Origin of the sequence: Pseudobutyrivibrio ruminis (assembly GCF_015057245.1) — a bacterium.
Taxonomy (GTDB): domain Bacteria; phylum Bacillota; class Clostridia; order Lachnospirales; family Lachnospiraceae; genus Pseudobutyrivibrio; species Pseudobutyrivibrio ruminis_E.
In genome coordinates this window covers 57,672-173,014 of sequence record NZ_SVET01000003.1, presented here as the reverse complement: position 1 = coordinate 173,014, position 115,343 = coordinate 57,672, and the positions used below count along the sequence as shown (strand labels likewise).

Annotated in this window: 113 protein-coding genes, 3 tRNA genes, 1 other RNA gene, 1 pseudogene and 2 riboswitches (2 of these 120 cut by a window edge); of the genes and pseudogenes, 106 read left to right on the top strand and 12 right to left on the bottom strand. The window is 39.0% G+C overall.

Going from position 1 to position 115,343, the window contains the following annotated elements; all coding sequences use genetic code 11:
* The 4 genes in view from E7274_RS04525 to E7274_RS04510 are tightly spaced (at most 30 nt apart) and all read left to right on the top strand, a layout consistent with a single transcriptional unit that may run on beyond the window.
* On the top strand, positions 1-498 hold the 3' portion of the coding sequence (locus E7274_RS04525; protein ID WP_304174089.1) for a transporter substrate-binding domain-containing protein. Its footprint begins 345 nt before the window's first position; only the last 498 of its 843 coding nucleotides appear in the window; its start codon lies off the left edge, out of view; the stop codon is at positions 496-498.
* A gap of 30 nt (positions 499-528) precedes the next feature.
* Entirely contained in the window at positions 529-1,185 is a 657-nt protein-coding gene (locus E7274_RS04520) for an amino acid ABC transporter permease (RefSeq protein WP_044938287.1), read from the top strand.
* A 12-nt stretch (positions 1,186-1,197) separates the two neighbouring features.
* Positions 1,198-1,950, top strand: a complete 753-nt coding sequence (locus E7274_RS04515; RefSeq protein ID WP_044938284.1) for an amino acid ABC transporter ATP-binding protein — start codon at positions 1,198-1,200, stop codon at positions 1,948-1,950.
* A gap of 11 nt (positions 1,951-1,961) precedes the next feature.
* A complete protein-coding gene (locus E7274_RS04510; protein ID WP_304174087.1) occupies positions 1,962-3,476 on the top strand; it encodes a sodium/proline symporter in 1,515 nt (504 codons plus the stop codon).
* 135 nt (positions 3,477-3,611) lie between these two features.
* Here E7274_RS04510 and guaB read toward each other — a convergent pair whose 3' ends face one another.
* On the bottom strand, positions 3,612-5,069 hold the full coding sequence (guaB, locus tag E7274_RS04505) for an IMP dehydrogenase (RefSeq protein ID WP_304174085.1): 1,458 nt from the start codon (positions 5,067-5,069) through the stop codon (positions 3,612-3,614).
* A gap of 346 nt (positions 5,070-5,415) precedes the next feature.
* On the opposite strand from guaB, the gene nifJ reads away from it, so the two are divergent.
* From nifJ to E7274_RS04390, 23 genes and pseudogenes are all read left to right on the top strand, one after another.
* Positions 5,416-8,949, top strand: a complete 3,534-nt coding sequence (gene nifJ / locus E7274_RS04500) for a pyruvate:ferredoxin (flavodoxin) oxidoreductase (protein WP_304174083.1) — start codon at positions 5,416-5,418, stop codon at positions 8,947-8,949.
* A gap of 251 nt (positions 8,950-9,200) precedes the next feature.
* Positions 9,201-9,653 carry a transcriptional regulator NrdR gene (nrdR, locus tag E7274_RS04495; protein ID WP_033154531.1) on the top strand — a complete coding sequence of 151 codons (453 nt, stop codon included), beginning with the start codon at positions 9,201-9,203 and terminating at the stop codon, positions 9,651-9,653.
* Positions 9,654-9,733: 80 nt separating this feature from the next.
* Positions 9,734-10,123 (top strand): hypothetical protein, encoded by a 390-nt coding sequence (locus E7274_RS04490; RefSeq protein ID WP_304174081.1) that lies wholly within the window; start codon positions 9,734-9,736, stop codon positions 10,121-10,123.
* Between the two features lie 58 nt (positions 10,124-10,181).
* On the top strand, positions 10,182-10,736 hold the full coding sequence (locus E7274_RS04485) for a YqeG family HAD IIIA-type phosphatase (protein ID WP_304174079.1): 555 nt from the start codon (positions 10,182-10,184) through the stop codon (positions 10,734-10,736).
* A 2-nt stretch (positions 10,737-10,738) separates the two neighbouring features.
* Positions 10,739-11,185, top strand: a complete 447-nt coding sequence (rpiB, locus tag E7274_RS04480) for a ribose 5-phosphate isomerase B (protein ID WP_033154529.1) — start codon at positions 10,739-10,741, stop codon at positions 11,183-11,185.
* A gap of 91 nt (positions 11,186-11,276) precedes the next feature.
* A pseudogene (tig, locus tag E7274_RS04475) lies at positions 11,277-12,599 on the top strand (trigger factor); the annotation flags it as partial.
* Between the two features lie 250 nt (positions 12,600-12,849).
* A complete protein-coding gene (gene clpP / locus E7274_RS04470) occupies positions 12,850-13,434 on the top strand; it encodes an ATP-dependent Clp endopeptidase proteolytic subunit ClpP (RefSeq protein ID WP_304174078.1) in 585 nt (194 codons plus the stop codon).
* A 46-nt stretch (positions 13,435-13,480) separates the two neighbouring features.
* Positions 13,481-14,767 carry an ATP-dependent Clp protease ATP-binding subunit ClpX gene (gene clpX / locus E7274_RS04465; RefSeq protein WP_304174168.1) on the top strand — a complete coding sequence of 429 codons (1,287 nt, stop codon included), beginning with the start codon at positions 13,481-13,483 and terminating at the stop codon, positions 14,765-14,767.
* Positions 14,767-15,387 carry a ribosome biogenesis GTP-binding protein YihA/YsxC gene (gene yihA / locus E7274_RS04460; RefSeq protein ID WP_304174077.1) on the top strand — a complete coding sequence of 207 codons (621 nt, stop codon included), beginning with the start codon at positions 14,767-14,769 and terminating at the stop codon, positions 15,385-15,387. Before clpX ends, yihA begins: the two co-directional genes overlap by 1 nt.
* Positions 15,387-16,358, top strand: a complete 972-nt coding sequence (locus E7274_RS04455; protein WP_304174075.1) for a metal ABC transporter substrate-binding protein — start codon at positions 15,387-15,389, stop codon at positions 16,356-16,358. The genes yihA and E7274_RS04455 overlap by 1 nt, the downstream gene beginning before the upstream one ends.
* Before the next feature lie 15 nt (positions 16,359-16,373).
* Positions 16,374-17,135, top strand: a complete 762-nt coding sequence (locus E7274_RS04450; protein WP_304174073.1) for a metal ABC transporter ATP-binding protein — start codon at positions 16,374-16,376, stop codon at positions 17,133-17,135.
* Positions 17,128-17,931: a metal ABC transporter permease gene (locus tag E7274_RS04445; protein ID WP_304174071.1), complete on the top strand. Its 804-nt coding sequence runs from the start codon at positions 17,128-17,130 to the stop codon at positions 17,929-17,931. Before E7274_RS04450 ends, E7274_RS04445 begins: the two co-directional genes overlap by 8 nt.
* Positions 17,932-18,123: 192 nt before the next feature.
* Positions 18,124-19,161: an ATP-binding protein gene (locus E7274_RS04440; RefSeq protein WP_304174069.1), complete on the top strand. Its 1,038-nt coding sequence runs from the start codon at positions 18,124-18,126 to the stop codon at positions 19,159-19,161.
* 643 nt (positions 19,162-19,804) lie between these two features.
* Entirely contained in the window at positions 19,805-21,277 is a 1,473-nt protein-coding gene (locus E7274_RS04435; RefSeq protein WP_304174067.1) for a flagellin N-terminal helical domain-containing protein, read from the top strand.
* A 434-nt stretch (positions 21,278-21,711) separates the two neighbouring features.
* On the top strand, positions 21,712-23,199 hold the full coding sequence (locus tag E7274_RS04430) for a flagellin N-terminal helical domain-containing protein (protein WP_304174065.1): 1,488 nt from the start codon (positions 21,712-21,714) through the stop codon (positions 23,197-23,199).
* Positions 23,200-23,664: 465 nt separating this feature from the next.
* A complete protein-coding gene (locus E7274_RS04425) occupies positions 23,665-25,170 on the top strand; it encodes a flagellin N-terminal helical domain-containing protein (RefSeq protein ID WP_304174063.1) in 1,506 nt (501 codons plus the stop codon).
* 137 nt (positions 25,171-25,307) lie between these two features.
* Entirely contained in the window at positions 25,308-26,120 is an 813-nt protein-coding gene (locus E7274_RS04420) for a hypothetical protein (RefSeq protein ID WP_304174061.1), read from the top strand.
* Entirely contained in the window at positions 26,095-26,904 is an 810-nt protein-coding gene (locus tag E7274_RS04415) for a helix-turn-helix transcriptional regulator (RefSeq protein ID WP_304174059.1), read from the top strand. The genes E7274_RS04420 and E7274_RS04415 overlap by 26 nt, the downstream gene beginning before the upstream one ends.
* 115 nt (positions 26,905-27,019) lie before the next feature.
* Positions 27,020-27,544 (top strand): adenine phosphoribosyltransferase, encoded by a 525-nt coding sequence (locus tag E7274_RS04410; RefSeq protein WP_033154517.1) that lies wholly within the window; start codon positions 27,020-27,022, stop codon positions 27,542-27,544.
* Between the two features lie 55 nt (positions 27,545-27,599).
* The gene (gene tsaA / locus E7274_RS04405; protein WP_304174057.1) at positions 27,600-28,280 is read left to right on the top strand and encodes a tRNA (N6-threonylcarbamoyladenosine(37)-N6)-methyltransferase TrmO; all 681 of its coding nucleotides are present in this window, start codon (positions 27,600-27,602) and stop codon (positions 28,278-28,280) included.
* A 154-nt stretch (positions 28,281-28,434) separates the two neighbouring features.
* Positions 28,435-29,967: a glycoside hydrolase family 43 protein gene (locus E7274_RS04400; protein ID WP_304174055.1), complete on the top strand. Its 1,533-nt coding sequence runs from the start codon at positions 28,435-28,437 to the stop codon at positions 29,965-29,967.
* A gap of 25 nt (positions 29,968-29,992) precedes the next feature.
* Positions 29,993-30,940, top strand: a complete 948-nt coding sequence (locus tag E7274_RS04395; protein WP_304174053.1) for a glycoside hydrolase family 43 protein — start codon at positions 29,993-29,995, stop codon at positions 30,938-30,940.
* A complete protein-coding gene (locus E7274_RS04390) occupies positions 30,933-31,181 on the top strand; it encodes a DUF6171 family protein (RefSeq protein ID WP_033154513.1) in 249 nt (82 codons plus the stop codon). Before E7274_RS04395 ends, E7274_RS04390 begins: the two co-directional genes overlap by 8 nt.
* 4 nt (positions 31,182-31,185) lie before the next feature.
* On the opposite strand, the gene E7274_RS04385 is transcribed toward E7274_RS04390, so the two are convergent.
* Positions 31,186-32,106: an ArsR/SmtB family transcription factor gene (locus E7274_RS04385; protein ID WP_304174051.1), complete on the bottom strand. Its 921-nt coding sequence runs from the start codon at positions 32,104-32,106 to the stop codon at positions 31,186-31,188.
* Positions 32,107-32,505: 399 nt separating this feature from the next.
* On the opposite strand from E7274_RS04385, the gene E7274_RS04380 reads away from it, so the two are divergent.
* The 4 genes from E7274_RS04380 to E7274_RS04365 are packed head-to-tail and all read left to right on the top strand — an operon-like array spanning position 32,506 to position 37,331.
* The gene (locus E7274_RS04380; RefSeq protein ID WP_304174048.1) at positions 32,506-33,933 is read left to right on the top strand and encodes an ABC transporter substrate-binding protein; all 1,428 of its coding nucleotides are present in this window, start codon (positions 32,506-32,508) and stop codon (positions 33,931-33,933) included.
* 60 nt (positions 33,934-33,993) lie between these two features.
* On the top strand, positions 33,994-34,890 hold the full coding sequence (locus tag E7274_RS04375; protein WP_044938225.1) for a carbohydrate ABC transporter permease: 897 nt from the start codon (positions 33,994-33,996) through the stop codon (positions 34,888-34,890).
* A gap of 1 nt (position 34,891) precedes the next feature.
* Complete coding sequence (locus E7274_RS04370; protein WP_081828665.1) at positions 34,892-35,761, top strand: carbohydrate ABC transporter permease; 870 nt, start codon at positions 34,892-34,894, stop codon at positions 35,759-35,761.
* 49 nt (positions 35,762-35,810) lie between these two features.
* A complete protein-coding gene (locus E7274_RS04365) occupies positions 35,811-37,331 on the top strand; it encodes an alpha-N-arabinofuranosidase (RefSeq protein ID WP_304174047.1) in 1,521 nt (506 codons plus the stop codon).
* Positions 37,332-37,411: 80 nt separating this feature from the next.
* Here E7274_RS04365 and E7274_RS04360 read toward each other — a convergent pair whose 3' ends face one another.
* Positions 37,412-38,317 (bottom strand): UbiA family prenyltransferase, encoded by a 906-nt coding sequence (locus E7274_RS04360; RefSeq protein WP_304174045.1) that lies wholly within the window; start codon positions 38,315-38,317, stop codon positions 37,412-37,414.
* A 227-nt stretch (positions 38,318-38,544) separates the two neighbouring features.
* On the opposite strand from E7274_RS04360, the gene E7274_RS04355 reads away from it, so the two are divergent.
* From E7274_RS04355 to E7274_RS04295, 13 genes are all read left to right on the top strand, one after another.
* On the top strand, positions 38,545-40,542 hold the full coding sequence (locus E7274_RS04355) for an NAD(P)/FAD-dependent oxidoreductase (protein WP_304174043.1): 1,998 nt from the start codon (positions 38,545-38,547) through the stop codon (positions 40,540-40,542).
* Entirely contained in the window at positions 40,535-41,494 is a 960-nt protein-coding gene (locus tag E7274_RS04350; protein ID WP_304174041.1) for a polyprenyl synthetase family protein, read from the top strand. The genes E7274_RS04355 and E7274_RS04350 overlap by 8 nt, the downstream gene beginning before the upstream one ends.
* A 66-nt stretch (positions 41,495-41,560) precedes the next feature.
* Entirely contained in the window at positions 41,561-42,646 is a 1,086-nt protein-coding gene (locus tag E7274_RS04345) for a hypothetical protein (protein ID WP_304174040.1), read from the top strand.
* Positions 42,647-42,717: 71 nt separating this feature from the next.
* Complete coding sequence (locus tag E7274_RS04340) at positions 42,718-43,797, top strand: FAD:protein FMN transferase (protein ID WP_304174038.1); 1,080 nt, start codon at positions 42,718-42,720, stop codon at positions 43,795-43,797.
* 2 nt (positions 43,798-43,799) lie between these two features.
* Positions 43,800-44,177, top strand: a complete 378-nt coding sequence (locus E7274_RS04335; protein WP_304174036.1) for a NusG domain II-containing protein — start codon at positions 43,800-43,802, stop codon at positions 44,175-44,177.
* 19 nt (positions 44,178-44,196) lie between these two features.
* Positions 44,197-44,694, top strand: coding sequence for a Gx transporter family protein (locus E7274_RS04330; protein ID WP_033154505.1), 498 nt, complete (start codon positions 44,197-44,199; stop codon positions 44,692-44,694).
* Positions 44,695-44,764: 70 nt separating this feature from the next.
* Positions 44,765-46,210 carry an HD domain-containing phosphohydrolase gene (locus tag E7274_RS04325; protein WP_304174034.1) on the top strand — a complete coding sequence of 482 codons (1,446 nt, stop codon included), beginning with the start codon at positions 44,765-44,767 and terminating at the stop codon, positions 46,208-46,210.
* On the top strand, positions 46,210-48,939 hold the full coding sequence (locus tag E7274_RS04320) for a response regulator (RefSeq protein ID WP_304174032.1): 2,730 nt from the start codon (positions 46,210-46,212) through the stop codon (positions 48,937-48,939). The genes E7274_RS04325 and E7274_RS04320 overlap by 1 nt, the downstream gene beginning before the upstream one ends.
* Positions 48,940-49,017: 78 nt before the next feature.
* A complete protein-coding gene (locus tag E7274_RS04315) occupies positions 49,018-49,905 on the top strand; it encodes a DegV family protein (protein ID WP_304174030.1) in 888 nt (295 codons plus the stop codon).
* 3 nt (positions 49,906-49,908) lie between these two features.
* Positions 49,909-50,478 carry an HdeD family acid-resistance protein gene (locus E7274_RS04310; RefSeq protein ID WP_304174028.1) on the top strand — a complete coding sequence of 190 codons (570 nt, stop codon included), beginning with the start codon at positions 49,909-49,911 and terminating at the stop codon, positions 50,476-50,478.
* Positions 50,478-50,711 (top strand): hypothetical protein, encoded by a 234-nt coding sequence (locus tag E7274_RS04305; protein ID WP_033154501.1) that lies wholly within the window; start codon positions 50,478-50,480, stop codon positions 50,709-50,711. Before E7274_RS04310 ends, E7274_RS04305 begins: the two co-directional genes overlap by 1 nt.
* 8 nt (positions 50,712-50,719) lie before the next feature.
* The gene (locus tag E7274_RS04300) at positions 50,720-51,286 is read left to right on the top strand and encodes a TetR/AcrR family transcriptional regulator C-terminal domain-containing protein (protein WP_304174026.1); all 567 of its coding nucleotides are present in this window, start codon (positions 50,720-50,722) and stop codon (positions 51,284-51,286) included.
* A 127-nt stretch (positions 51,287-51,413) separates the two neighbouring features.
* Positions 51,414-51,998, top strand: coding sequence for a manganese efflux pump (locus tag E7274_RS04295; RefSeq protein ID WP_304174024.1), 585 nt, complete (start codon positions 51,414-51,416; stop codon positions 51,996-51,998).
* A 37-nt stretch (positions 51,999-52,035) separates the two neighbouring features.
* Here E7274_RS04295 and E7274_RS04290 read toward each other — a convergent pair whose 3' ends face one another.
* Positions 52,036-52,647 carry a hypothetical protein gene (locus E7274_RS04290; protein ID WP_304174022.1) on the bottom strand — a complete coding sequence of 204 codons (612 nt, stop codon included), beginning with the start codon at positions 52,645-52,647 and terminating at the stop codon, positions 52,036-52,038.
* A 174-nt stretch (positions 52,648-52,821) separates the two neighbouring features.
* Between E7274_RS04290 and E7274_RS04285 the strand changes: the two genes are divergently transcribed.
* The 13 genes from E7274_RS04285 to rpsI all read left to right on the top strand — a co-directional run bounded on the left by E7274_RS04285 (position 52,822) and on the right by rpsI (position 63,844).
* Entirely contained in the window at positions 52,822-54,507 is a 1,686-nt protein-coding gene (locus E7274_RS04285) for a VanW family protein (protein ID WP_304174020.1), read from the top strand.
* A 2-nt stretch (positions 54,508-54,509) separates the two neighbouring features.
* On the top strand, positions 54,510-55,493 hold the full coding sequence (locus E7274_RS04280) for an AIR synthase family protein (RefSeq protein ID WP_304174019.1): 984 nt from the start codon (positions 54,510-54,512) through the stop codon (positions 55,491-55,493).
* 25 nt (positions 55,494-55,518) lie between these two features.
* Complete coding sequence (locus E7274_RS04275; protein WP_304174017.1) at positions 55,519-56,001, top strand: Lrp/AsnC family transcriptional regulator; 483 nt, start codon at positions 55,519-55,521, stop codon at positions 55,999-56,001.
* Complete coding sequence (locus E7274_RS04270) at positions 55,998-57,167, top strand: pyridoxal phosphate-dependent aminotransferase (RefSeq protein WP_304174015.1); 1,170 nt, start codon at positions 55,998-56,000, stop codon at positions 57,165-57,167. The genes E7274_RS04275 and E7274_RS04270 overlap by 4 nt, the downstream gene beginning before the upstream one ends.
* 110 nt (positions 57,168-57,277) lie before the next feature.
* Positions 57,278-57,775: a tRNA (uridine(34)/cytosine(34)/5-carboxymethylaminomethyluridine(34)-2'-O)-methyltransferase TrmL gene (gene trmL / locus E7274_RS04265; protein WP_304174013.1), complete on the top strand. Its 498-nt coding sequence runs from the start codon at positions 57,278-57,280 to the stop codon at positions 57,773-57,775.
* 8 nt (positions 57,776-57,783) lie between these two features.
* A complete protein-coding gene (locus tag E7274_RS04260; RefSeq protein WP_304174011.1) occupies positions 57,784-59,544 on the top strand; it encodes an energy-coupling factor transporter ATPase in 1,761 nt (586 codons plus the stop codon).
* A gap of 43 nt (positions 59,545-59,587) precedes the next feature.
* Complete coding sequence (locus E7274_RS04255) at positions 59,588-60,388, top strand: energy-coupling factor transporter transmembrane component T family protein (protein ID WP_304174009.1); 801 nt, start codon at positions 59,588-59,590, stop codon at positions 60,386-60,388.
* 1 nt (position 60,389) lies between these two features.
* Positions 60,390-61,124, top strand: a complete 735-nt coding sequence (gene truA / locus E7274_RS04250; RefSeq protein WP_033154492.1) for a tRNA pseudouridine(38-40) synthase TruA — start codon at positions 60,390-60,392, stop codon at positions 61,122-61,124.
* Between the two features lie 111 nt (positions 61,125-61,235).
* A complete protein-coding gene (locus tag E7274_RS04245; protein ID WP_044938163.1) occupies positions 61,236-61,451 on the top strand; it encodes a type II toxin-antitoxin system Y4mF family antitoxin in 216 nt (71 codons plus the stop codon).
* Positions 61,444-61,764: a HipA N-terminal domain-containing protein gene (locus E7274_RS04240; protein WP_304174007.1), complete on the top strand. Its 321-nt coding sequence runs from the start codon at positions 61,444-61,446 to the stop codon at positions 61,762-61,764. The genes E7274_RS04245 and E7274_RS04240 overlap by 8 nt, the downstream gene beginning before the upstream one ends.
* A gap of 1 nt (position 61,765) precedes the next feature.
* On the top strand, positions 61,766-62,713 hold the full coding sequence (locus E7274_RS04235; protein WP_304174005.1) for a HipA domain-containing protein: 948 nt from the start codon (positions 61,766-61,768) through the stop codon (positions 62,711-62,713).
* A 290-nt stretch (positions 62,714-63,003) separates the two neighbouring features.
* Positions 63,004-63,432, top strand: coding sequence for a 50S ribosomal protein L13 (gene rplM, locus E7274_RS04230; protein WP_033154490.1), 429 nt, complete (start codon positions 63,004-63,006; stop codon positions 63,430-63,432).
* Positions 63,433-63,445: 13 nt separating this feature from the next.
* On the top strand, positions 63,446-63,844 hold the full coding sequence (rpsI, locus tag E7274_RS04225; RefSeq protein WP_033154489.1) for a 30S ribosomal protein S9: 399 nt from the start codon (positions 63,446-63,448) through the stop codon (positions 63,842-63,844).
* Between the two features lie 156 nt (positions 63,845-64,000).
* Here rpsI and E7274_RS04220 read toward each other — a convergent pair whose 3' ends face one another.
* Positions 64,001-64,177 carry a tyrosine-type recombinase/integrase gene (locus E7274_RS04220; RefSeq protein ID WP_015550821.1) on the bottom strand — a complete coding sequence of 59 codons (177 nt, stop codon included), beginning with the start codon at positions 64,175-64,177 and terminating at the stop codon, positions 64,001-64,003.
* Positions 64,178-64,367: 190 nt separating this feature from the next.
* Here E7274_RS04220 and E7274_RS04215 point away from each other — a divergent pair, with 190 nt between their 5' ends.
* The 6 genes from E7274_RS04215 to E7274_RS04190 all read left to right on the top strand — a co-directional run bounded on the left by E7274_RS04215 (position 64,368) and on the right by E7274_RS04190 (position 68,574).
* Complete coding sequence (locus E7274_RS04215; RefSeq protein WP_304174003.1) at positions 64,368-64,802, top strand: Rrf2 family transcriptional regulator; 435 nt, start codon at positions 64,368-64,370, stop codon at positions 64,800-64,802.
* A gap of 221 nt (positions 64,803-65,023) precedes the next feature.
* Complete coding sequence (locus E7274_RS04210; protein WP_304174002.1) at positions 65,024-65,419, top strand: pyridoxamine 5'-phosphate oxidase family protein; 396 nt, start codon at positions 65,024-65,026, stop codon at positions 65,417-65,419.
* Between the two features lie 20 nt (positions 65,420-65,439).
* Positions 65,440-65,551, top strand: a riboswitch (FMN riboswitch).
* 74 nt (positions 65,552-65,625) lie between these two features.
* The gene (locus tag E7274_RS04205) at positions 65,626-66,249 is read left to right on the top strand and encodes an ECF transporter S component (protein ID WP_304174000.1); all 624 of its coding nucleotides are present in this window, start codon (positions 65,626-65,628) and stop codon (positions 66,247-66,249) included.
* Positions 66,246-66,854, top strand: coding sequence for a 4Fe-4S binding protein (locus E7274_RS04200; protein WP_304173998.1), 609 nt, complete (start codon positions 66,246-66,248; stop codon positions 66,852-66,854). Before E7274_RS04205 ends, E7274_RS04200 begins: the two co-directional genes overlap by 4 nt.
* Before the next feature lie 2 nt (positions 66,855-66,856).
* Positions 66,857-67,801 (top strand): Sir2 silent information regulator family NAD-dependent deacetylase, encoded by a 945-nt coding sequence (locus E7274_RS04195; protein WP_304173996.1) that lies wholly within the window; start codon positions 66,857-66,859, stop codon positions 67,799-67,801.
* Positions 67,798-68,574: a protein-ADP-ribose hydrolase gene (locus E7274_RS04190; RefSeq protein ID WP_304173994.1), complete on the top strand. Its 777-nt coding sequence runs from the start codon at positions 67,798-67,800 to the stop codon at positions 68,572-68,574. The genes E7274_RS04195 and E7274_RS04190 overlap by 4 nt, the downstream gene beginning before the upstream one ends.
* Here E7274_RS04190 and E7274_RS04185 read toward each other — a convergent pair.
* Entirely contained in the window at positions 68,534-68,773 is a 240-nt protein-coding gene (locus tag E7274_RS04185; RefSeq protein ID WP_304174166.1) for a DUF6061 family protein, read from the bottom strand. The genes E7274_RS04190 and E7274_RS04185 overlap by 41 nt on opposite strands.
* Positions 68,774-69,168: 395 nt before the next feature.
* Here E7274_RS04185 and E7274_RS04180 point away from each other — a divergent pair, with 395 nt between their 5' ends.
* From E7274_RS04180 to E7274_RS04150, 7 genes are all read left to right on the top strand, one after another.
* A complete protein-coding gene (locus tag E7274_RS04180) occupies positions 69,169-69,417 on the top strand; it encodes a DUF1653 domain-containing protein (RefSeq protein ID WP_033154488.1) in 249 nt (82 codons plus the stop codon).
* Positions 69,418-69,456: 39 nt separating this feature from the next.
* Positions 69,457-70,197, top strand: a complete 741-nt coding sequence (locus E7274_RS04175; protein WP_304173992.1) for a hypothetical protein — start codon at positions 69,457-69,459, stop codon at positions 70,195-70,197.
* A complete protein-coding gene (locus E7274_RS04170) occupies positions 70,184-70,657 on the top strand; it encodes a hypothetical protein (protein WP_304173990.1) in 474 nt (157 codons plus the stop codon). The genes E7274_RS04175 and E7274_RS04170 overlap by 14 nt, the downstream gene beginning before the upstream one ends.
* Positions 70,658-70,768: 111 nt before the next feature.
* Complete coding sequence (locus tag E7274_RS04165) at positions 70,769-72,136, top strand: sodium-dependent transporter (RefSeq protein ID WP_304173988.1); 1,368 nt, start codon at positions 70,769-70,771, stop codon at positions 72,134-72,136.
* Between the two features lie 5 nt (positions 72,137-72,141).
* Entirely contained in the window at positions 72,142-72,828 is a 687-nt protein-coding gene (locus E7274_RS04160; RefSeq protein ID WP_304173986.1) for a DNA alkylation repair protein, read from the top strand.
* Positions 72,829-72,834: 6 nt separating this feature from the next.
* Positions 72,835-73,491 carry a YoaK family protein gene (locus tag E7274_RS04155; protein ID WP_304173984.1) on the top strand — a complete coding sequence of 219 codons (657 nt, stop codon included), beginning with the start codon at positions 72,835-72,837 and terminating at the stop codon, positions 73,489-73,491.
* A gap of 102 nt (positions 73,492-73,593) precedes the next feature.
* Positions 73,594-74,637: a VanZ family protein gene (locus tag E7274_RS04150; protein ID WP_304173982.1), complete on the top strand. Its 1,044-nt coding sequence runs from the start codon at positions 73,594-73,596 to the stop codon at positions 74,635-74,637.
* 2 nt (positions 74,638-74,639) lie between these two features.
* Here E7274_RS04150 and E7274_RS04145 read toward each other — a convergent pair whose 3' ends face one another.
* Positions 74,640-75,503, bottom strand: a complete 864-nt coding sequence (locus E7274_RS04145; protein WP_304173980.1) for a DMT family transporter — start codon at positions 75,501-75,503, stop codon at positions 74,640-74,642.
* 309 nt (positions 75,504-75,812) lie between these two features.
* On the opposite strand from E7274_RS04145, the gene E7274_RS04140 reads away from it, so the two are divergent.
* The 10 genes from E7274_RS04140 (at position 75,813) to thiC (ending at position 84,121) form a co-directional block, all read left to right on the top strand.
* Complete coding sequence (locus E7274_RS04140; RefSeq protein ID WP_304173978.1) at positions 75,813-76,355, top strand: TetR/AcrR family transcriptional regulator C-terminal domain-containing protein; 543 nt, start codon at positions 75,813-75,815, stop codon at positions 76,353-76,355.
* A gap of 130 nt (positions 76,356-76,485) precedes the next feature.
* Entirely contained in the window at positions 76,486-76,929 is a 444-nt protein-coding gene (locus tag E7274_RS04135; protein WP_304173977.1) for a MarR family winged helix-turn-helix transcriptional regulator, read from the top strand.
* Between the two features lie 259 nt (positions 76,930-77,188).
* Positions 77,189-78,277: a radical SAM/SPASM domain-containing protein gene (locus E7274_RS04130; RefSeq protein WP_304173974.1), complete on the top strand. Its 1,089-nt coding sequence runs from the start codon at positions 77,189-77,191 to the stop codon at positions 78,275-78,277.
* A gap of 43 nt (positions 78,278-78,320) precedes the next feature.
* A riboswitch (TPP riboswitch) is annotated at positions 78,321-78,425 on the top strand.
* A 69-nt stretch (positions 78,426-78,494) separates the two neighbouring features.
* Positions 78,495-79,124 (top strand): thiamine phosphate synthase, encoded by a 630-nt coding sequence (gene thiE / locus E7274_RS04125; protein ID WP_304173972.1) that lies wholly within the window; start codon positions 78,495-78,497, stop codon positions 79,122-79,124.
* Positions 79,121-79,900, top strand: a complete 780-nt coding sequence (gene thiD, locus E7274_RS04120; RefSeq protein WP_304173970.1) for a bifunctional hydroxymethylpyrimidine kinase/phosphomethylpyrimidine kinase — start codon at positions 79,121-79,123, stop codon at positions 79,898-79,900. The genes thiE and thiD overlap by 4 nt, the downstream gene beginning before the upstream one ends.
* A gap of 16 nt (positions 79,901-79,916) precedes the next feature.
* Positions 79,917-80,111 (top strand): sulfur carrier protein ThiS, encoded by a 195-nt coding sequence (thiS, locus tag E7274_RS04115; RefSeq protein ID WP_044938118.1) that lies wholly within the window; start codon positions 79,917-79,919, stop codon positions 80,109-80,111.
* Positions 80,112-80,747, top strand: coding sequence for a sulfur carrier protein ThiS adenylyltransferase ThiF (gene thiF / locus E7274_RS04110; RefSeq protein ID WP_304173968.1), 636 nt, complete (start codon positions 80,112-80,114; stop codon positions 80,745-80,747). It begins immediately after the preceding gene.
* Between the two features lie 25 nt (positions 80,748-80,772).
* Positions 80,773-81,540 (top strand): thiazole synthase, encoded by a 768-nt coding sequence (locus tag E7274_RS04105; protein WP_044938489.1) that lies wholly within the window; start codon positions 80,773-80,775, stop codon positions 81,538-81,540.
* An 8-nt stretch (positions 81,541-81,548) separates the two neighbouring features.
* Positions 81,549-82,802, top strand: coding sequence for a 2-iminoacetate synthase ThiH (thiH, locus tag E7274_RS04100; RefSeq protein ID WP_304173966.1), 1,254 nt, complete (start codon positions 81,549-81,551; stop codon positions 82,800-82,802).
* An 11-nt stretch (positions 82,803-82,813) separates the two neighbouring features.
* Entirely contained in the window at positions 82,814-84,121 is a 1,308-nt protein-coding gene (gene thiC / locus E7274_RS04095) for a phosphomethylpyrimidine synthase ThiC (RefSeq protein ID WP_044938111.1), read from the top strand.
* Here thiC and E7274_RS04090 read toward each other — a convergent pair.
* Together E7274_RS04090 and E7274_RS04085 are read right to left on the bottom strand one after the other, a co-directional pair.
* The gene (locus tag E7274_RS04090) at positions 84,118-85,353 is read right to left on the bottom strand and encodes a transglutaminase domain-containing protein (protein WP_304173964.1); all 1,236 of its coding nucleotides are present in this window, start codon (positions 85,351-85,353) and stop codon (positions 84,118-84,120) included. The two genes, thiC and E7274_RS04090, sit on opposite strands and share 4 nt — an antisense overlap.
* A 157-nt stretch (positions 85,354-85,510) precedes the next feature.
* Positions 85,511-86,284: a histidinol-phosphatase gene (locus E7274_RS04085; protein ID WP_304173962.1), complete on the bottom strand. Its 774-nt coding sequence runs from the start codon at positions 86,282-86,284 to the stop codon at positions 85,511-85,513.
* Between the two features lie 70 nt (positions 86,285-86,354).
* Between E7274_RS04085 and E7274_RS04080 the strand changes: the two genes are divergently transcribed.
* Entirely contained in the window at positions 86,355-87,662 is a 1,308-nt protein-coding gene (locus E7274_RS04080; RefSeq protein ID WP_304173961.1) for an ATP-binding protein, read from the top strand.
* Here E7274_RS04080 and nudC read toward each other — a convergent pair.
* A complete protein-coding gene (gene nudC, locus E7274_RS04075) occupies positions 87,659-88,507 on the bottom strand; it encodes an NAD(+) diphosphatase (RefSeq protein WP_304173959.1) in 849 nt (282 codons plus the stop codon). The two genes, E7274_RS04080 and nudC, sit on opposite strands and share 4 nt — an antisense overlap.
* A 115-nt stretch (positions 88,508-88,622) precedes the next feature.
* Here nudC and E7274_RS04070 point away from each other — a divergent pair, with 115 nt between their 5' ends.
* From E7274_RS04070 to E7274_RS04055, 4 genes are all read left to right on the top strand, one after another.
* Entirely contained in the window at positions 88,623-89,444 is an 822-nt protein-coding gene (locus E7274_RS04070; protein WP_442960411.1) for a TrmH family RNA methyltransferase, read from the top strand.
* 22 nt (positions 89,445-89,466) lie between these two features.
* Positions 89,467-90,162, top strand: a complete 696-nt coding sequence (gene cobI, locus E7274_RS04065) for a precorrin-2 C(20)-methyltransferase (protein ID WP_304173955.1) — start codon at positions 89,467-89,469, stop codon at positions 90,160-90,162.
* 18 nt (positions 90,163-90,180) lie between these two features.
* On the top strand, positions 90,181-90,627 hold the full coding sequence (gene dtd / locus E7274_RS04060; RefSeq protein ID WP_033154467.1) for a D-aminoacyl-tRNA deacylase: 447 nt from the start codon (positions 90,181-90,183) through the stop codon (positions 90,625-90,627).
* Positions 90,628-90,697: 70 nt separating this feature from the next.
* Positions 90,698-90,781 (top strand) — tRNA-Leu (locus E7274_RS04055).
* A 460-nt stretch (positions 90,782-91,241) separates the two neighbouring features.
* On the opposite strand, the gene E7274_RS04050 is transcribed toward E7274_RS04055, so the two are convergent.
* Positions 91,242-91,326, bottom strand: a tRNA-Leu gene (locus E7274_RS04050).
* Between the two features lie 132 nt (positions 91,327-91,458).
* Here E7274_RS04050 and E7274_RS04045 point away from each other — a divergent pair.
* The 4 genes from E7274_RS04045 (at position 91,459) to E7274_RS04030 (ending at position 95,774) form a co-directional block, all read left to right on the top strand.
* Positions 91,459-93,270 carry a carboxylesterase/lipase family protein gene (locus tag E7274_RS04045; protein WP_304173953.1) on the top strand — a complete coding sequence of 604 codons (1,812 nt, stop codon included), beginning with the start codon at positions 91,459-91,461 and terminating at the stop codon, positions 93,268-93,270.
* 66 nt (positions 93,271-93,336) lie between these two features.
* Entirely contained in the window at positions 93,337-94,701 is a 1,365-nt protein-coding gene (locus tag E7274_RS04040) for an MBOAT family O-acyltransferase (RefSeq protein ID WP_304173951.1), read from the top strand.
* A gap of 8 nt (positions 94,702-94,709) precedes the next feature.
* A complete protein-coding gene (locus E7274_RS04035) occupies positions 94,710-95,558 on the top strand; it encodes a GDSL-type esterase/lipase family protein (protein ID WP_304173950.1) in 849 nt (282 codons plus the stop codon).
* Positions 95,559-95,689: 131 nt separating this feature from the next.
* A tRNA-Leu gene (locus E7274_RS04030) sits at positions 95,690-95,774 on the top strand.
* A 13-nt stretch (positions 95,775-95,787) separates the two neighbouring features.
* On the opposite strand, the gene E7274_RS04025 is transcribed toward E7274_RS04030, so the two are convergent.
* Positions 95,788-95,964 carry a hypothetical protein gene (locus tag E7274_RS04025; protein WP_304173948.1) on the bottom strand — a complete coding sequence of 59 codons (177 nt, stop codon included), beginning with the start codon at positions 95,962-95,964 and terminating at the stop codon, positions 95,788-95,790.
* Between the two features lie 173 nt (positions 95,965-96,137).
* On the opposite strand from E7274_RS04025, the gene E7274_RS04020 reads away from it, so the two are divergent.
* From E7274_RS04020 to addA, 17 genes are all read left to right on the top strand, one after another.
* On the top strand, positions 96,138-96,662 hold the full coding sequence (locus tag E7274_RS04020; RefSeq protein ID WP_304173946.1) for a GNAT family N-acetyltransferase: 525 nt from the start codon (positions 96,138-96,140) through the stop codon (positions 96,660-96,662).
* A gap of 21 nt (positions 96,663-96,683) precedes the next feature.
* Positions 96,684-97,511: an ornithine carbamoyltransferase gene (locus E7274_RS04015; RefSeq protein ID WP_304173944.1), complete on the top strand. Its 828-nt coding sequence runs from the start codon at positions 96,684-96,686 to the stop codon at positions 97,509-97,511.
* A gap of 490 nt (positions 97,512-98,001) precedes the next feature.
* The gene (locus E7274_RS04010; RefSeq protein WP_304173943.1) at positions 98,002-98,784 is read left to right on the top strand and encodes a hypothetical protein; all 783 of its coding nucleotides are present in this window, start codon (positions 98,002-98,004) and stop codon (positions 98,782-98,784) included.
* 577 nt (positions 98,785-99,361) lie between these two features.
* Positions 99,362-99,745 (top strand): VOC family protein, encoded by a 384-nt coding sequence (locus tag E7274_RS04005; RefSeq protein WP_304173941.1) that lies wholly within the window; start codon positions 99,362-99,364, stop codon positions 99,743-99,745.
* A gap of 92 nt (positions 99,746-99,837) precedes the next feature.
* Positions 99,838-100,854, top strand: a complete 1,017-nt coding sequence (locus E7274_RS04000) for a deoxyguanosinetriphosphate triphosphohydrolase (RefSeq protein WP_304173939.1) — start codon at positions 99,838-99,840, stop codon at positions 100,852-100,854.
* Between the two features lie 22 nt (positions 100,855-100,876).
* The gene (gene dnaG / locus E7274_RS03995) at positions 100,877-102,649 is read left to right on the top strand and encodes a DNA primase (protein WP_033154453.1); all 1,773 of its coding nucleotides are present in this window, start codon (positions 100,877-100,879) and stop codon (positions 102,647-102,649) included.
* Positions 102,650-102,661: 12 nt separating this feature from the next.
* Complete coding sequence (gene rpoD, locus E7274_RS03990; RefSeq protein WP_167541229.1) at positions 102,662-104,053, top strand: RNA polymerase sigma factor RpoD; 1,392 nt, start codon at positions 102,662-102,664, stop codon at positions 104,051-104,053.
* A gap of 122 nt (positions 104,054-104,175) precedes the next feature.
* A complete protein-coding gene (locus E7274_RS03985) occupies positions 104,176-104,898 on the top strand; it encodes a tRNA (adenine(22)-N(1))-methyltransferase (RefSeq protein WP_304173937.1) in 723 nt (240 codons plus the stop codon).
* On the top strand, positions 104,891-106,555 hold the full coding sequence (locus E7274_RS03980) for a nucleoside kinase (protein ID WP_304173935.1): 1,665 nt from the start codon (positions 104,891-104,893) through the stop codon (positions 106,553-106,555). Before E7274_RS03985 ends, E7274_RS03980 begins: the two co-directional genes overlap by 8 nt.
* Positions 106,556-106,567: 12 nt before the next feature.
* An RNA gene (gene rnpB, locus E7274_RS03975) (RNase P RNA component class A) lies at positions 106,568-106,913 on the top strand.
* Positions 106,914-107,118: 205 nt separating this feature from the next.
* Complete coding sequence (locus E7274_RS03970; protein ID WP_304173933.1) at positions 107,119-107,652, top strand: CarD family transcriptional regulator; 534 nt, start codon at positions 107,119-107,121, stop codon at positions 107,650-107,652.
* Between the two features lie 3 nt (positions 107,653-107,655).
* Positions 107,656-108,189: a phosphatase PAP2 family protein gene (locus E7274_RS03965; protein ID WP_304173932.1), complete on the top strand. Its 534-nt coding sequence runs from the start codon at positions 107,656-107,658 to the stop codon at positions 108,187-108,189.
* A gap of 32 nt (positions 108,190-108,221) precedes the next feature.
* Positions 108,222-108,482, top strand: a complete 261-nt coding sequence (locus tag E7274_RS03960; protein ID WP_033154449.1) for a hypothetical protein — start codon at positions 108,222-108,224, stop codon at positions 108,480-108,482.
* A 72-nt stretch (positions 108,483-108,554) separates the two neighbouring features.
* Positions 108,555-109,793, top strand: coding sequence for a 6-phosphofructokinase (locus E7274_RS03955; RefSeq protein ID WP_033154448.1), 1,239 nt, complete (start codon positions 108,555-108,557; stop codon positions 109,791-109,793).
* 25 nt (positions 109,794-109,818) lie between these two features.
* Positions 109,819-111,366 carry an amidohydrolase gene (locus tag E7274_RS03950; protein WP_304173930.1) on the top strand — a complete coding sequence of 516 codons (1,548 nt, stop codon included), beginning with the start codon at positions 109,819-109,821 and terminating at the stop codon, positions 111,364-111,366.
* 15 nt (positions 111,367-111,381) lie between these two features.
* Positions 111,382-114,843, top strand: a complete 3,462-nt coding sequence (locus E7274_RS03945; protein WP_304173928.1) for a PD-(D/E)XK nuclease family protein — start codon at positions 111,382-111,384, stop codon at positions 114,841-114,843.
* On the top strand, positions 114,830-115,343 hold the start of the coding sequence (addA, locus tag E7274_RS03940) for a helicase-exonuclease AddAB subunit AddA (protein WP_304173926.1). The gene runs 3,092 nt beyond the window's last position; only the first 514 of its 3,606 coding nucleotides appear in the window; it begins with the start codon at positions 114,830-114,832; its stop codon lies beyond the right edge, outside the window. Before E7274_RS03945 ends, addA begins: the two co-directional genes overlap by 14 nt.

The window sequence follows — 115,343 nt, the reverse complement described above, 5'->3', positions numbered from 1 at the left end:
GATGTTGTATGGAATGGTATGACACTTACTCCAGAGGTTACAAACGCAATGGAGACAACAAATGCATACTGCAATAACGCTCAGGTTATAGTTGTAAATGCTGACAAGGCTGCTGCTGTAACATCTGTAGATGATGCAAAGGAACTTAGCTTTGCTGTTGAGTCAGGTTCTGCTGGCGAGGCAGCTGCTACAGACAATGGCTTCGATTATGTAGCTGTAAAATCTCAGGCAGATGCAGTTATGGAAGTTGCTGCTGGCACATCTGATGCTTGCATCATCGATCTTCTTATGGCAGGTGCTATGGTTGGAGAGGGAACAAGCTATCCTGACCTTACACACACTGTAGAGCTTACAACAGAGGAGTATGGTGTTGGCTGCAGAAAGGGTTCTGATTTAGCTGCATATATTAACGACCAGTTCAAGGCTCTCTATGCAGATGGCACAATGACAGAAATTGCTGAAACATACGGTGTACAGGATGCCGTTGTAGAGCAGTAATCGAAAATTATAAAAAGGATTATTAACAACATGTTTTCAACGGTTACAATATCGCTTTTAGAGGGGTTCTTCGGAACCCTAAAGCTTTTTTCACTAACTTTATTATTCTCTTTACCACTGGGGCTGATAATTAGCTTTGGTTCCATGAGCAGGACCTCTGTAGTGAGAATGCCTATAAGATTTATCATATGGGTGGTTCGAGGTACTCCGCTTATGTTACAGCTGCTGATTATTTTTTACGGCCCTGGCATATTCTTTGGCGTAAATTTGTGGGGTTCAGGAGATTCAGGCAGATTCACAGCGGCGCTTGTTGCCTTTGTAATCAATTATGCATGCTATTTCAGTGAAATCTTCCGTGGAGGAATCCAATCTATTCCAAAGGGACAATATGAAGCTGCCGCGGTGCTTGGACTTACAAGACAGCAAACCTTCTTCAGAATCATACTTCTTCAGGTAGTAAAGAGAATTGTTCCACCTATCTCAAACGAAGTTATCACCCTTGTAAAGGATACATCTCTTGCCAGAGTTATCGCATTTTATGAAATTATTTGGGAAGGCGAGAGATTTATAAAGAGTGCTGGAATCATTTGGCCACTTTTCTACACTGGCGTATTCTATTTGATATTCAGCGGATTGCTTACATTACTTTTTGGCTACATAGAAAAGAAATTAGACTACTTTAAATAATGGATGTGAACTATGGCGATATTAGAAGTTAAAGATATTAGAAAAAGTTTTGATAGAGAAGAAATCCTAAAGGGCATTAGCTTTGATATGGAAAAGGGGCAGACTCTTTCTATTCTTGGAAGCTCTGGAAGTGGTAAGACAACCTTACTTAGATGCTTAAACTTCCTTGAAACTCCAGATTCAGGAACAATTACTGTTAATGGAAATCTTCTTTTTGATGGCAACAATAAACCAGGAAAAAATGAGAATTTAAGAGAAAAGAGATTGCACTTCGGAATGGTATTCCAGCAGTTCAATCTGTTCCCTCAGTATACAGCTTTAGAAAATGTTATTTTGGCTCCAAAGCTTGAAAATAACGGCAAAAGTCAGGCTGAAATTTTGGAAGAGGGAAAAATTCTTTTGAATAAAATGGGACTTTCGGATAGAATGGATAACTATCCGCACCAGTTATCTGGCGGTCAGCAGCAAAGAGTAGCAATAGCACGTGCTCTTGCACTCAAACCTGACATCCTTTGCTTTGACGAACCTACATCAGCTCTTGACCCAGAGCTTACAGGGGAAGTCTTAAAGGTTATCAGAGAGCTTGCTGACAATCACACAACCATGATTATCGTTACACACGAAATTGGTTTTGCAAGAGAAGTATCAGATGAAATTATTTTCATGGATGGCGGAGTGATAGCTGAGCAGGGAACTCCGGCTCAGGTTATCGACAATCCAGGGGAGGAACGAACTAGACAGTTCTTATCAAATTATCTTAAGTAGAGGAGAATAAAATGGCAACACTAGGAATAGTTATTGCAATTGTAGTGTACCTTGCGGCATTGCTTATTATGGGTGCCACTTTTGCAAAGGACAATCAGACTATTGGCGATTATTATTTAGGTGGTAGAAAGCTTGGACCATTTGTTACAGCAATGAGTGCTGAAGCATCGGATATGTCCTCATGGCTTTTGATGGGTCTTCCTGGAATCGCTTATGCATCAGGTATTTGTGATGTGTTCTGGACAGCACTTGGTCTTGGAATTGGAACATATGTAAACTGGTTAATCGTTGCAAAAAGACTTCGCAAATATTCTGAGAAAAACAATTCGGTTACAATACCAGATTTCTTTGAACATAGATTCAGAGACAAAAGCCACATCTTGATGGTGGCATCATCACTTATCATTGTAGTATTCTTTGTACCTTATGTAGGTTCTGGATTCGCTGCATGCGGCAAGCTTTTCTCATCTTTGTTTGGACTTGATTACACAATCGCGATGCTTGTATCTGCAGCAGTAATCATTGGCTATACAGCTACAGGTGGATTTACTGCAGCATCAGTTACAGACTTTCTCCAGTCAATTATTATGACGGTAGCTCTTATTGCAGTTGTTTGTTTTGGCTTATCAACTGTAGGAGGAGTAGCTACTGTTCAGGATTATTCACTTTCACTTGATGGTTATATTAGCCTTCTTGCAACTTATGATTTTGCAACAAGCAGTCGCGTGTCATATGGTGGATTGATTACAATTATCTCAACCATGGCATGGGGATTAGGATATTTTGGAATGCCACATATCCTTCTTAGATTTATGGCAATCGAGGATCCAGAAAAGATTAAGCTTAGCCGTCGCATTTCTACCGTTTGGGTATTTATTGCAATGGGCGTTGCAATTTTTATCGGTGTTATGACAAGAACAATGGTGCATGCAGGGGCACTTCCAGAGCTTGAAGATTCAGAAAGAGCTATTGTTATCATTGCTCAGACATTAGCAGAGCATGGATTTTTAGCATCACTTTTAGCAGGTGTAATTCTTGCAGGTATCTTGGCATGCACAATGTCTACCTGTGATTCGCAGATGCTTGCAGCCTCTTCATCAGTTTCAGAAAACATTTTGCATGAGACTTTTGGAATTGAACTTTCAGAGCATATGCAGATGGTAATGGCAAGAATAGTTCTTATCGCTATTGCGGTTGTAGGTGTAATCATTGCAAGAGACCCTAATAGCTCTGTATTTGGAATTGTTTCATTTGCATGGGCAGGATTTGGCGCAGCATTTGGACCAATAATGCTTTTGGCGCTGTTTTGGAAGAGAGCAAATCGATATGGTGCCATCGCAGGAATGATCGGTGGCGGTGTAATGATATTTATTTGGAAGTTTCTTATCAAACCACTTGGTGGTGTATTTGGAATCTACGAATTACTTCCAGGTTTCATCGTAGCCCTTGTTCTTTGCGTAGTTGTAAGCTTGCTTACACCAGCACCAGAACGCGAGATAGTGGCCGAGTTCGAATCTATAAAGTAGATATTTTACACAAACAAAAAAAGTCAGGCTGTAGGTAACAAGCTCTACTATTTCTCAAGCGAGATATTTCATCGAGCGGAGAAATCAGTAGGCTTGTAGCCGTAACAGTCTGGCTTTTTGTATTATTTATTTAGATTAGCCTTCTACTGAGTAGTTAGGAGCTTCCTTTGTGATGTGAATATCATGTGGATGAGATTCCTTAAGTGAAGCAGCGGAAATCTTAACGAATTTTCCACGCTCCTGAAGCTCTGGAATAGTAGGGCAACCACAGTAACCCATACCTGAACGGATACCACCAACGAGCTGGAAGATAACGTCTTCAAGGCTTCCCTTGTAAGCAACACGTCCTTCAACTCCTTCAGGAACAAGCTTCTTTGCACCTTCCTGGAAGTAACGATCCTTTGAACCGTTTTCCATAGCTGCAAGAGAACCCATACCACGGTATACCTTGTACTTACGACCCTGGAAGAGCTCGAATGAACCAGGAGCTTCATCACATCCTGCAAACATTGAACCCATCATACATACTGAACCACCAGCAGCGAGAGCCTTTGTCATATCACCTGAGTACTTGATACCGCCATCAGCGATGATTGGAATACCGTATTCCTTTGCAACTTCGTAGCATTCCATGATTGCAGAAATCTGTGGAACACCAATACCTGCAACAACACGTGTTGTACAGATTGAACCAGGTCCAATACCAACCTTAACGGCGTCTGCACCGGCCTCAATAAGAGCGCGAGTAGCATCGCCAGTAGCAATATTTCCTGCGATAACCTGAAGATCAGGGTAAGCAGCCTTAACTTTCTTTACAGCATCGATAATGTTCTTTGAGTGACCGTGAGCTGAATCCATTACGATAACGTCAACCTGAGCGTTAACTAAGGCTTCAACACGCTCCATCATATTTCCGGTGATTCCAACACCAGCACCACAGAGAAGACGACCCTGGTCATCCTTTGCAGCGTTAGGATATTTAATCTGCTTCTCAATATCTTTAATTGTGATAAGTCCCTTGAGCTTGAAGTTTTCGTCTACGATAGGAAGCTTTTCTTTACGAGACTTTGCAAGAATTTCCTTTGCCTCTTCTAAAGAGATACCTTCCTTTGCTGTGATAAGACCTTCTGAGGTCATTGATTCGCTAATTTTTTTAGAAAAGTCAGTTTCGAATTTAAGGTCACGATTGGTGATGATACCGATAAGTGTGCCGTCTTCCTTTGTGATAGGTACACCTGAGATTCTGAACTTACCCATAAGTTCGTTTGCTTCAGCAAGTGTGTTGTCTGGTCCTAAGAAGAATGGGTCAGTGATAACGCCGTTCTCAGAACGCTTAACTCTGTCTACTTCTTCAGCCTGAGCTTCGATAGACATATTCTTGTGGATGATACCGATACCACCCTGACGAGCCATAGCGATTGCCATGCGGGATTCTGTAACAGTATCCATAGCAGCACTCATCATAGGAATGTTGAGTTTAATTTTTTTAGTTAAGTTAGTGTGAAGATCAATAAGATTTGGAGTTACTTCCGAATACTGAGGAACCAGTAAGACGTCGTCGAAAGTAATGCCATCACCAATAATCGATGCCATAAAACAACCTCTCTTTCTTTAATGAACATAAATTTTTTAAAATTATATTTAACAAAGTTCCGTTAGTCAATAAAATTATTTGAATAAATATGCTGATTTTTTGCAATTGGAAGAAAGTTTTTTTGACATGTAACTCCATGGAAGACAAATGTCCGCCTGTGAGGACAAAAACAAAAAAAATTTACAATTTTGTACTCTAAAATAAACAGAAATGATACCTTGTTCTGTTGAAAAAATTTTTCATTAGTTCTATCATAAACTTACGACATTGTGGGGTTGGGGCCGGTGTTATATTCTCCAATCCTAGTAACTATAAAATGTCCTATATAATAAGGAGGATTTAAAAATGCCAAGAGCAAAACAGTCTATGGATGGTAACCAGGCTGCAGCACACGTTGCTTATGCGTTTACAGACGTCGCTGCTATTTACCCTATCACACCATCCAGCCCAATGGCCGACTTTGTTGATCAGTGGTCAGCAGCAGGCCTTGAAAACATTTTTGGAAATCAAGTAAAGGTTGTAGAGATGGAGTCTGAGGCAGGTGCCGCAGGTGCCGTTCACGGTTCACTTGGTGCAGGTGCACTCACAACTACATTCACAGCTTCACAGGGACTTCTTCTTATGATCCCTAATATGTACAAGATCGCTGCAGAGCAGCTTCCTTGTGTATTCGATGTATCAGCTCGTACAGTTGCTACACAGTCACTTAACATCTTTGGTGATCATTCCGATGTTTACGCTTGTCGTCAGACAGGTTTCGCTATGTTATGCGAGACAAATCCACAGGAAGTTATGGATCTTGCTCCAGTAGCTCACCTTGCAGCTATCGAGGGACATGTTCCAGTACTTAACTTCTTTGATGGTTTCCGTACATCTCACGAGATTCAGAAGATTGAAAAGTGGGATTATGCAGATCTTAAAGAAATGGTTAACATGGATGCAATCGCAGAGTTCAGAGCTCGCGCACTTAATCCAGAGCATCCTACAATGCGTGGTTCACACGAAAACGGAGACGTTTTCTTCCAGCATAGAGAAGCTTGCAACACAGCTTATGATAACTTCCCAGCAGTTGTTCAGAAGTACATGGACAAGGTAAATGCAAAGCTTGGTACAGATTACAAGCTTTTCAACTACTATGGTGCTGCTGACGCTGACAGAATCATCATCGCTATGGGTTCTATCAACGACGTTGCAGAAGAAGTTATCGATTACTTAAACGCACACGGAGAGAAGGTTGGTGTACTTAAGGTACGTCTTTACAGACCATGGTCTTCAGAGGCATTCCTTTCAGCACTTCCTAAGACAGTTAAGAAGATCGCTATCCTTGATAGAACAAAGGAGCCAGGTGCTCTTGCTGATCCTCTTTACCTTGATGTTGCTACAACACTTCGTGAAGCAGGTCTTAACGACATCGTTATCTGCGGTGGTAGATACGGTCTTGGTTCTAAGGATACTCCACCTTCATCAGTATTCGCTGTATACAAGGAATTAGAGAAGGATGCTCCAAAGAGCCGTTTCACAATCGGTATCGTTGATGATGTTACAAACCTTTCACTTCCAGAGGTTAAGCCAGCTCCTATTACATCAGCTCCTGGTACAAAGGAGTGCAAGTTCTGGGGTCTTGGTGGTGATGGTACTGTAGGTGCTAACAAGAACTCTACAAAGATCATCGGTGACCACACAGATAAGTACATCCAGGCATACTTCCAGTATGATTCAAAGAAGACTGGTGGTGTTACAATTTCTCACTTGAGATTTGGTGACAACCCAATCAAGTCTCCATACTATATCAACCAGGCTGACTTCGTAGCTTGCCACAACCCTGCATACGTTACACAGGGCATGAAGATGGTTCAGGACGTTAAGCCAGGCGGAGTATTCATGATCAACTGCCAGTGGTCAGATGAGGAGCTCGAGCAGCACCTTAACGCTGAGGCAAAGAAGTACATCGCTGACAACAACATACAGCTTTACACAATTAACGCTATCGACAAGGCTATCGAAATCGGTATGGGTAAGCGTACAAACACAATCCTTCAGTCAGCTTTCTTCAAGCTTGCTGATGTAATGCCTATCGACCAGGCTGTTGAGTACATGAAGGCAGCTGCTAAGAAGTCATACGGCAAGAAGGGTGACGATGTTGTACAGATGAACTACAACGCTATCGATGCTGGTGTTGACGCTGTACATAAGGTAAATGTTCCAGATTCATGGAAGAACCCTACTCCAGACGCTCCTAAGGCTGAGCTTGAGGGTCGTCCAGAGCTCGTTAAGATGGTTAAGAATCTCCTTGAGCCTATCTCTAAGATGGATGGTGATTCACTTCCAGTTTCTGCATTCGTTGGCAACCCTAACGGACAGTTCGAGCTTGGTGCTTCTGCATACGAGAAGCGTGGTACAGCCGTAACAGTTCCTACATGGGATGAGACAAAGTGTATCCAGTGTAACCAGTGTGCATTCGTATGTTCACATGCTACAATCCGTCCATTCCTTCTTACAGAGGACGAGGTTAAGGCAGCTCCAGCAAACATCAAGCTTGCTGATACAAAGCCAAAGGCTTCTGAGCTTAAGTACACAATGTCAGTTTCTCCACTTGATTGTATGGGATGTGGTGAGTGTACAACTGTATGTCCAGTTGGTGCTATCACAATGGTTCCACAGGCAGAAGAAGCAGACGAGCAGCCAGTATTCAACTACTTAGTAGCTAATGTTGGACGTAAGGAAGCAGCAGGTTCTGACCTTACAGTTAAGGGTTCTCAGTTCAACCAGCCACTCCTTGAGTTCTCAGGATCATGTGCAGGTTGTGCAGAGACTTCATACGCTAGACTTATTACACAGCTCTTTGGTGAGCATATGTATATTTCAAACGCTACAGGATGTTCTTCAATTTGGGGTGGTCCTGCAGCTACATCACCATTCACAGTTAACAAGGATTCTAAGAAGGGTCCAGCATGGTGTAACTCACTCTTCGAGGACAACGCTCAGCATGGTATGGGTATGGAAGTAGGACAGAAGTACCTCCGCGAGCGCGCTATCGAGTCTGCTAAGAAGGCAGCTGAGGCTGGTTCTGCAGAGCTTAAGGCAGCATTTGCTAAGTTCGAAGAGACAATCAACAGCACACGTGAGAACGGTGCAGCAACAGACGTACTCGTAGCTGAGCTCGAGAAGAACGGTTCTGAGGACGCTAAGGCAGCACTTGCTCTTAAGGATTACCTCGCTAAGAAGTCTGTATGGATCTTCGGTGGTGACGGTTGGGCATACGATATCGGATTCGGCGGTCTTGATCACGTACTTGCTTCTGGTGAGAACGTTAACGTTATGGTATTCGATACAGAGATGTACTCTAACACAGGTGGACAGGCTTCTAAGGCTTCTAACATCGGTGAAGTTTGCCAGTTCGCTGCATCAGGTAAGGAGATGTCTAAGAAGTCTCTTTCTGAAATCGCTATGTCATACGGTTATGTATATGTAGCACAGATCGCTCTTGGTGCTAACATGGCTCAGGCTGTTAAGGTTCTTGCTGAGGCAGAAGCTTACAACGGACCTTCACTTATCATCGGATACGCTCCATGTGAGCTTCACGGTGTTAAGGGCGGTATGAACCACTGCCAGGATGAGATGAAGAAGGCTGTAGAGGCTGGTTACTGGAACCTCTTCTCATTCAACCCAGACCTTAAGAAGGAAGGAAAGAATCCATTCACTCTTACTTCTAAGGAAGGTGACTACAGCAAGTATCAGGATTTCCTTGCAAACGAGACACGTTACTCTCGTCTTACAAAGGCATTCCCAGAGCGTGCTGAGAGACTCTTCGCACTCAACGAGGAGACAGCTAAGGAGCGTTACGCTCACCTTAAGAAGTTAGTAGATCTTTACTCATAAGATTTGACTTTTTACCCCGCACAGAAATGTGCGGGGTTTTTTGTTGCGTTCTTAAGCGGTGTTTGATAAAATATAACTATATATTGTGGTATGTAATAAAATCATATATCAAATCTTGCTATTTATAGGAGACAGTAGCAGACAATCTCTTTGGTTTCTTAAGCGAAGCATTCTTGGCTGAGCGTTGAAACACTAAGGATTGTAAGCGTAACTGTCGGACTATGGATTAGTATACTTTTAGGGAGGGTTTTATGAAGTGTCCTTTTTGTGGTAGTAACGATACTAGCGTAATCGACTCAAGACCTGCAGATGACAACACATCAATCAGACGTAGACGTTCATGTCCAGAGTGTGGCAAGCGTTTTACAACATACGAAAAGGTAGAAACAATTCCTTTGATTGTTATCAAAAAGGATAACAACCGCGAGCCATACGACAGAACAAAGATCGAAAAAGGCGTACTTATTGCATGTCGTAAGCGTCCTGTTGCTGCAGCTCAGATTTCAAAAGTAGTAGACGAAATCGAAACAGAAATCTTTTCATTAGAAGAAAAAGAAATTCCTAGCACAAAAATCGGAGAGATTGTTATGGAGCATCTCGAGACAGTTGATCCTGTTGCTTATGTGCGTTTCGCATCAGTTTACCGTGAGTTTAAGGATGTTGATACATTCATGGATGAGTTGAAGAGGGTATTGGATAAATAAACTCATTTAGTAGAAGGGGTTAAGTATTTGCTTATCTGGCCGATATAAGATATGTAAGCAAATATGGAGAGTTATTATTAATGAACATTTCAGGTATTCGCCCATCCGTTGGGTTTTATGATCAAAATTCCATAAGAATTAGGCCTGAACTCAGTTCAATGTCTGTTGAAGAAACTACTACAGACGTTCCTGAGGAGTCTTCATCAGCTTCAGTTACTGAGGAGGACATCGCAGCCGCTAGAAACAATCAGACATTTGGTTCTTACGACTTTGCTACTCAGTACAAGCCAGGCACTGTATACGATATGAAGGGAGCAGATAGCGATATCAAATCTCTTGATGTTGAAAAGGCAGTCAGCGACATGGAAAAGGATTCAGCAATCCATCGTTATCAGTACTTTGTAGCTAACAAAGCTACCAGCACTTCAGAAACTACACCAGTCAGAGGAACCGAAAATTTCTCATTATAATAGCAATTTATGAGCACATCAATTGATGTGCTCTTTTTATTGTGCTAAAATCGAGCCTATGAGTAAAAGAAATTTATATCCAAAAGACTATATTAAGAGCACATACGATATCGACTTCGCTAAATTATACGAAGAAGGATATCGAGGAGTTATTTTTGATGTGGACAATACACTTGTCCCACATAATGCACCAGCAGATGATAGAGCTAAGGCTTTATTTAAAGAACTTCATGAAATAGGTTTTCAGGCGTTACTTTTATCTAATAACAAAGAACCTAGAGTAAAGACCTTTAAAGAGGCAGTAGAATACTGTACTTACATTTATAAGGCAGGAAAGCCTGGCACAGCTGGTTACAAAAAGGCCATGGAACAGATGGGCACAGATGTTACTAACACAATCTTTGTGGGAGATCAGATTCTCACAGATGTGTGGGGAGCTAATAGAGCGGGAATTCGTTCGGTAATGGTTCAGCCAGTTAAAAAGTGGCATGAAGAAATCCAGATTATCTTCAAAAGATTCTTGGAAGCCATCATTCTTCTTGGTTACAGGATTTACAAATTATATGGAACAGACATAAATAAAGTACCTACAAAAGATATAAAAGGAGAATAAAAATGAAAATCGTAATTGCAAATGATCATGCGGGTGTAGATTTAAAAAACGAGGTAAAGGAATATATTGAAAGCCTTGGACATGAGGTTATTAATATAGGAACAGATTCAAATGAGAGCTGTCACTATCCAGAGTATGGCGCAAAGGCCGCTCGTATGGTAGCTTCAGGTGAGGTTGATTTAGGCGTTCTTATCTGTGGTACAGGTGTTGGTATTTCACTTGCAGCCAACAAAATCAAGGGCATTCGCTGCGGAGTTTGTTCAGAGACTACAACAGCTCGTCTTATCCGCCAGCACAACAATGCAAACATGATTGCTTTCGGTGCTAGAATCGTTGGAAACGAGCTTGCAAAGGATATTGTTAAAAGCTTCTTAGAGGCAGAATTTGAAGGCGGCGGAAGACACCAGACAAGAATTGATATGATTACAGCTATTGAAAATGAGGCTTAAGTCTGATATAATTTGTCAGTCTGCGTAGTATAACGTACATAAAAGACTTTATAGTCTACCTATATATATGTTAGAGGAGGAATATTAATAAATGAACGTACAGGTAGAAAATCTTGAGAAGAACATGGCAAAGCTCACTATCACAGTTGATGCAGCTGAGTTAGAAAAGGCTATTACAAAGGCATATAATAAGCAGAAAAACAGCATCTCTGTTCCTGGTTTCCGTAAGGGAAAGGTACCACAGAACATGATTGAAAAGATGTATGGTGCAGAGATTTTCTATGAGGACGCTGCTAATATTATTATGCAGGATACATATCCACAGGCTTATGACGAGTCAAAGCTTGATATCGTATCTCAGCCAAAGATTGATATTACTCAGCTCGAAAAGGGCAAGGACTTCATCTACACAGCAGAAGTTGCTGTTAAGCCAGAAGTTAAGCTTGGTAAGTACAAGGGTGTATCTGTAACAAAGATTGATTCAAAGGTTACAGCTACAGAAGTTAACAACACAATTAAGGCAGAGCTTGAGAGAGCTGCTCGTACAGTTACAAAGACAGGCAAGGCTGCTAAGGGTGACACAGCTGTTATCGATTTCGAAGGCTTCATTGATGGTGTTGCATTCGAAGGTGGTAAGGGCGAAAACTATGATCTTGAGCTTGGTTCAGGTTCATTCATCCCTGGTTTCGAAGATCAGCTTATCGGCCACAAGGCTGGTGAGGATGTAGACGTTGAGGTTACATTCCCTGAGAACTATCAGGCAGAGGATCTTGCAGGTAAGCCAGCAGTATTCAAGTGCCACATCCACGAAGTAAAGGGTAAGGATATCCCTAAGCTTGATGACGAGTATGTAGCAGATACTACAGAGTTCGAAACAGTAGAAGAGTACAAGGCTTCTGTTAAGGAACGTCTTGAGAACAATAAGAAGGCAGAAGGCCGTCGTGCACAGGAAGACGAAGCTATCGCAAAGATCGTTGAGGATTCAGAGATGGAAATCCCTGATGCAATGCTTGACTATCAGGTAGAAAACATGATTAACGACTTCGCTAACAACATGGCACAGCAGGGTCTTTCACTTCAGCAGTACATGCAGTTCACAGGTATGACAATGGATTCATTCCGTGAGCAGGTTCGCCCAGATGCACTTTCACGTACACAGTCTTCACTTGTACTTGAGGCAATTGCAAAGGCAGAGAACATCGAAGTAGCTGATGCTGACGTTGATGCTAAGCTTGAGGAAATGTCAAAGCAGTACGGCATGGAACTTGATCAGATCAAGAACCTTGTTGGTGAGTCTGAGAAGGAGTCTATGAAGAAGGATATTGCTATCGAAAAGGCAATCGAGCTTATCATGGACAACGTTAAGGAATCTGCTAGAAAGAAGGCTACAAAGAAGGCTGATGATGCTGAGGCAGATGCAGCTGAGGAGAAGCCAGCAAAGAAGACAACAGCTAAGAAGACTACTACAAAGAAGACAACAAAGAAGGCTGATGACGCAGAATAATTAGTGTCTGACATCTTATAAAAGTATTAAAATTTTGTAAAATCAAAGACATTAGATTTAAAAACATATATAATATCCTTGTGTTGAAAAACATCTAGGAAGTTAATACACTAGCCTGAGCATACGCTCGGGCTAGGTTTATATTCGAAGGAGGACAAAAATGGCTACAATTCCTTATGTCATTGAACAGAATTCTCGTGGAGAGCGTTCTTATGATATTTACTCACGTCTTTTAAAGGATCGTATCGTATTTTTAGGTGAGGAGGTTAATGAGACTACAGCATCTCTTACAGTTGCTCAGCTTCTTTTCCTTGAATCAGAGGATCCTAGCAAGGATATTCATCTTTACATCAATAGCCCAGGCGGCAGCGTTACAGCTGGTATGGCTATTTACGACACAATGCAGTACATCAAGTGTGATGTATCTACTATCTGCATTGGTATGGCAGCATCTATGGGTGCATTCCTTCTTGCAGGTGGACAGAAGGGCAAGCGTTTTGCACTTCCAAACTCAGAGATTATGATTCACCAGCCACTTGGCGGAGCTAAAGGACAGGCTACAGAAATCGAAATCGCTGCAAAGAACATCTTAAAGACTAGAGAAAAGCTCAACCGTATGCTTGCTGAAAACACAGGAAAGCCATACGAGCAGGTTTGTGCTGATACAGAGCGTGATCATTGGCTTGATGCTCAGGAAGCACTTGATTATGGTCTTATTGATGAGATTATTACAAAGAAGAACTAATTCACCGATATATAGTTAGTAGGGGTAGTTAGAGTTTAAAGAGGTAATTATGGCAAGAAACGATGATAGAGTTCGTTGTTCTTTCTGCGGAAAGACACAAAATCAGGTTCGCAAGCTTATTGCTGGACCAAATGGTGCATTTATCTGTGACGAGTGCGTAGATATCTGCCAGGAAATTATCGTAGAAGAGTTAGACGACTTCGGTCCAGCTCCTGAGACAGATTCAATCGAAATCAATCTTCAGAAGCCAGAGGACATGAAGGCTTTTCTTGATCAGTATGTTATTGGTCAGGACGAGGCAAAGAAGGTTCTTTCTGTAGCGGTATACAATCATTATAAGCGCATCATGGCTAATCCAGATGACATCGATGTGGAGCTTCAGAAGAGTAACGTTCTTATGCTTGGACCTACAGGTTCAGGAAAGACTCTTTTGGCACAGACATTAGCACGTGTACTTGGTGTTCCATTTGCTATTGCAGATGCTACAACACTTACAGAGGCCGGATATGTTGGTGAGGATGTTGAAAACATTCTTTTAAAGCTTATTCAGGCTGCTGATTTTGATGTAAAGAAAGCAGAAATCGGTATCGTTTATATCGATGAGATTGACAAGATTACAAAGAAATCAGAAAACGTATCAATCACACGTGATGTTTCCGGTGAAGGTGTTCAGCAGGCTCTTCTTAAGATTATCGAGGGTACTATTGCAAATGTTCCTCCTCAGGGTGGACGTAAGCATCCTCAGCAGGAGACAATTGCCATCGATACAAAGAACATCCTCTTTATCTGCGGTGGTGCATTTGAAGGCTTAGATAAAATTATTTCTCAGCGTACAGATGTTAGCCAGATTGGTTTTGGCGCAGATGTTAAGGATAAAAATAAGCAAAAGGTTGACGAGCTTCTTCAGCAGGCTCTTCCACAGGACTTCATTAAGTTTGGTCTCATTCCTGAGTTCATCGGACGTGTGCCAATCAATGTATCCTTAAATGAGCTTACAGAGGACGATATGGTTCGTATCCTTAGAGAGCCAAAGAACTCTCTTACAAAGCAGTACCAGGCATTGTTCAAGATGGATGGCGTTAAGCTTGAATTCGAGGACGAGGCACTTCGTGAGATTGCAAAGAAATCAATCGAAAGAAAGACTGGTGCTCGTGGACTTCGCGCTATAGTTGAGAGCGTTATGATGGATTACATGTATCATGTGCCATCTGATGAGTCAATCACAGAAATCACAGTAAACAAAGAAATGGTTGATAATAACCTTCTCCTTATCGACAAAGATGCAGAAGCAAGCGTTGTTTCAATCGAGGATAAAAAGGAAAAGAGTGCATAATGGTTATCAGATCATGCAATCTTGAAACAGTGTGCGGCCCTACATCCACACTTCCAAAGAATGATTTACCTGAGGTAGCATTCGTTGGCAAGTCAAATGTAGGGAAGTCGTCACTTATAAATGCGGTAATGAACCGCAAATCACTTGCCAGAGTGTCAGCTCAGCCTGGAAAGACCCAGACCATAAATTTCTACAATATCAATGATGAAATTTACGTAGTGGACTTGCCGGGCTATGGTTTTGCTAAGGCTTCTGAAAAGGAGCGTGAGAGATGGGGCAAGATGATAGAAACCTATCTGAACACATCCGATATGATTCGTGCGGTGTTCCTTTTGGTGGATATCAGACACACACCATCGGCAAACGACAAGCAGATGTTTGAGTGGATGGCCTATGTAGGCTACGATCCAATCGTCATCGCCACAAAGGCAGATAAAATCAAACGTAGTCAGCTAGACAAGCAGATTAAAATTCTTAGAGAGGGGCTTGGAGCTGACAAAGATACAATAATTGTTCCATTTTCATCACAGACAAAACAAGGACTTGATACAATCCAGGATTTCTTGGATCAGGTCATTGAAAACGAAGCAAGTCTCACTGATGTAGAGGATCTCGATTAATGAAGAAAAGCAAATATTTATTTGTGCTACTACTGCTCATCTCTATTAGTGTGGTGCTGCTGGGTGGCACATTTTTTTATGTAAAACTAAATAACAAGGAAAGTGATGATTCTGAACTTCTTGTAATGACCAGTTGCAATCCGGTATATCTTGCTACAATAAATGTAGTTGGTGATGCAGATGGAGTTACAGTGCAGAATCTTTCTCAGCCTACCACAGGCTGCCTTCACGATTACACCCTCACCACAGAGGATATGAAGAATCTTTCAAAGGCAGATGTTCTTATTGTAAATGGCGGTGGCATGGAAGGATATTTGGAAGATGTTGTTGAGGCATATCCTAATCTTCCTATTATTGATACATTCGAGGCAGTAGAGGAGGATTATCCTGTCATCATCGAGGAAGAATCAGAAGAAGAGGAAGAAGACCATAGCCATGGAACTTCAGAAGAACATCATCATGATGAAGGTGCTAATAGTCACATTTGGATGAGCGAAGAAATCTATGCTGGTCAGGTGCAGGCTGTTGCTGATGGATTGGCAGCTTTGGATTCAAGCAATGCAAGCGTCTATGCTTCAAATGCTGATACATTTGTAAGCGTTATGGATTCACAGATAGACAACCAGGGACTTGATGAAACTCTTGCTGGTGCTAATGTTGCAGTGCTTCATGAAGCCTTTGCATACACAGCCCAGTCTCTTGGAGCTAATATAGTAGCTACAATGGACCTTGATGAAGAACGCCAGGTTAGTGCAGGTGAGGTCAGCGATTTTATTGATGCAATCAATGAAAACAATGTACAGGTTGTTTTTGCAGAATACGATTATGGTCATGCCATGGGCGAGCTTATCACAGAGCAGACAGATGCTAAGGTAGTTTATCTTGAGACATTAGTTCATGGCGATTATAGTGGCTTGGATTACATTACTGTATTAAATAAAAACTACGCTGTAATTAAGAATAGTTTGTAGTATATAAGGAAAAATATGAAGAAAATTATTCCATGTGGTTTCCACTGTATAAAGTTCATAAATCTAGGTGTTGCTTTTGGTGATCAGCAGGTTTTAGATAATATAAATCTACATGTGCATTGTGGTCAAATGTCAGCCATTATCGGAAGGAATGGTGCTGGAAAATCAACTTTAATCCGAGCAATACTAGGTGAAGTTCCTTATACAGGTGAAATTCAATTTAAAAATAAAATGAATAACAATATGCAGGGGCTTAAAATAGGCTATGTTCCACAGACAGTTAACATCGATAGGACTACACCATTATCTGTATATGATATGTTTCAAAGTTTCACTGGCAAGCTACCTATTCTCTTCAGAAACAAAAAAGAGCACGACCATGTAAAGGAAGCTTTGGCAGAGTTTGATGTGGCAGAGCTTATTGACCAGCCTGTAGGTACACTTTCTGGAGGGCAGCTTCAGCGAGTGCTTCTTGCTATGGCTGTGCACGATACTCCAAACTTACTACTATTGGATGAGCCTGTGTCAGGTATTGATAAAAACGGTATGGATGCCTTTTATGAAAAGATGAGATATTTAAAAGAGACTCATGATTTGGCAATCATCCTTGTAAGTCATGATTTGGATTACGTATATAAATATGCTGACAATGTCATTCTTATAGATAAGACAGTTACCGCAGCAGGTAAGCCAAAGCAGGTTTTCGAAACTGATGCATTTAAGCATGTTTTTGGCAAGGGTGCTGTAGGAGAAGTGGAGGTGAATGCAAATGTTTAACGAAATGTTTTCATACGCCTTCATGGTAAGGGCAACAATTGCAATTCTTTTGATTTCCCCATTGTTTGGAATGGTAGGCACAATGATAGTGCAAAAGCGCATGGCCTATTTCAGCGATGCACTTGGTCATTCAGCACTTACTGGAATTGCTGCAGGTGTTATTATGGGCATTGCCAACACCACAATTTCCATGATTATATTTGGAATCTGCTTTGCATTGCTTCTTAATTACATCAGCAGAAAGGGCCTCAGCTCTTCGGATACATTGATTTCAGTATTTGCAAGCTGTGCTACAGCCCTTGGTCTTGCTATTTTGTCCAGGGGTGGAAGCTTTGCAAATTATTCAGCTATATTGGTAGGAGATATTTTGTCAATCACCACTGCAGAGATTATCCAGTTGATAGTACTTTTTGTAGTGATATTAATTTTCTGGTGTATCAGCATCAACAGACTTACTGCAATTAGCATTCATGCTACCCTTGCAAAGAGCCGTAGCATTTCAGTGCGAGTAATGGAAGATGCTTTTGCAGTGCTTATAGCACTTCTGGTAATGCTTTCAATTAAGTGGGTAGGAATCCTTCTTATTAATGCGCTGCTTATACTTCCAGCAGCCAGCAGTCGCAACATCTCTGAAAACTTTAGAGAGTACACATACCTTTCCATGATATTCAGTATTTTCTCTGGTGTGGCAGGCTTGTTTGTATCATACTTCACAGACATGGCCACAGGCCCAATGATTGTAATCATTGCCAGTGTGATTTACTTTGCAACATACATCTATGGAAAAGATAGATAATGGATGGCTTCCCTTAGGGGAAGCCTTTTATGTTGCATTATGATAAAAATAACACATTATGACGTTTTATGTTGAATTATGATAAAAATAACACATTATGACGTTTTATGTTGAATTATGATAAAACTAGCAAATTATGATAAATTATGATAAAGTTAACACATAGAAAGAATGCATGATGGAGGTCATAGTATGAAAAAGGATAATCCATTTACTCTTACTTTTGGAAAACAACCGGGTGAATATATCTATAGATATGAAAGTACAGAAACTATAATCAGTAGCTTTGAGTCAGATAATCCTATAAGTCAGGCTTATCTTATAGAAGGTGTTAGGGGGAGTGGTAAGACTGTACTTATGACAACTATAGCAAATACGCTTTCAGAAGATGAAAGTTGGGTAGTTGTTGATTTAAACTCAACACAGGATTTAGTAGCAGATTTTGCGCAAAGATTAATTGATGCTTGCAAAAAATTACCTGATTTAATGAAGACAGGTTTTAATATATCTGTAGCAGGTTTTGGTGTTGGAATTAATGGAAGCTCTCAGCCGCAGGATGAGGTTAGTATCATAGAAAGTATTCTTTCTTCTCTAAAAAAGAAAAACAAGAAGGTGCTTGTGACAATAGACGAGGCTATGCCTAATGATAATATGAGGCATTTTGCAAGTCAGTTTCAGATATTTATTAGAAAAGATTATAATCTATTTCTTCTGATGACAGGTTTGTATGAAAATATATATGCTATTCAAAACGACCCAGCGCTTACATTTTTGCTTAGAACACCTAAGATTAAAATGGAGCCATTAAGTATTCCCCAAATAACAAAGCAATATAAAACTATCTTTAATATGGAGATAGAGGAAGCTCACGATATGGCAATGGTGACAAAAGGATATGCTTTTGCATTCCAAGCTCTGGGAATGCTATATTTTGAATACAGAGATACTTTATCCTTTGAGGATATACTTTCTAAGTTGGATGATTTATTAGATGATTTCGTCTACAAAAAAATATGGGAAGGTCTTACAGATAAGGATAAAGAGATTATAAGAACTGTAGGTCCTAAGAGTAATACTGTTTCTAATATTTGCCAGGAACTTGGAATACCTAATACAAGCTTCCCTAGATACAGAGAGAGATTGATGAAGAAAGGTGTAATTTATACGCCGGAAAGAGGAGTTGTGGAGTTAGCGCTTCCTAGATTTGCAGAAGTAATAGCGTTGTATTAGTAACAATAAAAAGATTTCTATGACTTTTCGGTGAAAAACGGTTACAACTGAAAAATGATGTTATAATGGTGATACAGATAGCGGGAGAGCTTGCTGTATCACCATTTTTTGTAACGAGATAATAATTTTTTTAAAATTTCTTCAAAAAGGGGTTAAGTTTCAGAATAAGCTTCCGATAAAGTCTGTGTAAGGGTCAAAAAGAACTCTTAATCCAGATATTTAGAACTGAAATAAAAATTTATAAAAAAATTTCTAAATAGGGGTTAAGTAATTCGAAAATTGATCCGATACAATATTTGCAAGCGGTAAATGAAACGGATTTCGTTTATCCAGGTTAACACATCATAATCACATAACTTATATTTCGGACCAGGACAAGGATGTTAAGGATCGGATAATCAATAATCTTTTTCTATTTATCTATTGCAATCGCAATAGGATTTTTTCATGCACAGGATATTGAAAATTGAATACTAGTTTTAGGGCTTAAAGTGCATACTACTATCCGTTAATGAGGATAATAATTTATGGCATGTCGCGCGAGTGCTGTAATTATTATAGATGTAATTTATTAACAATATGAGTGCAAAGGCACTTCTCCCAGGAAGGGAATCCAGGGAGTATCTACAAGGAGGTAGAATTTATGGTAGTACAACACAATATGCAAGCAGCTAACGCTTCTAGAATGCTTAACATCACATCAGGCAATCAGGCAAAGTCAACTGAGAAGTTATCTTCAGGTTATAGAATCAACCGTGCAGCAGATGATGCAGCTGGTCTTTCAATTTCTGAGAAGATGCGTAAGCAGATCAGAGGTCTTGATCAGGCTTCTACAAACGCACAGGATGGTGTATCTGCAGTGCAGACAGCTGAAGGTGCTTTAACAGAAGTTCACTCAATGCTTCAGAGAATGAACGAGCTTGCAGTACAGGCTTCAAACGGAACAAACAGTGAGTCTGATCGTTCTTCAATCCAGGACGAAATTAATCAGCTTACAACAGAAATCGATCGTGTTGCTGAGACAACAAAGTTCAACGAGACATATCTTCTTAAGGGCGATTATGGTACAAAGACAATCCAGATTAAAGCTCATGATGCAGGTCTTGATGGAACACTTACTCAGAACACAACTAAAGCTACATTTACAGTTAAAGCTTTAGCACAGGGCGATACATACACAATTGGTGGAACAAAGTATACAATCGGTGTTCAGGGCGCTACTACAGCAGATCAGATTGCTAATGCAAAGACTATTCTTGGCGCTACAAAACTTAATAATGGTGAAGTTATTAAGATTGATGGCAAGTCATTTACAATTGCTTCAGCTACTAATGTTAATACATCTGAGATTACAGCAGCTGCAATCAGCAAGTTTGCAAGTAATGGTTCAACAATTGAGTACAATGGCAAGTCTGTAACATTATTTAATGACCAGGCAGCAAATGGACCTTCATCAGGTGTAGATTCAAAGGATGCAACACTTATTACAGCTGCAAAGGCTTACCAGCTTATAGCTAATGAGCTTAGAACAGCTTCTTCAATTGGTGCTGACCAAGTTATTGCTGAAGCATCAGTTAAGTGGGACTCAACTGCAATAACAAATAATGATGGATCATCAGCAGCAGCTACAACAAATGTAATGCCTAGTGCTGCAGATGGAAAGAATGTTACATTCACAATGACTAAGGGAACAGCTGAAGTTCAGAAAGACCTTTCATTCAATCTTCATGTTGGTTCTGATGCTGATATGACAAACAAGATTGGTGTAACAATCGAAGATATGAGCTCTGCTTCACTTGGTATCCAGGGACTTAATGTTGCTGATGCTACAGGTAAGGCTGCTACATACGCAATCGATGCAATCGCTGACGCTGTTTCAAAGGTATCATCACAGAGATCTTCACTTGGTGCTATCCAGAACAGATTAGAGCACACAATCGCTAACGTAGATAACGTAGTTGAGAACACTAACGCTGCTGAGTCTCGTATCCGTGATACAGACATGGCTGATGAGATGGTTACATACAGCAAGAATAACATTCTTGCTCAGGCAGGTCAGGCAATGCTTGCACAGGCTAACCAGGCAACTCAGGGTGTACTTTCAATCTTAGGTTAATACTAAAGATAATTAATAGTTTATCTATTCGTTTCGCGCAGACTAGTTGAATAGCTAGTAAATTAGGGGACTTCCTTCGGGAGGTCCTCTTTTTTTGTGAAAAAATTGTGTTAAAAATGTGAAAAAAGTATTGATTTTTTCTCTGAAATGTAGATAATTATATTTGCTGATGAAAAGGAATTCACAGCATACTTAAATAACGAGACAGAATAGGTTTTATTTCTAAATTCTATTTTCTTTCGATTTGGGACAAGGATGTTATTAATCGAAACAGATATTTCAATTAATTAATTCCCATTTTTTATTATTTTTATATTTGGTAGTCAAACAGGTGGCGCGCGTCTGTTTTGATTATAGATTAAATTTTATTATAAGTGCAGGACGCACTTCTTCTTCGAATGGACTCGAGGAAGCAACTACATGGAGGTAGAATAATGGTAGTACAACACAATATGCAGGCAATGAATGCCTCAAGAATGCTTAACATCACAGCAAATAATCAGGCTAAGTCAACAGAGAAACTTTCATCTGGTTATAGAATCAACCGTGCAGCAGATGATGCAGCAGGTCTTTCAATTTCAGAGAAGATGAGAAAGCAGATCAGAGGTCTTGATCAGGCTTCTACAAACGCACAGGATGGTGTATCTGCAGTTCAGACAGCTGAAGGTGCTCTTACAGAAGTTCACTCAATGCTTCAGAGAATGAACGAGCTTGCAGTACAGGCTTCAAACGGCACAAACTCTGAGTCAGATCGTTCATCTATCCAGGACGAAATCAACCAGCTTACAACAGAAATCGATCGTGTTGCTGAGACAACAAAGTTCAACGAGACATACCTTCTTAAGGGTGACAACGGTACAAAGTCAATCCAGATTGCTGCTCATGATGCAGGTCTTGATGGAACTCTTACACAGAACACAACAAAGGCTACATTTACTGTAAAGGCTCTTTCAATGGGCGATACAACAACAATCGGTGGAACAAAGTACACAATTGGTGTTTCAGATACTGGAGCTACAGAGACAGGTGTAAAGGGTCAGCTTGAGAATGCAACAAAGATTCTTACTGGTACAAATGATGATGGTACAGTAAAAGGTTTCGCTGAAGGTACAGTTGTAAAGATTGACGGAAGCTCTTACACAATCTCAAATGATACAACTGATCCAAAAACAAAGATGCTCAAGGCAAGCGATTTAGAAGATTTTGCTAGTGCAGGTTCTACAATTGAGTACAATGGTAAGTCAGTTACATTATTCAAGGATGAAGAGAATGGCGTTGATAACGCAAACTCTACTGTAATCACACAGGAAAAAGCTTATGCTCTTATGGCTACAGAGCTTCAGGCTGCTTCTTCAATCGGCGCAGATGAACCTATTACAACATCAACTAAACAGTTTGTACCAAAGTCTGGTACAGCTGCAACATTGGCAGCAACAAATGCAAATGTTGTTAAGGCTGATGATGATGATAAGGTAACATTTACTCTTGATAAGGGAAAAGCTGAGGTTCAGCAGGATCTTACATTCAACCTTCACGTTGGATCTGATGCAGACATGACAAATAAGATTGGTGTTACAATCTCAGACATGAGCTCATCATCACTTGGTATCAATGGTCTTAACGTAGCAGATGCTACAGGTAAGGCTGCTACATATGCAATCGATGCAATCGCTGATGCTGTTTCAAAGGTATCATCACAGAGATCTTCTCTTGGTGCTATCCAGAACAGACTTGAGCACACAATTGCAAACGTTGATAACGTAGTAGAGAACACAAACGCAGCTGAGTCACGTATCCGTGATACAGATATGGCTGATGAGATGGTTACATATAGCAAGAACAACATTCTTGCTCAGGCAGGTCAGTCAATGCTTGCTCAGGCTAACCAGTCTACACAGGGTGTTCTTTCAATCCTTGGCTAATAGCCATTTCGGTTAATAAATTACATTACGGTTTTAAATTAGAGGCTTCGAAAGAGGCCTCTTTTTTGGTGTTTAAATTATTTTTTATAATTTTTCTAAAGTTTGTAGAAAGTTTTCCGATAATTGTAGTAGATGGAAACAGTAAACAGATTGTTTTTGTTGTCCACCTGGGCAGTTATTTTTCATTATCGCGCGGAAAAGTGACTTGCCAAATCGCAGCTTTACAATTAAATAAAGCTTGTTATACTACGGCACTATTAAAAATCTTTAGTGATTTTGTAATAGTGATAATTTCTTCCTTGATAGCATGTGGAGGTTGGTCACTCCCTTGTTATATAGATACTGGAAATAAGCCTAAAGTATGTATGTTTCCATGTCATGAAACTTTTGATTTTTAGTTAATGTTATGCAATATGCATCTCTCATGAATGGAATCGTGGGAGTATCTACAAGGAGGTAGAAATTATGGTAGTACAACACAATATGCAGGCAGCTAATGCTTCAAGAATGTTAGGAATTACAACAAACGCTCAGGGAAAATCTACTGAGAAACTTTCAAGTGGCTATAGAATCAATAGAGCCGCAGACGATGCAGCTGGTCTTTCAATTTCTGAGAAGATGAGAAAGCAGATCCGTGGTCTGGATCAGGCATCAACCAATGCATCAGATGGTATCTCAGCAGTACAGACCGCCGAGGGTGCCCTTACAGAGGTACATTCTATGTTACAGAGAATGAATGAGTTGGCAGTTCAGGCAGCAAACGGTACAAACTCTGAGTCTGATCGTGCATCCATTCAGGATGAAATCCTTCAGCTTACAACAGAGATTGATCGTGTAGCAGAGACAACAAAGTTCAACGAGACCTATCTTCTCAAGGGGGACTACGGCACCAAGTCACAAATAGTTGCTGCGCATGACGCTGGTCTTGATGGAACACTTACACAGAATACAACAAAAGCCACATTTACAATCAATGCCCTTGCAATGGGTGATACTTACACAATTGGTGGTACAAAGTACACAATCGGTGTACAGGGCGGAACTACAGCAGAACAGTTATCAAATGCACTTACTGTTTTAGGAACATCTGCAGATAAAACTGCACAAATCCACTTAACAGTTGGAGAAGTAGTAAAGATTGATGGTAAATCATTTACTATTGCAGACAAGACTAATTCAGATACATCAGAGGTTGCAGCAACAGAGCTTAATAAGTTTGCCAGCCAGGGCTCTACAATTGAGTACAATGGTAAGGTTGCAAAATTATTTAGCACAACAACAGGTGGTGCTCCAGCAGATGGTGTAGATGAAAAAGATGCTACATTAATCACAGCAGCAAAGGCATACCAGCTCATCGCAAATGAACTTAGAGCAGCTTCATCAATTGGTTCTGACTCAATTATTGAGGTTCCAGATGCTAAGTATAACAGTTCAGGAATTACAGTTACTGATGCGACAACATCAGCAAATGATGTAAACGGAAAGCTACCTAATGATGTAACAGGTACCAATCTCAAGAAGGTAGAGTTTATCATCGAAAAGGGTACAGCAACTGTGCAGAAGGACCTTACATTCAATCTTCATGTTGGTTCAGATGCCGACATGACAAACAAGATTGGTGTAACAATCGAGTCGATGACAGCTACAGCACTTGGAATTCAGGGCTTGAATGTTGGTGATGCAACTGGTAAAGCAGCAACTTATGCAATAGATGCTATTGCAGATGCACTTGCAAAGGTATCTGCTCAGAGATCTGGACTTGGTGCTATACAGAATAGACTTGAGCACTCAATTGCTAACTTAGACAACGTCGTAGAGAACACAGAAGCCGCTGAATCACGTATCCGTGATACAGATATGGCTGACGAGATGGTTACATACAGCAAGAATAATATTCTTGCTCAGGCAGGCCAATCAATGCTCGCTCAGGCAAATCAGGCAACTCAGGGTGTTCTTTCACTCTTAGGATAATTAGCGTGGCCAAACGCATAGGTACTTTCGAGTACTATCCACAAATTGGGGTCCTTCGGGGCCCCTTTTTAATATGCAAATTATAAAACTTGACGATAGTCAAGTTTTATAATAACATTTTTGTGAGGTGGATATTCATGGAAATAATAAAGGAACTTCAAGACTATAGATACTTAAATTGGAGCAAAACTAGACACAGTTCTGGTGCAGCAGGTACTCTTCTTAAAGCAGAGGAGATTGGCACAGAAGGAAAAATTTACTACAAACTTTCTAGCTTTGATTCCCGAAATGGAATAATCGGACACGAAGCTGTTAACGAGCTTATAGTGGACAGATTACTTACAGCGTTAGAAATCCCGCACTTAAGTTATGATTTGATTCGAGCACAGATTGTTATTAATAATCAGGAATTTGAAACATATATAAACAGATCCTATGATTATAAGATAAAGGGAGAAAAGAAGACTGCTTTTGAGTCATTTTATCTGGTAAATAAGTATTCAAATGAAACTCCTTTTGAGTTTGCTAATAGGTATGGGTGGAAAGACTACATTTATCAGATGTTTATTGTGGATTATTTGATTCTTAATCGCGACAGACATGGTGCAAATATAGAAGTATTGAAGAATAAAAACGGTGTCAGATTAGCACCATTGTTTGATCATGGATTGTCATTATTATTTGATGTTACAAATCCTGACAATCTTAATAAGAATGATTTGTTGGAAGATAAAAAGGTGATGGATTTTGTTGGAAAAGGAAGTACACTAGAAAATCTCGCTTCTATACCAAAGGAATATTTGCTCCCCTTGCCTTCCAATAAAAAGGCTATCGTTGACGGATTGTTTGAAGGATTAGATGATGTTTTAACAGAAGCGTATATAGAAAAAATATCAGAAATGATATCTGAAAGGTGGGCTTTTTATGAAGTATTTCGAAATAAAAAGTGATTTGCCAGGGGATGATAGATTATATGGAATCTTGCAATACGACGAAACACTTGACCAATATTTAGTAGAGTTACCAGATGATTTGGAATATTGGGAAGCGCCACTTTTACTAGATTCTGCCATAGAAAAAGGGTCTCGTACAGTGGGCCCATATGTATCATATCTTTGGATAAAGGAACGTATTATTCCCGAAGACAGACAAAATATTGGATATATTTTAAAGGATGCGGGATTAGATTATTATGATGAATTCAAATTACTTAATCTTAGCGATGGAAGATGTGCACAGGATGATTTTTACCTAAAACCAATACCAGTAAAATATATGCCAATGGACATAAGTGGGCGTCTTGAAAAAAGAATTGAAGATTTTGTTTTGCTACCTAATATGAGGCTACTGGTATTTTTTTACAATGGGAAAGTTAAGTTATGTGATTTAAATGAATTCGATGAAAGATATGATTGGATTAAATATTTATCTATAAACGAAAACTATTACTATTCTATAAGGTCTCTTATTGCAGGTTATGGAGTAGGTTGGGATGATAGTAGACAGATTTCTTGTGAAGAATTATTTCAAATTGGCAAAGAACTGCCTTTATCTTACGACGATTTTAAAACGTTTGTTAACCAACGAATTATGTCAACATCAGATGTATGTGATGCACTGGAATGTAGCAGACAAAATGTTAATGATTTGATAAAAAGAGATAAGCTACATCCGGTAAAAGAAATGGATAATAGTAAGCTTTTTTTGAGAGCTGAAATTGAAAGACGTCTGTAGTCAAGTACTTGAAAAAAGCCTTTAAAAAACATATAATTTATAAGGATAAGATTTTTATCCGACTTTAATTTGCCGCTCCATTGGAAATTATGCGGCCATTAATAGAAGGAGTCATATGAAAAAAGTAGAAGATTACATCAGAACTATTCCAGATTTCCCAGAGCCAGGTATCATGTTTAGAGATGTTACTAGCATCTTGCAGGATGCGGAAGGGTTCCGACTTGCTATAGACGAAATGAAGAAGCTTATTGAGAATGTTGATTTCGATGTTATTGCAGGCGCAGAGAGCCGCGGGTTCATCTTTGGTGCACCACTTGCATACGCACTTGGCAAGCCATTCGTTCTCATTCGTAAAAAGGGTAAGCTTCCATGTGAAACTATCGAAAAGACATATGATCTTGAGTACGGCACAGCTACAATCGAGATGCATAAGGATGCAGTTAAGCCAGGTCAGAAGGTTGTTATCGTAGATGATCTTATCGCTACAGGTGGTACAATCGAAGCAGCAGCTCAGCTTGTTGAGGAGCTTGGCGGCGAAGTTGTTAAAATCGTCTTCCTTATGGAGCTCGCTGGTCTTAAAGGACGTGAAAAGCTTGCAAAGTACGACGTAGAGTCAGTCGTTACATACGAAGGAAAGTAATATTAGACTATTGGGCAGTACATTTTGTACTGCCTTTTATTATTAAGAGGTATTGATGGAATTAAAAGAAATAGCATTTATACATACAGGCTTCACACAAAAGTTTGGGATACCAAGGCAAAGTGGTCTGGTGTTAGATGAAATTGGCTATATCGTATTTACGGAGGAGTTTAGAAATCCTACCTTTATCGATGGTATCACAGATTACGATTATCTGTGGTTATTGTGGGGCTTTTCAAAAAACAAGCCTTTAGAAGGTGGCACAGTTCGTCCGCCACGTTTGGGCGGGGAAAAGCACATGGGAGTGTTTGCCACCCGTGCGCCATACCGTCCCAACAACATCGGCCTTTCTTCGGTGAAGCTGATTGAAGTAAAGCAAACTGAAAAAGAGGGCCCAGTGCTTGTGGTTAGCGGAGTGGATATGTTAGATGGCACACCGATTTACGATATAAAGCCATATATCCCTTATGCAGATGCTCATCCAGAGGCAAGGGGCGGCTTTACCGATTCACTTTCTAAGGGGGTTCAGGTAAAGGTGGAATTTCCAGAGGCGCTTCTGGCAAAATTACCACAAGACTTGCGGCAGTCTGCAATAGATGTTCTTAGTCAGGATCCAAGAGCAGGCTATGATAGAGGCAAAAATCGTGATTTTAGGTTGGCTTATCATGGCTATGATATAGTATTCGAGTCAGTAAATGATTCACTGATAGTTAAAGAAGTTATCAAAATACTTTAGAAATATTTAAAATAAATATTGTGTTCTTAAAATAAATTTGATATATTAAAACTGTTCAAAACAATAGTGTTTGAACAGTTATTTTTATCTTCAAACATTTTTTATAAGGGGCTTGATGTCTGAAGATTTTCGACTTATTAATGGAGGATAACGCATGAAAAAATTTATTTCATGTGTTCTAGCAGTTTCTATGGTTGGAGGTCTGGTGGCTTGCTCAAGCTCTGAATCTAAAGAGAAAAATTACACGGTCAGCTATGACGGTATTGCCACAGGTGACGTTTCTTCTTCGGGCGTTTCAGTCCACGACCCATCCATATTAGAAGTTGATGGAACATATTATATTTATGGTAGTCATATGACTGCAGCGAAAAGTACAGATTTACTTAATTGGGAAATGATTGGCGATGGCTATATGAAATCTAATCCTGTTTATGGTCAGATTTATGATGTGGCAGATGAAGCTTTTGCTTATTCAGGATCCAAGGATAGTATTATCAAAACAGACGATGGCGGCACACATGTGTGGGCACCGGATGTTATTTACAACGAGACAACAGGTCTTTATTACATGTACTATTGTACAACCAGCACATTCAATGCATCGAATCTTTGCTTTGGTACCAGCGAATCGCCAGAGGGACCATTTGAATGGCAGGCACCACTAATTTATTCAGGCTTTAACCTTAGCAATGTGGATTCTACAGATGTACTTGACTATGTTGATGAGGACTATGTAAAGAAAAACTATATTAAAAGTGGTGGCTACAATTACGAAGATTATCCAAATGCAATCGACCCTACAGTATTTTATGATGCTGATGGAAGAATGTGGATGGTTTACGGCTCTTGGTCTGGTGGTATATTTTTGCTTGAGCTAGACCCAGAGACTGGTCTTGTAATTCATCCAGAGGCTGATGAAGCAAACAATGTTGACCCATACTATGGCAAGAAGCTTCTTGGTGGTGGACACATTTCCATTGAAGGACCATATATTATGTACGATGCTAACACAGATTATTATTATCTGTTTGTATCTTATGGCACTTTGACTAGCAACGGTGGATATCAGATTCGTGTGTTCCGTTCTAAAACAGTGGATGGCGAATACGTTGATATGAATGGCGAATATCCAGAGAAGAGTGCTATGCATGAAAACTATGGACTTAAGCTTTCTGGTAACTATAAGCTGCCTAGCTTGGACAGAGCATACATGGCCACAGGCCACAACTCTGCTTTTGTGGATAGCGACGGAAAGGAGTATTTGGTTTACCATACTCGTTTCAACGATGGAGGAGAGAATCATTCTCCAAGAGTGCATCAGATGCTTATGAATGCAGAAGGATGGCCATGCGACTTACCATATCAGACTCAGGGTGAGACTGTTTCTGAAACTGGTTATAGCATGGATGAGGTAGAGGGAAGATATTATTTCATCAATCAGGGTACAGATATTTCTAGTGATATCGCAAATCCGATAATCATTTATCTGAATTCTGATGGCACATGTGAGGGCAAAGAAGTTTCTGGTACATGGTCGATGACAGATGGTTCATACTATATGAACATCACAATTGATGGAAAAGATTATAGCGGCGTGTTCTGCAAGATGCAGGATGAAGCCGGCACAGAATGCATGACATTCTCTGCTGTTGGAAGCAATGAGAGTGTTTGGGGAGTAAAATATTAATAAGGCCTTAAGGTGGAGAGTGAAAATGGACAAAAATTTTGAATACAATAAACCATGGATTTTGCAGAGAGCAGATCCATATGTATACAGACACACAGATGGCAAGTATTACTTTACTGCCTCTGTGCCTGAATACGATAAAATTGTGTTGCGTGTAAGCGACACATTGGAGGGCCTTGGGGTCGCTGGGGAAGTGGAAATTTGGCATAAGCATGAAAGTGGCCCAATGTCTAAGCACATTTGGGCTCCTGAACTACATTATCTTTTTGGTAAATGGTACATTTACTATGCAGGTGGAGAGGTAGAGGATATCTGGAAGATTCGTCCATATGTCCTTGAGTGTCAGGGAGATGACCCTATTCATGACGAGTGGATTGAAAAGGGCAAAATGACAAGAGCTGATAGTGATGAGTTTTCATTTGAGGCATTTTCTCTGGATGCAACAGTATTCGAAAATGATGGAAAATGGTATTATATTTGGGCAGAGAAAGTTAGCGTAGGCAAGCAGATTTCTAACCTTTATATTGCCAGAATGAAAAACGGATATACGTTAGAAACAGAACAGGTACTTCTCACTACACCTGACTATGACTGGGAACGTCATGGATACTGGGTAAATGAAGGCCCTGCAGTACTTCAGCGCAACGGCAAGATTTTCGTTACTTACTCTGCAAGCGATACAGGTATTAACTATTGCATGGGTATGCTTACAGCAGATGCAGATAGTGATTTGCTTGATCCATTATCTTGGAAAAAGGAGCGTTATCCAGTTCTTGCTTCATCACCAGAGCATGTGGTATATGGGCCAGGTCACAATTCATTTACAGTAGATGAAGAGGGCAATGATATCCTGGTTTATCACGCTAGAACAGAAACAGAGATTGTGGGGGACCCACTTTACAATCCAAATCGCCATGCAATGCTTATGAAGTTTGATTGGCAGGATGGAAGACCAGTGTTTAATTATGATTGAAAACAGAGTTTGTGCAAGATGTCTGCTTAGAGATATGACAAGAGCAGATGCTGAAATGATTGAAAAATACAAAAATGAACTTAAAGCACAGGACCAGGTGGACGATGATGAATATGAGCGCCGCCTGGCCCTCTGTAAAAATTGCGTCCAGCTAAATGCAGGTACATGTATGTCCTGTGGATGCTATGTAGAATTAAGGGCAGCCATGAAGGCTGCCCATTGTCCACGTAAATCGTGGTAGATATTTAATTGATTGGGCTATAGTTGATGGATACTCGAATATCCTGACCATAGTTACCAAATGTCTTACCAAACAGTGTGACACCACCGATGTGTTCTGCGTCGTCTTCAACGGCGATGCGGAAATCAAGTGGCTGTCCAGGTTTGAGCTTCAAATCGTCTATAGTAACATCTGAAATCTGAAGACCATCAATATAAGTTCCAAACTTATTTACAACAAGAAGCTTTAAAAGGCCGTACTGATTCCAGTTTGGTGGCCACCAGTCAGGTGTAAACATTCCAAGTATTTCGCCACCGAAATCCCCAGGACTTGTCCACATACCTACTTTTTTACCATTAATAGAAAATGATATATCGCTAGGCCAATTGGTGTCGATTCCAGGCGCCTCAGATGAAATCTCAAATGAGATGGATATTTGAGTGATATTGTTGTTGCTAGGAACGAGATTTGGCAAAGCGTACTCTACGTAACCCTTTGTGAACCACAGGATATCTGCGTTGAAGTGATCTGGATGAGCAAAGTATCTTGCATCATCGATTTCACCAATAACAGATGCACTGTTTGCAAGGCCACAAGTTGGGCAAATATCGTATTTTGAAAACTGTCCCACTTTAATATCTGTAGTAGATACGTTTGCTAAATCAAGTGGTTTTTCTATTTCTATGACTATTTTGTCTTGAATTACTGAGCATAGCTTTGAATTGCCGTGACTGGCAGATTCGTTAGAAGTGGAGATGAGTCCGCATTCTTCAAGCTTTTTAATGTGACCAGTGAGCGCACCGTTGCTAAGATTTAGCTGAGTAGCAAGCTGATTCATGCTCATGCGGTCGTTTTCCAATAGTATGTTTAGAATCTGAATACGAACATCAGAACCTAAAGCTTTAAAAAGCTCGACTCCATCATCCAGGGAAGTTATGTGTATCATAACGTTTCTCCTTTTTATGATTTCTTAAAATATTACTCTTAATTATAAAATTTAACAAAATGGGTGTCAATATAGTTGAGCTTTAGAATTCTATTATTTTAGCAAAAGATAAAATTATTGATGAAAATATACACTTGAAAGCCTGAATTGACAAACAACTTGTTAATAATTGCTAAATCATCCGTGTCTTTTTTGTGAATATTAAAAGAACATCCAAAATAGTTTAGAAAAAACTAAAATAATTATTGACTTGCTGTAGTGGCAGGTTATAATTAAACCATAATAGTTATTGAGCTTTTAGAAAAATATGTTGATTAACTACCAAGCCTCAGTTAATTGTACTATTTATAAAAGCTTGAAACAATTACAACATTTCTTTTTTACAAAAGGAGGAGAAGAATGAAGAAGAAATTGATTAGTGCACTTCTTTGCACATCAATGGCAGCTAGTTTATTTGCTGGTTGCGGTGGCGCTTCAGAAGGTGGGGTAGATCCTGATGCTGCTACAGAAGAAGAAGAAGCTGCTGAGGAAACAGCAGAATCTGAGGTTGTAACAAACACATTTGGTGATCCAAATGGTACACACTTAGAGATGTGGACATTCGTTGAGCTTCACGGTCAGCACTACGGTGTTATGGCTGAGGAGTGGAACAAGCAGCATCCAGACAACACAATCGAAATTACATGTACAACATATCCATATGGCGATATGCACACAAAGCTTCTTACAGCTCTTGAGGCTGGCACAGGTGCTCCAGATATCTGTGACGTAGAAGTTGGTCAGTTCCCTAACGTAGTTGAAGGTCTTGATCAGTGGCTTGTACCATTAAATGATTACGCTGCTGATTACCTTGATACAATGGTTACAGCTCGTATGGAAACATATCAGGGTGAGGATGGTAACTACTACGGAGCTCCATACCACGTAGGTGCTACAGTAATGTACTACAACGTAGCTGCAATGTCAGAAGCTATGGGACTTACACAGGATGAAGTAATTGCTAAGATTGATGCAGTTAAGACTTGGGATGATTATGCAGCACTTGGTGAAGAGTACTTAGGAAATGTTTCTGAGGAAGGTAAGTACTGGACATCAGTTGATACAGGCGGTGTTGATTGGCTCTGGATTGCAATGGCTGAGTACGGTGATGACTGGACAGGCGGTTTCGATGATCCAGCAAACGTTCAGCTTGATTCAGTTAAGAACATGCTTTCAATGCAGCAGGATTGGTTAAAGTCAGGTCTTGCAGAGGTTTCTCCAGACGGACATGTTGACCTTGAGGCAGGCTTCCAGAACATTATGGATAGAAACATCGTTTCATTCCCTAAGGCAATGTGGTATATGTCACGTTTCACAAACTACATGCCAGATGAAGCAGGCAACTGGTACATTGCTAAGTGCCCTGTATTTGAGGAAGGCCAGATTTGTTCTGTAGGTATTGGTGGTACAGGTACAGTTGTTACACAGCAGTCTCAGAATATTGATCTTGCAGCAGAGTTCCTTTGCTGGGCAAAGATGTCAGAAGAAGGCGAGCAGCACATCTGGGATACACTTGGATTTGACGTATGTAACGCAGCTCTTTGGACAGATGATGCATTCGCACATGATGAGAACAACCAGTACAACCAGTTCTTCATCAACTATCCATATGATGTATTAGCTGATATCGGAATGGACAACATTGGAAAGATTTCAGTAGTTTCTATCAGCCCAACAATCAATGAGTACTTCTGCACAACAACACTTAACGAAGTACTTGAAGATCCAGATTACTCAATTGATGATGCACTTCAGGAAGCACAGGATGCAATTGATATGGAGCAGTAGGAAATTATTTTTAAGGGCCGCCTAGGCGGCCCTATTTTAAAAGATGGAGAAAGGTGCATTATGAAAATCAAGAACTTTTTATATTCTCAGAAGGTGGCACCATACGTTTTTGTTTTACCTTTTGTATTAAGTTTTTTCTTCTTTTGGGTTTATCCTCTTATCACAGCTTTCACAATGAGCTTTCAGGATATTGGGGCTATTAAATCAGAATGGATTGGGTTTGCTAACTATTCAAAGCTATTACAGGATAAGGTATTTCATATTGCTGTATGGAACAGTGTGAAATACATGTTCTTTACATTAGTATTATTAATTCCATTCCCTATGCTTTTTGCAGTTTTGCTTGATAGTCATTTGGTAAAGGCAAAGGGTGTATGGAAGGCAATTTTATATATGCCAGCATTAACATCAGTTGTTATTTCTGGTACACTTTTCCGCCTGATGTTTACTGAGTATACAACAGGTCAGATGAATATGATTACAGCGGCTTTAGGCCTTGGAACATATAAATGGTTAAAGATGGGCTGGTCAGGTATGCTCGCCCTCTTAATCGTAGCTTGCTGGAGATGGACAGGTGTAAACATGCTTTACTTCTTGTCAGGTCTTAAATCAATCGACAGCTCTTTATATGAAGCAGCTGATATCGATGGAGCTACAGGTTGGCAGAAGTTCAAGTTCGTAACACTTCCTCTTCTTAAGCCAACAACAGTTTACGTACTTACAATTTCAGTATATGCCGGTCTTGCAATGTTCCTGGAGTCATACATGTTATGGGCAGGAAATTCATCACCAAACAATATTGGACTTACAATTGTTGGATATTTGTACAAGCGTGGTATTGAAAAGAATGATATGGGTTATGCATGTGCAGTAGGTGTAGTACTTCTTATCGTTGCTCTTATCATCAACTTTGCTCAGCTTATATTCAACGGAACATTCAAGAAGGGAGAGGATTAATATGTCAAAGCAAAAGACAATGTCTGGCACTCCTAAGAGAACGGTAGGCACAATACTTGGAACAGGATTTTTTGTAATCCTATGTTTAATCATTATTTTCCCTGTATTTGCAGGTTTACTTGCTTCATTTAGACCTGGTACAGAGCTTATTCGTAGAGGTCTTTCAATTGATTTGAACCCTTCTACAATGAACCTTGATAACTACAAATATTTATTCAGCGGCAATGCTGACAGTATTAAATATTTCATGTGGTACAAGAATTCGTTATTAATTACCATTATTTCGGTAGCACTTACTTTGATAGTTTGTTACTTTGTTGCATATGGACTGACAATGTATGAGTTCAGATTCAAAAATCTACTTTTCACAATCGTACTTGCAACAATGATGGTACCTTTCGAAATCTTAATGCTTCCACTTTACAAGGAAATTATTGCATTAAAGCTTATTGATACTTACACAGGTGTAATCATCATAGGTATCTGCGGCGCATCAACAATTTTTTTCTTCAAGCAGTACTTATCAGGACTGCCAAAGGATTTGCTTGATGCAGCAAGAATTGATGGATGTTCAGAATATGGCATTTCAGTGAGAATCATCCTTCCTCTTGCAAAGCCTGCATTTGCATCAATGGGTATCCTTTGCGCAATGGGTTCATGGAATGCAATTCTGTGGCCACTCTTAGTACTTAAGGGAGCAGAGAAGTTTACACTTCCAATCGGACTTAATACATTGCTTACACCATACGGCAACAACTACGATGTACTTATTGCTGGATCAATGTTTGGAATTTTACCAATCTTCATAATCTTCCTTATTTTCCAGAAGTACATTATTGATGGAATGACAGCAGGAGCTGTTAAGGGCTAAAGAATTTAGATGAGCTTGTGAGTGTAACAGGCGGAATGGAGGATAGCCAGTGGCTAAATTAGTTATTAACAATGAAAACAAGAAGAGTACCATTGCTCCAGAAATCTATGGACATTTTTCTGAGCACTTGGGACGCTGTATTTATGAAGGCTTATACGTAGGCGAAAATAGCGACATTCCTAATGTAAATGGAATGCGTACAGACGTTGTAGAAGCGCTTAAAGAGATGAAGGTTCCAGTACTTCGTTGGCCAGGCGGATGCTTTGCTGATGAGTATCACTGGATGGACGGAATTGGTCCAAAGGAAAAGCGTAAGAAGATGATTAACACTCACTGGGGTGGAGTAGTTGAGGATAATAGCTTCGGTACTCACGAGTTCTTCGAGCTTTGTAGACAGCTTGGCTGTAAGACTTACGTCAATGCAAATTTAGGTTCTGGTACTGTTCGCGAAATGAGCGAATGGGTGGAATATATGACATTCAACGGTGTTTCTCCAATGGCTGATCTCAGAAAAGAGAACGGACATGAGGAGCCATGGGTGGTTGACTATCTTGGAGTTGGTAATGAAAACTGGGGCTGCGGCGGCAATATGAGACCTCAGCACTATGCAGATGAGTATAGACGTTACCAGACTTATGTTAGAAACTACAATGGAAACAAGCCAATAGCAAAGATTTGCTGTGGCCCTAATGTGGATGATTATCATTGGACAAAGGGAGTTTTGGATACATGCTTTGACCACACACCAGAACAATTCCATGGATTCATGGATGGTCTTTCTCTTCATTATTACACTCTTCCAGAGACAGAGGACGATTGGAATGTCAAAGGAAGCGCTACAGACTTCACTGAGGAAGTATTCTATCAGACATTGAAGCGTAGCTACTTTATGGAAGAGCTGATTAACAATCATGGCGCAATCATGGATCAATATGACCCTGAAAAGAAAATCGGTCTTATGATTGATGAGTGGGGTATTTGGACAGATGTTGAGCCAGGTACAAATCCAGGATTCTTATATCAGCAAAACACAATGCGTGACGCTCTTGTTGCAGGTATGAATTTGAACATCTTCAACAAGCATTCTGACAGAGTAAAGATGGCATGTATCGCCCAAATGATTAACGTGCTTCAGTCAGTAATGCTTACAGATGGTGAAAAGATGATCAAGACTCCTACATACTATGTATTCAAGATGTATCGTCACCACCAGGGAGCAACACTTCTTGGCTCAGACTTACTTAATGGCGGAACAGTAGGCGCTGGCAAGAATGAACTTCCAAAGATTTTCGAGTCTGTATCAGAGGATGCAGATGGCGTTATTACTATTACCCTAACAAACAACTCTCTTGAATCATCAGAGGATGTTGATGTTCAGCTTACAAAGGATGGCGGCGCTTACAATGTATGCGAGGCTGTTTATGTAACAGGTAAGATGGCTGATCACAACACCTTTGATAATCCAGAGGTTGTAAAGGAACTAGAGTTTAAAGACTACAGCAAGACTTCAGAGGGATTGAAGGTTACACTGCCAGCTTGCTCAGTAGTCAGCATAAGATTAAAGAAATAATAATAATCTTCTTTTTCATATCCTTCCATAAATAAAAAACCAGCAATCAGGCTTAGCGGGGCTTGATGCTGGTTTTTATTTTATCTGTACATTAAAAATGACAGTGTAAGAGCAATGAAGTATGAAGCATTAACAATGATAAAGTTCTTAATTGCTGTAATAAAAGTTTTTGACTTTATCTGTTCTTTACGAAATACCCTTATATTACTTTCTACTAGAGGAAATGAAAGTAAAAAGATGAGGGCAATAATAGGAAGAATTTTTAATGCAACCATTGCTATCACTGCGGCGTAGCATAAGTAGTAAAGAGTAGCAAAAACACGTACGCCATTTTTCTGTCCTATGTAAAAAATCAGAGTATGTCTATTTACAGCAACATCTTTTTCTAAATCACAAGTGTTGTTAGCAACCATGATATTGGAGGTGGTAAATGTGTTTATTAGCGAAAAGAAAATGAAGCTAATAAGTGACCAAAGCATAAAGTGAAATGATAAAACACCATCCTTATATTCTAAAACAATATAGTTGTCAGGATTATTGATGTAAACCATCAGAAATGGAATAAACATGCCATAAGCAATACCTGAAAATACTTCCCCTAGAGGGATTCTTGAAATAGGCATAGGACCAAAGGTGTAAAAAATCCCAAGGCCAAAGCAGAGTGCTCCAAGTAAAAGAACTACAATACCTGTTTTAAATGCAAGATAGAGTCCCATTACAGTGCTTATAAAGAGCATACATATTATGAGGAATAATGAAACATCTCTTCTGAAAGGGAGCATTTCCGGATAATCTTTACTATCAATATAGTTGTTGATAGCTGTAGTAGCTAAATCAAAAATAAAAGCTGCAATACAGAAGATTACCATTAATGGAACATTTATTGGCTCCTTTAAAAAGAGCATATACATAAGTGTATTTGCAAAAGCGAATGTGCTGGTAATCTTTGTTTGAATCTCTACAAACTTTAAAAACTTCTTAATCATAAATCTCTCCTATACATAAATTAGGTAATTATATTATACGAACAGTTAGTCTTGTGAAACTTGGCAATAATAACACAAATTTCGATTGAAAGATAGTGCAAAATGCTATTTGTGAAAATTTAAACAAGTTCCATCTTGTAGCGCACAATAGATTATGGTACAATTTGGTTCCGCAGCAATGCGTTGGAGAATATTAAAGAAAAGAAATTACTAGGAAGGAATGAATCATGATTAAGATTGTTGTAATCGGAGCAGGTTACGCAGGCGTTCTTGCCACAAAGAAACTTGAAAAGAAGCTTCGTAAAAAGAAGCTGGCTGATCTTACAGAAATCACTATCATCGATAAGCATCCATATCATACAATGCTTACCGAACTTCACGAGGTAGCGGCTTGCCGTGTTGGTGAAGAGAGTATCAAAATGAACCTAAAGCAGATATTTGCCGGAAGAAAGGTAAATGTAGTTTTAGATGAAGTTACAAATGTAGACTTTAAGGACCAGAAGGTTAAGGGTAAAACACAGGAATATGACTATGACTATTTAGTAGTTGCAGCTGGTTCAAAGCCAACATACTTTGGTGTTGAAGGCGCAAAAGAAAACAGCTGGCCACTTTGGTCATATGATGACGCTGTAGCCCTTAGAGATAGAATTCACAACTGCTTCAGAATGGCAGCTGATGAAGTTGATCCTGCAAAGAGAAAAGAGCTTCTTAGCTTTTATGTTGTAGGTGCAGGATTTACAGGTGTTGAAATGGTAGGCGAGCTTGCTGAGTACACACCTATCCTTTGCAAGAGATTTGGTATCGATAGAGAAGAAGTTACTATCGTTGACGTTGATGGTTTATCTCGTCCAGTACCTATCTTGCCAGAAAAGCTTTCTAACAAAGTAGACAGACGTCTCAAGAAGATGGGTGTCGAAGTTGTTATGAATACAAGTGTTGTTGGCGTTGGTCAGGGCACTATCAAGCTTAAGCAGAATGACAATATTACTGAGCATGTAGCTGGAACAGTTATCTGGACAGCTGGTATCGAGAGCTCAGAAATCACATCAGAGCTTGCTTCTAGAGTACAGAGCGGTGGTAGAGGACGTATTCAGGTAGATGAGTACCTTCGTTCAGTAGATTACGAAAACGTATATGTAATTGGTGACAACATGCTCTTTACAGCTCCAGGAGAGGAGCGTCCAGTTCCTCAGATGGTTGAGAATGCAGAGCACTCAGCAGCTACAGTTTCAAAGAACATTGTGGCTGAGATTACAAAGTCTGGAGAGAAGGAAGCTTACAATCCTAAGTTCCACGGCGTAATGGTTTGCGTAGGTGGACGTTACGGTGTTGCAAGAGGTGGATTAGCAAAGCACCAGATTAACTTCGCTTCATTCTTTGCTATGTTTGCAAAGCACTTTATCAATATTATTTACTTCATCCAGGTTATGGGATGGACAAAGATCATCAGCTACTTAAAGCATGAGTTCTTTACAATCAGAAACAATCGAAGCTTCCTCGGCGGACATTTTTCTAACAAGACACCAAGCTTTTTATTAGTTCCACTTAGATTCTGGCTTGGATGTGTTTGGGTATTCGAAGGTGTAATGAAGATTGTTGAGGGTTGGTTAACAACACCAATGCTTGCAGGTTTCTTCGGTGGAGCAAACTCATGGTTTGATTCACTTCTTGGACGTATTGATCCTGCAGCAACAGACGCAGTTGCTTCAGCTTCAACAGAAGTAGTTGATACAGTAGCTTCAGCATCTACAGCAGTAGCAGATGCAGCAGTTAGCACAGGAACAGTTCTATTTGATTTCAACCTAAAGATATTTGAGCTTATCCTTGTTTCTGGAACTGATTTAGCATCATCAACTATTTCAGATATTGCATTTAAGATTCAGGTTCCATTTGTAGACTGGTTCGTAAACAATGCAGTATTAGCTTCAGATGGTATGCAGATGTTTATGCAGATTGTTATTGTAATTATGCAGATTCTCATTGGTCTTGGACTTATGGGTGGATGCTTCACATTCCTGTCAGCAGGTGTTTCACTTGTACTTCAGGCAATGTTCGTTACAACAACAGGCTTATACTTAAACACATTCTGGATGATATTTGCAGGAATAGCAGTACTCATCGGTGGTGGTTACACAATTGGTATTGACTACTACTTAATGCCATTCTTAAAGAAGCATTGGAAGAACGTTAAGTGGGTAAGAAAGTGGTATCTATATAATGACTAATAATGTAGTAGATTTTGAGACTGCATTTGAACAAGTAAAAAAAGAAGTAGCAAAGCTTTTAACTAAAGGACCAAGCCTTATCAGCGGATATACCTCCTATCTGACAGAGGCTACAGGCAAGATGATGAGAGCAAAGGCTGTTTTAGCCTGTGCCATGGATGAAAATGATATGGTGCCTAGGGATGCAATTATTTTTGCAGCAGCTGTTGAAACTCTTCATCTGGCCACATTGGTTCATGACGATATTATGGACGACGCTGATACCAGGAGAGGTCAGATAACTCTTCAAAAGAAATCCGGCAAGCGAAATGCTGTGATTTGTGGAGATTATCTTTTGGCTTCAGCAATTAGAGAAATTGCCAGTGTAGATGATACAGATAAATACAAGAATTTTGATTTTTCAAAATATGTAGAGGCTATCGCTTTAGGAGAGCTTCGTCAGAATATCAACAACAGAAATTTTAGACTTGGAACTTTTAGATATCTATCTATCATAGATGGCAAAACAGCAGCACTTTTTGAAGCATCTTTCCATGCTGGTGCAATGGCTGGCAATGCCACAGAAAAAGAAATAAAGCTTTATCGTAGGCTTGGTCGATATACAGGAATTGCATTTCAGCTTACAGATGATTGCATCGATTATGAAGTGAGTGAGGACACTGCACTGAAACCAGTTCAGTCGGATTTTGAAAATGGAGTTGTTACACTTCCACTTATTCACACATTTGAAGAGGATGCATCACTAGCTGAAAAAGCAGAAAAGGGTCTCATTTCTAAAGAAGAAATTTTGAAAGAAGTATCAAAGCATGGTGGAGTTGAATATACTCACAAAACTGCTGAAAGATACTATAAAAAAGGCGTTGACGCCATAGAAGCGCTTCAGCTTTCAGGTAAAAAGAGAGAGATTTTAGAAGGGCTTATCACAAAGGCATATGTAGGCCTAAAAAAATGATATTTGGGTGGTTTCACTACCAAATATATATTTCATCAAAAGTTATTTAAGGAAAGGAATGAAACGATGAAAAAGAGTTTAGTAGCACTTATGTGCGCAGGTGCTCTTTCAGCATCATTATTTGTAGGCTGCGGCTCTACAGATGAGGCTGCTACAGAGCAAACTCAGGCAACTGAGACAACAGAATCAACAGAGACAGAGGCAGCTCCAGCTGCTGTTGCTGCAGAAGGTGAGCTTCTCACAGGTATTGGTACAAGCGTAGCAATCGATAGCTCAGCAGACGCTACTGCAGATGCTGATGGTACAGCACAGGTTGACGCAACAATCGCTGCTGTTACAGTTGATTCAAACGGTGCAATCGTTGAGTGTGTTATCGATATCGCTCAGACAAAGATTGGTATCAGCGCTGACGGAAAGATTACATCTGACCTTGACGCAGAGTATCCTTCAAAGAGAGAGCTTGGCGATGATTACGGAATGAAGGTTGCTTCTGCAATCGGCAAAGAGTGGTATGAGCAGGCAGATGCTTTCGCTGCATGGGCAGTAGGTAAGACAGCATCTGACATTAGCAACATGGCTATTACAGAAGGAAAAGCTGGTGATGAGGATCTTGCAGCTTCTGTATCTATCCATGTAACAGGCTTCCAGGCTGCAGTTCTTGAGGCTATGGATACAGCTGTAGCTGGTGGGGCAGTTGCAGGTGATAAGCTTGGTCTTGGTCTTACAACAAACATTGCAAAGTCTACAGACGCTACAGCAGATGCTGATGGTGTAGCTGAGGCTTACACAACAATTTCTGTTCTTACAGTGAATGGTGATGGCGTAATCACAAGCTCACTTATCGATGCTGTTCAGGCAAAGGTTACTTTCGATGCTAAGGGTGCAATCACAGCTGATACATCAGCAGATGTTCTTAGCAAGGATGAGCTTGGCGATGCTTACGGCATGAAGGCTGCTTCTTCAATCGGTAAGGAGTGGAATGAGCAGGCTGCTGCTTACGCTGAGTACACAGTTGGAAAGACTGTAGACGAAGTTAACGGCACAGCAGTAGAAGAAGGACGTGCAACAGATGCTGATTTAGCAGCTTCTGTATCAGTTCACATCACTGATTTCAACACAGCTATTACAAAGGCTGTTGCAAGTGCACAGTAATTATTTTACAATTTGTAATGTAGGGAGTGTATTTACTACACTCCCTCTATTTTTTTGTGAGTGAGTAGATTATGGATAAGAAAAAGATATTTGGATGCTTAGCAGTAGTCGCATTGATTGCTTTTATAGTATTTATAAAGAAGTTTGGAGGCGATGGTCAGGGCAATGCTCTTACAGAAAAGACCAAGTACAATGCCACATTCTTAGATATATTCGATACAAGGACAGAGATTGTTGGTTACGCTGATTCGGAAGAGGAATTCGCCAAGATGGCTCAGCAACTTAAGGACCAACTTATCATTTACAACAATCTTTATGATATCTATAACGATTATGAAGGTATAAACAATATAAAGACAATCAACGACAATGCAGGCGTTGCGCCAGTTGAGGTTGATCAGGCTATCATCGATATGCTTAAATTCAGCCAGGAGATGTACTATGAAACTGACGGCCGAGTTAATATTGCAATGGGTTCGGTACTTTCTATTTGGCATCGACACAGAGAAATAGGCATGGATGATCCTGAACGCGCCACACTTCCTGAGATGGAAGAGCTTCAGGCTGCAGCAGAGCATACTGATATCAACAATCTCATTATTGATGATGAAAATAACACGGTGTATCTTTCTGATCCAGAAATGTCTCTTGATGTTGGAAGCACTGCAAAGGGGTATGCGGTTCAAAAGACTTTAGAGTACGCACGTGAGCAGGGTATGAATAATATCCTTCTTAGTTTAGGCGGAAATGTACAGGGTATCGGTGGTAGAATCGATGGTACTAATTTTAAGCTTGGCATTCAAAATCCAGATTTGGATGGTGAACAGGAATATATCAAAACTGTAGAGATTCAGGATGGACAGTGTGTAGTTTCAAGTGGTGATTATCAGCGATTCTATGAAGTTGATGGAAAAGTTTATTGTCATATCATCAATCCTGACACACTTTTCCCATCTGATACATTTGGACAGGTTTCTATTCTTACAGATGATTCAGGAAAGGCAGATGCATTTTCTACCGCAGTGTATAATATGACCTTGGAAGAAGGCTTGGAATTTGTAAACAGCCACGACGGAGTTGAGGCTATGTGGGTGGACCACGAAGGGAATATCTATTATTCCGACAATTTTGAAGAAAGTATTGTAGAGTAATTATGAAGAAAAATGATTTAAAACTAATAGTAACTGTTCTTGCGGTAGCTGTAGTATTTTGGCTTGGAATGAGTCTTTACCAGAAATACAACACAGCAAATCAGGCGTATGTTTTAGTTACTATAGATGGAGTGGAATACGGCAAGTATCCTCTTAATAAGGACACTACCGAAAGGATAGAATTTGAAGATGGTTCTTATAATGTTCTTGAGATAAAGGATGGAGAGGCTCAGATTTCAGAGGCAAGCTGTCCAGATCAAATCTGTGTAAATCACATGCATATTCATTATTCAAAGGAAATGATAGTTTGTCTTCCTAATGGATTGATAGCTGAAATTGTTAATGGTGAGGAAAGAGATATTGATGGTTCAACCCATTAATATTCTTGAGGTATAGATTATGAAAACAAATAAGGTGGCATTACTTGGCTTATTTATTGCCCTTGCTTTTGTTCTATCTTATATAGAGTTTTTGCTTCCATTTAGCATTGGAATTCCTGGGGCTAAAATCGGCCTGGCTAATCTTGCAGTGGTAGTAGCTCTTTTTATCATAGGAAAAAAGGACGCTCTAGTATTATCAATCATAAGAGTGTTATTGGTAGGGCTTACATTTGGCAATCTTGCTATGACCATGTATTCAATTGCAGGAGCTGCTCTTTCATACATAATGATGCTTATTGGCATGAAAACAAAGAAGCTTTCAATCACAGGTGTTAGTGTGCTTGGCGGCGTATTTCATAATGTAGGACAAATAATAGTGGCTATGCTTGTTCTTGAAACCGCAGGATTGATTTATTATTTGCCATTTTTGGTTATCATTGGAACTATCTCTGGAGTTGTTATTGGAGTTTTAGCAGCAATGATAGTGGAAAGGTTACGTCTAAACCTCAGATTTTAAATCTGAGGTTTTTTTGTTACAATTAAGGTTGTATAATATATAAATATATAAAATATTTTAAGGCGGTCTTATGAGATATATAAACATGTCACAGGTGGAACCAGGTATGAAGCTTGGTTCAGAAGTATTTGATTCCTATGGGCGAGTTTTGCTTGGCGGGAAAGCAGAGCTTACTCGGGAATACATAGATAGATTGATATCACTTGGATTTGACGGATTATACATATCAGATGAGCTTTCAAAGGATATCGAAGTAGAACCAATCATCTCGCCAGTCTTGCGAGGTAAAGGTATAGATTGTGTCCGTAGGCAGGATATTGATGGATGTATGATAGTTGCCAAGGAAATGGTTAAGGAGATTCTTTCAAAGGCCTCTATCACCATTGATATGAATGACCTGCGTGAGACAGACGATTATACTTATTCTCATTCAGTCAATGTGGCATTGTATTGCTCCATTATCGGTCTTTCTCTAGACTATGACGAAAAGGCTCTTGAAGAACTGGCTTTAGCCGGACTCCTTCATGACCTTGGTAAAATGTCTATTCCTAGCGAGATTTTAAATAAAGAGGGGCGCCTAACTCAGGAAGAATATCAGATAATGAAAAGCCATGCTCAGATGAGCTACGATATTATTAAAGAACGATGGGATGTCACTCCTAATGTAAAGGTGGCGGTGCTTTTCCACCATGAAAATGTTGACGGCAGCGGTTATCCTAGAGGGATTACAGCTGAGGACATGACCGACTACACCAAAATCATCCATGTGGCAGATGTATTTGATGCACTATTATCAAAGAGGCCGTATAAGAATCCTTATTCTGCATATGAGGTTTCTGAATACATGATGGGAGCATGCGGAATAATGTTTGATAAGGACGTGGTTATGGCACTTCTCAAGCACGTTCCACTTTATCCTAAGGGTACTGAAATGATTATGTCAGACGGTAGACATTGTATTATTGTTGAAAACAGTGACTTCCACAATTTACGACCAATCATCAGACTTATGGATGGCACCACAATCGATCTAACAGAAAAAGATTACCTGAATATTACTTTGGTTGCGGCAGCTAGTGCAGATTCTTTCTCTCGAGAATCAGAGGAAGAGCGTAATGTTATGATTCAAGCTTATAAACGTTATAAGGTCATGGTAGTAGATGACATGATGACTAATCTCCAAATGGCGAGGGGAATTTTGGAGTACTTCTACGACTTGACTCTTTTAAAAAATGGCAATCAGGCTCTTAAATATCTGGAAAAGAATGAACCGGTTGATGCCATTGTAATGGATGTTGATATGCCGGGGCTTGATGGCGTAGAGACAGCCAGAAGAATCAGGGAGCAGTTACACTTGGATATACCGATTCTGTTTGTTACTACTTTAAATGATAGTGAAACAGTAAAGAGGTGTAGAGAAGTGGGAGCTGGTGGCTATATAGTTAGACCATTCCAGCCTACATTTATCAAATCCGAGTTGAAGAGAATTATTACAGGACGAGGAGATGCTGAATAATGAACGGGGTGTTTACTTTATCATACCTACTTAATGTGATATGTGTAGCAATTGGGTTTTTTACATTTATAAAGCTAGTATCGAATGACGTATATCTTAGCAGACACAGAATCCTGCCAACTATAGCAGGAATCATCACAGTGTATGATTTCTATTTGTGTATTATTCCATTTGTGCATAGTAAGGATACAGTGGATTTCTTACATTTGCTATGTGATATGTGTGCATTGGTCATCATGTTTATGATGTTTTTCTATTTCTTGTTTATAAAAACACCTAAAAATGTGGCCGTTATAATAACAATTGCAGTTACCATAATGATTGCTCTATGTGTATACGATTTTATAGAGTATTATTTTGGAATCCCAAAGCAAGTTGATGGAGATATGCTTGCAATAATATTTGTATTCATGTCTTCAGTAATAGTTGAGCTGAGAACACCATCAAAGGCATATTTTGACAGAATTGATATTATCGTTGGAAGATACATGCTTTTGGCATTTATAGTTGCTATTACAGGATATTTTTTGCACGACTATTTACTAGGAATGGATGCAATAAGATCTGTAGCATTTGCAATTGATTGCGTTATTTTCTTCTGGCTTGCTATGTCAAACAGAATTGAGGATACAGCAACAATTCTCAAATCTACAATGTTTGACAGAACAGAGCGCCCAATAGCTCTTGTGAATTCAGAGTTCTATGTTATTGATGCCAATCAAAAGGCATTGGAGCTTTTTGCTGATGGTCAGGGAATAGGTTTTGCTTTTGAGGATGGAACTACAGAAAGCAAATTCGTCCTTGCAGAAAACATGGTAAAAAGAGAAAGAAATGACAGCGAGTATTATGCCTGCGAAAGATGGTATAGAGTACATTACGCACCTGTTACAGAGGGGCAAGAAGTAAAGGGCTATATCATTTCAGCTGTAGATATTACTCAAGAACATAAAGAGGCTACAAATGCCAAGAAAGAAACTGCAAGAAAGAGCCAGTTCTTAGCACAGATGTCCCATGAGCTTAGAAGCCCTTTGCATGCCATTATGGGTGTAAGCGATATTCTTGCCACAAAGAAGGATATCTCAGAAAAGAACAAGAATCTTATTTCTAATATCAAAAGGGCTTCAGAAAACTTACTTGAGCTTGTTAATGCAATTCTTGATTACAGCAAGCTTGAGGCAGGAAAGTTTGAGTTTACAGAAAAACAATATGATGTAAATGCCAATATTGAGGATATGGCATATTCAACACTCCTTAATTTACAGTCAAAGCCTATAGATTTTAATTTGGCAATCACATCATCTTACCCTAGATATTTGTTTGGAGATGCAATACGTGTCAGAGAGATTTTTCAAAATATCTTATCTAATGCGGTTAAGTTTACTGAAAAAGGAAATATTCATGCTGAACTTTCCTTTGATGAGTTAGAAGATGGTAGGGTGCGAATTGATTTTTCAATTGCAGATACAGGCCAGGGAATGTCTCCAGAGCAGCTTGAGGAGGTATTCAATGAATATGTATCATCTGCAGATGGAGTAGATACAGAAGGAACAGGACTTGGTCTTGCTATTACCCGTCAGCTTATTGCGAAGCTTGGAGGTTCAATCACTGCAGAAAGTGATGGTATATCAGGCTCTGTATTTAAAGGCTATTTTTACCAGAAGCAGTGTGGTGGCGAGCGCATGATGGAGCGTGTTCTCAATAGAAGAACTCTCCTCAATCCAAATCAGGGATTCCATGGATTGCCAGAAAAGGTTGATTACATTTATCCTAGAGCCAGAGTGCTTGTGGCAGATGATATGCGTATCAATCTTGAAATTATGCAGCAGTTTCTTGCACCATGGAAATGTGAAGTTATCACCATGCCTGATGGTGCATCTGCAATAGAAGAAGTTAGTAAAAATCATTATGATTTAGTATTCTTAGATCAGATGATGATGCCTGTTAACGGTTCCGAGGCATGTAAGAAGATTCGTGAGTTTTCAAGCGTGCCAATAGTTCTTGTTACAGCAAATTCCGAAGAAAATGCTAGACATGTAGTGGCTGAATATGGTTTCAGCGATTTCCTGGCCAAGCCAATTCTTGGTGTAAAGCTTCAGGAAATCATGGATAAATATATGCCAAGGGATTTGGCAGAAAAGAACGACAGTGAAACAGTTGTATCTGTTGTAAAGCGAAATCGTCAAAACAGCAGTGTATACCAAAAGACCTTGGATACATTTGTAAAGGAAATGCAACCACTTCTTTTGAATTTACCTAACTATCGTAAAAACGATAAGGAAATGTTTAAGGTAAAGGTGCACGGTATAGGTGGTGTTAGCAAGCAAATAGGCAGAGAGACTTTTGCCGAGCAGGCTCAGATAATGGAGATGGCAGCAAAGTCAGAGACATGGAGCTACGTTGATGCTCACATGGATGAATTCCTTAATGCATTGTGTGAAGTAGTTGAAGATGCTACAAAGGAGCTTACACAGCTTGCACCAAATGGCATAGAAGAGCAAATCGAAATAATTGATAGTTCCAATGAAGATGTAACAGATATTCTAAAGGAACTGCTGGATGCTTTTGATAAATATAATCTTAATGCTATTGAAGAGTCACTTGAAAAGTTGGATAAGAGTGATAAAAATCAAGAGTTAATGGCATTATATGGCACTTTAAGGGAGGCCTACGACAACCTGGAATACGAAGAAGGTACTCAGATTTTGGAGGAATATCTTCAGTTAAAATAATTGGGCGTGTTGCAATTCAATAATATGTTGCGTTATACTCAAACAGGTTGATAATTATTTTATGGAATAGGATGGTTTATGGGAGATTTTATTATTAGTTGCTGTTCAACAGCGGATGTGACAGAAGAGTTTTTAAAGGAGAAGGACATTGAACATATCTGCTTTCACTATTATTTAGATGACAAGCCATATGTGGATGATTTATTTAAATCAATGTCTCCTCAGGATTTTTATGGTGCTATGGTAGATGGCGCTATGACAAAGACATCTCAGGTTAATGCAGATGAATTTGCAGCATACTTTAGAAAGTTTTTAGAGCAGGGGAAGGATGTTATCCATTTAACTCTAGCCAGCGGAATTTCTGGCGTTATCAATTCTGCTAGAATCGCTGCAGAGGAGCTTAGAGAAGAGTTCCCTGACAGAAAGCTTGTAGTTTTTGATAGCCTTACAGCTTCAGCTGGTTATGGCTTATTTATGGACAAGCTTGCTACACTTCGTGATGAAGGCTACAGCTTCGATGAATTAGTTAAGTGGACAGCTGATCATATCCAGAATCAGAACACATGGTTCTTCACTACAGACCTTACATTCTTTATCAGAGGTGGTCGTGTATCAAAGATTTCTGGATGGTTTGGTACAGCTCTCAACATTTGCCCACTTCTAAATGTCAACGATGAAGGAAAGCTTATTCCAAGACAGAAGTGCCGTGGTAAAAAGATGGTTAAGAAGGCAGCTCTTGCAGCAATAAAAGAGCGTATTGAAAATGGTGAAGATTACGATCAGAATATCTTCATCACTCACTCTGTTTGCTACGATGATGCCAGAGAAATGGCCGACATGCTTGAGGAAGCATTCCCTAAGATGAAAGAAAAAATCCGTATTTTCGATATTGGTCCTACTATTGGAGCACACACTGGTCCAGGTACAGTAGCAATTGGATTCTGGGGCAGAGAAAAAGAGAGATAAATTATGAAAGAGAAAATTAAAAGCCTAAGACTAAATATTACAATATCTGCACTACTCAGTGTTATTATTGGTATTATGCTTTTGATATTTCCAGAGGAAAGCTTAATAACAATTAGCCGAGTTATTGCATGTATCATTGTTTTGGCTGGAATATTAGTGATAATCAGCCAGATTTATGAATTTGGAATGAATGCACTTGGAATAGTTGTTGGAGCAATTCTAGCAATAATTGGTGTATGGATTTTTAAAGCACCATCTTCAATTGTTTCTATCATTCCTATTGCTATTGGCGTTATCCTTATAGTACATGGTGTAATGGATTTAGGAATGTCAATCGAAGCAACAAAAGCCCATGCCCCTCGGGTTTGGATATCATATATTTTTGCTGCATTAAAAATGGCACTTGGTGTTATTTGCATTATGGCAGCATTTAAGTTGGTAAAGGTGGCTGTTCAGGCTATTGGTATCATGCTTATTTATGATGGAATTGCAGATTTTGGTATTGTTCACAAGGTTAGAAGAGCAACAGGTTCTGTTGTAGATGGAACAATTACCCGAGAGGAAGATATATAATGGGTCAAATGGAATTTAAAATGGAACGCACAGGTCTCCTTGATATAGGAGATGTGCTTTCCATCACAGAATACGAGCTGCCTAATTCATATTATTATGTGTTAGGCAGGTCTTTTGCTATGTCGGCAAATTACACAACTTTGGAACGTATTAAGGCCAAAGAGGGAAAAGTGGTAGATGTAAAAGAGACGCCTAAGGGCTTCTATGTTACAGTTGAATACCAGGATTCTTAAGGAGATATATGAATAATCAATCGCAGAATGCAATAGATATTGTTCTTGCAGAAAGCTTAAAAGAACTTGCTAAAACAAAGCCTATTGAGAAAATTACAATTAAAGAAATCACTGATAAGGCAGGAGTTATTCGCCCTACCTTCTACAATCATTTTCAGGATAAATATGAATTACTTGAATGGATTACTGTCAATGAATTGTTTATGCCTATAGATCCTCTTTTATCCAATGGTATGTTGAAAGAGGCAATCACTTTCGTACACACTACAATGGCAAGAGAAAAGGACTTCTATAAGCGAGCTACGCAGCTTGAGGGACAGAATTCATTCAACGAAATATATAATCGATGCGTAGCAAACGCTGTTAAAAAGTATATTGATGTAGAAAGCCTTGTTCAGATGGCTGATTATAAATGGCTCTCCAAGGAGCTTGTGGCAGAGTTTTTAGGTCATTCAATTAGCTGGATTACAATTCAGTGGATTAAACGAGGCATGACAGTACCAGTTGAAGAATTAACAGATGTTTACGTTAAATTGTTCCATAATTCGCTGATTGAAATAGTTTCAAACAAGTAGAATACAAATATATTACATTGTATCTTGCTAACAAACATGGTTTGGTGGTTGAATATTTTAGTAAATAAAAATTAGAGATATTATAAAATATATTAATAGATATATTAGGAACGGAGTTAGGAAATATATGAGCTGGTTGGAAAACCTGCTGATGATAGCAGGTATTTTATTAGATGTATTTGCCGCTATGGAAATACAGGGAGCTATGATTGCTCGCATTAGAAAGCGTACTCTTGTCATAGCCTGTACTGTTGTGGCAGGGTTGGAATTGATTTTTTACTTTATTGGTTTTGTTATATGTAGACTGCTTGCACTGAATGGATATGTGTCAGATCCTATGAATTATGGTGAGATAGTAGCAGTCATAGTATTAGCTTTCCTTGGCATTCGTCTTATTGCAAAAGCAATCAAAAGAGAATTCATACAGGAAAAACGCAAGGATGTACTTAGAGTTTGGGACTACATCAAAATAGTTGTTGTCTCATGCATCTATACAGCAGCTGCAGGCTGTGCTTGTGGCTTGGTTGGAACAACAATCTGGCAGATTATAACCATCATACTTATCATATCTATATTGATGGTTTTGGCAGGCCTTTACACTGGTCTTCATTTTGGATTCGAAATGAAAACAATAGCTTATGTTGCTGGCGCAGCTCTTTTGTGGGGCGTCAGTGCAGAAATACTGTTACATAGAGTTTTAGAGATTATATAAAAAGAGTGCTTACAGAAATTTCTGTAAGCACTTTATTTTATGCCAATGAATTATATGGATCTATTTTTTTTAGGATAGAATCCTTGAGAAGCATTTCGCTACTGGATACTTTGCTCTTTAAAAATTCAAGCTTTTGGTCTTGACCATTTTCTCTATAGTAATCAGCCAGAAGAGTGTAGGTTTCGCTGATATCGGAACCGATACCTACAGCAAATTCCAGTGTCTCAAGAGCATCTTTGTGCAGGCCTTCCTCCTTAAGGATTTTAGCGTATGAATTAAGTAAAACACATAATCTATCGAAATCCTCGCCAATTTTGGTCATGGTTTCAAAATTTGGCACTCCATACTCCAGTTTTAAATCTGTATTTGATTTCCCAGTAAGGTTTAAAAGCTTATGTGTAGACAATTCTTGAAGTTCATTTTCGATTTCAAGAACTTTTGGGTCATCAGTAAAATTTAATGGAAATTTCTCTATTGGAATGGTAATATATCTTAGATTAGATATATCTTTTGCAGGGGTTATATTTGCGGCCCTTTCGCGGTCCCAAAAATCTTGCTGCGTTTTTTCTTGTTTAGCATCAAGACTCTTTATTCTAAAGGTCAGCCAAATTAAGAATATTAAGAAAAAAGGTAAAATCGGGAAGCCCATGGTTTCTCCTTTACATATTTAAGTGAGGTATTTATATGAAGCGTTCTAAGAAGCATCAAATAATCGCAGGAGCAATCCTTGTAGTAGTGCTTGTATGCATGGTATTTACCACATTTGCTGCTGCTATAATTTAAGTTTACTTTGCACACAATCTAATGTAAAGAGGATTTTGTTATGAATAGAAAGAACATATTACCTATATTATTGGCAACAAGCATGATTAGTGGTCTTTTCGCAAATACTACATTTGTCAAGGCGGATGAAATAGAAGAATCCGAGTCATCAGTATCTGACGAAGAGCTTGCCAATGAAGAGGCTGAATCAGCTGTTGCAGATGAAACAGACGACAGAATTATTCCAGATGGCATCACCATCGAAGGAATATCAGTTGGTGGAATGACTGTTACTGAGGCAGATGCAGTAGTAGCTGATTATTTTTCACAGTATGATGATGTTGAATTCACTCTATCAGCTAATGACCAGACTATATCTGCTACTGGAGCAGACCTTTGCATCGGAGCTAAAAATAGCGACGTTACAGTAAAGGCCGCCACATACGGCTCATATGGTAATTTCGGTGAGAGATTCAAAGCATCACAGGATTTAGCAGAGGGCCGCACAAAGGATTTTGCTTTATCACTTGGAGTTGATAAGGATGGAGTTATCCTCTATCTTAATTCAGCATCTACACAGGTTAATGATGAGGCCAGTGATGACTATCTTACCAGAGAAAACGGAGAATTCGTATTCCATGAAGGAACATCTGGTGTAGTCGTTCAAATAGAAGAATCAGCAGCTATCATTGTTGATTATATTGAAAATAGCTGGGATGGAAGCGCAGCTACAATAGCACTTGCCACAGAGGTCAAAGAGCCTAGAGGCAGCAAAGAAGAGCTTGCTGAAATCACAGATTTACTTGGAAGCTACAGCACAGATTACAGCTCATCATCTGCAGCCCGTAAAAACAACGTTGCAAATGGTGTTGGATTTATAAATGGCACAATCCTTTATCCAGGGGATGAATTTTCAGTGCTTAATACAATCACACCATTCTCAGCAGAAAATGGATACATGCTTGCGGGCTCATACGAAAATGGAACTACTGTAGAGACTTACGGTGGAGGTATTTGCCAGGTTTCTACTACTTTATATGGTGCAGTTAGAGAGGCAGAGCTTGAGGTTGTTACCCGCTCATGTCACTCCATGATTGTCACATACGTGCCACCTTCACAGGATGCGGCTATTGCAGAATCTGGTGGAAAGGATTTCCAGATTCGAAACAATAAAAATTATCCTATCTATATCGAAGGATATTGCGATGGCAACAATGCTTATTTCAACATCTACGGTAAAGAAGAGGATGATGCTGGACACAGCGTTGAGTACGAAACAGAAATTACAGGTGTGAATGTTCAGGCTACCACATGGGTTGCAGATCCAAATGTACCACTTGGAAAAATGACTACAACAGTCAGTGGACACACAGGATACACAGCGCGCCTTTGGAAGATTGTTTACGAAAACGGTGAGGAAGTAAGCCGTGATGTTTACAACAACAGCCGTTACAATCCATCCAACAGAACAGTTACTGTAGGTATAGCATCGACAGACCCAAATCTCTCATATGCTATGCTTCAGGCGGTAAATACACAGGATGCAGCCACAATAGCAGCGGCTATTTCCTTATATGCACCAGGAGTAGTTAATTCAACACCGTTTGAAATCACTCCAAAGTATTCTGTTACAAATCCTACATCGGACACAACAGATACAACAACGGACACAACAACAGACACAACAACAGACACTACTACAGATACAACAACAGACACAACAGTTACAGACAACTCAGAAATATAATTATGGAAATTGGAAAATTACCAGAGAGCGTTCTTAAACGCTCAGTTATCAAACAACTACATGTAAAAAGACCAGAGGTTGGCAATGGACCGGGAATTGGCGAGGACTGTGCCACACTGAGCGTTGGTCCAGACGAAGAAATCGTTCTTTCAACTGATCCAATCACCGGTACAGCATCCGATATTGGTGAGCTTGCAGTTACCATTTCTGTAAATGATTTGGCAAGTGCAGGTGCAGAGCCTATCGGCATCCTTCTTACAGTGCTTCTCACACCACGTATGCGAGAGGCAAAGCTAAAGGCAATTATGGAGCAGGTTGATGCAGCCTGCAAGCGCTATAATGTCCAGGTTATCGGCGGTCACACAGAGGTTACAGAGGCTGTCAATCAGCCACTCATTTCGGTGACAGCAGTTGGCAAAGTCAAGAAAGGACAAATGATTTCCACAGGTGGAGCAAAGCCGGGCATGGATATTGTTCTTACAAAGTGGATTGGCCTTGAAGGAACATCCATCATTGCAAAGGACCACGAAAAGGAACTGCTAGAGCGATTGCCACAATCATTAATTGATACAGCAAAGAGCTTTGATCAGTACCTTAGCGTTCTTCCAGAAAGTCGCATCGCCGTAGAACACGGAGTGGCAGCTATGCACGATGTTACTGAAGGCGGTATATTTGGTGCACTTTGGGAGATGGGAGAGGCCTCGGGCGTTGGCCTTGATGTTGATTTAAAAGCCATTCCAGTAAAACAGGAGACTATCGAAGTCTGCGAGTTTTTCGGAGTTAATCCATACGAGTTAATTTCTTCAGGAGCGATGCTAATCGCAACCGAGGATGGCAACGGGCTTGTTAGAAAGCTTCGTGATGCGGGGGTAGCATCCGCCATTATCGGGAAGTCCAACTCTTCAAATGATAAGCGTGTAATAAATGGTGATGAGGAACGATTCCTTGAGCCACCAAAGACAGACGCATTGTATAACGTACATTAGCTAAGAAAGTTTAGGGGTGATTATAATGAGAGAAAAGATTTTAACTTACATTGAGCATAATAGCAGAATAGACTTAGAGGATTTGGCAATGATGCTTGGCTGTGACCAGGCTACAGTCGTAAATGAGCTTGAGGCAATGGAAAACGAGCACATCATTTGCGGCTATCCTACACTTATTAATTGGGATAAGGCAAGCGTAGAAAAGGTTTCAGCTCTTATCGAGGTACGCGTTACACCTCAAAGAGGTATGGGTTTTGATAAGGTAGCTGAGCGCATCTACAACTATCCTGAAGTTGATGCTGTTTATTTGATCTCAGGAAGCTATGATTTCATGGTTTCAATTGAGGGACACACACTTAGAGAGGTTGCAGATTTTGTTTCTGCTAAGCTTTCTCCACTTGATTCAGTGCTTAGTACACAGACTAACTTTGTCCTTAAGAAATACAAGGACCACGGCATAATTATGGCGGAAAAGCATGTTGATGAGAGGGAGAAGGTGAGCTTATGAGAAATCCTTTAAATCAAACTATTACAGAAATTAAGCCATCTGGAATCCGTAAGTTTTTCGACATTGTTGCAGAAATGCCAGATGCTATTTCCCTTGGTGTTGGCGAGCCAGATTTCGACACACCATGGAAGGTTAGAGACGAAGCAATCTATTCTCTTGAGAGAGGACGTACATTCTACACTTCAAACTCAGGTTTAAAGGAACTTCGTATTGAAATCGCTGATTTTTTAAAGCGTCATTATAATCTAGAATACAATCCACTTACTGAAATGCTTATGACAGTTGGTGGTTCAGAGGGTATCGACATAGCACTTCGAGCTATGCTTGATCCAGGTGACGAGGTTCTTATTCCACAGCCTAGCTATGTTTCTTATGAGCCTTGTACCATTTTGGCAGGTGGTAAGCCAGTAGCTATCAATCTTAAGGAAGAAAACGAATTCAGACTTAAGCCAGATGAGCTTGAGGCAGCCATCACAGACAAGACAAAGATTCTTATCATGCCTTTCCCAAACAACCCAACAGGTGCTGTTATGGAAAAAGCAGATTTGGAGCCTATAGTAGAGCTTGTTAAAAAATACGATTTGTTTGTTCTCACAGATGAAATCTACGGAGAGCTTACATACACTGGGGAAGGCCATGTTTCAATTGCCAGCTTCCCAGGAATGAAGGAGCGTACAATCTACATAAATGGTTTTTCAAAGAGCCATGCTATGACTGGATGGAGATTGGGATATGTGTGTGCACCAGAAATCATTATCAAGCAGATGACAAAGATTCATCAGTTTGCTATTATGTGTGCACCTACAACAAGTCAGTATGCAGCTGTTACAGCTATTCGCGATTGCGACGAGGATGTTGCAAACATGCGTGAAGAATACAATGACAGACGTAGATATCTTGTGAATCGTTTCAAAAAAATGGGAATAAAATGCTTCGAACCATATGGAGCATTCTACATTTTCCCATCTATTGCAGAATTTGGAATGAGTTCAGAAGAATTTTGTACAAAGCTTCTTCGCGAAAAGGAAGTTGCGGTAGTTCCGGGTACAGCCTTCGGCGATAGTGGAGAAGGAAATGTGCGTATTTCATATGCATACTCCCTGGAAAATCTTAAACGCGCCATGGACCGCATCGAAGAGTTCGTGGAAGAATTGAGAGCGAATTAAATAGAAAGAGTAAGTCAGTAAGCATCAAGCTCTTAGATTTCTCAAGGGAGACGTGATGTCGACCGGAGAAATACTAAGGCTTGTAGCTGTAACTGACGTAGGTATTTGTAATGTTAAACATAGTTTTACATGAGCCTGAAATTCCAGCGAATACGGGGAATATAGGGCGTACATGCTGTGCCACAGGCACACGTCTTCATCTGATTGAGCCACTTGGATTTGTGCTTACAGATAAGACTGTGAAAAGAGCCGGCATGGATTATTGGGATAAGCTAGAAGTATTCCGATATGATGATTGGGAAGATTTCAAGGCAAAGAATCCTGATGCAAAGGTCTATATGGCTACTACAAAAGCCAAAAGGACACATACCCAGGTGAATTATGAACCAGACTGCTACATTATGTTTGGCAAGGAATCAGCAGGCATCCCTGAAGAAATCCTTGTTGAAAATGAGGAGAACTGCGTTCGTATTCCAATGGGACACAATATTAGATCACTTAATTTATCAAATTCAGTAGCTGTTGTTTTATACGAAGCACTGAGACAGAATGATTTCCTCGGACTTGAAACTGAGGGCAATTTGCATAGACTCAACTGGAAGGAATAGTGGGTACCATGGCAATAATAAGGTCAAAAGAATTAGTACATGAATATATTAGACGTGATGAAGAGGGCAACGTGGAGAGCATTCAGCTTGCCCTCGACCACGTTAATCTCAACGTTGAACCAGGACAGTTCATATCTATTTTAGGACACAATGGTTCAGGCAAATCTACATTCGCAAAGCACATTAATGCGCTTCTTACTCCATCAGAGGGCACAATCTGGGTAGACGAGATGAACACATCTGATGATGAGTACACATTTGCAGTACGTCAGACTGCAGGTATGGTTTTCCAAAATCCTGATAATCAAATAATAGCCAGTGTTGTAGAAGAGGACGTGGCTTTCGGTCCAGAAAATATCGGCGTTCCTACCGAGCAAATCGTAGAACGTGTTGATAAATCTCTAAAGATGGTTGGAATGACAAAGTACAAAGCTCATTCTCCAAATAAACTATCAGGTGGCCAAAAGCAAAGAGTAGCAATAGCAGGTGTTATGGCGATGGAGCCTAAATGTATCATTTTGGATGAGCCAACAGCCATGCTTGATCCTGATGGACGAGCAGATGTGCTTCGCGCAGTTCACACTCTCAACCGTGAAAAGGGGATTACTGTTATCCTGATTACTCACTACATGGAAGAGGTTGTAGACTCCGACTATGTTTACGTAATGGAAAAGGGTAAGGTCTTCATGGAGGGCAAGCCAAGGGAGATTTTCAAGGATGTTGAGCTTCTCAAGGAGCACAGCTTGGATGTTCCTCAGGTTACACTTCTTGCTCACGAGCTTAGAAAAGCAGGGCTCAATCTTCCTGAATGTGTCCTTACAAGACAGGAGCTTGTAGATGCTCTCACACAGCTTGGCATGAAAAAGGCATCAGGTGCGCAGGTTGCAGAAAAGCCTGTGGCAGAAGATGCTGCTGATAAAAAGAATGTGTTAATACTTGATCATGTTTCATACAAGTATTCGCCAAATACAGCCTATGAAGTAAAGGCCCTAGACGATGTTAGCCTTTCCATAAAAGAGGGAGAGTTCATCGGTATCATTGGTCATACAGGTAGTGGTAAATCCACTCTTGTTCAGCACTTGAATGGACTAGAAAAAGCTACAGAAGGCACAATCTACTACAATGGCCAGGATATTTACGACAAGGATTTTGATATCAGAGACTTGCGTACACAGGTAGGAATGGTATTCCAGTATCCTGAGCATCAGCTTTTTGAAACTACAGTTTTCAAGGATGTTCAGTATGGTCCAAAGAATCAGGGACTTGATGAAAAGGAACAAATCAAGAGAGCATACGAGGCACTTGGTCTAGTTAAGCTTCCAGAAGAGCTATATCTTGCATCTCCATTTGAGCTTTCAGGTGGTCAAAAGCGAAGAGCTGCTATTGCAGGTGTAATCGCAATGAAGCCAGCGGTGCTTATTTTGGATGAACCAACAGCAGGCCTTGACCCAAAGGGAAGAGATGATATACTTGGTCTTATTTCAGATATGCATGAAAAACGAAAAGACACAGTTATCCTGGTTTCTCATTCCATGGAGGATGTGGCCAATTATGTTGACCGAATCATCGTAATGGATGCAGGTCGTCCAGCTTTCGATGGCACACCAAAGGAAGTCTTTGCTCACTACAAGGAGCTTGAAAAGATGGGACTTGCTGCTCCACAGGTAACATATGTTATGAATGATTTAAAGGAAATGGGTTATGATGTAGATGCCTCTGCAACAACAGTTTCAGAAGCAAAAGAATCCATTTTGAAAGCTTGTAAATAATAGCCGAGACCTTATTGGCTTGGACTAAAAAAGGATTATAAATATGCTACGAGAAATTACATTAGGACAATATTATCCAGCAGAATCAGTTCTTCACTCACTGGATCCAAGAGTGAAGCTGTTTTCTACATTGATTTTTATCATCACATTGTTTTCAGCAGACAATGCAGTTTTGTTTGCAATAGTTTTGTTGGCAATGATTGGCATTATTAAGCTTAGTCACGTACCATTTTCATTTATGGTAAAGGGACTAAAGGCCATTGTTGTATTGCTTATTATTGCAGGTCTGTTTAATCTGTTCCTTACACCTGGAAAGACTTTAGTATCATTTTGGATTCTTTCTATTTCAGATGTGGGACTTAAAAATGCAGTGCTTATGACAAGCAGAATGATTCTTCTTATTATAGGCACATCAATCATGACACTTACAACCACACCAAATCAGCTTACTGATGGTTTGGAGAAATCACTTGGCTTCATGAAAAAGTTCAATGTGCCAGTACATGAGATTTCAATGATGATGTCAATTGCCCTCAGATTCATTCCAATCCTCATTGAGGAGACAGACAAAATCATGAAGGCACAGATGGCTAGAGGTGCCGATTTTGAATCAGGCGGACTTATCACAAAGGCTAAAAACATGGTGCCACTGTTAGTGCCACTTTTTGTTTCAGCTTTCAGAAGAGCTAACGATTTATCCCTTGCCATGGAGGCAAGATGTTATAATGGTGGCGAAGGTCGTACAAAGATGCATCCTCTCAAGTATAATTCACTTGACCAGAGAGCATATATTTGTGTAGCCCTTTACATCATCCTATTTTTTGCAGTAAAGGTTATTTTGTAATATGAGAGTAATGATAGTAGTTGCCTATGATGGCAGTAACTATAGTGGCTGGCAGATTCAGCCAAACGGAGTAACAATTGAACAGAAATTGAATGAGGCCCTCACTGATCTTCTTCAGGAGCCAATTTCGATTATGGGAGCAAGCCGTACAGATGCAGGTGTTCATTCACTTGGAAATGTAGCTGTCTTTGACACTAATTCTAGAATGCCCGCTGATAAAATCAGCTTTGCTCTGAATCAGCGTTTGCCTGACGATATTGTGGTTCAGTATTCCTGCCAGGTGGAGGATGATTTCCACCCACGTTACGCAGCTTGCCGCAAGACATACGAATATAAGATTTTAAATCGCAAGATGCCAGACCCTACAAAGCGCAAGGACACATTCCACTATTATTACGATTTAGATGTAGATAAAATGAATGAAGCTGCAGCTTATCTTATCGGGCAGCACGATTTCACTTCATTCTCATCAGTAAAGGCACAGGTTAAATCCCGTGTCCGCACCATCTACACAGCAAAGGTCTACAAAGAAGACGATGTCATCCATATCCGCCTTACAGGAGATGGATTCTTATATAACATGGTTCGTATCATCGCTGGCACCCTTATCAAAGTTGGTGCAGGAGAGATGGAGCCAATGTACATGCTTGAAATATTCCGTGGTCGCAACCGCGAGCTCGCTGGCCCAACCGCTCCAGCCCACGGACTGACTATGATAGGAATTGAATATGAATAAAATATACCCGTAAGGGTATAAATGGTTACAACAGACATAAAATACACCCTATCGGGTATAGAATAGGTTCAATCTATTGAATTTATACCCGATAGGGTGTATATTTATTTTATGAATAATATAGCTGAATTTATAAAAACTGAACGAAAGAAAGCTGGATTAACCCAAGAGGAGTTTGCAATTAGATCTGGATTGGGTTTACGTTTTGTACGCGAACTTGAGCAGGGCAAGGAGACTGTCCGAATGGATAAAGTCAATCAGGCTCTTGCTATGTTTGGTATGCAAGCAGTTCCGGGTGAAATAGATAGAGGTGAAGTAAATGGCTAGAATTGGGAAGGTTTATGTTCAAAATAAATATGCTGGAGCTATAAAGGAGACCGATGATGGATATGAGTATTCTTATGATGAAAGCTTTTTATCTGATGAGAATGCTAAGCCTATTAGTCTTACTTTACCATTAACAAATGAACCATATAAATCAAATGTTTTGTTTCCATTTTTTGATGGTCTTATTCCTGAGGGATGGCTTTTAGGTGTTGTAGAACGTAATTGGAAAATAGATGGTAAAGATAGATTTGGTTTACTTCTTGCATCGTGTAGAGATTGTATTGGAGATGTATACATAATACCAGAGGAATAATATGAGATGTTTATTTTGTAATAAAGAACTGAATAACCCATCTGATTATGAATCAAAGGTTTCTTGGCATAATAAATGCATAAAGAAATTTTTTGGTACAGTTGCTATTCCGGAGATTGATATTTCAGAAGAGCAGTTGGAAGCATTAGCTAACTCTACAGTTAATAAGGGATTGACTGTACCTGGTGTTCAAAAGAAATTGTCACTTCATCTTGATAAGCAGGATAAAACTGGGAGATTTACCATTGTAGATTATCCAACAGGATATATTTTAAAGCCTCAATCAGAAGATTTTACTGCGCTACCAGAAGCAGAGTATTTGTCTATGAAGTTAGCTGAAATGGTAGGGATAAAGACTGTTCCTAATGGGTTAATAAAAGTAAATGGTGAATATGCCTATATTACAAAGAGAATAGATAGAGAGAATGGCAAAATGTATGCCATGGAGGACTTTTGTCAGTTATCAAATCGATTAACTTCTGATAAATACAAAGGGTCTTATGAGAACTGCGGAAAAGTGATTTCTAGATATTCAAAAAATGTCGGTGTAGATAAATCGGAATTATTCTATAGATTGCTATTTTGCTTTGCTACTGGTAATTCTGATATGCATTTAAAGAATTTTTCATTAATTGAAAATGAGCCTCAAAGTAGAATCTTTGGTCTTTCTGCAGCTTATGATTTATTACCGGTTAATGTAATAATGCCGGCGGATAAAGAGCAGATGGCTTTAACTGTTAATGGAAAGAAACGCAATATTAGAAAAAAAGATTTCTTGTTATTAGCGGAGAGTCTAGGTTTGAATAAAAAAACCGCTGAGAAGCTTATGGCAAAAATATGCAGGGTTGAAAAAAGTTTTCTTGAGGAAATAGAACTATCCCTGTTACCAGATGATATGAAGGAAAGTATGAGTAAATTGCTATCGGAACGTATTAGCATATTTCAATAAGGCAGCTAGATTTGAATATTAGAGAGTACAGCACAAAAGGGCGAGTACCATACAGTAAATTGATTTATATAATAGATATGGCCCAGTCTATAATTGATTATTATTAAATGCTATATAGTCCAATTTTATAGTTGACGGATACGGATTCCTATTGTACAATGTAACAGTTGATGTAGTAAGGAGACTTGCGTCCATTAGCCCGGAGGCAGGTTTTACTATAACATTCCTTGCAGGTGCCCGGACATCACCGGCTTGGGAGCTTTTTTAGATTTATTTAAGGAGGAATTCTCATGAATACTTATATGCCAAACCCATCTCAGATTGAGAGAAAATGGTATGTAGTTGACGCTGAGGGCCAGACACTTGGACGTCTTTCAGCAGAAGTTGCAAAGGTTTTAAGAGGTAAGAATAAGCCAGTCTTCACTCCACACGCTGATTGTGGTGACTATGTAATCGTAGTTAATGCAGAGAAGATTAAGGTTACAGGTAAGAAGCTTGATCAGAAGATTTACTATCATCACTCAGATTATGTTGGTGGTATGAAGGAGACTTCTCTTCGCGATATGCTTAACACACATCCAGAGAGAGTTATCGAGCACGCTGTTAAGGGCATGCTTCCAAAGGGACCACTTGGTCGTCAGATGTACACAAAGCTTTTCGTATATGCTGGACCAGAGCACAAGCAGCAGGCACAGAAGCCAGAAGTGCTTACATTTTAATAGGAGGTAGATCATGGCTAAGAATACAACAAAGTATTATGGAACTGGTAGAAGAAAGTCTTCAGTTGCTAGAGTATATCTTGTACCTGGCACAGGTAAGATCACTATAAATAAGAGAGATATTGACGAGTACCTTGGTCTTGAGACATTAAAGGTAGTTGTTCGTCAGCCACTTGTAGCTACAAACACAGCTGACAAGTTCGACGTTATCGTTAACGTAAAGGGTGGCGGATACACTGGCCAGGCTGGTGCTATCAGACACGGTATCTCACGTGCACTCCTTGAGGTAGATGCTGAGTACAGACCTACACTTAAGGCTGCTGGATTCCTTACAAGAGATCCTAGAATGAAAGAGCGTAAGAAGTACGGCTTAAAGGCTGCACGTCGCGCACCTCAGTTCTCAAAGAGATAATCTTTCGAGATTCAAAAAGAATTTACAAACCTCAGAAACTCAGTGTTTCTGGGGTTTTTCTTTTATCTATAATTGTATTCAGTTGTGGTGAAACGCAGAAAATTTTGTACCGTAAACAGCGAGTAAACAGCAGGTAGACAGCAAAATTCTCAAGCCTTAGATTTTGTTAATGGCTTCTACCAGAGACTGGATATCAAGGTGTGTGTACACTTTCTCTGTCAGAGACATTGCTCCGGAGTGTCCTACGATTTTCTTGATCATTGTAGGATCCACATGAGCTTCCGCCAGCATTGATATGCAGGTGTGCCTAGTATCATGAGGATTGTGCTCCATACCAAGGTTTTCTATTAGTGGAATCTCGCTTTGCTTTTCTTGTTGAGTGAGCGTAAATATTCATTGTGGTACTGACATCAGAGTGTCCTAACAGTTCCTGTACATCTTTCGGAGCAGCCCCAACAACAATGTAACCATTGAAATTACATCTGTTTTTTGATATGATTACTGTCAAAGAGAGGTGTTTATAATGCAGATTTCAAGCAGATTTACAATGGCAATCCATATGTTTGCCTGTATAGATACATTTTCGGATCAGAAGATGACTAGTGATTTTATGGCAGCAAGCATTGGAACTAATCCGGTGATTGTTCGTAAAATATTGCAACAATTAAAGGCTGCTGGTCTTATTGAAGTTGCAAGAGGGACAGGCGGTGTGACAATTATCAGACCATTGGAGCAGATTACATTCCTTGATGTGTATAAAGCAGTGGAATGTGCGCCAGATGAAGAATTGTTTCATTTTCATGAGAATCCCAATCAGGAATGTCCGGTAGGAAAGAATATTCACCATGTTCTTGATAAGAGACTATTAGAAGTACAGAAGGCAATGGAGGAAAAACTTTCAGAAATGACACTTGCTGATGTGAAAAAAGATATTGCAGTGTATACAAAGGAAAAGTAGGCTACAGAAGGCATACAGAAGGCTTCGGATGAGTGATTATATCATCACTCATCCGAAGCCTTTTCGTTTTTCATAATCAATGTAAGAGCTTCAAAAGGAGTTGTAACAAAAAAAGTTACAAAAAGTTTGATGTAACTATTGACATTACATTAAACTGATGATATTGTATAGCTACAAGATGTAATAAACATTGTTACAACATATCAAGGAGGTAATTTAAAATGCAGAAAGTAGTAGAATTTTTACAGAAAAACCCGGTTCAGTATTTAGCAACCGTAGGAAGAGATGGAAAGGCAAAATGCCGTCCATTCATGTTCTGTTTTGAGCAGGACGGAAAGCTTTGGTTCAGTACTAACAACACAAAGGATGTTTACAAGGATATGGTAGAAAATCCTGAAATAGAAGTATCAGTAGCTTCCCCTGAATACGCATGGATTCGCCTTCATGGCAAAGCAGTATTTGAGGACAACAAGAGTGTAAAGGAAGGATGCATGAACAATCCTATCATTAAGGGACAGTACCAGACAGCAGATAATCCTATTTTTAGGGTATTCTATCTTGAAAATCCGCATGGTTTAATCGCAGATTTCTCTGGAAATCCACCTTATGAATTTTAAAGATATTTGACAGAAAAAATTATAGTCTTCGGGGCAAGGTGTAATTCCTGACCGGCAGTATAGTCTGCGAGCAAAAGCTGATATGGTGCAATTCCATAACCGACGGTAAAGTCCGGATGAGAGAAGATATGATAAAACAAGTCCCGCAGGAAATCCCGTCCTGCGGGCTGTTTTAAATTCAGGCATATCTCACAAAAAGGAGATTTATGAGTAACAATACAGCAACTATTAAAACAAGAAAAAATTTAGTTTCTACAAGGACGATAACAATGACAGCTCTACTGGCAGCTATATCATATGTGTTGGCATTTTTAGAGTTTCCGGTTCCTTTGAGTCCATCATTTGCACGAATGGATCTGTCAGATTTACCTGCACTGATTGGGGCGTTTGCGTTTGGACCGGTTACAGGAGTGATGATAGAATTGATAAAAAATATATTACAGCTTCTGTCAACATCAACAGGAGGAATTGGTGAACTTGCCAATTTTCTGATGGGGGCATCCTATGTACTGGCTGCCGGTTTTATATACAAATACAAAAAGACTAGGAAAATGGCGTTGTTGGCGTGTGTTATTTCAAGTGTTGTTATGGGAATAGCAGCAGTGATTATAAATTATTTTATCCTACTTCCACTGTTTGAAACATTTATGCCGCTAGATCAGCTGATTGCATCATTTGGCGAATTTATGCCATTTATTAGGACCAAGCTGGACGTTGTGCTATTTAATGCATTGCCGTTTAATATCTTAAAAGGCTTGGTGATCGGAGCAATTACTATGATGATATATAAAAAACTTACACCGATACTGAAAGGAGAGGCTTTGAAATGACAAAAATGAATTATCTTAAACTTCTGGTGGATGAAATTCATTCTACAACAGTTGCAACGATAGGTTCAGATGGACATCCTCAGACAAGAATCATAGATATGATGTACTATGATGAAGATGGCGTATATTTCCTTACAGCAAAGGGAAAAGCATTTTATGACCAGTTAATGGAGCAGCAGTATGTGGCAATATCCGCAACAAAAGACAAAATTTCGGTGTCTCTGCGCGGAAAAATAAAGAACATCGGGGAAAAAAATCTAGACATAATGTTTGAAAAAAATTCATATATGAAGAAAATCTATCCGGGAAATACGAAAGATGCAATCGAAGTGTTTCAGCTGTATGAGGCACAGGGCGAGTATTTTGATATCAGCAATCCATCAAATATTGTGAGAGATACTATAACAATCGGAAAAGCAGAAGCTGTTCAGACAGGTTATTTTGTTGGAAAAGACTGTATCGGATGTAAGTTGTGTTACTCTGTATGTCCGCAAAAATGCATTGATATATCTTCAGTTCCAGTTACTATCAACCAGAATCATTGTCTGCATTGCGGAAGATGTGCAGAAATTTGTCCGAAGCAGTGTATTGAGAAAAGAGGTTAATTATGATTTTTAAGAAAATCAGAAAAGGGCATGCTGACTGGAGAAACTTTTTATGTAGTACTCCGGCAAGGGATTATGTATTCCAAAAGGATGCATATGAAGACCAGATTGACAGGGCAGCAAAGAATATAAGAAATGCAGACTGTGTTATAATTGGGGCAGGAGCCGGGGCATCGACAGCTGCGGGAATCCAATATGGTGGTAAAAGGTTTACAGACAATTTTGCAGAATTTATAAAAAAATACGGTGAGCACTACATGACAGATATGTATGCAGCCGGATTTTATCCATATCCGTCTGAGGAGGCAAAGTGGGGATACTGGTCAAAACACGCATTGATGAACCGCTTTGATCCTCCGGCATTGCCGCTTTATACAGAACTTTATGATATTGTAAAGAACAAAGAATATTTTGTACTTACAACCAATGTGGATCATCAGTTTTATAAAGCGGGATTCGATGAAAAAAGAATATTTGCAACACAGGGAGATTATGGGAAAATCCAGTGCCAGAAAGCCTGTCATCCAAAGACTTACGATGCAAAAGACCTGTTTCGTAAAATGGATAAAGCGAGAAGAGACTGCCTGATTCCATCAGAACTTGTACCAAAATGTCCGGTGTGTGGCGGCAATATGACTATGAATCTCCGGTGTGATAATTATTTTGTGGAAGATGAAGCGTGGCATGAGGCAGCCGACAGATATGCGGGTTTTCTGGAACAGAATAAAGATAAAAAGGTTGTTCTTTTGGAACTGGGAGTTGGATTTAATACGCCGATTATTATACGTTTCCCTTTTGAAAAGATGGTGAGGGAGAACTCGTCTTATAGTTTGATACGCCTGAATATGGATGAAGCGGTAGTTCCGGAAAGCTTCGGGGAACGTGCAATCGGTATTGGCGGTGATATGGCAAAGGCCATTACTGATATAAGGGGGCTGGTATTATGACGCAGGATGAGAGAAGAGAATATCTGATTCAGTATCTTTTAAAAGAAGAAATACCGTTTGGCAGACAGAGCATTCCTACGGATAAGCAGGGACAGGAAAATCTGCTCCGCTCACTTATGAATGTCAGACCGCCAAGACCAATCAGTAATGATTTTTTGAAAATACAGGATGAGTATCTTACAGAAAGAAATATAGAGCGTGGAATCACAGATGTTGACACGCTTGCACCTGTAAAATCCGATTCGAGATTATATATCTGGCAGGGGGATATTACCACTTTGAAATGTGAGGCAATCGTGAATGCGTGTAACTCACAGATGCTTGGTTGTTTTTCACCGATGCATGCCTGTATTGATAACTTTATTCATACTTATGCTGGAATGGAACTTCGTTTGAAAATGCATGAAATTATGGCAAAGCAGGGGCATGAAGAAGAGACCGGCAAAGCAAAGATAACATCGGGATACAATCTTCCGACAAAATATATTCTTCATACGGTAGGACCTATTATACAATGGAAAGTCACAAAAGAAGATGAAGCTCTGCTCGCAAGCTGCTACACAGAGTGCCTAAAGCTTGCAGCTGATACTGGTGTGGAATCTATTGCATTCTGTTGTTTGTCTACAGGTGTATTCCGTTTTCCACAGCAGCGAGCTGCCGAGATTGCAACGAACACTGTAAAGCAGTATCTTAACAAAGACAGCAGAATAAAAAAGGTAATCTTTAATGTGTTTAAGGATGAAGATTTAAAAATATACAGTGGATTGTTATAAGCGTCTGTTGAAATATCCTATATACCCTAATAAGCAAAAGGTACAGAATAAATTTATGATTAGACCTTGCATATTCTAATGGCTCATCAATTGCAAGAGATGTCAAAGCACATTCTGCTCCAGGTGTAGTCTTTAAATCCTTTTCAGTTTCCCAGCAGTCAATGTGAAGCATAGAGCCGGCACTGGTATAAACATCAATACTGTTTTATAGATTTTTTTGCCCTTGTATTTTCCCTTATCAGAGTTCGTAAACTTATATCGGAAGATAATCTTACAAAAGACAAACAAAGATTTAATGAGTAGAAAGTAAAATCAGAGTATTATTTTTGATTGCAGTTATTAAAGTTGCCACCAGCAGCATACAGTAGCCCTGAGCTTTCTACCGTACGCAGCAGGTATACAGCAACTTGAGGTGAAAAAGCCTTAAATAAGGCACTTCATCACATCAAAAAGTTCTCAAAGAGATAATTATTGTTGCAAATTGTGCAACTACAAAAATGCTCCAGGAAGCTTGCTTCCTTGGAGCTTTTTTATTTGCAGTAATATTTATCTCGTAATAAAATAAATATATATACTATTTACAAGGAGTTCACAATGCAAGAATTAGTTTTACACAGAGTATACAAACACTTCAAAGGGGATTATTATTTGGTTGAAGATATAGCTAGGGATTCTGAAACACAGGAAGAAATGGTAGTATATCGCAAGCTGTATGATGATGGTTCTTTGTGGGTAAGACCAAAGGAAATGTTTTTATCCGAAGTGGATCATGAAAAGTATCCAGAGGTTACTCAGAAATATAGATTTGAGCTTCAGGAGATTGCTAGTAAAAAGAATCATTAGTATATTTATTGGTTTATGTTTTGTGAGAGGTATTATTACATGACCAAGATGATGAAAAGAGCTCTAATCAATCTAGGGTTCAGAGTTTTTGTATTCCTATTTATATTGGGGGCATACATCTTTCATAAAGAGATGTTGGTAGGTTTTATGACCCATGAGTTTACCTTTGGCATTTCAGAGTACGGTATCAGCCCACTGCATGTGTTGTGGGGAATCTTTATGATTATGATGCTTCAGCATATCATTCCTCATAAGTATCTTTCTATGGCCTATTTTAAAGGTGATGTTAAAACCTTTAATGAGGTGAAGGGATACTCAAGGCTGAATCTTTTAGAATTTGTCCAGCAGATGAATGTAAGAGCTTGGATTGTAATGCTAGTCTGGTTGACATTTAATGCTGTGTTTGCAGTATTGTATCTCTTTAAGTTAATAGGTGCTGCGGATATGTTGATGCTGACTGTATTTTTCTATTTGTGCGATTATATATGCATTCTTATTTTCTGTCCGTTTCAGTCATTTATCATGCATAACAAATGCTGTATTAACTGCAGAATCTATGACTGGGGATATTTCATGATGTTTACCCCAATGCTGTTTATAAAGAATTTCTTTTCATGGAGTCTTTTCTTTACGGCGCTTATCGTCCTTATTAAATGGGAAGTGGGCTATGCAAAACATCCTGAGACATTTTGGTTTGGAAGTAACAAACATCTGCAGTGTACTAATTGCAAAGAGAAGCTTTGTATTATAAAGAACAGAAAAGGTCATGAAAGAGTTTAATAAAGCTTTATCGAATTTCATAAATGATGCTGCGGCAGGTGGAGCAGTACGTCATCTTGCTGATCTTGGATATTCCATATCACAGATAGCAGATGAGCTTGATTATCCTATTTCCAAAGAAAAGATTGCAGGCTATATGTGGGAGCATTTTCTTAATATTGGAAAGATTTGTCTTGAGGAACCACAGCCATCCCACGAAAAGGTTAGCTTTGTTAAAGAGCAGGATAGTTTTGGACGAATTAGCTTTAGGAGAGTAACTGAAAACATTGATAATTCATATAAGAAATACGTCCAATGCGACTTCGGAAAGCTTCTATACAAACATGATGAAAGATTTATAAGCAAGCTGGAAAAATTAAATCCAGGTGATAGAGAATACATAGAGCTTATGCCTTGGCCACTTGAGCCAGTGTATCATGAATTGGATGAAAGAATGACCAGAATAAAAAATATAATATAAGTTTAAATTTTTGCTTCAAGGCTCTTCCTTGAAGCAATTTTTTTTGCTATACTATGTTACTGTACAAGTTTAACAGCTTAAAGTATTAAAGTAACATGGAGGAGTAATTAATTGAAGAAAGGTAATCGAGGTAGTTTCTCGGGAAAGATTGGTTTTGTGCTTTCAGCAGCTGGAGCATCAGTAGGATTAGGAAATATTTGGAGATTCCCTTACTTATGTGCTAAATATGGAGGAGGAATCTTTTTAATTGTTTATATAGTTCTTGCTTTAACATTTGGATACACAATGATCGTTGCAGAGACTGCAATAGGACGCGCTACAAGCAAAAGCCCAGTCGGGGCATTCAAGGATTTAAGTCACAACAAAATAATGGGATTAGGAGGATGGATTAATGCAATCATTCCAATTCTTATCGTTCCTTATTATTCTGTTATCGGTGGCTGGGTATGTAAGTATCTATTTGAATATATTATAGCAGATGTAAATGAAATCGCTTCAGACACATTCTTTGTAGATTTCATTACAAATGGATATGATGCAGAGTTTTGGTTTATCGTATTTACGATATTAGTTTTATTTGTTATTTACAAGGGAGTTGAAAATGGTATCGAGCGAGTATCAAAGTTCGTTATGCCAATCCTGGTAGTTCTTGCCATTATTATTTGTATTTACTCAGTAACAAGACCGGGTGCGCTTGGTGGAGTAAAGTATTTGTTCATTCCTAATTTTAAGCATTTTTCTATCATGACAATTGTTACTGCTATGGGGCAGATGTTTTATTCTCTATCAATTGCCATGGGTATTCTTATTACATTTGGTTCTTATGTAAAGAAGGAAGTTAGCATTGAGGAATCAACAAAACAGGTAGAGATTTTTGATACTGCAATTGCAATTATGGCAAGCCTTATGATTATCCCAACTGTGTTTGCTTTCTCAGGTGGAGATGAAAGCACATTAAATGCTGGCCCATCCCTTATGTTTATTACCATGCCAAAGATTTTTGCCAGCATGGGATTTGGAAGAATTATCGGTATTCTTTTCTTTGCACTTGTTTTATTTGCTGCAGTTACAAGCGCTATTGCACTTACAGAAAGTGCAGTTTCCACATTTGAGGATGAATTCAAGTGGAGCAGAAAGTTTGGAACAAACGTTATGGCTGTTATCATGGTTGTTCTCGGAAGCTTATCATCACTTGGAAATGGACCACTTGCAAATGTTAAAATCATTGGCATGCAGTTCTTGGATTTCTTTGATTTCCTTACAAACTCAGTGATGATGCCTATAGCAGCGTTTGCTACATGCATGCTTGTTACTAAGTTTATGACAGTAGAAAGACTTGAAGCAGAAGTTGAGCAGGAGAACCATCCATTTAAGAGAAAGGCAGTATTCTCTTTCATGATTAAATTCCTTTGCCCACTGTTTGTTGTTATTATTTTGATTAGTGCTATACTTAACGTGTTTGGGATTATTTCAATGTAAAACATATGATAACAGAAGAAATCAGAGCAGATTTATTTGCAAACCAGGATATTAAATATAGAGATTTTCAAAGCAAGCTTACACCTACTATTGCAGAAGGTTCGGCTATTGGAGTACGTACGCCAATCCTTCGAAAGCTTGCAAAAGGTTATATTAAGCGAGAGGATGTGGTAGATTTTCTTGATGATTTGCCACATCAGTATTTTGATGAAAATCAGATTCATGCCTTCTTGATTAGTGAAATCAAGGATTATGATGAGTGTATATCTAGGCTTAATCAGTTTTTGCCATACGTAGACAACTGGGCTACATGTGACCAAATGTCACCAAAGTGCTTCAAAAAGAATCATGATTTGTTGCCTGGTCAGCTTTTAAAATGGATTGGTACAAATGATACCTATACAATCAGGTTTGCTATTGTTTCATACATGTCCCATTTTTTAGATGAAGACTTTAATGAAGAATATTTGAGAATAGTTGCATCAGTCAAATCTGATGAATACTACATAAATATGGCTATAGCATGGTATTTCGCCACAGCTCTTGCTAAGCAGTATGATGCGGCGTTACCATACATAGAAAATAATGTGCTTGATAAATGGACTCATAACAAAGCTATTCAAAAGTCAATTGAAAGCTATAGAGTCAGTGATGAACACAAACAGTATCTTAAATCATTAAAACGGAAGTAATAAACTATGAAGTCACGACAAACATCTGAATCATTCTTACTAAGCGCTATAGTTTCTGCTTCAGGAGGCTTTCAGGATGCCTACACCTACAATCTTAGGGATAAGGTATTTGCAAATGCTCAAACAGGAAATATAGTTCTTATGTCTCAGCATTTAATGCAAAGAGAGTGGGCAAAGGGGCTGCATTACTTATTGCCTATTCTTTCTTTTGCAGTAGGAATACTTATTGCAGAGCAAGTCAGCTTCCATTATCGAAATGCTAAAAAGATTCATTGGCGTCAGATAATACTTTTGATAGAGATTATAGTATTATCGGCTGTAGCATTTGTGCCAGCTTCTTTAAATGTACTGGCAAATGTTTTAGTATCCTTAGCATGTGCTATGCAAGTCCAGTCTTTTAGAAAGGTCAACGGATATCCATATGCAAGCACCATGTGCATTGGCAACCTGAGAAGCGGTACAGAGAGCCTATCAGTTTACCTTAGAAACCATGAAAAAGGTGCTTTAAAAAAGGCAATGCACTACTATGGCATTATTATCATATTTGCGATAGGAGCAGGTATTGGCGGTATTTTATCTATAAATTTAGGATATAGGTGTATTTTAATATCAAGTATGTTATTACTATTAGCTTTTTTTATGATGCGAAAAGAGCATCTATAAAACAGATTAAATAAATAATCTGTTGCCTTATACACAAATTGTTGACAATTACTAAGTATACTTTTTACAATACAAGTACTGCTTTTAGATTGGAGACAATAATTGGAACTTAATAGTTTTTATGATTTTTATGCGAATAATTGGATTTCAAATGTAATAATAGTCGTAGGAGCAACTATCATAGCTTTGCTCCTCGCCTATCTATTACCTTTTTTTGATAATAAAATCTGTAACAAAATCGGTTTAAATCTACAGGGCGGCGTTAGTTCAAGTAAAAACGCAGATAAAAGCGCCATCATCAGAAAGCTGATTCTTTGGCTGGCCTTTGTAGTTTATCTATTTTTCCTTTTCTATTTAGTATTTCTTGCAAGAACTCCAAATCCAGATTATGTAGTTCGCAATGCGGGCTTTAGTATTTTCACTATGACATGGCAAGATATCGAGCTTCCAGAGGAAGAGTTTATCGAGTTTTACCTTAATGTTATGGTGTTCATCCCTATGGGGTACTTGCTTCCATATATTTTCAGATGGTTCAGAAATCACGCGTGGAGCAGATCACTTATAATGTGTTTTGTTTCCTCTATTGTAATCGAGAATTTGCAGCTTATCACAAAGCGTGGAACATATGATACTGCGGATGTTATAGCAGATACATTTGGCGGATTTATTGGAATAGCGTTGTATATGCATCGTGCGTACACTCTTACAAATCCAGAGTGGAGAAAGGATTTTAAGTACTACAAGCGATGGAAGAAGCTGGCGAAAAATGGAGTCCTTTTTCCATTTTCAAAGAAGCTTGCAATTAATCGTGTAATCATCCAAGCTACAGATGAGGATGAGATTTGGAATTTCTATGTAAAAGATTTAGGATTCCAGATTAAGAAGATTATTATTCCAAAGGATGTTACGCAGACAAACTTACTTCTATCAATGGGAAGAACTTCCTTGGAAGTACATTGTTTGAACAAGCAGAATGCTATACCGTCCCAGACTATAGTGCTTGCACACCACAATATGGATGGTATAAAGCGAAGATTAGATAAGGCAAATATAACAAGTGAATGTGGAACGGACCCATACACAAATCATAGAACATTGACTGTGATGGGCCCGGACAATACTAAGGTTATTTTTCTTGAAACCTAATTCTATTCAGTTTTTAGATTCATGTACCATCTAAATACTGCAACACCGATGATGATGGCATATCCTGCAATACTGAGGATTGAAGGAATCTCACCAAGGAAGATTATTCCAAGGATGGCTGCAAATACAACCTGTGTGTAATCAAATACAGAAATCTCTTTTGCAGGAGCGTATTTGTAAGCAGTGGTGATTGAGAACTGTCCAAGTGATGCGCTTACGCCAGCCATAAGCAGGCAAAGCAATTGTGTTGGATTCATTGGTGTAAAATCTGTTATTAAAAATGGCAGAGTCACTACACATGAAAAGAACGAAAAATAAAATACAATAACAGGAGTTTTTACACCCTGTTGTCCAAGCTTGCGGACACAAACATATGCTGTTCCTGCGCCAAAGCCACCAAATAGGCCGATGAGTGCAGGAACAGTTTCTGTTATAAGGCCTGTTGGTCTGATGATGAATAATGCGCCAATAAAAGCGATGATAGTAGCTGCAATATCAACACGCTTTGGGTATTCCTTCAAAATAAAAATAGAAAGAATAATAGCAAAGAATGGTGATAGCTTATTTAGCATGTTGGCGTCGGCAATTCCTAATCTATCGATAGCATAGAAGTTTGCAATAAGTCCTGATGTTCCGAAAAAACATCTTGCAAACAAAGGTGGAATGTTTGGTCTTTCAACTTTAATTCCTACGTTTGCCTTCAGAAGAGCTGCTATGGCAACAAACATAGCTACAAAATTTCTAAAGAATGCCTTTTGCATTGTAGGCAAATCACCGGAAATACGGACGAAAAATGTCATAAGTGAAAAGCCAACAGCGGCTAATAGAATACAAATGATTCCCTTGAGTTTGTTATTTTTAGTCATAATGGGTCTCCTAAATCTTGATTATTCCCCAAACACATATCATACAATTAAAGAGTATATCACGTAATATTGATGAATTGTATAGATTTCTGTTTTTCATCAGAAAAACAGAAATCGTAAATACCAAGAAAATAGATTCATCTATTTTCTTGTCCTGCAAAGCAGGATTCTTGCTGACAATTACATTTTTTGTCAGGAAGAAGTCATAGCTAAATTATGTGAATTGCACAATATAAAGTTGGTATTGAAGTTGCAAGAAAAATATTGGTAAAATAAGCATAGTAGGAAGGGGGAGAGGCTATGCACAGGATGTCAACAAAAGAAATTTTGGCGGAATCTTTCAAAGAGTTGGCAGAGAAAAAACCAATTAATAAAATTACGATTACAAATATCACTGATAATTGTGGAATGACACAGCCTACTTTTTACAATCATTTTAGGGACAAATATGATTTGATTACCTGGATTTATTTGCAGGAAGCGCAAAAGCATATTAAAAACGTGGGGAAAGATGGCTGGACATGGAAGGATACAATTAGTTGTAATCTACAGTATTTTATGGACAACAAGTCTTTTATAATCAACGCATTAAAGAATACCAAGGGGATGGATTCTTTTGTTTTTCAGATGGCCAATACAAACCGTGATTTACTTGTAAAAGAAGTGAAAAGTAAAACAGGAAAAGATGAGTTATCTGATGAAATGATGGCATTGATTAAGATGTACGTATGTGGCATTTGCCAGTATGTATGTGGCTGGCTATTGGAACCAAATCCAATGCCATGCGATAAACTAGCCGGTATTATACAGGAATTCGCCCCTAATGAAATACGTCCATTTATCTGCGCTTAATTTTGTAAAATTAAATCAATGCAAAATGATTTAGTATTTGCGTTTAGCTATATATCGACTTTCTGTAATATCGTTGATACATTATTATTGTACACAATACTAATGTGAACGAATTATAGGAGAGTATAAAATGACAAAAACATCGGACAAGGTATTATGTTTGGAGAATCAGCTTTGTTTTCCATTGTATGCATATGCTAAGGAGGTTGTACGTAAGTATAGAAAGCCTCTTGAGGAACTTAATCTTACCTACACCCAGTATATTGTCATGATGGCTTTATGGCAGGCTGGCGATTTGACTGAAGGAGAAATTGGAAAGTGCGTACATTTGGATTCAGGTACTTTGGCTCCACTTTTAAAGAGATTAGAAAAGCAAGGCATGATTACCAGAGGAAGATCTGAAAAGGATGAAAGAAAGCTTGTTATTAAGCTTACAGATGAGGGACAGGCATTAAAAGAAAAAGCTAAAAAGGTTCCAGCTCAAATGAAAGGGTGTCTAAATCTTTCAGATGAGGAAAAGGCTCAGTTAAAGAAGCTACTGGATAAGGCTATGCAAGGAATTGGTGAAGAATAAAATTGATTTTTATAATCTTCACATAGATTTCAGATAAGTAACAGTACAAGTTCATAATGGGAGAGTAATATACAATCATCGCAAGAGCGATAAAACTTTTTCATATATCATTCTCCCAAAAAAAGCTGCTGGCGGGCAGCTTTTTTTACTTTGTATTTATAATTGAAAATGATTATCAATAGGAGTATAATGATTTTACAAAATCGAATCACACGCAATTGATGCGACGGGATGATAAGATTATTTAAGAGGTGTATATATGGAAAAGGAATTTGATATTCAAGCGTATATGACAGCTGGTGTAGAGCGAGTTGTAAAGGATTCAATTCGTGCTACTTTGAAGGATCCAGTTGAAAGCATTTTTATGGCAAAGTTTGCAGTAGCAACAAAGAAAGCTGCTGATGTTAGAAAGAAATTCAAGGAAGAGGGGTTACATGTTCCTCCATTCCTAATTGCATCAATCACTAGCAATTGCAACTTACATTGTGCAGGCTGTTATTCTCGTCAGAACGACGCCACAAAGGATTGTGAGCCTGTAAATCAGCTTAGCGATGAACAGTGGCTTACCATCTTCGATGAAGCAGAGGATTTAGGAATCAGCTTTATTCTTCTTGCTGGTGGCGAGCCTCTTCTTAGAAAAGGTGTCATCAAGGCGGCTGCAAAGAAGCCTAATATTCTTTTCCCAATCTTTACAAATGGAGTATTCATCAGTGATGAGTACTTTGAGTTATTTGATAAAAACAGAAACCTTGTGCCAATCATGAGTATTGAAGGCCACAAGGAAGCAACTGACAGCCGTCGTGGCGAAGGAATTTACGATAAGCTTATTTCAAACATGGAAACATTCAAAAAGAATGGTCAAATATTCGGTAATTCAGTTACAGTTACTACAGAAAACTTTGACGATGTTCTTTCTGATGATTTTGTATCTATGCTTCAGGGATATGGCTGCAAAGCAGTAATTTATGTTGAGTATGTACCTGTATCAGATGAGAGCAAGCACCTAGCACTTAGCGAGGAGCAGGAAGAGCAGCTTAGAGCTAGAATTGCCACTCTTCGTGAGGAATATGAGGACATGGTATTCATTTCCTTCCCAGGTGATGAAAAATCATCAGGTGGATGTGTTGCAGCAGGCAGGGGATTCTTCCACATCAATTCCCATGGTGGAGCAGAACCATGCCCATTCTCACCATTCTCCGATACAAACGTAATGGACATGGGCCTTCGTGGAGCTATCTCCTCACGCCTTTTTCAGGTACTCCAGGCAGGCGACATCCTAAAGGATGACCATGTAGGCGGATGTGTCCTCTTCGAAAAGAAAGAACAGGTGGAGGCACTTTGCAATTAGGTGTTGATTTTTTGCCACACTTGTAGCATTATATGTAAGGAATTTAATATGAGACGGGAGCTTGTAGACAGGCTGAGAGGAAGGTGTGACCTTCGACCGAGAACCTGATTTGGATAATGCCAACGTAGGGACGCCGATTAATAATGATATTGATATTATGCGGAAGCTATTTGAGAAATCAGGTAGCTTCCGTTTTTTTATGCAAAAAGGAGGAATAATGGAATTTAATAGCGAGCTTTATTTTATTACTGACAGTACACCGTATGAGCTAGATGAATTCCTGTGGCGAGTTGAGGATGCCTTAAAGGGCGGCGTTACTTTGATGCAACTTCGAGAAAAGAATCGGACCACAAAGGAATATATTGAACTGGCACAGGCTGTCCACGAGATTTGCAGAAAGTACAATGTTCCGCTGATTATTGATGATCGTGTGGATGTAATGCTTGCTGTAGATTGTGAAGGGGTCCATTTAGGGGCAGAGGATATGCCTCTTGATATGGCCAGAAGAATCATTGGGCCTGACAAGATTTTAGGTGCTACCGCAAAGAAGGTTGATGTGGCGAAGGCGGCATATGAGGCGGGGGCTGATTATCTTGGAGTTGGCGCCATCTATCCAACTACTACAAAAGTAAAAACTATCATTACATCTACGGAGACATTGGATGCAATATGCCAGGCAGTTCCTATACCAGTTAATGCTATTGGCGGTTTAAATGCTTCTAATATGGATGTATTAAAAGGTATTGATATAGCTGGGGTATGCGCTGTTTCAGCCATTATGAAAGCAGAGTCACCTAGGCTTGCGGCTGAAAGTATGAAGAAGAAATTCAGGGAGATAAAAGGATGAAGGTAGTTTTATCAATTGCGGGAAGTGATAGTAGTGGCGGCGCAGGAATCCAGGCAGATTTGAAAACTATGACTGCCCATGGAGTCTATGGAATGACCGCAATTACTGCACTTACTGCACAAAACACTACAGGGGTTACAGAGATTGTAGAGTCAAATCCACATTTTTTGGAGGAACAAATAGATGCTTGTTTAACTGATATTCCGGCAGATGCGGTAAAGATTGGAATGCTTCCATCAGTAGAGCAGGTGAGAGTTGTTGCCAGAAAACTAAAGGAGTATGAAGTGAAAAATATTGTCGTAGATCCGGTTATGGTGGCAACAAGTGGAAGCAGATTGATGGAAAACTCCACCCCAGCAGTGATGGCAAAAATGTTGTTTCCACTGGCTAGAGTTATTACACCAAATATACCTGAAGCAGAAACCCTTACCGGCACAAAGATAGAAGACAAAATAGATATGGAGCAGGCAGCCAAAAAGCTTGGAGAACAATATGGATGTGGAGTTCTTGTAAAGGGAGGACACAGCGTAGAGGATGCAAGCGATGTTCTTTTTGACAATGGATGTGTTACATGGTTTGAAGGGGAAAGAATTCATAGCACTAACACCCATGGAACAGGCTGCACATTATCAAGTGCCATTGCATCGAATTTGGCACTGGGGTACGACTTAAAAGATTCTATCGTAAATGCGAAGTCATATATTGAAAAAGCTATCGGTGCAAATTTGGATTTAGGAAAAGGAAGTGGGCCACTTAATCATTGTGTGGCCAGCTAGAAGGAAAGGAGAAGTAATGGTTTTCTTAAATGGAAAAGAGTATGAGTTAGCAAACAAGACGCTTGCTACTGTACTGGATGATTTTAAATTTGACGTCAGAACTATTGCTGTGGAGATTAACGAAGAAATCATTTCTAAGACAACATTTAATGAGACCATCTTAAAGGATGGGGATGTTGTTGAGGTAGTAAGTTTTGTAGGAGGCGGCTGATTGATACCGACAAAGGATGAGTTCTATAAGGCACTTGTAGATAGACATGGTGCAGATAATCAAAAAAAATTCGACGAGGCTGCGGTTGCAATATGTGGGCTCGGTGGCTTGGGGTCCAATATAGCCACATGTCTTGCAAGAGCGGGCATAGGCCACTTGATTTTGATTGACTATGATTTTGTAGATGTAAGCAATCTCCATAGACAGCAGTACAAAATCAATCAGGTTGGTATGAAAAAAACTGATGCAATGGCGGCTAATCTACATGAAATAAATCCATACATAAAGATTGAGACTCATAACATAAAGCTGACCGAGGCTAACACAAAGCCATTGATAGAAAAGGCGGATATTGTCTGTGAGGCTTTTGACACACCTGAAAGTAAGGCTATGCTTGTTAATCTGGTACTAGAGCAAATATCAGATAAATATATTCTATCTAGTTCTGGCATGGCAGGATTTGGTAGTGCCAACGATATAAAGGCTAGAAGAGTATCAAAGAGATTTTATCTTTTAGGTGATGGTGTTAGCGATGTTAATGATGGTATCGGATTGATTTCATCTAGAGTGATGGTTTGTGGAGCACACGAGGCACACATGGTAATTAGAATTCTCATTGGAGAATTGGATGCATAAATGTTAATAGAAAGAGGAAAATGGAATGGAAAATGACAAACTGGTAATCGGTGGTAAAGAATTTGATTCTCGTTTTATTTTGGGATCAGGAAAATATTCGATGAAGCTTATTGAGGCAGCAACCAAAGATGCTGGAGCAGAAATAATCACTCTTGCAGTTCGAAGAACGAATACCAAGGATGAAGAAAATATTTTGGATTATATTCCAAAGAATGTAACTTTACTTCCAAATACAAGTGGTGCAAGAGATGCAAAGGAAGCAGTGAGAATAGCTAGGCTTGCAAGGGAGCTTGGTTGTGGTGATTTTGTAAAAATCGAGATTATGAGGGATACAAAATATTTACTTCCTGATAATTACGAAACAATAAAAGCAACAGAAATTCTTGCAAAAGAAGGCTTTGTAGTTATGCCTTATATGTATCCAGATTTGAATGTTGCAAGAGAATTGCAAAATGTTGGAGCTGCATCCATCATGCCGCTTGCATCACCTATAGGTTCAAATAAAGGTTTGGCTACAAAAGAGTTTATACAGATTCTTATTGATGAAATAGATTTGCCTATTATAGTAGATGCTGGAATTGGAAAGCCATCACAGGCATGTGAAGCAATGGAAATGGGGGCTGCGGCAATAATGGCAAATACTGCGCTTGCAACAGCAGGAGATTTGACACTTATGGCTTCAGCATTCAAGGATGCTATTGAAGCAGGAAGAAAAGCATACTTGGCAGGCCTTGGAAGAGTGCTTACTCGTGGCGCAGCAGCATCAGATCCACTTACAGGTTTCTTACATTAGGAGGCATCATGGAAAACACATTTTTATTTGATTCAAAGGAATTATCTGCAACAGGGCTAGAGCGCAAACATCAGATTGAGACAGACCCTTCATCTAGAATCAATCACATGGAATACTTGCCAGGTATGGATATTATTGAGTCGGATGTACGTAAAAACGTAATGGAACATTTTGATTCCTACGATTACAACAAATATACAGCTGCAGATGTCAGAAGAGCACTTGCCAACGATAAATGTACAATAGAGGATTTTAAGGCGTTTCTTTCTCCAGCTGCGGAACCTTTTTTGGAACAGATGGCCAAGAAGGCACAGCAGGAAACAAGTAAGCACTTCGGAAATACGGTATATCTTTTCACACCAATCTATATAGCCAACTACTGCGAGAATTACTGCGTATACTGTGGATTTAACTGTTATAACAAAATCAAAAGATTAAAGCTTTCATATGAACAGATAGAGCATGAAATGCAGGTTATTGCAGATAGTGGAATGGAGGAAATCTTAATTCTCACCGGAGAAAGCCCTGCAAAGTCAGATGTTGAATATATAGGCGAGGCATGTAAAATTGCTAGAAAATATTTCAAAATGGTTGGAATCGAAATATATCCTGTAAACGTAAAGGATTACAAATATCTGCATGAGTGCGGTGCGGACTATGTAACCGTTTTTCAGGAAACATACGATTCCGATAAGTATGAGACTCTGCATTTGATGGGTAACAAGAGAATTTGGCCATACAGATTTGATGCTCAGGAAAGGGCACTTATGGGAGGAATGAGAGGTGTTGCCTTTTCAGCACTTTTAGGACTTTCAGATTTTAGAAAGGACGCCCTTGCTTCAGCGCTGCACGTTTATTATTTACAGAGAAAATACCCTTACGCAGAGATGTCATTATCATGTCCTAGACTACGACCAATTATAAATAACGATACAATCAATCCACTGGATGTGGGGGAAAAGCAGTTGTGCCAGATTATATGTGCATATCGTATATTTTTGCCGTTCTGTGGAATTACAGTATCTTCAAGAGAAACGGCAGAATTTAGAAACGGGATAGTAAAGATTGCTGCTACAAAGGTATCAGCTGGGGTTTCAACTGGTATCGGTGACCATGAGGAAAAATACACAGGTGAAGAGTCTATGGACCCTTCTGGGGATGAGCAATTTGAAATTTCTGATGGCAGGAGCCTGGGTACTATGTACATAGATATTTCTGACGAAGGATTACAACCAGTTTTCAATGATTACATATATGTTTAAGGAGAAGAAGAATGAGAAAATACACAACACAGATGGACGCAGCAAGACAGGGGATTGTCACACCAGAAATGAAGCAGGTGGCGCTGAAGGAATATCGCACCCCTGAGGAAATAATGGAGCTTGTTGCCAAGGGACAGGTGGCAATTCCTGCAAATGTAAATCATAAGTGCCTTAATCCAGAAGGTGTAGGCAGCATGCTACGCACAAAAATAAATGTTAATCTTGGCGTATCTAGAGACTGTAAGGATTATGATATTGAAATGCAAAAAGTAATGGCAGCAGTGGATATGGGGGCTGAGGCCATTATGGATTTATCCAGCCATGGAAACACAGAGCCATTTAGAAAGAAGTTGGTTGATGAATGTCCAGCTATGATAGGAACTGTGCCTATATATGACAGTGTAATCCATTATCAAAGAGATTTGGCTACACTCACAGCAAAGGATTTTATTGATGTAGTACGTCTGCATGCAGAAAACGGAGTGGACTTTGTTACACTACATTGCGGTATTACTCGAAAGACAATTGACCAGATAAAGCTTCATAAAAGAAAGATGAACATTGTATCAAGAGGAGGCTCCCTTGTATTTGCTTGGATGTCCATGACAGGTGAAGAAAATCCATTTTATGAATATTATGATGAGATTTTGGATATCTGTCGCCAGTATGATGTGACAATATCTCTTGGTGATGCATGCAGACCAGGCTGTCTTGCCGATGCCAGCGACGTGTGTCAGATAGAGGAATTAGTTCGATTAGGAGAGCTAACAAAGCGTGCATGGGCCAAGGATGTTCAGGTTATGGTGGAAGGTCCAGGACATATGCCAATGGACGAAATCGCTGCAAATATGAAGATTCAGCAAAAGGTTTGCATGGGAGCACCATTCTATGTGCTGGGTCCTCTTGTAACAGATATTGCACCGGGATATGACCATATTACATCGGCAATTGGTGGGGCCATTGCTGCTCAAAATGGCGCAGCATTCCTTTGTTATGTTACACCTGCAGAGCATTTGGCTTTGCCTAATCTTGAGGATGTTAAACAGGGAATTATTGCATCAAAGATTGCAGCCCATGCAGCAGATATTGCTAAGCATGTTCCACATGCAATGGATAGAGATAACGCTATGGCAGATGCCAGACAGTGTTTTGACTGGGATAAGCAATGGGAATGCTCTATTGATCCAGAGACTGCCCAGGCTATCCGTGCTGACCGTTCACCAGAATTTGATGACACATGTTCTATGTGCGGTAAATTCTGTGCCGTTAGAAGCATGAATAAAGCCTTGGCAGGAGAGTACATAGATATTCTTGGTTAGTGGTTTTCAAATCCAGGGCCCATGTCATTAGGCTTCACATCAGGAGTTGGACCTGCACCCATGTCTTCCATAGGCGCAGGTTCATTTCTCCAATCTGTTATAGGCTCTTGAGGCTCGTTAATTGTAAAGTTGCCCTCAGTAATCTGTCCACCATTGTTATCAATATCGCTCTTTTCTACGGTTGAACCATATACGTTTGTGTAGCTCATAGCTGTTGCTGTACAAGCAGGAAGTTTACTTCCTAATTCACTTCTAGTGTGGTCATCTGAAATATCAGCATCAGTCAAATTAAAATACGTATATACGGATGAACCATAGCTTTCTGAAATAGAATCATCCCAGGTAAGATCTACATTATAAAAATCTCCATCAACTGAAATGATATTCCAAGCATGGTCACCACCAGATGCAGTACCAGTAAGGTAATAGCAGGTTAAGCCGGTTTCCTGGCAGATTAATTGGAATGCTCTTGAGTATCCAGCACATACGGTTGTACCATTAACCAAAGCTGAGTATGCACTTTGATTTAAATCCGCGTTTGTGTCATAGGTGGCCAGTTCGCAAATAGCATCATGAATGTATAGTTCTTTTTCAATATCAGAAGAGTAGGCGCTTGCAGCAGTAGAAATACTGTCTACAACGCTGTTGAACTGAGTTTTTGCTGTTTCTAACTGATCACTGGATATTCCAAAGCTTAGCTGTACCTGAACAACTGCATTTGATTTGTTATAGCCATATTTATAAGATGTGTTGAGCCAGAATAATTCAGGGTGATCATTGAATACTGAATTGATGGTTTCGCTTAATTCTGATTCAGAAAGCTCATTTACCAATGTGAAAATCTCTGTATTGTAAGCTACTGCATTTGCGTATATCTGGTTGTAAACAGCCTGTTCCTCGGAAGATAGAAGAGCTCGATAAGGATATACGGTAGAGTCAAATGTATAATCCTCACCAGTATTAACAGGCGAATCCAGTGAGCTTGAATCCTGCTCGGTGCCAGTGCCCTCCATAGGGCCATTTCCCAAGGTGTGGCTTGCGGCGGTTACGTCATCTTTGGTCTGGGAAAAGAATCCCTTTGCAGCAGCTATCGTTTCAGTTACATAGGAAATAGTATCGTTAAAATCTAAGCCCAGTAGTGGCATGCCAAATAAAACAAATCCTTCTATTGCGATTGCTATTGCAAATGTAATGATTATTCCTTTAAAAAATGATTTTGTTTTTCCCTTCATTAATTAACCCCTTAATGTGTTTCGTTATGTCTGTATTATAGAATCTCCAGAATAATAAAGCACCACGAAAACCCTAAGATTCAGCTAACCGTCACCAAAAATTCAGATAACAAAAAAGCACCAGGATAAGCCTGGCGCTTTGAATCATTATATAGTTTTATTTAATAGAACGAAGAGCACAGATATTGTCTCCAATTGTAATGTTGTGCTTATTTAAGAAAGCCATAAACTCTGGGTTAAGCTCTGGCTGACAAACAGACTGTGGGTCATGAGCGTCACAGCCAATTACAAAGTTGGCATTCATTTCAGCGGCTAAGTCAAAGAACTTGTCACAAGGATAATTTCGTTTTCCTGTAAATCCAAGAAGATTTACTTCTAGTGGAATATTTAAATCAATGGATGCGGCAATGAGACGTTCCATGTGCTTTTTATAGGTATTGTCATCGCCCTTGTAGTAAATCAAATCGGGATGGGCAAGATATGTAAACATGCCTGTTTTCATTCCCTCGATTGCTGTATCTACGTAATCAATCAAGTGCTGGTCATCAGTGGTAGGAGCACCGGCATAGAATCCATCAATCTCGTCAGGAATGAAATGCTGCCCTTGAATAATATAATCAACAGGATAGTTTCTGAGCTCTTTAATCAGAGCATCAAAGTATTTTCTAAAGTATTCTACCTCGAATCCTATGTAAATAGTGATATCGTCCTTGTATTCTTCTCTAAGCTTTACAAGTGTATCAACATAGTTTTCTAATTCCTCCATACCCATTCTGATATGTGATTTATAACTGGATGGATATGGCTGTGGTGTGTGATCTGAAAAACCAAGAATTTTAAACCCATTTGCTATGGCTGATTCGATATATTCTCGTTCACTGCCAGTGGCATGATTACATCTTGGTGTATGTGAATGGTAATTTGCTAACATAAATGTTCCTCCGACAATTGAACATAATAACACAAAATAATAAAATATGATAATTAAGGAGGATAAAATTATGTATGACAAGATATCACGATTACTTATGTTTGGGGATTTAACTGAGGATAGCATTCTTTATCAGCTGGGGAAAGCCATTGATATGGTGGAATCTGGTGATTACAACAAAAGAGAGGCAACCCGCCAGATTAACGCAATTTCAAAGCGATTACTTATGCTTGCAACGGATTATGGGTTTGATGATAATCTTTGGCATAATTATTTAACCTTCTACATTATTATGAATGAAAATCCATTTTCTCTAGTTACAGAAAAGACTGATGTTAAGCCGGGTTCGGTTAATCACTTAGTGGAAAATGATTTTCGAATTTTAAAAGAGCTTTTTGATTACGACTTTTCGCCATTGGAAAAAGAGCTTGGTATAGAATCCTTCTCCGTATTTACTAACTATAATTCTGTTAGAAAAAATGAGCAGATGTATAATCGCAATGTTAGCGAAAAGGTTAGAAAGCTTTCAAAGGAGCTTGAGGCTGCAGGGGATGAAAAGGAATTCTTTAACGTAATTACGAATTTCTATAAGGCTTACGGTGTAGGTATGTTTGGCTTGAATAAAGCCTTCAGAATCGAGGAGATAGGATTAAATGATATCAAGTTTGTTCCTATCAACAATATGGATGAGGTTGTCCTCGATGATTTGATAGGATATGAATATCAAAAGCAACAGCTAATTGATAATACGGAAAGCTTTGTAGCTGGCAAAAAAGCAAATAATGTGCTTTTGTTTGGAGATAGTGGAACTGGAAAATCTACAAGTATTAAGGCTATTGTTAATCAGTACTATGATGACGGCCTTCGAATGATTGAGATATATAAGCATCAGTTTAGATACTTATCAAAAATCATTGCCAGCATAAAGAATCGCAATTACAAATACATCATCTATATGGATGATTTGTCATTTGAAGAGCATGAAATAGAGTATAAATTCCTAAAGGCTGTTATTGAAGGTGGCGTTGAGACAAAGCCAGATAACATTTTGATTTATGCTACTTCAAACCGTAGACATTTAATAAAGGAAACATGGAATGATAGAAATGATCAGACCAACACTGACGACAGACATCATTCAGATACAGTAGAAGAAAAGCTTTCGCTTGTTCATCGCTTTGGAGTTACTATCAGCTACTCAAAGCCAATGCAAAGAGAATATATAGATATTGTTCTTGGATTGGCTTCAAGAGCAGGTATCACCATGCCAGAAGAAGAACTTATTGCCAAGGCAAAGGTATGGGAAATGGAGCAGGGTGGTCTTTCAGGAAGAACAGCCCAGCAGTTTATATATCACATATTGGGCCAGCAGAATTAATCTGCCAGCTTGTTTTCTTTGAACATTTTCATCATCTCATTTGTGAGGCTGTAGTCGAGGGGCTGTAATTCTATATCCTCTCGGCTCACCCACTGAGCATATTTTAATTCTGATTCATCCATTGTAATGGCGTCATCACCATCCACATCGCAGTAATATCCAAGCAGAATATCGCTGGCAATTCCCCAAGGCTGAGATTTGTAGTAGCGGATATTTTTAACTTTTAGTCCTGTTTCTTCCATTACTTCACGTTCAACAGTTTCTTCCATGGTTTCACCTATTTCTGTAAAGCCGGCAACCAGGGCATTGTGAGCAAAACCAGTTTTGTATTTTGTCAGTAATAGCTTATCTCCATTTTTTACACCAACTATTACAGCAGGATTGATTCTAGGATATCGTGTGTGGCCGCAATTAGGGCAAACTAAAGCACGCTCAGATTTTGAATGTTCATTCTTTGTACCACATTTTCCACAGAATCTGTTTGCCTCATACCAATCAATCAAGTGGATGGCAGTGTAGGCTGCAAACACATAGTGCTTTGGATAGAGATAATCATTTCTGATTTGTCGCATCGTATAGAACTGAAAACCTTCAGGAAGAGCGGAGGTATCAGTGTTTGTATCTGTATTGTAAAAGAAGTTTTCGCCATCAATTTCAAAGAAGTATATAGGATTAAGATTTGATTGAATGTCTTTTATTTGTGGGAAAGAAATGGTTTTGCTTACTTCATCAACATTTAATAGGATTTTTCCATCGCTATGAACAATGATTAAATCATCTGACTTGGGAACAGCGTCAGTTTTATAGCTATTATTAAGTTTGCTTGGAAAAATATCTTGAATCATATCTACCTCCGAAAATTGATTTTGTACAATTCATTATGTACTTAAAAGTGAAAATGTCAATGTTATTTTAGTATCATCGGGGTTATGGTAGAATATTGTAAATTTGTATTAAATGGTGAAAGATATGATAAAAATTGAAAGTATAGATGATAGTAGAGTTGATATATTTACAAAGTACAACGAGGCTCAGCTATATCATTATTATGAGCCTAATGGAGGCGTATTTATAGCAGAAACTCCAGAGGTAATAAAGAGGGCGCTGGCTAGAGGCGCAGAGCCTATTGCTTTTTTAGTTGAGGAAAAGGCATATGAGTCACAGGTTGTGCAGGAATTGCTGAGTGATATCAGTGATGATGTAGAGGTATTTGTGGCAGAGCTTAATGTCATCAACAAAATCACTGGTTTTAATCTTACAAGAGGAGTTTTGGCTGCCTGCAAAAGACCGAGCTTGCCTTCAGTTTCTGAAATCCTTCAAACCTCAAAACGGGTGGCAGTCCTTGAGGATGTTATGAATCCAACAAACGTAGGCGCAATATTTAGATCTGCAGCAGCCCTTGGCGTTGATGGCATTATATTAACTCATGATAGTGCAGATCCTTTCTATAGAAGAGCTGCTCGTGTTGCTATGGGAACTGTGTTCCAGGTACCATGGACATATTTTGACAAGGGTTCTGATTATGTTGCTGCTCTTAAAGAAGATGGCTTTGCAGTTGTTTCAATGGCCCTGAAGGATAATGCAATATCTCTTGCAGAACCAGTGCTGAAGGAACAGGAACGGCTTGCAATTGTATTTGGTACTGAGAGTACCGGAATCAAGCAGGAAACAATAGATGCGTCTGATTTCGTTACAATCATTCCTATGTATCATGGAGTGGATTCTTTAAATGTTGCAGCAGCCAGTGCGGTAACATTTTGGGAGTTATGCAAAAGAGAGTAATAGTTTACAGGAGACTTGATATATGGCTGGAATATTATATGGAATAGGAGTTGGCCCTGGTGATCCAGAGCTGCTTACAATAAAGGCTGTAAAGGCAATTAGGGATGCAGATGTTATTTGCTTGCCTAGAGCTGAAAAGGATAAGTGTAGAGCATATCAAATTGCTCTTCCGGTTGTGCCAGAGCTTGCTTTCAAAAAGGTTATTAGCCTCGATTTTGAAATGACAAAGGATGAGGCTAAGCTCAAGGAAATGCACGAAAGCTTTTATGGTAAATATAAGGAGCTTTTGTTTGAAGGATACAACCTTGCTTTCCTTACAATAGGAGACCCAACTGTATACTCAACATTTGGGTATATAATGAAGCTTGCAAAGAAGGATGGAATAGAAGTAGAAATCATCAATGGTATCACATCATTCTGTGGTACAGCATCTGCGGCGGGAATTCTTATCAGCGAGGCAGATGAAAATATTCATATCCTATCAGGCCAAGGAAATCTGGATGAAGAATTAGAAATGTCCGGTACAAAAATAATAATGAAAAGTGGAAAGAATGTTTCTGCAATAAAGGATAAGCTTGTAGAGATGGAAAATGCTGGAGGTATTAACGTATATGCGGTAATAGACTGTGGCATGGAAACAGAACAAATCTTTACAAGTGCTATGACTATTCCAGATGATTCAAGATATATGATGACAATTATTGTAAAAGAAAAGTAATGTGGGTAGGAGAATAAGATGAAATTTGTAGTTCAAAGAGTTAATGAAGCATCTGTAAAAGTAGATGGAAATGTAATAGGACAAATCGGAAAGGGCTTTTTAGTTCTTATTGGTGTAGCAGATTCTGATACAAAAGAAATTGCAGACAAAATGGTGAAAAAGCTACTAGGGCTTCGTATATTTGATGATGAAAATGACAAGATAAATTTATCTCTTTCAGATGTAGGCGGAGAGCTTCTTTTGATTTCTCAGTTTACCCTCTATGCTAATTGTAAGAAGGGATATCGTCCTTCTTTCATCGAGGCGGGAGCGCCAGACATGGCGAATGAAATGTATGAATACATTATTGAAAAATGCAAGGAACAGTTCCATGTTGAGACGGGAGAATTCGGCGCGGATATGAAGGTGTCTTTGCAAAATGATGGCCCATTTACAATCATTTTAGATTCAGCAGAAATCTGCTAGATTTTTAATCATTTATGGGCCTAGAAAGCCTTGACTTGCTATCTGAAATTCTATAGAATACTAAATGTTCGCAGGAATGGCGGAATTGGCAGACGCGCAGGCTTCAGGTGCCTGTGGTAGCAATATCGTGTGGGTTCAAGTCCCATTTCCTGCAGCTTAGCCTCAGTTTTTACTGGGGCTTTTTTTATACAACAAACGAGCGACACCAATTCGAAATCAACCGATTCCTAACTGGTGCCGCCCCTTAACATCGATCCCAATGGACTATACCTCTCTATCTAACTTATTTTTAAAGTAATAATTGTCGCGTGGTTAAAAAATTAATTCTCTGGTGGACCATACCTCCAATCACTAGATTTTGTAGTTACTAAATTAATTCTCTGGTGGACTATTCCTCCCTTTCTGTTTTTTTCTCTCTGTTATTTGATAAGTCTATTATACATCCTGATGGATAAATTGCAAGATAAATATACGTATAAAATATTATTTGTCAGACAATAACAATGTTCGGATGAATGTTTTGTGTATAATTCCAATTGAATAATTAGTTTTACCTCGGAAGGCGGGGTGGAGTGGAAAAGAAAAAGGCTTCGGTAAAACCGAAGCCTTCGATATGCGGAAGGCGGGACTTGAACCCGCACGCTCGCAATGAGCACAAGATCCTTAGTCTTGCTCGTCTGCCAGTTCCGACACTTCCGCGAACAAGAGATATACTATCAGAGTCTGACCAACATGTCAACAAAAAAATCACATTTTTCTTGTAAGATTTTTTTAGAGCTAGTATAATGAATTGAAATAAATTAAATTGCGCAAAATTAAGGAGAGGCAACAATGGTATTTTCGATTATTGTTATCATATTGACAGCTCTATATATTGCAGTTTTGGAGCTGTCTAAAAATATATTATTAGGCTGGGCAATCGGTCTACTTGCAGCTGTGGCTATGTTTGTTGCTAAGGCTACTCTTATCAACAGAGGTTCTTTCAATACTAAAACAAAGCTAATTATGTGGGCAGCGTTTTTTATCGTTTTGGCCCTGAACTATGTTCTGACAGCTCCACCTTACAAAAATGTTCCAGCAGTTGCAAATAAGAATCCTGATGTGACAGATGTTGTATCTGTTGAGCAGGGAGATTTGACTGGAGTATATAACGAAGATCATTCTGTAAAGGTATACGCTGGTATTCCTTATGCAAAGGCACCAGTAGGTGAGCTTCGTTTTAAAGAGCCACAGCCGGCAGAAAGCTGGGATGGTGTAAGAGCATGCGATGAATTTGGCCCTATGGCAATGCAAGCCCGTACCAATCCTTTATATGACAGTTTGTCACACATCCTTGGCTGGCATGATTATAGAGTGACTTTCGGAGACGAGTATCTTGAGGCCATGAGCGAAGATTGTTTGTATCTTAATGTTTTTGCACCAGAGGAGGCTTCAGACGAGCCATTGCCTGTTATTTTCTATGTTCACGGCGGCAGCCTTTCTACAGGTCAGTCTTCATATACGGAGTATAGAGGCGAGGACTTGGCAAAGAGGGGTGTTATATTCGTAAATTTTGCTTACAGATTAAATGTTTTTGGCTACTATGCAGCTGATGATTTAAAAGAAGAATCGGCTAACGGTACTACAGGTAACTATGGTCTGCTAGATCAGATAGCTGCTCTTCAGTGGGTTTACGACAATATAGAAGCTTTTGGTGGAGATCCTAATCAAATCACAATTGCTGGAGAATCAGCAGGCTCATCTAGCGTAAATGCAATGTGCGTATCACCTTTGACAGATGGATTGTTTAATTATGCTATTGCGGAGTCCAGTGGTATTCTTGCAAGAAAGCCTTTCCATACATTTAGAGATTATAGTGAGGCAGTAAAAGAAGGAGACGCAGTTCGCAAAGAATTTGGTGTAACTTCTTCTGAGGAACTTAGGGATATTCCAGCAGAAGAGCTTGTGAAGACATCAACTGACCAATCGGCAATGACTGTCGATGGCTATGCCATTACAGAACAGCCTTATCTTACATATGAAAAGGGGCAAAACCATGAAAAGGCTCTGTTAAATGGATTTAATGCCAAGGAATCGGATGCTTTTTTACTTGGAACTAAGGCGACATCAGAAAATTATGAAAAATTATTAGCAGAGGATTTGGGGTCTTACGCAGGGGATATGGCAAAGATTGTTCCGGCAGATTCACCACAGCGTGACCAGCATTTTATTGTTGATGCTATGGGTGATGCCAAAGGAGCATTAAATATAAGCTATTCAGCGATTTGGTTCAGCTATTCACATTATCTTTGGAATAACTATTTGGTGGAACAGGGCGTTCCTACTTATGAATATTATTTTACAAAGACAAACAATTCTTTATCAAATTACCATGCCGGCGAGTTGCCATATGCATATGGAAATCTTTGGAGACATCCAGGATTGTATACGGAAGAGGATTATGCGCTGTCAGATATAATGCAACAGTATTGGGTGAATTTTGCCAAGACTGGAAATCCTAATGGAGACGGACTTCCTAAATGGGAGATGAGAGATGAGAATCAGACAGAGTTACTACAGCTTGATACTGATATTAAGATGATAGAAGATCCCAACAGCGAACTATATAAAATAATCGATAAATATCAAGCAACATTTAATTAAATTTATAGAAGAAAAAATAAAAGGGTTATTGTATACTAAATACGAAGGAAACTTTGGGAGAATACAATGACCTTTTTTGATTTGATTTTTATTTTTAGATTGGTACCAATCTTTTTGATTATATATTATATTTTGCCATGCAATTGTCGTGCATGGCTTTTATTGGTTGCAAGCATAGGATTTTACTATATTAATGAGCCAGTGTATATTGCTGTAATTTCGGTGGCTACACTGATTAATTATACTTTGGCTAAATTTCTATTCAAGAAAAAATCAAAGGTTATACTTGCAATTGGTGTTATTGCAAATGTTTCTTGTCTGTGCTTTTTCAAGGGAGCATCTTCATTTGGTTTAAATATAGTTATTCCTCTTGGAGTTAGCTATTACATTTTCAAAATGATATCTTACCTGGCAGATTTATATAAAGGTAAGATTCAAAAGGTTGAGCTAATAAACATGGCCAACTATTTCTTTATGTTTCCACAGATTACATCAGGTCCTATTGCTAGGTATGACTACGTTGAGGAAAATATTTTTTGGAAAAAGAATGATAAGACAAAGAAAGAAAACTTTTGCAGTATTCTTTTGCAGATAGAAGATGGACTTAAGTATTTTGCCATTGGATTGTTTATGAAGGTGATGATTGCAGATCATCTTTCTGTTCTTTGGAATGATATAAAAACTATCGGATATGAAAGTATTTCAACGCCTCTAGCGTGGCTTGGTGCATATACTTTCTCTTTTGAGTTATATTTTGATTTTTGGGGATATTCACTTATGGCAGCTGGCCTTGGAGTGATGTTGGGATTTCCTTTTATTAGAAACTTTGACCAGCCATATTTTTCAAAGTCTATCTCTGAGTTTTATAGAAATTGGCATAGCACACTAGGTTCGTGGTTCAGAGATTATGTATATTTTCCTCTGGGAGGAAATCGCAAGGGAAAGCTACGTACTGTTTTCAATTTATTAGTAGTCTGGACTTTGACTGGGCTTTGGCATGGCCAGACTTACAATTTCTGGATATGGGCTGGAATAATATTTTTGATTATTACAATTGAGAAGTTTATTCTTAGCAGATTTGAAAAGCTTTTTATGGTGGTAGGGCGTATTAACGTTATGGTAATCATTCCTATTACATGGGTTGTGTTTGCTGTTCATTCTATGAAGTATCTTAGACTATATATGTTAAGACTTTTCCCAGTTATTGATATTTCTGTTGCAGTTAATAGTAATGATTATTTGTACATGCTTGAGGATTATTGGATTTATTTAGTATTGGCTATTATTTTCACTATTCCAGCATTAACAGGTTTCTATAAAAAACATAAAAATAACGTATTTACAATTTTAGTGATATTTGCAATGTTTTGGATAAGCATTTTTAGTTTGTCTAATTCTGCAGGCAATCCATTTATGTATTTAAGATTCTAGGTGAAGATATGAAAATAAACAGTATTTTATTGTTACTGCTTACAATTATAAGTGCTATTGCGATTGCGGTAGTTGGAGTTGTTTTTAGGGGTACCGTATATACGAAGTACTATTCAAATCCTTATAAAACAACTTCTATAGGTGCCGTTATGCAGGCTACATCAAATGGCATCTATCCATGGTCAAAAATAGAAGTAAATGAAGAAAAGCAGTCTACAACAGCAACTAAAAAAACAAATGTAAAGTCTAGTAAGATAAAAAAATATATATCTGTAGATGATAGCTATTTTGATGATGCTTTGTTTATAGGCGATTCACGAATGGTTGGCCTTTCTCAGTATTGTCAGGATATTGATGCCAGAGCTACCTTTTATGCTAAGAAATCCCTCTCCATATACAACATCAGGGATGATAAATGGATAGAAACTGAGGATGGTGATGAAATCAGTTTAGCTGAGGCATTAGAGACTAATCACTTTTCAAAAATATATATAATGGTTGGCATAAATGAGCTTGGAAGAGGAGATGAAAATGATTTCAGGCAAGCCTATCAGGACGTAATCAACCAGATTCAGTCAGCAGAGCCAGATGCTTATATATTTATTAATAGCATCATGCATGTTTCAAAAGAGAAAAACGAAACAGATGAGCTGTACAACAATATTAATATCGATCTCAGAAATGACGCTATTAAATTATTAGAAGATAAACAAAACATTTTCTATTTAAACATTAACGAAGCGGTAGATGACGAGGAAGGAAATCTTGATGCGGAGACCACAACAGATGGTGTTCACTTAAAGGGAGCGTGCTATGAACCATGGCATGAATATTTACTTTCTCACGGTGTGGAATAATACACAAAATAAATGTGCAGAATATTCAGATTTAGCACGTTAAAGTTAGACACTTTTATTTGCAAAAAAGCGTTGACTATTTAGGGATGCGATGCTATTATAATCAAGTCGTCAGGAACAAGTACTGATGCGCGGAAGTGTCGGAACTGGCAGACGAGCAAGACTAAGGATCTTGTGCTCATTGCGAGCGTGCGGGTTCAAGTCCCGCCTTCCGCATATTAATTAAGAACTAGGATGCATTCCTAGTTCTTTTTTTGTTATATAGAAAAATGTATAATGCATCCTTGTTCTTAATTAACAGGCCGATGAGATCCTTGAACCCGGGGTTCAAGGTCTCCTCGCCCTGAAGGGCTTCGTCGGTCGGTTCGGTGGGAAAAAGATCCACCGGATCTTTTTCTTTATCCACCTCACCCCGCCTTCCGTAAGCTGCGAAAGAATTTTTAAATTATTACGGGGCATGTTTGGAATTTTGAGGATAATATTGTATTCTTTTATATAATGAATACAACAAATCGGGATTTGTGTAGGACTCCTTTATAGAGAAAGAATCCCAACAACTTCAAATTTAGGGGCGAATCGATGATAATAAAGCAGCTAGAATACAATGATTGTAAGGGCAAGAAGTACAAAGCCAAGATACTATCTAATGAGTATTTGACCATAGAGCCTGAAGGCGACAGCTTTGACATTAAATGGATAAAGGTAAAAGAACCTCTTGTTAAAGAGTTAGAAGATGATATGTTATCGGAATGGCTGAATAATCCAGTGGCATATGGAGCTTTTGATTCAAATGGAAAACTCATTGGTTTTGTTGAGGGCTTTTTAGAAGAATGGAATAATCGATATCGCATTACTAACATCTGCGTTTTCGACTTAGATGCGAGGGAAAAAGGTATTGGCGGTAAGCTTTTAGATGTAATTATTGATGAGGCAATAAAAAGTAGAGCTAGAATGGTAGTGTTGGAGACTCAAAGTTACAATTCTAAAGCGATTACATTTTATAAGAAACATGGATTTGAGATAATCGGATTTGATCGATATGCTTATTCTAATCATGATCCGGAAAATCATGATATGAGAATAGAAATGGGAAGAAAACTATAAATCGGGATTTGTGGGGGCAGAATGAAATCTTTCATTAGACTAACAGATTTTACCAAAGATGAATTATTAGAGATATTTAGTATTGCTGACTCAATAGAAAAGTATTCAGGGTATTTGTCAGGGAAAACCGTCGTTATGTTTTTCCCTGATTCTAGTATCCGGACAAGAGTTACTTTTGAAAAAGGTATCTACCTTCTTGGAGGACAATCTATACTATTTGATCCAGCGACTCTAGAAAAGAAAGAGAATATTAAGGATATATGTGGATATCTTCAAAACTGGGCTGATGTAGTAATTGCAAGATATAGAGATATTGATTTGATGGAGAAAATGGCAGGTTTCATGTATATTCCAGTAATTAATGCTCTTACTGATGATAACCATCCCTGTGAAATGATGGCTGATCTGTATGCTCTTTCAAAAAGAAGACATGATTTTCTTAAGGATGAATATCTATTTGTTGGTGCAGATGGAAACATAGGCAGGGCATGGAGAGAAGCTGCTGAAGCTATGGGATTTTCTATCACACAAAGTTGCCCTGCAAAATATAAAATGTCTGGAGTTGAAAATATAGATAATCTTGCGGATGCGGTAGTTGGAAAAGATATCATATGTACAGATTCAATACCTGGCGAATTTGCAAATGATTTTAACAACTTTCAGATTACAAAAGATATTATGAAGATGGCTAATAGAGGAGCTTTATTGAATCCTTGTCCGCCATTTTATAGAAATGAAGAAGTTTCTAATGATGTAATTGATTCTAATTATTTTGTTGGCTATGATTTCAAAAAAGATTTGCTAAGAGTACAACAAGCAATATTGATATTCTGTATGGAGAAGAGATAAAGACAATTCAAGTTTGTAGGTTGCAAAATGGTCCCATGGGGACGTGGTTAGGGGGTCAGAAAAAGAAATATGTTGTATATAAAAAGTATATCAATCCCGAATGTAAATCCCTATAAGGATATAGGGTTCCAAGGGTTTAACAATCGATTTTATTATATGGATACTGCTTGGGGCAGACATAGTTGCCCTATCGAAGAAGTAGAGTACGAAGCCTTTTTTGGACAACGCTATAAAAAGGACACGGAGATAGGTTATCTCGTGGATGAAACCTTGGCGAACATTCTACATAGATTGGGCCAAAGAGACTTCAATTTTATGCAAAAGCTATATTCGGATGCGGAGATGCACTTCGAAGACGGACAAGTTAAATTCACCTATCTTCAGATGTTTCCGAATCCGGATATACAAGGCTTTGACTACGTCTCTAAGACAGATTCTTTCCCTATCTCGGAAACCTATCACGCGTATATCAAGGGGTTACGGGAGGCGTATGAGAAGAGTCGTCAGCAGTACATGCAATCAAACCCATGAAAAGGGAAATCTGAAAATCAAAAAGCGGAGACGAAATATGAAACATTTTATATTTAAGAATCAGAAAACGAACAATAATCCAATTGCTCAGGAAATTGGTAATCTAAACATGCTACTTTCTGAACCAACTGCTGCGACTAGGCACAACGCGGATTTTCGTAATCGAAGAATAGATTTTTATTTTGAAGAAGACAAAGTTTTTATAGAAGGATTAGCTGATATTGGTTACACGTTTTGGTTATCAAAGACTGATATTACGGATATTTCGACAAACGCTAAGATATGTCAACATATTTTGCATGATTCTGTCGATGTGTTTTATTCCACAGACAAATATTTTGATGGATTAACTAGATTATTTAAGAAATCTATTTTACGAATTGGAGATTCTACAGAACCAAAATGGGCGACTCCGTTTGGCACGTATATTGGCGATGATGATAAAACGGGATTATATATCGCCAAATCTTTGGTTAAGTTTAAAAGTGAAATAGATAAACTGTGTGAAGCGAGAGAAGATGGTGGTAATTATCTTAGCGTCATGCAGGTCATTTTGGAACATTTATCCAAGAGAACGGATGACCCGATATTGGATTATACTACTGCTGCACCATGGATTAAGATCATGGAGGACGAAGACTACCTTCTGTGTTCAAAGAACGACCAGATTCGAGAGTTATATTTGCAGTTAAAAAAACAGTACGGAGATCTTTATAACAGGTATATGACAGAGGTACGTTAGTCGGGCAATTCTGGCTTTCGTGTAGACTTTCCAAGAAGTGCAACGGCTATTGAAATGTTTGCATATTGCCAGTACGCAGATTCTGTTGAACGCTGGAAAACTCCAAATAACATTCGAACTTCTAAAAATGCATCCTAGATAGGAATTTTAAAGATATAGGACGAATGTTAATGAAGGCTATATTTAACCTATGCAACTCAAGCGTATTTTTTTTGATTTTAGGATGCATAGCTTTAGAGAAGATTATACGGAGATGCATCCAATAGGTGATTTTTGAGATTTTGGGATATATAGTTTTTGAGGCAATCTCAAAGTAATGCATCCCGTAGGTAAGATTTTGGTATTTGGGATGAAAAAGTATTTAGTGCTATGCATCCCTATGCTGATGTTCTATTATTTGGGATGCATTTACTGAGAAGGAATTAATTCTAGTTTATAGGTGCAACAAATGATTAAGACAAAGCGTTTATTATTAAGACGAGTCAAGAAAGAAGATTGGAAAGCGATACAGAGGATATGGATTATTGGAAGCAAAAGGGTTGGACAGAGGGCAATCGTCCTTGGAAGGGGTAAATGTATGAAGATTGAACATGTAGCAATGTATGTTAATGATATGGAGAAGGCCAGAGATTTCTTTGTTAAATATCTTGATGGAAAATCTAATGATGGCTATCACAATGTAAAAACGGATTTCCGCTCTTACTTCATTTCTTTCGACGATGGGGCAAGATTGGAAATAATGAACAAACCGGATATGGCCGATGACGAGAAAGCCCTGAATCGTACAGGATTTATCCATATAGCCTTCTCTGTGGGAAGCAAAGAACGGGTAGATGAACTGACACATAGCCTTAGTGCTGATGGATTTGAGGTTGTAAGCGGACCAAGAACAACTGGAGATGGCTATTATGAAAGCTGCATTATTGCTATAGAAGGAAATCAGATAGAAATAACGATTTAATCCCATTTTGTAAAAATTAAAAAAGGATATCCTTTTTTTGTATGTAATATGTATTTTAGAGGTGTCGTTTTATGCATAAAAAGGGGGACAAAATGGGCACAATTCGAGAGATGATTGAGCAGATGGAGAGGGAAACTCTTAGCCCTTATGCCACACTCAATGAAAATTCACGTGGCCGAGAAAAAGACGAGCCACAGTGTGATATCAGACCTCTGTTTCAGAGGGATAGAGATAGAATTCTTCACAGTAAGGCATTTCGCCGTTTGAAGAATAAGACACAGGTCTTTCTTACTCCTCAGGGTGATCATTACAGAACAAGATTATCTCATACTCTAGAAGTTTCACAGAATGCCAGAACTATTGCAAAGGCTTTACGTCTCAATGAGGATTTGGTAGAAGCTATTGCGTTAGGGCATGATTTAGGACACACACCATTTGGACATGCTGGCGAAGCTCAGCTAAATGAAATGTGTTCTACTGGTTTTGTGCACTCAGAGCAGAGTGTGCGCATTGTTGAAAAGCTTGAAAAAGGCGGTCAGGGACTTAACCTTACTTGGGAAGTCAGAGACGGAATCCGCAATCATCAGACCAGCGGACATCCAGCTACACCAGAAGGCCAAATCGTTCGCCTTTCAGACAAGATTGCATATGTAAACAGCGATATAGATGATGCCATTCGTGCGCACATCCTCACAGAAGAAAGTATTCCAATGGAGATTCGCAAGACTCTTGGTATGACTTCAGCAGTCAGATTGGATACTCTTATTCACGACGTTATTATAGAAAGCACTGATAGTCCTGTTATAAAGATGTCTCCTGAAATCGAGCAGGCTATGGCAGAGCTTCGCAAATTCATGTTTGCAAATGTTTACAAGGATTCTGTGGCAAAGACAGAAGAGGTTAAGGCAAAGCGAATGATTCGTGAGTTGTATACGTATTACACAGAGCATTTCGAAGAATTGCCTACTCGTTATCGCGCCATGGAGGATGAGGGCGAAAGCCAGGAAAGAATTATTTGCGATTACATCTCCGGAATGACCGATCAGTATTGCATTACAAAGTTTAATGAATACTTCATGCCAAAAGCATGGGTCGTTGATGGATTCTAATATTATATTTTAGGGAGAATACATGCCTTATTATTCAGATGAAATCGTCGAGGAAGTCAGAACCAGAACTGACATAGTCGATGTTATTTCTCAATATGTTAACCTTCAAAAAAAGGGCAGCCAGTATTTTGGACTTTGTCCCTTTCATAATGAAAAAACAGGCTCATTCTCGGTAAGCCCACAAAAGCAGATGTATTATTGCTTTGGATGTGGAGCCGGAGGAAATGTTTTCAGCTTCCTTATGAACTATGAAAACATGACTTTCAAAGAAGCTATCGAAGAACTTGCTCCTAAATGTGGTGTTACCCTTCCTCAGAGGGAAATGACATACCAGGAGAGACAAAGGGCCGACAGACGCAGCCGTTTATTTGAAATAAATAAAGAAGCTGCAGGCTATTACTATAAGATGCTTCGTTCTAAAGAAGGGGAGCAGGCAATGGCCTACTTCACCAAGAGAGAGCTTACAGCTGATACACTTCACAAATTCGGTTTGGGGTGCACCAGCAAATATTCAGATTCCCTTTATAAATACCTTAGAGGTAAGGGATATGAGGATGAGATTTTAAAGGATTGTGGTCTTATAACCATCGATGAAAAACGCGGTGGTCACGATAAATTTTGGAATCGTGCCATGTTTCCTATTTTCGATGCCAATGGCAAGGTTGTTGCTTTTGGTGGACGAGTTATGGGAGACGGCGAGCCAAAATATCTTAACTCTCCTGAGACAGAGATATTCAATAAGTCTAAGACCTTGTTTGGCTTATACTTTGCCAGAAAGACAAGACGTCAGCAGTTTATTTTGTGCGAAGGCTATATGGATGTTATATCTTTGCATCAGGCAGGATTCGATAATGCAGTTGCCTCACTTGGTACGGCCCTTACAGAAGGCCATGCCGGCATGCTGAAGCGATATGTCAAAGACGTTTATCTCAGCTATGATTCAGATGGGGCAGGTCAAAAGGCTGCACTTCGAGCAATCCCAATTCTCAAAAATGCAGGTATTTCATGTAGGGTCATCAATATGTCACCATACAAGGATCCTGATGAATTCATTAAAGCCTTAGGAGCAGAGGAATACGAAAAACGTATTCAGAATGCGGAAAATAGCTTTATGTATCAGGTGAGAATGCTTGAAAAGAATTACGATTTGACCGATCCTGAGAAAAAGTCCGACTTCCAAAAAGAAGTTGCAAGAATGATTGTTACAGAGTTTCCGACTCAGCTTGAAAGAGAGAACTACACTGAATCAGTGGCGGCTCGTTTCAACATACCTCGTGAAGCTCTTGGCAAATATATTATCGAGCTTGGACAATCTGGAATTACAGCAAAGAACCAGACACAAAACAGAGATTCCGAGCGCCGAAGTACTCCAAAGCCAAAGGATGATGGCATGAAAATGTCACAGCGTTTACTTCTTACCTGGCTTGTAGAAGATACAAGCATCTATGGAAAGATACAGGAGTATGTAACACCTGACGATTTCGAAGAAGGTGTTTACAAACAGGTAGCAACAGAGGTATTCAAATATCTTGCCGACGGCAATGCTGTTGATACCGCTCGAATAGTTGATTTGTTTATGGAGGACGAGGACAGGCGAGTAGTTGCCGCTCTCTTCAATACAACTGTTGGAGAACTTACAGACAATACGGATCTTAGCAAAGCATTAAAAGAAACTTTGCTTAGAATAAAAAAACATTCACTGGAGCTTGCACAGAAAAACGGTGCAGATTTAAAGAGCTTGGTGGAAGGAAAGAAGAAGCTACAACGACTTGAGCGTTTAGAATTCTCACTATAGAAAGGAATAAAAATGGCAAAAAAGAAAGTTGAAGAACTAATCGAAAACCAGGATTTAGAAGCAGCTGCAGATGCATTTTTAGCAGAAGCAGACGAGGCTGAATCAGAAGAGTCAGAGTCTGATGACAAAGATGTAAACTTTGCAGACTTAGAAGAGATTTCAGCAGAGGATCTTGAATTTAACGAGCATGATTTCGACAACATTGATGAGACAGCTGATGATGAGGACGTTGATGAGTTCCTTGCATCTGTAGGAGCAAAGACATCAGTTGATAGAGATGATGACGATGATGACGATGATGACCTTGATTCATTCGGAAGCGATGAATTAGATTCAAAGGTTACTGAGCTTGTAAAGATTGCAAAGTCTCAGAAGAGCATTATCGAGGATTATGAAATTTCAGAGTTCTTAAAGGACTATAAAATCGATGCAAAGCAGATGGAGCGTATTCTTACATACCTTGATAAGAGAGGTATTGATGTAAACTTCTCTTCAGGCCCATCTGATGCACTTCTTCTTGCTAGTGATGATGAGGATATTGAAGATATCGATATGTCAGTACCTGATTCAGTAAGCATCGAAGATCCAGTTCGTATGTACCTTAAGGAAATTGGTAAGGTACCACTTCTTTCAGCAGAGGAAGAGGTTGAACTTGCTCAGAGAATGGAGGACGGCGATCAGGAAGCAAAGAATAAGCTTGCTGAGGCAAACCTTCGTCTTGTTGTTTCTATTGCAAAGCGTTACGTAGGTCGTGGAATGCTTTTCCTTGATCTTATTCAGGAAGGTAACCTTGGTCTTATGAAGGCTGTTGAAAAGTTTGATTATCACAAGGGTTACAAGTTCTCTACATATGCTACATGGTGGATTAGACAGGCTATCACTCGTGCTATTGCAGACCAGGCTCGTACAATCCGTATCCCTGTACATATGGTTGAGACAATCAACAAACTCATCAGAGTTTCTAGACAGTTACTACAGGAGTATGGCCGCGAACCAACTCCAGAGGAAATTGCAGCAGCAATGGGCATCACAGTAGACAGAGTGCACGAAATCTTAAAGATTTCTCAGGAGCCAGTTTCACTTGAGACTCCTATCGGTGAGGAGGAAGATAGCCACCTTGGTGATTTCCTTCCAGATGAAAATGTTCCAGTGCCAGCAGAGGCTGCAACATTTACACTTTTAAAGGAACAGCTTCACGAGGTTCTTGAGACACTTACAGAGCGTGAGCAGCGCGTTCTTATCCTTAGATTCGGTCTTGAGGATGGAAAGGCACGCACACTTGAAGAAGTAGGTAAGGAATTCAATGTTACTCGTGAGCGTATCAGACAGATTGAGGCAAAGGCTCTTAGAAAGCTTCGTCACCCAAGCCGAAGCAGAAAGCTTAAGGATTACCTTGATCAGTAAATGCATGATAAAATCCGAACATTAGTGAAGGATTTTGTTATGCTCAAGAACTGCCCATTGCCGAAGGCAATTTGCATGGCAGTTTTTCCTTAATGCTAATTACAAGAATTGGACATAAACTGATGATAAAATTATCTCCAAGATTACAAATTATATATGACATGGTGCCTAAGTGCGACACCATTGCCGATGTTGGCTGTGACCATGGCTATCTTACAATTTCTCTTTTAGAGAATAAAATGGCTAATAAAGCTATAGCAATGGACGTAAATAAAGGTCCGCTTGAATCAGCAAAGGTTAATGTTGAACAGGCTAATCTTTCAGACCAGGTCACATTCAGATTATCAGATGGATTGGCCAAGCTTGATGAGTCTGAGGCAGATGTCATATGTATTTGTGGTATGGGTGGTGCCTTAATCAAGAGGATTTTAGATGCAAGGCTTATGGTTGCAAAGAGTGCAAAGACACTTATTTTGGAACCTCAGTCAGAATACAGAGCTCTTCGTGAGTATCTTGTGGAAAATGGTTTTCAATTTCTTGATGAAAGCTTATGTACTGAAGAAGGCAAGATTTATCCTATAATGAAAGTTTCGTTTTCTGGCCAACGCACCGAGCTTTCGGATGCTGAGCTTGAATATGGTCCGATCATTATTGAAAAATCTCCAGATTTATTGCAGGTTCTTTTAGAAAAGAATAAAAGAGAATATACATCAATCCTCAATAAGCTTGAATCACTTCAAGCATCAGAAGTCACTGACCCAATACAAAATAGAAAAGCGATACTGTTGAATGAGCTTGAGCTAATACAGCAAGTGGAGCTGAAACGGAGGAAGAGTCATGGCTAAAGTAATTATTAACGGTAAGGAAGAGATTTACGAAGACGGTACAAAGTTATTAGACATTGCAGAAGCTCATCAGGCTGATTATAAGGATGATATTGTCCTTGCAAAGTACAAAGGCAGCCTTACCGAGCTACACACGGTTGTAACAGGTGTTGCAGAGCTAGAATTCCTAACTACAGCTGACAAAGACGGTCGCAGAGCATACCGTAGAAGTGTAGTATTTTTACTTCAGCGAGCTCTTATGGATGTATATCCATTGCCAGCAAATCCATACCTTAGGGTGGAGCATTCCTTGGGTCAAGGGGATTTCTGCACTATTGATGGAGTTGGTGAAATCACAGAGGAAAAGCTTGAGGAGCTTAAAAAAGTAATGCTTGATTTAGTTCAGCAGGATATTCCTCTTAAGAAGTATTCAATTAAAACCAGCCAGGCAAAGGAATTGTTCCATAGCTTCAATATGAAAGATAAGGAGCGGTTGCTTAAATATCGTACAAGTTCAAATATAAATGTGTACGATTTGGATGGATGCATTGATTATTTCTATGGATACATGGTACCATCTACCAGGTATCTGCAGTATTTTGATTTGATGAAATTTGAGCATGGTTTTATGCTACTATTCCCTAACGCCAACAAGCTTAAGGGAGATTCTAGGACTGTTGCAGAGTTTACCAGTCCAATGAAGCTATTTTCAGTTCAACAGGCAGCATCTGAATTTGGACGAACAATGGGAGTTCCTACTGTTGGTGCATTAAATGATGCTATAGCAAGTGGCAGAATAAAAGACATTGTCTTATCTCAAGAGGCAATTATGGAGCGTAATATTGGCGAGCTTGCTCGTACAATTGCTTCAAACAAGGATGTTAAGTTTGTTATGATGGCTGGCCCTTCATCATCAGGAAAGACCACATTTTCACACAAGCTTTCTGCACAGCTTAGAGCTTTAGGCTGCGTGCCTCATCCAGTACCACTTGATGATTTCTATTTAAACCGTGATCAAATGCCTATAGATGAATATGGAGAAAAGGACTTTGAGTCAATAGAAGGCCTTGATATTCCATATTTTAACGAGTGCATGGTTAAGCTTTTAAAAGGCGAAAGAGTCCTTCTTCCAAATTTTAATTTCAAAATTGGAAAAAGAGAGTATAATGACCACTATATGCAGTTAGGAAAAAATGATATACTTGTTATCGAAGGAATTCATGGACTTAACGATCGAATGAGTTCATCACTTCCTGCTGAAAGCAAATACAAGATTTATCTTTCTGCATTAACTCAGCTTTCTATTGATGAGCACAATCCACTTTCTACTGCTGATGGTAGATTGATTCGCAGAATTGTACGAGATTCAAGAACGAGAGCTACATCTGCGGCAGAGACCATAGCAATGTGGGATTCTGTTAGAAGAGGAGAGGAAAAATACATTTTCCCATTCCAGGAGCAGGCAGATCATGTTTTCAACACAGCTTTAATATACGAGATGGCAGTGCTTAAGCTATATGTTGATCCTCAACTATATGCAATTCCATCTGATCATCCGATGTATCCAGAGGCAAAGCGTCTCATAAAGCTTTTAGATTACTTCCTTCCAATGGCGCCAGATGTTATTCCAAACAATTCTCTGGTTCGCGAGTTTATTGGAGGAAGCTGTATTCTTTAATAATGTTTATAAAGGGCTAGATGAGTAGTCGCTGTTCTATTGTAATGATAGGAGAGAGGAAAGTCCGGGCTTCACAGGGCAAGGATGCCAGCTAACGGCTGGTGGAGGTAACTCCAAGGATAGTGCAACAGAAATAAACCGCCCATTTTATTATGGGTAAGGGTGGAAAGGCGGTGTAAGAGACCACCGTTTCGTTGGTAACAACGAAAGCCATGTAAACCCCATCCGAAGCAAGTTCTAAAAAGTGCGTACGCGGCCCGCCAGCACTAGGTTGAACGCTTGAGATTATTGGCGACAGTAATCCTAGATAGATGACTACTTTAAAAGACATAACCCGGCTCACAGTCTAACCCTTTTCTTTTTTCTTTTAATTTGTCAGAATGTTGTCATTTTTTACAAATTCCATCTTACAATTTTAAATATTCGTGGGAATTATTCACGAATGTGAATTTTTTGTGTCTAGACAAGGCAAATCGTGCTATAATAGACCTATCGAAACTATATCTTAGGGGAATAGGAGTTATGGAGGTACTTGTTGTAATGGTTTAGAAGGATGGTGTAAAATGGAATATCAGGTAGGCGATTATTTAGTTCATGAGGGCAGTGGTGTGTGTCAGATTGAAGATATTGATGACATGGAGCTTATGGGCAAAGGTTCTCGCAAAACTTATTACTGCATGTCGCCTGTATTTAAGGCAGGGGCTAAGGTATTTACTCCAATTAGTGGTTCATCAGTTAGGTTACGTCCAGTAGCAAAGCAGGAGACTTTTACTAGAATTCTTGAAAACATTGACAACATTGAGTGCATTGAGGAGCCAAACGAAAGAGCTCTTCAGGAAAAATTTAAAGAGGTAATGGGTGAGTTTACACCCGAGTCATTGGCACAGGTAGTAAAGACAGTACTTATCAGAAAGTGGCAGAGAATTGCTGCTGGCAAAAAGGTAATGGCCCTTGATGAAAAGACACTTTCAGTCGCAGGTCGCAAGCTTTACGAGGAAATGGCATTTTCTATGGGAAAGGATATTACATTTGCGCAGAATCTTTTTGAGGAAGCTGTTAAAACACATACCTCGAATACTGTTTTAATAGGTGCATAATTTATGATAGCTTACAAAGCAATTACAGAACATATTAAAAATAATAATGGTCTTGTTACAGCTCTTAATGTGCTGGACAAGGCCATTACTTATATTACAGTCTTGCTGTACGCAGGATATCTTGTTTATGGGGCGTTCTTTAACCCTTCAGGAGACTATAATCTTTTGTATAGAAGCATTTTAATTCCTGGGGTTTCTTTTGTTATCGTATCTCTTTTTAGAAAAATCATTAGTGCTCCAAGACCATATGAAGTATATGATTTTGTTCCAGCGTTGAATAAAGATACAAATGGAAAAAGCTTTCCAAGCCGACACGTATTTTCTATTTTCATGGTAGCTTTTACAATCATGCAGTCATCTGTGGCATTAGCAGTGTTTGTGATAATCCTTGGATTAGCACTTGCCGTAATAAGAGTTATTGGTGGTGTGCATTTTATCAAGGATGTAATCGCAGGCTTTGCCGTAGCCCTTATAATTGCAGTTACTTGTTATGGTATTTTATGTGGCGTTTTTGGCCTCATTATGCTACCATTTTAAGTAGGATTATATTGTAGGAGCAATTATATTATATGAAAAAAAGTGCAAAGAAAGCCTTAGCTGTGCTATTTAGCGTTCTTGGCACAGTCCTCGGCTTATATATTGGAGGCTATTGGCTATTTGTTCGGCCAGTTTATTGGCTAGTTACAGGTTTTACTGGTGGTACCCTTACAGCCGGCAATTTAATAATAAACGTTATCAAGATTTTTATTGCATCCACCATTGGAGGAGGTATTTGGTGTGTATGTGATATTATTGCAGGGCATTTTAGGGACGATCCTAGAGATGATTGATTTTTGGGGATTATTGCAGCACTAGCTGTTGATAATAAATCATGAAACTTAAATGATTGGGGGTAAAATGTAATGACTGGAAACGTAATTGTGGGACAATCAGGCGGACCGACCGCCGCAATCAACTCTTCTTTAGCAGGAGTGTTCAGAACAGCAAAAGACCGTGGTGCTGGCAAGGTGTACGGTATGCTCCATGGAATCAAAGGCTTGATGGAAGAGGATTATATTGATCTTTCTGATTTCATCAAAAATGATTTGGATGTTGAGCTTTTAAAGCGAACTCCAGCAGCGTATCTTGGTTCATGTCGCTTCAAACTTCCTGAAATTCACAAAGACATGGCAACCTATGAAAAAATATTTTCAATTCTTAACAAGCTCGAAATTGAGGCGTTAATTTACATTGGTGGTAATGATTCTATGGATACTATCAAGAAGCTCTCTGATTACGCCATTCTTACAGGTTCCGAAATTAGATTTATAGGATGTCCTAAGACTATCGATAATGATTTAGCACTTACTGACCACACACCTGGATTTGGTAGTGCTGCTAAATATATTGGTACATCAGTTAAAGAGATTATCCGCGATGGCCACTGCCTCGAATATGACAAAGGCCTTGTTACAATTGTGGAAATCATGGGACGTAATGCTGGTTGGCTTACAGGCGCATCTATCCTTGCAAAAGGAGAGGATTGTGAGGGACCAGATTTAATCTATTTACCAGAAGTTGCTTTTGATCTTAGTAAATTTAAGGAAAGAGTTGTAAAGCTTCTTAAAACACAGAAATCAGTAGTTGTATGTATATCTGAAGGTATTCATACAAAAGAAGGTAAATATGTATGTGAGCTAGGTGATAATGTTGAATTCGTAGATGCATTCAATCACAAACAGCTTACAGGAACAGCTGCTTATCTATGTAACTACATTGGAAGAGAGCTTGGCTGTAAGACAAGAGCTATTGAGCTTTCTACACTTCAGAGAGCTGGCTCACATTTAGCTTCACGTGTTGATATTCTTGAAGCATATCAGGTTGGTGGTGCTGCCGTCCTTGCTGCAGATGAGGGAGATACAGGCAAGATGGTTACACTTACTCGCCATTCAGATGATCCTTATCAGTGTGGTACAGAGGTTAAGGATGTTCACAAGATTGCTAATGACGAAAAGCTTGTACCTAGAAATTGGATTACTCATGATGGCACATATGTAACAGAAGCCTTTATTACATATGTTAGACCACTGATACAAGGGGATGTATCGCCTATCATGGTAGATGGTATTCCAAGACACATTTACAGACCGGTTAAAAAATAGTTAATGAGGGGTATGGAGGAGAAAAATGCAGGTATTTCATGGAACAATAATCACTTGTGATGAAAACAATACAATTGCTAATTACTTGGTTGAAAGGGAAGGACGTATTGCTTATATTGGCAACACATTACCAACTCAGTATGAGGTGGTTCCTCCTATCGAGTTAGGCAAAAATGTTGCTTTGCCTGCATTTGTAGATACCCATACACATTATTCTGGTTTTTCTGTATTGCATAAGATGTTTCCAATAAATGATACTGATTCAAATGCAAAGATATTGGAACAGTTGGAAAAATATGCAAAAGAATCAAGAGAGAGTATAATCGTAGGCTTTGGTGCAACAGAGTTTTCTGTTTCAGAAGGTTATTTAATTCTTAGAGAACAGATGGATACGGCTTGTCCTGAAAAGGCCGCATTTATCATAAAACATGATGCCCATTCAGGTGTTGCTAATAGTCTTTTTATTGAGGCTGTTAAGTCTAAGGCGGAAAATCTTAGAGGATTCAATCCTGTTACAGGAGAATTGAAACAGGAAGCTTTTGCTGCCGCCTGCGAATTTATAACTCATGGCTTATCTACCAAGAAAGTCATTGATTCAATGATGGAAACATCAGATTTCCTGGCAAGTAGAGGAGTCGGATTGATTTGCTCAGCTAGTGGTTTAGGTTTTATTCGAGATTATGATTTTGATATGGAGCGTTCGGTAGCGAAAGGACTTGATAATGGAATGCAACTGAGAGTTGCATATCAGTGCTCTAATGTGGATAAGATTACCAAAAAAGATATGAATCGTGTAGTATTTGCAGATTTGGATGGTACTTTTGCCAACTTAGATGCAGCTTTAATAGATGATTATGCTACTGTAAAAAACAAAGGTGTCTCATATTATGATGATATCGATGTTCAAAAGTTCTGTATTAATGCCAACAGGGCGGGCTATCAAATAGCTTTACATGCTGTTGGGGATGCAGCATTTGAACAGGCAGTAAATGCAATTGCATTAGCCCTTGAGGATTATCCTAGATACGATCATAGACATATCATTTTACACGGTTCACTTCCTACAGAGCGTGCTTTAAAGATCTGCAAGAGATACAATATTATGATTTCCGCTAGGCCTTCTATGCTGTCACATATTTCTGGTGTAGATGATTTTGTTAAAGAGATGTTGTCAGAGGATAGATTTGCAAAAGTTAATCCACTTAAATCAATCAATGATATGGGAATAAAGGTGTGCTTTAATTCAGATGCTCCTGCCTCTGACCCAAATCCAATTATGTGGATTCACGATGCTTGTAACAACAGAAATCCAGAAGAGTCTGTGTCTGTTTTTGATGCCCTTAGAATGGCTACATATAATGGTGCCTACTCATTATTTGATGAGAAGGAGAGAGGAACGTTGGAGATGGGCAAAAGCTGTGATATAGTTATTCTTGATTCAAATCCATACGAGGTTCCAGTGGAAGAATTAAAGAATATTAATGTTGCAGAATTATATTTGAAGGGAAAGCCTTACCAGAGGTCTAGAATGGGTTCTATGGCAACCATGCTGCGAGGTATGTTCCCTCAATAATCACTAGGAGTAATAATGTCATTATCATTAATAATTGGTAACTCGGGTAGTGGTAAATCCACTACCCTTTATAAAAGAATAATAAAAGAAGCTATGGCAAATAAAGACAAGAATTTTCTTGTTATTGTGCCAGAACAGTACACCATGTCCACCCAAAGACTTCTTGTTTCTATGCACCCTAACAAGTGTATTATGAACATCGATGTTCTATCATTTAATCGCTTGGCATACAGAGTATTTGAAGAACTTGGAGCTGGTGTAAATGCTGTATTGGATGATACAGGAAAATCACTTGTGATTCGCAAGCTAATAAACTCTAATATTAATGACATAAAGACTTTAAGGAATAATATTACAAGAATCAGCTACATTACTCAGGTTAAGTCATTAATTTCAGAGCTTACTCAGTACAACATCACTCCGGAAAAGCTCAAGGAGATGATTGCCACACCTGTGATGTCGGAAAGCTTCAAAAGAAAAGCCTCGGATTTGTTAGTTTTGTACGAGGCTTTTTTAGATTTTATAAATGGTAAATACGTTACCACTGAGTCTATTCTATCTACTCTAAACGATATGTTAGATAGCTCAGAAATAGTAAATGGTTCAACAGTTGTTTTGGATGGATTTACAGGATTTACGCCTATCCAGTATCAGCTGGTGGAGCACATGCTTGCAATATGTGAAGAGGTTGCTGTCACTATCACAGCAGACGAGGATACACCTCTTTTAGAAAATCTGGCAGATGATGAGTTGTTTTCAATGTCATCTGAATTTGCGATAAGAATGAATAAAATCGCCAAGAGAGTTGGCGTAACTATAAATAAACCTACCTATATTTCCAGAGAAAATGGCTGGCTATCAGATAATGAAATTCTCAGTCATCTTGAAAAGAACATTTTCAGGGCAAAGCCACAGAAATATTTAGGTGAGGAGGAGCCAAATAACCACGTTTTGCTGACTAGTCTTAGAAGTCAGCGTGAAGAACTACAGTATGTAGCTATAGAGATTAATAAATTGGTTAGGGAAGGAATGCACTACAAGGATATTGCTGTTGTTGCACCTAACCTGGAGGAGTACAGATATTTAGTTTCAGGGATATGGAGCGATTATGATATCCCTTATTTTGTTGACGCAAAAACAGAGATTTTGTTCCATCCTATGACAGAAGCTATAGATGCACTGTTTGATATTTTTGATAATGATTTCAGAAGAGAGGACGTCTTTAGATTCTTAAGAACAAACCTTACAGATTTAACTTTCGAAGAAATGGATTATCTGGAGAACTATCTTATTTCAACAGGAATCCGTGGCAAGAAAAAGTATTTCCATCCTTTTGCAATTCGTTCAAATTCTTATTCCAAGGATGAGGACTTACTCAGAGTAAACGAAATTAGAGAAAAGTTTATCGCTCCTTTCATGGCTTTTGATAAGCAAATCTCAAAAAAGTGTTCAGTAAGAACTATTGCTACAGCTTTGTATGAGATTATTTGTTACTTCGATTTTGAAGGACAGATTAAATCAAGGGAAAAGCTATTTGAAGAAGGAAATCAGCCAGTAAAGGCAAAAGAGTACAGTCAGATTTATCAGGTTATAATGGATATACTTGATAAGCTTGTGGGAATTCTTGGGGATGAGGAAATGGATTTGGAAGAATTCCATGATATTTTCGAAGCAGGACTTTCAGCGGCATCAATAGGTGTAATTCCTCCAGCGAATGATAGTGTTATTCTGGGTGATATTGAACGTACACGTTTATCAAATATCAAAGTGCTGTTTTGTATAGGCGCATCTGATGATGCAATTCCAAAGAAGGTGGAGAATGGTGGAATCCTTTCTCAGCTGGAAAGAGAACAGCTTCTTGCTCAAGGTTTTGAACTGGCGCCGTCAGATAGACAAAAATCATTCAGGCAGAGGTTCTACCTCTATCTTATGCTTACAAAGCCAAATGAAAAGCTTTATATTACCATGCCAAGAGTAGATTCAGCAGGAAAGGCTGTTAATCCGTCATATCTTATTGACCTATTTAAAAATATGTTCGAGAATCTGTCCTTAAAGGAGATAGAAAGCTTTGCAATAGAAGATAGATTGTTATCAAAGAAAAGCTCATTGAACTACATGATTGAGCTTGTGAATAAAGCAGCTTCCTTTGGTTTGGAAAGTTTGTCTAAGCAGGAAAGAGGGGTCTTACAGGAGCTTTTAAACTGGGCAAAGGAAGATAGTGCCGAAGAGCTTGATATTCTTTTAAAGGGAGCATTTTTTGAACATAAGAGAGAAGACTTCTCGGATGATATAATGCTTGCCGTTAATGAGGCTTTAAATGCTGATGAGACTATAAAGGGCTCAGTATCCAGATTTGAGCTATACAATGAATGTAGTTATAAATATTTTCTGACATACATTATGAAGCTTCAGGAGCGAGAGAAGTTTGAATTATCCAGCATTGATATGGGTAACTTTTATCATGAGGCAATTCAAAGATATTCTGATAGCCTAAAGGCAGATAATAAAACATTTAAGGGTGTAACAGAGGAAGAGCGTGAAGCATATATTGAGACCGCTATTTCTCAGACATTCCAGTCTATGGCAAAGGTTGCAACTCTGGAGGATTCTACCCAGAGATACATTGTGGAATCTATGAAAGCGACCTTAAGACATGTTGTGGAGATAATTACTACACAGGTATCAAGAGGAGAATTTGAACCTGAACTTTTTGAGAAGAAGATTCAATCTGAAATTATCAACCCTGTCAGTGGGGAAGTGGTTGCTAACCTAAATGGTAAGGTTGACAGAATTGATATGACAGAAGGTGACGATAGAGCTGTTAGAATTATCGATTATAAATCTAGCGGCCATAAGCTGGATTTGGATGAGTGCTATTATGGCTTATCGATGCAGTTGCCTATTTATATGGGAGTCGTTTTAGACAAGCTTAAGGATAAATATCCAAATTCTACTATGCATCCATCAGCTATGCTTTATTATGAAATGGCTAATAAGTTTTTGGAGCTCAGTAGCAGTGGAGAAAACGTCAAAGAAAAACAGTTAAAGCTTAGTAGAATGGAAGGCATCCTTTCATCTGAACCAGAGGATTTGGCTGCAAACGATAGCACAGTTGGAATAGAGGATTGGCAGACAAAGGAATCTTCAATTGTTCCATTTGGTGTAAAAAAAGACGGCGAGCTTTTAGCTTCAGCTAATGCAATTAGCCGGGAGGATATGAAAACAGTAATTGATTATGCAGCTTTATCTGCAGCAAAGACTGCCGAAGGCATAATCAATGGTCGGTTTGAACCAGCACCTGCAAGACTTGGAACACAGATAGATGCTTGCAAGTACTGTGGTTTTAAAAGTGTTTGTCACTTTGATGAAAATGAACCAGGATATCAGGCTAGAAATTTGGATAAACATAAAAACAAGTCTGATGTGTTGGAGTTAATGAAGGAAGAATTAGGAGACAAGGATAGTGGCACTAACTAAAGAACAACTATTAGTGAAGGATACAAGAGGCAAGAATATGCTTGTTAGCGCTGCCGCAGGTAGTGGTAAAACCTTCGTGTTAGTTGAGCGAATTATATCTGAAATTCTAGATGAAAAAAATGGAATAGATGTGGATGAGATTCTGGTTGTTACTTTCACTACTGCAGCTGCTGCGGAAATGAAAGACAGAATCAGACGTGCCATTGATAAAGCGATTGCAAATAATGGTGCGGACGCTAGAATCAGGGCGCAGGCTACCCTTATACACAATGCTCATATCCGTACAATCGATAGCTTCTGTAGCTGGGTTGTAAAGAACTATTTCTATGAAATTGATATGGATCCTGCCTTTAGAATTGGAACCTCAGGCGAGTTAAAGATGCTTTGCGATGAGGTGTTCAATGACCTTTTGTCAAAGTATTTGGAAGATGGTGATGAAGATTTTAAGCTACTTGCAGATGCCTATATTTCTGGCAGAAGAACAGACACTTTAAAGGAAA

Coding starts and splice junctions, on each gene's coding strand:
- E7274_RS04175 (WP_304173992.1), top strand. CDS start 69,457: ATGACCAAGATGATGAAAAGAGCTCTAATCAATCTAGGGTTCAGAGTT.
- E7274_RS04370 (WP_081828665.1), top strand. CDS start 34,892: ATGTCAAAGCAAAAGACAATGTCTGGCACTCCTAAGAGAACGGTAGGC.
- tsaA (WP_304174057.1), top strand. CDS start 27,600: ATGGAATTAAAAGAAATAGCATTTATACATACAGGCTTCACACAAAAG.
- E7274_RS03970 (WP_304173933.1), top strand. CDS start 107,119: ATGGAATATCAGGTAGGCGATTATTTAGTTCATGAGGGCAGTGGTGTG.
- E7274_RS03955 (WP_033154448.1), top strand. CDS start 108,555: ATGACTGGAAACGTAATTGTGGGACAATCAGGCGGACCGACCGCCGCA.
- E7274_RS04080 (WP_304173961.1), top strand. CDS start 86,355: ATGTATGACAAGATATCACGATTACTTATGTTTGGGGATTTAACTGAG.
- E7274_RS04280 (WP_304174019.1), top strand. CDS start 54,510: ATGGAAATTGGAAAATTACCAGAGAGCGTTCTTAAACGCTCAGTTATC.
- cobI (WP_304173955.1), top strand. CDS start 89,467: ATGGCTGGAATATTATATGGAATAGGAGTTGGCCCTGGTGATCCAGAG.
- E7274_RS04190 (WP_304173994.1), top strand. CDS start 67,798: ATGACGCAGGATGAGAGAAGAGAATATCTGATTCAGTATCTTTTAAAA.
- E7274_RS04295 (WP_304174024.1), top strand. CDS start 51,414: ATGAGCTGGTTGGAAAACCTGCTGATGATAGCAGGTATTTTATTAGAT.
- E7274_RS04260 (WP_304174011.1), top strand. CDS start 57,784: ATGGCAATAATAAGGTCAAAAGAATTAGTACATGAATATATTAGACGT.
- E7274_RS04130 (WP_304173974.1), top strand. CDS start 77,189: ATGGAAAAGGAATTTGATATTCAAGCGTATATGACAGCTGGTGTAGAG.
- E7274_RS04090 (WP_304173964.1), bottom strand. CDS start 85,353: ATGAAGGGAAAAACAAAATCATTTTTTAAAGGAATAATCATTACATTT.
- E7274_RS04195 (WP_304173996.1), top strand. CDS start 66,857: ATGATTTTTAAGAAAATCAGAAAAGGGCATGCTGACTGGAGAAACTTT.
- E7274_RS04400 (WP_304174055.1), top strand. CDS start 28,435: ATGAAAAAATTTATTTCATGTGTTCTAGCAGTTTCTATGGTTGGAGGT.
- E7274_RS04425 (WP_304174063.1), top strand. CDS start 23,665: ATGGTAGTACAACACAATATGCAGGCAGCTAATGCTTCAAGAATGTTA.
- E7274_RS04335 (WP_304174036.1), top strand. CDS start 43,800: ATGAAGAAAAATGATTTAAAACTAATAGTAACTGTTCTTGCGGTAGCT.
- E7274_RS04155 (WP_304173984.1), top strand. CDS start 72,835: ATGAAGTCACGACAAACATCTGAATCATTCTTACTAAGCGCTATAGTT.
- E7274_RS04040 (WP_304173951.1), top strand. CDS start 93,337: ATGACCTTTTTTGATTTGATTTTTATTTTTAGATTGGTACCAATCTTT.
- E7274_RS04350 (WP_304174041.1), top strand. CDS start 40,535: ATGACTAATAATGTAGTAGATTTTGAGACTGCATTTGAACAAGTAAAA.
- thiE (WP_304173972.1), top strand. CDS start 78,495: ATGGAATTTAATAGCGAGCTTTATTTTATTACTGACAGTACACCGTAT.
- rpsI (WP_033154489.1), top strand. CDS start 63,446: ATGGCTAAGAATACAACAAAGTATTATGGAACTGGTAGAAGAAAGTCT.
- E7274_RS04325 (WP_304174034.1), top strand. CDS start 44,765: ATGAGATATATAAACATGTCACAGGTGGAACCAGGTATGAAGCTTGGT.
- E7274_RS04285 (WP_304174020.1), top strand. CDS start 52,822: ATGAATAGAAAGAACATATTACCTATATTATTGGCAACAAGCATGATT.
- E7274_RS03950 (WP_304173930.1), top strand. CDS start 109,819: ATGCAGGTATTTCATGGAACAATAATCACTTGTGATGAAAACAATACA.
- E7274_RS04345 (WP_304174040.1), top strand. CDS start 41,561: ATGAAAAAGAGTTTAGTAGCACTTATGTGCGCAGGTGCTCTTTCAGCA.
- E7274_RS04270 (WP_304174015.1), top strand. CDS start 55,998: ATGAGAAATCCTTTAAATCAAACTATTACAGAAATTAAGCCATCTGGA.
- E7274_RS03980 (WP_304173935.1), top strand. CDS start 104,891: ATGGCTAAAGTAATTATTAACGGTAAGGAAGAGATTTACGAAGACGGT.
- E7274_RS04510 (WP_304174087.1), top strand. CDS start 1,962: ATGGCAACACTAGGAATAGTTATTGCAATTGTAGTGTACCTTGCGGCA.
- E7274_RS04300 (WP_304174026.1), top strand. CDS start 50,720: ATGAATAATCAATCGCAGAATGCAATAGATATTGTTCTTGCAGAAAGC.
- E7274_RS04355 (WP_304174043.1), top strand. CDS start 38,545: ATGATTAAGATTGTTGTAATCGGAGCAGGTTACGCAGGCGTTCTTGCC.
- dnaG (WP_033154453.1), top strand. CDS start 100,877: ATGCCTTATTATTCAGATGAAATCGTCGAGGAAGTCAGAACCAGAACT.
- E7274_RS04320 (WP_304174032.1), top strand. CDS start 46,210: ATGAACGGGGTGTTTACTTTATCATACCTACTTAATGTGATATGTGTA.
- E7274_RS04145 (WP_304173980.1), bottom strand. CDS start 75,503: ATGACTAAAAATAACAAACTCAAGGGAATCATTTGTATTCTATTAGCC.
- E7274_RS04015 (WP_304173944.1), top strand. CDS start 96,684: ATGAAATCTTTCATTAGACTAACAGATTTTACCAAAGATGAATTATTA.
- E7274_RS04520 (WP_044938287.1), top strand. CDS start 529: ATGTTTTCAACGGTTACAATATCGCTTTTAGAGGGGTTCTTCGGAACC.
- rplM (WP_033154490.1), top strand. CDS start 63,004: ATGAATACTTATATGCCAAACCCATCTCAGATTGAGAGAAAATGGTAT.
- rpiB (WP_033154529.1), top strand. CDS start 10,739: ATGAAAATCGTAATTGCAAATGATCATGCGGGTGTAGATTTAAAAAAC.
- E7274_RS04380 (WP_304174048.1), top strand. CDS start 32,506: ATGAAGAAGAAATTGATTAGTGCACTTCTTTGCACATCAATGGCAGCT.
- E7274_RS04445 (WP_304174071.1), top strand. CDS start 17,128: ATGTTTAACGAAATGTTTTCATACGCCTTCATGGTAAGGGCAACAATT.
- E7274_RS04215 (WP_304174003.1), top strand. CDS start 64,368: ATGCAGATTTCAAGCAGATTTACAATGGCAATCCATATGTTTGCCTGT.
- E7274_RS04210 (WP_304174002.1), top strand. CDS start 65,024: ATGCAGAAAGTAGTAGAATTTTTACAGAAAAACCCGGTTCAGTATTTA.
- E7274_RS04410 (WP_033154517.1), top strand. CDS start 27,020: ATGAAAAAAGTAGAAGATTACATCAGAACTATTCCAGATTTCCCAGAG.
- dtd (WP_033154467.1), top strand. CDS start 90,181: ATGAAATTTGTAGTTCAAAGAGTTAATGAAGCATCTGTAAAAGTAGAT.
- E7274_RS04340 (WP_304174038.1), top strand. CDS start 42,718: ATGGATAAGAAAAAGATATTTGGATGCTTAGCAGTAGTCGCATTGATT.
- E7274_RS04515 (WP_044938284.1), top strand. CDS start 1,198: ATGGCGATATTAGAAGTTAAAGATATTAGAAAAAGTTTTGATAGAGAA.
- E7274_RS04430 (WP_304174065.1), top strand. CDS start 21,712: ATGGTAGTACAACACAATATGCAGGCAATGAATGCCTCAAGAATGCTT.
- E7274_RS04385 (WP_304174051.1), bottom strand. CDS start 32,106: ATGATACACATAACTTCCCTGGATGATGGAGTCGAGCTTTTTAAAGCT.
- E7274_RS04420 (WP_304174061.1), top strand. CDS start 25,308: ATGGAAATAATAAAGGAACTTCAAGACTATAGATACTTAAATTGGAGC.
- E7274_RS04290 (WP_304174022.1), bottom strand. CDS start 52,647: ATGGGCTTCCCGATTTTACCTTTTTTCTTAATATTCTTAATTTGGCTG.
- E7274_RS04035 (WP_304173950.1), top strand. CDS start 94,710: ATGAAAATAAACAGTATTTTATTGTTACTGCTTACAATTATAAGTGCT.
- E7274_RS04010 (WP_304173943.1), top strand. CDS start 98,002: ATGAGAAGAGTCGTCAGCAGTACATGCAATCAAACCCATGAAAAGGGA.
- truA (WP_033154492.1), top strand. CDS start 60,390: ATGAGAGTAATGATAGTAGTTGCCTATGATGGCAGTAACTATAGTGGC.
- E7274_RS04020 (WP_304173946.1), top strand. CDS start 96,138: ATGATAATAAAGCAGCTAGAATACAATGATTGTAAGGGCAAGAAGTAC.
- thiS (WP_044938118.1), top strand. CDS start 79,917: ATGGTTTTCTTAAATGGAAAAGAGTATGAGTTAGCAAACAAGACGCTT.
- rpoD (WP_167541229.1), top strand. CDS start 102,662: ATGGCAAAAAAGAAAGTTGAAGAACTAATCGAAAACCAGGATTTAGAA.
- E7274_RS04315 (WP_304174030.1), top strand. CDS start 49,018: ATGGGAGATTTTATTATTAGTTGCTGTTCAACAGCGGATGTGACAGAA.
- E7274_RS04305 (WP_033154501.1), top strand. CDS start 50,478: ATGGGTCAAATGGAATTTAAAATGGAACGCACAGGTCTCCTTGATATA.
- E7274_RS04490 (WP_304174081.1), top strand. CDS start 9,734: ATGAACATTTCAGGTATTCGCCCATCCGTTGGGTTTTATGATCAAAAT.
- E7274_RS04220 (WP_015550821.1), bottom strand. CDS start 64,177: ATGGAGCACAATCCTCATGATACTAGGCACACCTGCATATCAATGCTG.
- E7274_RS04240 (WP_304174007.1), top strand. CDS start 61,444: ATGGCTAGAATTGGGAAGGTTTATGTTCAAAATAAATATGCTGGAGCT.
- E7274_RS04135 (WP_304173977.1), top strand. CDS start 76,486: ATGACAAAAACATCGGACAAGGTATTATGTTTGGAGAATCAGCTTTGT.
- E7274_RS04330 (WP_033154505.1), top strand. CDS start 44,197: ATGAAAACAAATAAGGTGGCATTACTTGGCTTATTTATTGCCCTTGCT.
- E7274_RS04440 (WP_304174069.1), top strand. CDS start 18,124: ATGAAAAAGGATAATCCATTTACTCTTACTTTTGGAAAACAACCGGGT.
- E7274_RS04275 (WP_304174017.1), top strand. CDS start 55,519: ATGAGAGAAAAGATTTTAACTTACATTGAGCATAATAGCAGAATAGAC.
- E7274_RS04360 (WP_304174045.1), bottom strand. CDS start 38,317: ATGATTAAGAAGTTTTTAAAGTTTGTAGAGATTCAAACAAAGATTACC.
- E7274_RS04045 (WP_304173953.1), top strand. CDS start 91,459: ATGGTATTTTCGATTATTGTTATCATATTGACAGCTCTATATATTGCA.
- E7274_RS04200 (WP_304173998.1), top strand. CDS start 66,246: ATGACAAAAATGAATTATCTTAAACTTCTGGTGGATGAAATTCATTCT.
- E7274_RS04000 (WP_304173939.1), top strand. CDS start 99,838: ATGGGCACAATTCGAGAGATGATTGAGCAGATGGAGAGGGAAACTCTT.
- E7274_RS04235 (WP_304174005.1), top strand. CDS start 61,766: ATGAGATGTTTATTTTGTAATAAAGAACTGAATAACCCATCTGATTAT.
- E7274_RS04455 (WP_304174075.1), top strand. CDS start 15,387: ATGAAGAAAAGCAAATATTTATTTGTGCTACTACTGCTCATCTCTATT.
- clpP (WP_304174078.1), top strand. CDS start 12,850: ATGGCTACAATTCCTTATGTCATTGAACAGAATTCTCGTGGAGAGCGT.
- guaB (WP_304174085.1), bottom strand. CDS start 5,069: ATGGCATCGATTATTGGTGATGGCATTACTTTCGACGACGTCTTACTG.
- E7274_RS04005 (WP_304173941.1), top strand. CDS start 99,362: ATGAAGATTGAACATGTAGCAATGTATGTTAATGATATGGAGAAGGCC.
- E7274_RS04485 (WP_304174079.1), top strand. CDS start 10,182: ATGAGTAAAAGAAATTTATATCCAAAAGACTATATTAAGAGCACATAC.
- nifJ (WP_304174083.1), top strand. CDS start 5,416: ATGCCAAGAGCAAAACAGTCTATGGATGGTAACCAGGCTGCAGCACAC.
- E7274_RS04085 (WP_304173962.1), bottom strand. CDS start 86,284: ATGTTAGCAAATTACCATTCACATACACCAAGATGTAATCATGCCACT.
- nudC (WP_304173959.1), bottom strand. CDS start 88,507: ATGATTCAAGATATTTTTCCAAGCAAACTTAATAATAGCTATAAAACT.
- E7274_RS04105 (WP_044938489.1), top strand. CDS start 80,773: ATGGAAAATGACAAACTGGTAATCGGTGGTAAAGAATTTGATTCTCGT.
- E7274_RS04390 (WP_033154513.1), top strand. CDS start 30,933: ATGATTGAAAACAGAGTTTGTGCAAGATGTCTGCTTAGAGATATGACA.
- thiD (WP_304173970.1), top strand. CDS start 79,121: ATGAAGGTAGTTTTATCAATTGCGGGAAGTGATAGTAGTGGCGGCGCA.
- E7274_RS03945 (WP_304173928.1), top strand. CDS start 111,382: ATGTCATTATCATTAATAATTGGTAACTCGGGTAGTGGTAAATCCACT.
- E7274_RS03985 (WP_304173937.1), top strand. CDS start 104,176: ATGATAAAATTATCTCCAAGATTACAAATTATATATGACATGGTGCCT.
- E7274_RS04245 (WP_044938163.1), top strand. CDS start 61,236: ATGAATAATATAGCTGAATTTATAAAAACTGAACGAAAGAAAGCTGGA.
- yihA (WP_304174077.1), top strand. CDS start 14,767: ATGGTTATCAGATCATGCAATCTTGAAACAGTGTGCGGCCCTACATCC.
- E7274_RS04170 (WP_304173990.1), top strand. CDS start 70,184: ATGAAAGAGTTTAATAAAGCTTTATCGAATTTCATAAATGATGCTGCG.
- E7274_RS04375 (WP_044938225.1), top strand. CDS start 33,994: ATGAAAATCAAGAACTTTTTATATTCTCAGAAGGTGGCACCATACGTT.
- E7274_RS04255 (WP_304174009.1), top strand. CDS start 59,588: ATGCTACGAGAAATTACATTAGGACAATATTATCCAGCAGAATCAGTT.
- E7274_RS04435 (WP_304174067.1), top strand. CDS start 19,805: ATGGTAGTACAACACAATATGCAAGCAGCTAACGCTTCTAGAATGCTT.
- E7274_RS04180 (WP_033154488.1), top strand. CDS start 69,169: ATGCAAGAATTAGTTTTACACAGAGTATACAAACACTTCAAAGGGGAT.
- nrdR (WP_033154531.1), top strand. CDS start 9,201: ATGAAGTGTCCTTTTTGTGGTAGTAACGATACTAGCGTAATCGACTCA.
- E7274_RS04395 (WP_304174053.1), top strand. CDS start 29,993: ATGGACAAAAATTTTGAATACAATAAACCATGGATTTTGCAGAGAGCA.
- E7274_RS04310 (WP_304174028.1), top strand. CDS start 49,909: ATGAAAGAGAAAATTAAAAGCCTAAGACTAAATATTACAATATCTGCA.
- trmL (WP_304174013.1), top strand. CDS start 57,278: ATGTTAAACATAGTTTTACATGAGCCTGAAATTCCAGCGAATACGGGG.
- E7274_RS03960 (WP_033154449.1), top strand. CDS start 108,222: ATGAAAAAAAGTGCAAAGAAAGCCTTAGCTGTGCTATTTAGCGTTCTT.
- E7274_RS04160 (WP_304173986.1), top strand. CDS start 72,142: ATGATAACAGAAGAAATCAGAGCAGATTTATTTGCAAACCAGGATATT.
- E7274_RS04140 (WP_304173978.1), top strand. CDS start 75,813: ATGTCAACAAAAGAAATTTTGGCGGAATCTTTCAAAGAGTTGGCAGAG.
- E7274_RS03965 (WP_304173932.1), top strand. CDS start 107,656: ATGATAGCTTACAAAGCAATTACAGAACATATTAAAAATAATAATGGT.
- E7274_RS04205 (WP_304174000.1), top strand. CDS start 65,626: ATGAGTAACAATACAGCAACTATTAAAACAAGAAAAAATTTAGTTTCT.
- thiH (WP_304173966.1), top strand. CDS start 81,549: ATGGAAAACACATTTTTATTTGATTCAAAGGAATTATCTGCAACAGGG.
- E7274_RS04450 (WP_304174073.1), top strand. CDS start 16,374: ATGAAGAAAATTATTCCATGTGGTTTCCACTGTATAAAGTTCATAAAT.
- E7274_RS04415 (WP_304174059.1), top strand. CDS start 26,095: ATGAAGTATTTCGAAATAAAAAGTGATTTGCCAGGGGATGATAGATTA.
- thiC (WP_044938111.1), top strand. CDS start 82,814: ATGAGAAAATACACAACACAGATGGACGCAGCAAGACAGGGGATTGTC.